Origin of the sequence: Bacillus cereus group sp. BfR-BA-01360 (assembly GCF_022663595.1) — a bacterium.
In the GTDB taxonomy this organism is placed as follows: domain Bacteria; phylum Bacillota; class Bacilli; order Bacillales; family Bacillaceae_G; genus Bacillus_A; species Bacillus_A cytotoxicus.
This window is the reverse complement of the sequence record NZ_JAKUFV010000001.1, coordinates 1-115343: the sequence shown is the minus strand read 5'-3', so window position 1 is coordinate 115343 and position 115343 is coordinate 1. Positions and strand designations below refer to the sequence as shown.

The following is a 115343-nucleotide window of genomic DNA, read 5'->3' as shown; positions in this document are numbered from 1 at the left end:
AAACAGAAGGTGATTCCGTCGTTTAAACGAGGGTTACTTCCTGCACTTAGTTTTGTTTTTGTAGCTTTTGGAATGATTATGCTTCAGCCTGATTTAGGAACAGGAACAGTTATGGTTGGGACATGTATTATTATGATCTTTATTTCAGGAGCGCGTGTTTTTCATTTTGCAATGTTAGGATTAGTTGGTATAGCTGGATTTGTTGGACTAATTGCCTCAGCACCTTATCGAATAAAGCGAATTACATCTTATTTAGATCCTTGGTCGGATCCTCTTGGAAGTGGATTCCAAATTATTCAATCATTACTTGCGATTGGTCCGGGCGGTTTATTTGGACTAGGGTTAGGGCAAAGCAGACAAAAGTTTCTGTATTTACCAGAACCACAAACAGACTTTATATTTGCAATTTTATCAGAAGAACTAGGTTTTATTGGCGGTTCGTTTGTGTTATTATTATTTAGTCTGTTATTGTGGCGTGGAATTCGTATAGCGTTAGGAGCGCCTGATTTATATGGCACGTTTTTAGCAGTAGGTATTGTGGCGATGATTGCGATTCAAGTGATGATTAATATTGGTGTTGTAACAGGGCTGATGCCTGTTACAGGAATCACTTTGCCATTTTTAAGTTATGGTGGATCAAGTTTGACTTTGATGCTAATGGCAGTGGGCGTATTGTTGAATATAAGCCGACATTCTCGCTACTAAACCCTGTTTATAAGACAGGGTTTTTCGTATGTATGAGAACGTCATTTATCTCGCAACAGCCTGATTGGTGAGGGCTCATAATGAATGGGGGATGAAGAACCCCATTCATTAAAGTTTCACTTTATCATACAAATATAAACATGTGTACAATTGAAATTAGAATAGAGAAGCGGAGGAATTTGTAGTGCGAATATTAGTTAGTGGTGGTGGCACAGGTGGTCATATCTATCCAGCTCTTGCTTTAATTAGAGAAATAAAGAAGCTACATCCAGAAGCACGATTTTTATATATCGGTACAGAAAATGGACTGGAGAGTACCATCGTTCCAAAGGCAGGTATACCATTCCAATCCATTGTAATTAGTGGATTTAAACGTAAAATATCCTTTGATAATGTGAAAACTGTTATGCGTTTTGTGAAAGGTGTACAAGATAGTAAAAGATATATTCGTCGTTTTAATCCTGATGTCGTAATCGGAACGGGTGGATATGTATGTGGTCCTGTTGTATATGCAGCAGCAAAATTAGGAATTCCAACGATTGTGCACGAACAAAATAGTGTACCAGGTGTAACAAATAAGTTTTTAAGTCGCTATGTGGATAAAGTTGCGGTTTGTTTTGAAGCAGCGGCGGAACATTTCCCACAATCTAAAGTCGTAATGACGGGAAATCCACGTGCGTCGGAAGTAATGAATCAAAATGGAATGAAAGGAAAGCGTTCTGTTGGATTATCACTTTCTAAAAAATCGGTTCTTATTTTTGGCGGAAGCCGTGGCGCAAGACCGATTAATGATGCTTTTGTAGAAGCGATTGAACAATTTGGTAACAAAAACTATGAAGTATTGTATATTACTGGTGAAGTACATTATGATAAAGTTATGGAAATTGTGAGAGAAAAAGGAAATCCAGATAACGTTATGATTAAGCCGTTTATTCATAATATGCCAGAGGTACTTACTGGCGTGGATCTCGTTGTTTCACGAGCTGGTGCAACGACATTGGCAGAATTGACTGCGTTAGGAAAGCCGAGTATTCTTATTCCGAGTCCTTATGTAACAAATAATCATCAAGAGAAAAATGCGAAATCCATTGTTGATAAAGGAGCAGCTAAAATGCTTCTTGAAAAAGATTTAACAGCTGAAACACTTCTTCATAATATTGATGAAATTTTGTTAAACACTCAAACATTGCAAAATATGAAACTAGCTGCGAAACAGTTAGGGATTCCAGATGCGGCGAATAAGCTATTTGAAGTAATGAAACAACTTATGAAAAAATAACCTTAGGTGAATGTCCTGCATATTACTGTAATAAGGAGACTTAATATGGGGGAGATCATTATGAAACAATTAGCAAAGGAACTCATAGAAGCAAAAGTTGGGAAAGTGTTCCTAAATGAATCATTAGCTCGATATACAACTATGAAAATAGGTGGGCCAGCTGATATATTTGTTATTCCGACAAGCATTTCTAGTATTGAAAAGATTTTAGCTTTAGTGAAGAAATATAAAGTGAACTGGACGGCAATTGGACGTGGTTCCAACCTTCTTGTTTCTGATAAAGGTATAGAGGGTGTTGTGATTCGCTTAGGAGAAGGATTAGACCATCTTGAAGTCGAAGAAGCTACTGTAAGAGTTGGTGGAGGATACCCCCTTATTAAGTTGTCAACATTACTTAGCCGCCAAGGATTAGCAGGATTGGAATTTGCAAGTGGAATTCCAGGAAGTGTTGGCGGTGCAGTATATATGAATGCTGGAGCTCATAAGTCCGATATTTCGAAAATTTTAACGAGAGCTTGCGTTATGTTGGAAGATGGAACAGTTGCCTGGTTGTCAAAAGAAGAAATGGAATTTTCTTACCGTACTTCGGTTTTACAAACAAAGCTTCCGGGCATTGTATTAGGAGCTGAATTTCAACTCGAACGAGGAAATCGAGAAGAAATTGTTCGCATTATGCAAAAGAATAAAGAGTATCGCCGTGACACACAGCCGTGGAGCCACCCTTGCGCAGGAAGTATATTTAGAAATCCGCTGCCCCATTTTGCTGGAGATTTAATCGAAAGGGCTGGACTTCGTGGATACCAAATTGGTGGTGCGAAAGTGTCTGAAGTGCATGGGAATTTTATTGTCAATACAGGAACAGCATCAGCTCAAGATGTTTTAGACTTAATTGGCTTTGTTAAAAGAAACATTAAAGAAAAATTTGATATAGATATGCATACAGAAGTAGAAATCATTGGAAGATAACTGTTATCTGTTCCGCTCGATATCATTTATGGTATAATAAGAAGATAGAACGGCATGACAAACATGCCGTTCTTTATGTTACATAGGGGGATCGTACATGAAAAATAGTAAAGTTATCAAGCTACAAGATCGTGTACCAAAATTAAAAAATCAAAAGAAGAGGAATAAACCGCCTGTCAATCACCGATTAATTTTATACATATCAATTTTATTTTTATTAGTGCTTTTTTTAATTTATTTTCGGTCTCCGCTAAGTAATATAAAAAAGATTAGTGTTTTTGGTAATCATTATATGACAGATGAGCAGGTTATGGAGAAGTCTGGGATAACGTATAAAACAAGTTATTTCCGAGTAACAGCGCGTCAAGCAGAAGAAAATTTAAAGAAGCAAATAGAAATTAAATCGGTGGATGTTAAGAAACGTTTTCCAAATAAAATTGACATACACATCGAAGAATACGTAACGATAGGTTATATTAATAAGAATGGGAAGTTACAACCGCTTTTAGAAAATGGGAAAACATTAGATATACTACCGAGCGGAAAGTTGCCTGTCGCAGCTCCAATTTTTGAACCGTTTAAAGAGGAAAAAATGAAAGAATTAATTTCAGAATTAGAAAAATTAACTCCAACTATTCTAAGATCCATTTCTGAGATTCGTTATACTCCAACGACCTCAAATGAAAGTCATCTTACCTTATATATGAATGAAGGTTATGAAGTTAGTACAACCATTCAAGATTTTGCAAAGCGGATGGAAGCTTATCCATTAATTTTGAAACAAATTGAGCCGGGTAGAAAGGCTTTAATTGATTTGGAGGTTGCCACATACTTTAAATATTTAGATGATGAAAAGAAGAAATAGTAGAATAGTAGTTTTGTTTCTTTTTAATAGCATATAAGCACGTATGTTCTTTTGATTAGATTTTATTTAGCGATAAGGAACGATTTGTTAAAAAATAGTTAGATTTTCTTTGATTCGCCTAGGATTGATACAAGTTTCACTTTTCTATAAGAACATCTTAGTGTAGACTTATATTTGGCGGTAGTCTTTACACTTGAAATAGAATTATTTCAAGATAAAGCATTCATTTGTGGGTTACAGCCTATTTTAAAATGAATATGAAATAAAAATAAGAAAAATATAGGGTTAAAAAAGGGAAACGCATAAAGACGTTGAATATTTTTCTTATAAATAGTAAAGCTGCGATTGTTGTTCCATATATGGAGTTGTATGGTATAAATAAAGAAGGAGGTGCCAAAGAATGAACAGCAATGAAATATATGTTAGTCTTGACATCGGTACATCCAATGTTAAAGTCATCATTGGCGAAATGGTCAATGATACTTTAAACATTATTGGTGTTGGAAATGTAAAATCAAATGGGTTAAAAAAAGGCTCAATAGTTGACATAGACGAGACTGTTCAATCGATAAAAAAAGCAATTGAACAAGCTGAGCGTATGGTAGGGATCCATATTGAACAGGTTGTTGTAGGTGTCAATGCAAACCAAGTGCAGTTACTCCCTTGTCATGGAGTAGTAGCTGTTTCAAATGAAGATCGTGAAATCGGAAATGAAGATGTTTTACGAGTTCTAGATGCAGCACAAGTTGTGTCGATTGCTCCTGAACGTGAATTTATTGATGTGGTACCTCGACAGTTTATTGTAGACGGCCTTGACGAGATTAACGATCCACGCGGGATGATTGGTGTAAGATTAGAGATGGAAGGTACATTAATTACAGGCTCAAGAACTTTACTACATAACCTACTTCGTTGTGTAGAGAAGGCGGGTCTTGAAATTGTTGATATTTGTTTACAGCCTTTAGCGGCTGCCACAGTTGCTTTATCATCAGATGAAAAAAATAGAGGAGTAGCCCTTGTTGATATTGGCGGAGGTTCTACCACTTTAGCTATTTTTAGAGATGGAGAGTTACAAGCAACAAGTGTATTGCCAATTGGTGGAGATCACATAACGAAGGACATTGCAATTGGGCTAAAAACTTCAACAGAGAATGCGGAGCAAATTAAACTGAAATATGGACATGCCTTTTATGACACTGCTTCTGAAGAAGAGGTGTTCACAGTTCCTATTATGGGAAGTGACCAAACAGAACAATATTCTCAACTAGAGTTATCTGATATCATCGAAGCACGTGTAGAGGAAATTTTAATGCTTGTTCAAGAAGAAGTGCGTAAATTGGGAGTGAAGCAGGTAGCTTCTGGTTATGTGCTCACAGGCGGTATTGCTTCTATGCCAGGTGTTCTTGATCTTGCGTATGATATTTTACATGAAAATGTTCGTATTACAACGCCAGATTATATCGGTGTTCGTGAACCTCAATATACAATTGGGGTTGGATTAATCAAATACTCTTACCAAAAAGCAAAATTACGAGGAAAAAGTGTTCAAGAAACTGAGGAGCAGTTTGAACCGATGCCTGCGCCTATGCCGGTACAACAACAGCAACCAGCGAAACAAAAAACTCGTAATCAAAACAACAAAAAACAAAAAGATGAACGTATGATGTCAAAAGTAAAACGTGTATTCCAGTATTTATGGGATTAAATTTGGACACGAAAAATGAGGTTCTAGGGGGATTTCGACATGTTAGAGTTTGATACTACTCAAGATCAATTAGCGAATATTAAAGTTATCGGTGTCGGCGGTGGCGGAAATAATGCTGTAAACCGTATGATTGAACATGGCGTACAAGGTGTAGACTTTATCGCTGTGAATACTGATGCACAAGCATTAAATCTATCAAAAGCTGAAACCAAAATGCAAATTGGTGAAAAACTAACGCGTGGGCTTGGTGCTGGTGCGAATCCTGAAGTAGGAAAAAAAGCTGCTGAAGAGAGCAAAGAACAGATTCAAGAAGCACTTCGCGGCGCAGATATGGTCTTTGTAACGGCTGGTATGGGCGGTGGAACTGGAACTGGTGCAGCTCCAGTTGTTGCACAAGTTGCAAAGGAATTAGGCGCATTAACAGTAGGTGTCGTAACACGCCCGTTTACATTTGAAGGACGCAAACGTGCTACGCAAGCAGCATCTGGTATCGCTGCATTTAAAGAAAATGTAGATACATTGATTGTCATTCCAAATGATCGCTTATTAGAGATTGTAGACAAAAACACACCAATGTTAGAAGCTTTCCGTGAAGCGGATAACGTATTACGCCAAGGTGTTCAAGGTATTTCAGATTTAATTGCAACGCCTGGTTTAATCAACTTAGACTTTGCAGACGTGAAAACAATTATGTCTAATAGAGGTTCAGCATTAATGGGTATCGGTTCTGGTAATGGTGAAAACCGTGCTGCAGAGGCTGCGAAAAAGGCAATTTCTAGCCCATTGCTAGAAACATCTATTGATGGTGCGCAAGGTGTTATTATGAATATTACAGGTGGCGCAAACTTAAGTTTATATGAAGTACAAGAAGCAGCAGACATTGTAGCTTCAGCTTCAGATCCTGAAGTGAATATGATTTTTGGTTCTGTAATCAATGAAGGATTAAAAGATGATATTGTTGTAACTGTTATTGCAACTGGTTTCGATGATAGCATTGTAGCGCAACAACAAAAAACATTAGTACGTCCAAAAATAAATTCAAGTCATGTACAACAACAGGCTGCAGTTCAACCACCAAAACATCGTGAAGTCAAACGAGAAGTGAAGCGCGAAGAGCCTGTTATCCACGATCGTAATACAGACGCAGATGATATTGATATTCCAGCATTTTTACGCAACCGTCGTAGAAGATAAGGAAATAAAAAGGAGCATTATAAAGCTCCTTTTTATTTTGAAAACTATTACAATAAGCAAAAGGGATCTATATTTTTATAGGTCCCTTTTGCTTGTTTCCTATTCTCTGCGACAGATTCTGTCTAGAACCACCAAAATAACAAAAAAACCACTCCGCAAATTGACACACTTTCTCATTGGATATGCATTATACTAGTCTCAACTAAAAAAAAGAGGTGAATGGTTTGGTTGTTTACGCCGACATTGTTTGGTTGTTAAACGCCTGCATTGATTTTCTTTTGCTTTTATTAACAGCAACTGTGCTAAAAAAGAGGATCAAAAGATGGAGGCTAGTGCTGGGAGCGTTGATTGGTTCCACAATTGTTATTTTTGCCTTTACTCCTTTTTCTTCTATGATGACACATCCAATTATGAAACTACTATATTCGTTATGCATTGTGTATACAGCATTTGGCTTTTCGAATTTTAGAGATTATGCACAGACCGTTTTTACTTTTTATTTTGTTACATTCATGGTAGGAGGAGGTTTAATAGGAACTCATTTTTTTCTCCAAACAAATGAAATGGTAAATGGTTTGGTACAATCACAATCTATTTCTTATGGTGATCCAGTCAGTTGGATATTTGTCGTTGTTGGTTTTCCCATTATTTATTATTTTTCGAAGAAGCGCATTGAAAATGTAGAAGTAACGAAAATTCATTATGATCAAATTATTAAAGTGAATATTAAACTTGCAGAAAATGAAATTGTGTTAGATGGTTTAATTGATAGTGGAAATCAGCTTTATGATCCATTAACAAAAACACCAGTTATGGTTATTCATATTTCATGTTTAGAACATTGTTTGCCAGCATGGTTAACCGAACAAGTTTATACGAAAACGGAAGTTCCTCAAATACCGGAAGATGATTCGGGCTGGGCGACGCGATTGCGCTTAATTCCTTTTCGAGCAGTAGGAATTGATCATCAATTTTTATGGGCTATCAAGCCTGATGCTGTTCATATTCAACATGAAGGACGAAATATTATTGTAAATAAAGTGCTACTTGGCTTAAATGTACAACGGTTCTCTACTAATGGGGAGTATCAATGTATCGTTCATCCGAAGATGTTGATATCACAAAAAGTAACGATTGCTTAATAGGGAGAGGTGGGGAAACATGGTGAAGTTGAAGCTGTATTTCGTTTATCTTTGGTATAAAATATTGATGAAGTTGGGAATTAAGACCGATGAAATTTATTATATTGGTGGCAGTGAGGCATTACCACCGCCTTTAACAAAAGAGGAAGAAGAAGTTTTATTAAATAAATTACCAAAAGGGGATCAAGCGGCCAGGTCTTTATTAATTGAACGAAATTTACGGCTCGTCGTATATATAGCTCGTAAATTTGAAAATACAGGGATTAATATAGAGGACTTAATCAGTATTGGCACAATTGGCTTGATTAAAGCGGTAAATACCTTCAACCCTGAAAAGAAAATTAAATTAGCGACATACGCATCTCGGTGTATTGAAAATGAAATTCTTATGCATTTACGTAGAAATAATAAAAATCGTTCTGAAGTATCGTTTGATGAACCGTTAAATATTGATTGGGATGGGAATGAGTTGTTGCTCTCAGATGTGCTTGGTACGGATGACGACATTATTACAAAGGATTTGGAAGCCAATGTAGATCGATATCTTCTCATGAAAGCTTTACACCAATTAAATGATCGAGAGAAACAAATTATGGAGCTGCGTTTTGGGCTTGCAGGCGGTGAAGAGAAAACACAAAAAGATGTAGCCGATATGTTAGGGATTTCGCAGTCTTATATTTCCCGTTTGGAAAAAAGAATTATAAAAAGGTTGCGAAAAGAATTTAATAAGATGGTATAAAGGAAATATGAAAAAGAACGTCATATTATAGAGAATACGAAGACCAATCGGAAGCCCGGTTGGTTTTTGTTGTTTCTGCATAACAAAATCATGACATGCTTATGAGAAAGAGAAGAAAAACTGTATGCATAAAATTCCCTCCAAAGGAGATACTTTACACTGTACAGCAACTCCCGATAGGAGGGAACACTTTGACAAGAAATAAAGTAGAAATTTGCGGTGTTGATACAGCTAAACTTCCAGTACTCAAAAATGATGAGATGCGTAAATTATTTCGAGAAATGCAAAGTGGAGAGACAAGTGCAAGAGAGAAATTAGTGAATGGAAATTTACGACTTGTATTAAGTGTCATTCAACGATTTAACAATAGAGGAGAATTTGTGGATGATTTATTTCAAGTTGGCTGCATTGGACTCATGAAATCCATTGATAATTTTGATTTAAGTCAAAATGTTAAATTTTCAACATATGCTGTGCCGATGATTATTGGGGAAATACGAAGATATTTGCGCGATAATAATCCAATCCGCGTGTCTCGTTCATTACGGGATATTGCCTATAAAGCATTGCAAGTAAGAGAGAAATTAATTGCTGAAAACTCCAAAGAGCCAACAGCAATGGATATTGCGCAAGTTCTTGATGTTACGCATGAGGAAATTGTATTCGCGCTTGATGCAATTCAAGATCCAGTTTCATTATTTGAGCCAATTTATAACGATGGGGGAGACCCTATTTTTGTAATGGATCAGCTGAGCGATGAAAAACAAAAGGACGAGCAGTGGGTTGAAGAACTAGCACTAAAAGAAGGAATGAAACGACTCAATGATCGAGAAAAGATGATTATTCGAAAGCGTTTTTTTCAAGGAAAAACACAAATGGAAGTTGCAGAAGAAATTGGAATTTCCCAAGCACAAGTATCAAGGTTAGAGAAGTCAGCGATTAAACAAATGAATAAGACAATTCAAGGCTAAGGTTTCCCCGTTTATGGGGAGACCTTTTTTACATATAAATTTGTTTATCCGCTATTTTAAGGTAGTAAGAGTTGGAGAGAAACAAGAAAGATAGATGGGAATAGGCTTTTCGTTAGTAGCGGATGAAAGAATCCTTCACGGTTGAAAGTTTCGCTTTATATTCCGCTCATAGAGAGAATGTAGTGTTCATATAATGAGAATAAAATGGATTTTCTATCAGTGAAGGCTACTTCCTGTTCATGAGGGAAAAGGAGTGAATCATAATGATCAGAATTTCAGAATTTCAGATGAAAGATGTCGTAAATGTTTCGGATGGTAAAAAACTTGGAAATATTGGTGACATTGATATAGATATGCATACGGGGAAAATTCAAGCTGTTATTATTTCAAAGCAAGCACGTATGCTAGGGTTATTTGGTAGAGAAGAAGAGATTGTTATTAATTGGAATAAAATTGTGAAAATCGGTGAAGATGTCATACTTGTAAGAGCAGATCATGTCAATTCTGTAACAGAATCAATACAAACACCGACAATTTCTTAAAGAATATTACAAATTCCTCTTTTTTTTATATTGTCATTATGGAAAAATAAAAGTATGGTAAAATAGACAGGAAGTACCATGATTTTTAAGCTATTTTAATGAAGAAGGAGCCGCTTTATGAGAGAACCATTTAAATATGTGGACGGTATATTGTATTTACAAGCATGGGAAGATCTTGGGAACATTACTGCTGGCTTTACAACAAAAGATGGTGGAGTAAGTACAGGCTCCTTTCATGCGATGAATTTAGGATTACATGTGAATGATATCATTGAGAATGTTCATGAAAATAGACGTATTTTAGCAAATAAGTTACATCAGCCATTAGAAAATTGGATTTGTTCAGAACAGGTTCATAATCATCATGTAGAAAAAGTGGGACATGAAGAAAAAGGGCGCGGAGTTTATGTATATGAAGATGGAATTCCAAAGACGGATGGTATCTATACAGCTGATAAAGATGTATGTTTAATATCTTGTTATGCTGATTGTGTGCCTCTCTTTTTCTATGCACCTTCACATGGTTTAATAGGTCTTGCGCATGCCGGATGGAAAGGCACTGTGAAAGAAATTGCGAATGAAATGATTCAAAAGTGGAAAGCTGAGGGCGTTTCTACTACTGACATTCATGTTGCAATTGGACCTGCGATTGGAGCATGTTGCTATGTTGTAGACGATCGTGTTTTATCAGCAGCAAAACAAATTATAAATGGATCTGTTCCTTATAAAGTCATTTCAGCTGGACAATACGCGATTGATTTAAAAGAGATAAATCGTATAGTATGCTTACAAGCTGGCATAAAAGAAGAACATATTGTGATGTCATCTCTTTGTACAAGCTGTGAAGAGCAATTATTTTTCTCGCATCGCCGCGACCAAGGAAAGACAGGAAGAATGTTGAGTTTCATAGGTTTTAAGGAGGATTGAAAAACAGTGACAGTACAAGAGAATTTAGCAGTGATACAGGAAGAAATGAAACAAGCATGTGAGCGAGCTGGACGCTCCATCCATGATGTGAAACTTGTTGCAGTAACAAAAACGGTTGGAATTGAAAAAACGAATGAGGTAGTAGAGGCCGGAATTGCTGATTTAGGGGAGAATAGAAATGAAGGATTTTTACAAAAATATGAGCATTTTGGCTCACAAGTCAATTGGCATTTTATCGGTTCCTTACAAACGAGAAAAGTAAAAGAAATTATTAGTCATATTGACTATTTGCACTCGTTAGATCGTCTTTCTCTTGCAAGAGAGATTCAAAAGCGTGCTACAAAGCCTGTTAAATGTTTTATACAAGTGAAAACATCGCGTGAAGAATCAAAACAAGGGTTACAAGTTGAGGAACTTATTGAGTTTGTTCATGCTTTGAAGGAATTTGATAAAATTGAAGTTGTTGGTTTGATGACAATGGCACCATTTACGGAAGATGAAGCAGAAATACGCGGCTGCTTTAAAACGCTTCGCATGTTGCAACAGCAAGTACAGGAATTAAGACTTTCGTATGCTCCATGCAAAGAGCTATCAATGGGAATGTCGAATGATTATACAATTGCGATTGAAGAAGGTGCTACATATATTCGTTTGGGAACGATTTTAGTAGGAAAAGCATAAAAGGAAGGAGAATGTATTATGAGTTGGTCAAAAGTGAAGTATTTCTTTTTTGACACGCCAGAGGAAAAAGAAGCAGCTCAATATGCTTACGAAAAGGAGCAAATAGAAATGAAAAAACAGCAAGAACCTCCAGAACAACAAGACGTACCATTTACAAAAGTACAACCAAAACAAAATGTCGTAAGCATTGAAACAGCAAAGCAATCTTCTAAAGTTGTTTTGTTAGAACCGCGTACGTATTCAGAAGCACAAGGGATTGCAGACCATCTAAAAGGAAAACGTGCTGTAGTCATTAATTTGCAAAGAATGTCTACCGATCAAGCAGTACGCATCGTTGACTTTTTAAGTGGTACTGTATACGCTATAGGCGGGGATATTCAAAAGTTAGGACCAAAAACATTTATGTGTACACCTGAGAATGTGGATATTGTTGGAGCAATTTCCGAGTTATTCGGTGAAGAGGAAGAGACAAATATAAAGAGGTGGTAATACGCCATGTTTATAATTTTAAAAGCTTTGCTCTTAGTCATTCAAATTTACTCCTGGGCGCTTATTGTCTACATTCTTCTAACTTGGTTTCCAGGCGCTAGAGAATCAGCAGTCGGTGACTTTTTAGCACGCATTTGCGAACCGTATTTAGAGCCATTTCGGAGAGTGATTCCACCGCTTGGTGTAATTGATATTTCTCCGATCGTTGCAATTATTGCATTAAAGCTTGCTAGCAGCGGCTTAGTCACTTTATTTGGCTACTTTTTATAAGATAGGTTGCATGCATGAGCATTTACGAACATTTTAGGCCTGAAGAGGCCAGTTTTGTTGATAAAGTGTTGGAATGGAAACGAGCAGTAGAAGAGTACCATCAAGTAAAATTAACAGATTTCCTTGATCCGCGTCAGCAACAAATTGTAACTACAATAGTTGGACAGCAAGGAGATGTTTCTTTACAATTTAATGGTGCAGCGCCAAAAGCGGAGAGAAAAAGGGCACTTTTTTATCCAGATTATCTTGCTTTAAATGAAGAAGAATTTCAAGTAGAAGTATTAGAAATTGATTATCCTTCCAAATTTTATACGCTTGAACATAGACAAATACTAGGTGCACTTATGTCCCTTGGTTTAAAGAGAGAAAAGTACGGTGATATTTTTATTCAAGAAAATCGTGTCCAAATCGTAGTCGCAAAAGAAGTTGTTTCTTATATTGAAATGAACTTACAATCAATTGGAAAAACAAAGGTTTCTCTCTTCAGTGTATCAGCAGAGAATGTTTTGCAATTGCAGGATGAATGGAGAGAGCAATTTGGAACTGTTTCATCACTACGCTTAGACGTCGTGTTAGCTGAAATCTTGCATCTATCACGTCAAAAAGTACAACCCCTTATAAAGAATGGGCTTGTAAAAGTGAATTGGAAAGTTGTAGATCAAACTTCATATGAATGTCTTCCAGGAGATATTCTGTCGGTCAGAGGACATGGAAGAAGTAAATTGTTTTCGGTCGACGGAAGAACGAAAAAAGACAAATGGCGAGTTTTGTATGGTATACTAAAATGATTGATTTTTTAGAAGGAAAAAACTCTTATTTTGTCGAAGAAAAGATATAATTAAAAGAGGAAAATTTAGATAACTACTTGGAGGTGGCTTTTGTGCCGTTAACACCATTAGATATTCATAATAAAGAATTTAGTCGCGGATTTCGTGGCTATGATGAAGATCAAGTGAATGAATTTCTTGATCAAGTCATTAAAGATTATGAATTAGTCATTCGTGAAAAGAAAGCTTTAGAAGAGAAGGTTGCTCAATTAGAAGGAAAGCTAGATCATTTTTCTAATATTGAAGACACGCTAAATAAGTCTATTGTTGTAGCACAAGAAGCGGCGGAAGAAGTAAAACGCAATGCACAAAAAGAAGCAAAACTAATCGTTCGTGAAGCAGAAAAAAATGCGGATCGAATCATTAATGAAGCGTTAGTGAAATCAAGAAAAGTTGCTTTTGATATTGAAGAGCTAAAGAAACAAGCAAAAGTGTTTCGTACTCGTTTCCGCATGTTGCTAGAAACACAGCTTGAAATGTTAAACAACGACGATTGGGACAAGCTCATCGAATTAGAAGACGAAGTGGACGAACTGTTGAAAAAAGAAGAAACAGTGTAAACTTGACGTTTTTCTCATTATTACATATAATTTTAAACAACATATTGATTAAGAAAAACGAAGATAGGGATAAGTACCTTTTTCACCCCTTATAAAGCGAACTGAGGATGGTGTGAGCTCAGGATAAGGAGATAAATGGGAAATCACCCTGGAGTTCCGCGCTGAAAAAATGAGTAAGCGTAGGCGTATATTCGCGTTAAGGATATAAAGTGAATCATGTGCATACGTATATGATTTAATAGGGTGGTACCGCGGGAGACTTTCTCGTCCCTTTTGGGATGTGAAAGTCTCTTTTTTATTTCGTTTTTAAGTCTTTTTATGATACATGTAAGGAGGAATTGAGCATGGAGTACAAAAATACATTACTAATGCCAAAAACAGAGTTCCCAATGCGTGGGAATTTACCAAAACGTGAGCCTGCAATACAAGAAAAATGGGCTGAAATGAACATTTATGAAAAAGTACAAGAACGTACAAAAGGACGCCCTTTATTCGTATTACACGATGGTCCTCCATATGCAAATGGTGATATTCATATGGGACACGCACTAAATAAAGTATTAAAAGACTTTATTGTACGCTATAAATCAATGACTGGTTATTGTGCTCCTTATGTTCCAGGTTGGGATACGCATGGTTTACCAATTGAGCAGGCTTTAACGAATAAGGGAGTAAAGCGTAAAGAAATGCCGGTCGCAGAATTCCGTAAATTATGTGCGGAATATGCATACGAACAAGTAAATCGTCAGCGTGAACAATTTAAACGCCTTGGTGTACGTGCGGATTGGGATCATCCATATATTACTTTGGAACCAGCATATGAAGCACAACAAATTAAAGTATTTGGAGAAATGGCGAAAAAAGGCTATATCTATAAGGGACAAAAACCTGTTTACTGGTCTCCAACGAGTGAATCTGCTTTAGCTGAGGCTGAAATTGAGTACAAAGATAAAAAATCAGCATCTATTTACGTTGCATTTGAAGTGAAAGATGGAAAAGACGTATTAGAAGGTGACGAGAAATTTATTATTTGGACAACGACGCCTTGGACATTGCCAGCTAACTTAGGTATTTCTGTTCATCCAAAACTTGAATATAGCATCGTTAAAGTAAATGATGAAAAATATATCATTGCTTCTGACCTGTTTGATACAGTAGCAAAAACATTAGAATGGGAAAACCCTGAAGTTGTTAGAACAGTAAAAGGTAGTGAACTTGAATATACAGTTGCAAAACATCCATTCTATGACCGCGATTCTTTAGTTATGCTTGGTGAGCATGTAACAACAGATGCTGGTACAGGTTGTGTACATACAGCACCTGGACACGGGGAAGATGATTTCATTGTAGGGCAAAAGTATGGTCTAGAAGTTCTTTGTCCAGTTGATGATAAAGGCGTATTAACAAGTGAAGCACCTGGATTTGAAGGTTTATTCTATGATAAAGCAAACAAACCAATTACGGAAAAATTAGAAGAAGTTGGCGCGTTGCTGAAATTAACATTTATTACGCATTCATATCCACATGACTGGAGAACGAAAAAACCAATTATTTTCCGTGCAACAGCACAATGGTTTGCATCTATTGAGGCATTCCGTAGTGAATTATTACAAGCTGTGAAAGAAACAAAATGGGTACCAGCGTGGGGAGAAACTCGTCTTCATAATATGGTTCGTGACCGCGGTGACTGGTGTATTTCTCGTCAACGTGCATGGGGTGTACCAATTCCTGTGTTCTATGCAGAAAATAATGATCCAATTATTACAGATGAAACAATTAATCATGTAGCAAACTTATTCCGTGAACATGGTTCTAACGTATGGTTTGAACGCGAAGCGAAAGATTTACTACCAGAAGGATTCACACATCCATCTAGTCCAAATGGTGAATTCCGTAAAGAAACAGATATTATGGATGTATGGTTTGATTCTGGTTCTTCTCACCAAGCTGTATTAGAAGAACGTGACGACTTGCAACGTCCAGCTGATTTATATTTAGAAGGATCTGACCAATATCGTGGTTGGTTTAACTCTTCATTATCAACAGCTGTTGCTGTAACAGGTAAAGCACCATATAAAGGTGTGCTAAGCCATGGCTTCGTACTTGATGGTGAAGGTCGCAAAATGAGTAAATCAATCGGAAACATTGTTGTACCGAAGAAGATTATGGACCAACTAGGTGGAGATATTTTACGCCTTTGGGTATCTTCTGTTGATTATCAGTCTGATGTACGTATTTCAGATGATATTTTAAAACAAGTTGCAGAAGTATATCGCAAAATCCGTAACACATTCCGTTTCTTATTAGGAAACTTAGCTGACTTTAATCCAGCTCAAGATGCAGTAGCAAAAGCGGAACTTCGCGAAGTGGATCGCTATATGTTAGTGAAATTAAATGACTTAATTACGAAAGTGAAAGAAGCGTATGAAACTTATGACTTTGCGGCAGTATATCATGCAATTCATAACTTCTGTACAATCGATTTAAGTTCATTCTATTTAGATTTTGCAAAAGATATTTTATACATTGAAGCGGCAAATCATCATGATCGTCGTGCAATTCAAACGGTGTTATATGATGTTCTTGTTGCGTTAACGAAACTTGTAACACCGATTTTACCTCATACAGCTGATGAAGTGTGGCCATATATTCCAGGTGTTACAGAAGAGAGCGTACAATTGACAGATATGCCAGAAGCTATCGAATTACAAGATGGGGAAGCGTTAAAAACAAAATGGGATGCATTTATGACGCTTCGTAGTGACGTATTAAAAGCACTAGAAGTGGCGCGTAATGAGAAAGTGATTGGTAAATCATTGACGGCTAGCATTACATTATTCCCAACAGCAGAAATGAAAGAAATGTTAGAATCTATTCAAGAAGATTTAAAACAACTATTTATCGTTTCTGAATATAAACTTGGTGGAACGATAGAGGAAGCGCCAGCGGATGCACAAAAATATGAACATACGGCAGTTCTTGTTACACAAGCAAACGGTGAAACTTGTGAACGTTGCTGGGTTGTTTCGGAAACAGTTGGCAACGATAACGAGTATAAAACATTATGTGAGCGTTGCGCGACTGTTGTAAAAGAGAATTATGTAAAATAATAATACAAAAAACTGATCGCTTATATAGCGGTCAGTTTTTTTATATCGTTTATGTTATAACAAGTATAAGGTTACTTATGAAAAATGAATGAAACAGCATAGAAGAACTTCCTATGAAGGAAAAATGTGTGTGCGGTAAGTAAGTGGAATTCGGATACACTAACGGTACATTGCAGCTAGGAGGAATGTACACGTGAATGAAATCTATATGGATATAAAACGAGAATTACAAGTGATGAGAAAAGAATTACAGGAGCGATTGGCAAAGGAAGTAAGTCGCACATATGAGATGGAATTTGGACAAGAACTGGGATATGAAATACAACTGGATGCAAAGAAGAAATTGCTTTTACATGATATAAGAGAAGACTTAAAAGATGTTGAGCGAGCATTATTTAAAATGGAGATTGATATGTATGGCGTTTGTGAAGAAACAGGAGAAATGATTTCTTTAAAACGTATGAAGATGTTGCCAACAGCTCGTACCATTTATGAATTTTTATATAAAAAAGTAAATGTGTAATTCGCACAACAATATTATAGTACCTTTTTTCATTTTATTTTATTCTTCTATAAAGGTTCGTTGTGAAAAGATAGCAGCTATGCTAAAATTTTGAGGTACACTGTCTTTGTGGGGGAAATAAAATGATATATTATTTAATAGCGTTATTTGTTATTGCTATCGATCAACTATCGAAATGGTTCATTGTCAAGAACATGGAATTAGGTGCAAGTATCCCAATTATCGATAATGTATTATACATAACATCACATCGAAACAGAGGAGCTGCTTGGGGTATTTTAGAAAACAAAATGTGGTTCTTCTATATCATTACAGTTGTTTTTGTAGGATTTATTGTCTTTTATATGAAGAAGTATGCAAAAACAGATAAACTGTTAGGGATTTCTCTCGGTCTTATTTTAGGTGGAGCGATTGGTAATTTTATTGATCGTGTATTTAGACAAGAAGTAGTGGATTTTATTCACGTGTATATTTTTTCATACAATTATCCGGTATTTAATATAGCTGATTCGGCTTTATGTATTGGTGTTGTATTAATTATTATTCAAACATTATTAGAAGGAAAGAAAATGAAGGAGTAATTGAATGAGTGAAGTAGTACAAGTAACAGTTGTAGAAGAACGGAAAAACGAACGGATTGATAAATTTGTTGCAAGTGTAAATCATGAGTGGTCACGCACACAAGTGCAACAATGGATTAAAGACGGCGTCATAACAGTAAATGGAAAGACGGTTAAAGGAAATTATAAAGTAAAAGAAAATGATGAAATTACAGTAACAGTTCCAGAACCAGAAGAATTGGATATTCGTGCCGAAGATATGAATTTAGAGATTTATTACGAAGATGCGGATGTACTAGTTGTTAATAAACCACGCGGTATGGTTGTACATCCAGCACCGGGGCATACGAGTGGTACACTTGTTAATGGTTTAATGTATCATTGTACAGATTTATCAGGCATTAATGGCGTCATGCGTCCAGGTATTGTACACCGCATTGACAAAGACACATCAGGCTTATTAATGGTTGCGAAAAATGATATGGCGCATGAATCTTTAGTAAATCAGCTAGTAGAAAAAACAGTGACGAGACGCTATCAGGCAATTGTGCATGGTGTAATCCCGCACGATAAAGGAACAATTGATGCGCCAATTGCTCGAGATAAGAAAGATCGTCAAAGTATGGCTGTTGATGAAAATGGTAAGCATGCAGTTACGCATTTTCAAGTGTTAGAACGATTTAAGGACTTTACACTTGTCGAATGTCGTTTAGAAACGGGACGAACACATCAAATTCGTGTTCATATGAAATATATTGGATACCCTCTTGCTGGGGATCCGAAATATGGTCCGAAAAAGACATTAAATTTGAATGGACAAGCGCTTCATGCAGGAATTTTAGGATTTAATCATCCGCGTACAGGTGAATATTTACAATTTGAAGCACCTGCACCAGCTATATTCGAGGAAACATTAAATATTTTACGGAAATAGTATTGACAAAATGAATAAAAACTGCGATACTAACAACAGTTAAATAATGATCCTTTAACACAGCCCCGTGAGGTTGAGAAGGTAACGGTTTGAAATATTTAGGGTATACTTGTACCCTTTTTTCAAAAGTCCTCTCGCACACGCTGGGAGGACTTTTTTTATACGATTCCTCTCACGTGCAAAAAAAGCTTGGAGGTGTAAAGCATGAAAGAAAAGGCAGTTGTTTTAGATGATCAAATGATTCGTCGCGCTTTAACACGTATTAGTCACGAAATTGTAGAGCATAATAAAGGTGTCGACCAATGTGTTTTAGTCGGAATTAAAACACGTGGGATTTTTCTAGCAAAACGTTTAGCAGAAAAAATTGGTCAGATTGAAGGAAAAGAGATTGAAGTTGGAGAGTTAGACATTACGCTATATCGTGATGATTTAACGCTACAATCTAAAGATAAAGAACCGCTTGTAAAAGGCTCTGATATTCCTGTAGATATTACAAAGAAAAAAGTTATTCTTGTAGATGATGTATTATATACAGGGAGAACAGTTCGCGCTGCGATGGATGCACTAATGGACTTAGGAAGACCATCACAAATTCAGTTAGCTGTTCTTGTAGATAGAGGTCATCGTGAGTTGCCAATTCGCGCTGATTATGTAGGGAAAAATATTCCAACATCAAGTGAAGAACGTATTGAAGTTGATTTGCAAGAGACAGATCAAAAAGATCGAGTAAGCATATACGAAAAGTAAAGCCCTTTTAAATGTAGTCCTGTGAGGCTGCCAAAGGGTCTTGGCTTTCATATGTCAAATTTGCCATATGAAAGTATAGGACTCTTTGTGCACGGACACAAAGAGTTTTTTTATTGCAAAATTTTAAATTGAAGGAGGATATAACAATGGAGCAAAAGCCAGTGTTAGACATTCATGAAATACCGAAACCGGGAAGATGGTTATTTTTAAGCATACAGCATTTGTTTGCAATGTTCGGATCAACAGTGCTGGTTCCGTTTTTAACAGGATTAAATCCATCAGTAGCTTTAATTTCCAGTGGATTAGGAACATTAGCGTTTCTTCTTATAACAAAAGGGCAAGTACCTGCCTATTTAGGATCATCGTTCGCATTTATTGCTCCAATTATAACGGCAAAAACAGCGGGGGGGCCGGGAGCAGCAATGCTCGGTGGTATGCTAGCAGGACTTGTTTATCTCCTAGTTTCGCTAGGAATTAAAAAGTCAGGATCAGCTTGGATTATGAAGTTACTCCCTCCAATTGTAGTTGGTCCAGTTGTAATGGTTATTGGTTTAGCTTTAGCGCATACGGCTGTGAATATGGCAATGAATGATGTCGATGGAAAATATAGCTTTACACACTTTTCAGTAGCATTAGTCACATTAGTAATTACGATTATTTGCTCCATATTTGGAAGAGGATTCTTCAGTATTATACCGGTATTGCTTGGAATTATTGGCGGATATATTTTTGCATACTTTCAAGGGTTAGTCGATTTTAAGCCGGTAGCTGAGGCAAGCTGGTTCAATGTACCAGACTTTGTTGTACCGTTTGTAACATATACACCGGAATTTTCTTGGAAAATTATGCTTCTGATGGTTCCGGTAGCACTAGTAACGATTTCAGAACATATTGGGCACCAAATTGTACTTGGAAATGTTATTAATCGAGATTTAATTGCAAAACCAGGCTTACATCGTTCAATCTTTGGTGATGGTGTAGCGACATTAATAGCATCTGTAATTGGTGGGCCGCCGAATACAACATATGGTGAAAATATCGGGGTGCTAGCAATTACAAGAGCGTATAGTGTATATTTATTCGCTGGATCAGCAATCTTCGCAATCGTGTTTGGATTTATCGGTAAGATTTCAGCGCTGATTCATTCGATTCCAACACCAGTCATGGGCGGTGTCTCCATCCTGCTCTTTGGTGTCATCGCATCAAGTGGTTTACGTATGATGGTGGACGAAAAAACAGACTTAAGTGACAAACGTAACTTAATGATTGCATCTGTTATTCTTGTTATTGGTATAGGCGGTGCAGTGCTTCATATCGGAGAATCATTCCAAGTAGAAGGAATGGCGCTTGCAGCAATTGTAGGTGTATTGTTAAATTTACTACTACCAGAAATAAAAGAAAAACAACAATCTAAGCAGATTGCTTCATAAAAACGAACCTTTTAAATCAGTCCTGCGAGACAGAAAAGGGTGGCTTCTTTCTTGCACCCTAGTCTCGCATGACTAGGGTGTTTTTATGCGATTGTTAGTATATAAATGCAAAAGGTGTTATCATAAAAATCAGAAAGATGAGGGATGACAATGAGCCAATTGTTAACGATGAGTGAATTATCGAAGGAAGAAATTTCAGAAATCCTAAAAGATGCAGAAGATTTCGCGAATGGAAAAGAAAGAAAAGCGACAGAGCAAACATTTGTAGCAAACTTGTTTTTTGAGAATAGTACGAGAACAAGATTTAGCTTCGAGGTTGCTGAGAAGAGATTGGGATTAGAAGTATTAAACTTCTCAGCAGATTCTTCTAGCGTACAAAAAGGAGAAACGTTATACGATACGATAAGAACACTAGAATCGATTGGAGCCAAAGCAGTAGTCATCCGCCATCAGCAAGATCGCTACTTTGATGAGCTAAAAGATAAAGTAAATATCCCTATTTTAAATGCAGGTGATGGATGTGGAAATCACCCGACGCAATGTTTGTTAGATCTTCTAACAATTAAACAAGAGTTTGGGAGATTTGAAGGATTAAAGATTGCGATTGTAGGAGACATTCGTCACAGCCGAGTGGCACGCTCGAATGCAGAAGCATTAACGAAATTAGGTGCAACAATTTACTTTGCTAGTCCTGAAGAGTGGAAAGATGAAACAAATACATTCGGAACATATAGAAGCTTAGATGAACTTATTCCAGAAGTTGATGTGATGATGTTACTTCGTGTACAGCATGAGCGTCATGATCATTATGAAACAGACATCATGAAAGAGTATCATGAAAACCATGGGTTAACAATGGAACGAGAAGAACGCATGAAAGAAGGAAGCATTATTATGCATCCGGCTCCAGTAAATCGTGATGTAGAAATTGCAAGTGAACTTGTTGAGTGTAAACGTTCTCGCATATTCAAACAGATGGAAAATGGAGTTTACGTAAGAATGGCTGTTTTAAAACGCGCATTACCAAATGTATTAGGAGGAATGAAACATGAATTATTTGTTTAAAAATGGACGTTACTTAAATGAAGAAGGAACAATCGTGGCAACAGATCTTCTTGTACAAGATGGTAAAATTGCGAAAATAGCGAAAAATATTTCGGCTGAAAATGCTGAAGTAATCGATGTAAATGGAAAATTAATCGCACCTGGATTAGTAGATGTACACGTTCATCTTCGCGAACCAGGTGGTGAACATAAAGAAACGATTGAAACTGGTACACTTGCAGCAGCAAAAGGGGGCTTTACAACAATTTGTGCGATGCCAAATACACGCCCAGTGCCAGATAGTAAAGAGCATATGGAAGATTTACAAAAACGAATTCAGGAAAAAGCACATGTAAATGTACTGCCATATGGTGCAATTACAGTGCGTCAAGCAGGTTCTGAAATGACGGACTTTGAAACGTTAAAAGAACTTGGAGCATTCGCATTTACTGATGATGGAGTAGGCGTACAAGATGCAAGTATGATGTTAGCGGCTATGAAGCGTGCAGCTAAATTAAATATGGCAGTTGTTGCCCATTGCGAAGAAAATACGCTTATTAATAAAGGTTGTGTACATGAAGGGAAATTTTCTGAGAAACATGGATTAAACGGTATCCCATCAGTATGTGAATCTGTACATATTGCCAGGGACATTTTACTAGCGGAAGCGGCAGATTGTCACTATCATGTTTGTCACGTAAGTACAAAAGGGTCAGTGCGAGTAATTCGTGATGCAAAACGTGCAGGTATTAAAGTAACAGCAGAAGTAACACCACACCACTTAGTGCTATGTGAAGATGATATCCCATCTGTTGATCCCAACTTTAAAATGAACCCACCACTTCGAGGAAGAGAAGACCAAGAAGCACTCATTGAAGGTTTATTAGATGGAACAATCGACATCATTGCAACGGATCATGCACCGCATACAGCAGAAGAAAAAGCACAAGGCATTGAAAGAGCACCATTTGGAATTACTGGTTTTGAAACAGCGTTCCCATTACTATATACAAACCTTGTGAAAAAAGGAATTATCACATTAGAACAGCTTATCCAATTCTTAACAGAAAAGCCAGCAGATACATTTGGTTTAGAAACAGGACGTCTAAAAGAAGGAAGAGCAGCTGATATTACCATTCTTGATTTAGAACAAGAAGAAAAAATTGACCCAACAACATTCTTATCAAAAGGAAAAAATACGCCATTTGCAGGCTGGAAGTGTCAAGGATGGCCAGTTATGACATTAGTGGGCGGGAAGATCGTATGGCAAAAGGAGAGTGCATTAGTATGAAAAGACAGCTTATCTTAGAAGATGGAACAGTATTAATTGGAAAAGGATTCGGCGGAGAGATTGAAAAATCAGGTGAAGTTGTATTTACAACTGGTATGACCGGATACCAAGAAACATTATCTGATCCATCATACTGCGGTCAAATCGTAACATTTACGTATCCATTGATCGGAAACTATGGTATTAACCGTGATGATTTTGAATCGATTCAACCATCTGTACACGGTTTAATTGTAAATGAAATTTGCGATCATCCATCGAACTTCCGTAATGAAAATTCGTTAGATGAGTATTTAAAAGAACGAAATATTCCAGGATTATCAGGAATTGATACGAGAAAATTAACGAGAAAAATTCGTCAATATGGAACAATGCGCGGACGTCTTTGTAATATGGATGTCGATGTAGATTATATTGTCAGTCAATTAAGAGCTACAGTATTTACAGATCATGTAAAGCGTGTATCAACAAAAGATCCATATCCAAGCCCAGGTCGTGGTTACCGCGTTGTCCTTGTTGATTTCGGAATGAAGCACGGTATTTTACGCGAATTAAATAAGCGTGATTGCGATGTCATTGTTGTTCCTTACAATACATCGGCAGAAGAAATTTTACGCTTAAGCCCAGATGGAATTATGTTAAGTAACGGACCTGGGGATCCAAAAGATGTACCAGAAGCGATTGAAATGTTAAAAGGAATCATTGGAAAAGTACCTTTATTCGGTATTTGCCTTGGGCATCAACTATTTGCCTTGGCATCAGGTGCAAATACAGTGAAATTAAAATTTGGTCACCGCGGATTAAACCATCCAGTAAAACATCTTGAAACTGGAAAAGTAGCTATCACTTCTCAAAACCATGGGTATGCAGTAGAAGAGGAATCTGTAAAAGGAACAGACCTTGAGATTACACACGTTGCTTTAAATGATGGAACAGTAGAAGGACTTCGTCATAAGAAGTTCCCAGCATTTACAGTACAATATCATCCAGAAGCATCAGCAGGACCAGAAGATGCAAATGACTTATTTGAAGATTTCTTAACAATGATTGCAAACTTTAAGAAAGAAGGGGAAGAGTTATGCCAAAACGCCTAGACATTAACACAATTTTAGTAATCGGATCAGGACCAATTGTAATTGGGCAAGCAGCGGAGTTTGATTACTCTGGAACGCAAGCTTGTCAATCTTTAAAAGAGGAAGGCTATAAAGTAATCCTTGTTAACTCGAACCCAGCAACAATTATGACGGACACTGCAACAGCAGATAAAGTATATATTGAGCCATTAACACTAGAATTTGTAAGTCGCATTATTCGTAAAGAGCGTCCAGATGCAATTTTGCCGACACTTGGCGGACAAACAGGATTAAATATGGCTGTTGAACTTGCCAAATCGGGTGTGCTTGAAGAGTGTGGAGTTGAAATTTTAGGAACGAAATTATCAGCAATTGAGCAAGCGGAAGATCGTGATTTATTCCGTACATTAATGCAAGAATTGAACGAACCAACACCACCAAGTGAAATTGTCCATACACTTGATGAAGCATATGAATTTGTTAAAGAGATTGGGTATCCAGTCATTGTTCGTCCAGCATTTACGTTAGGCGGAACAGGCGGTGGAATTTGCCACAACGAAGAAGAGTTAATTGAAATTGTAACAAGTGGTTTGAAACATAGCCCAGTAACACAATGTTTATTAGAAAAAAGCATCGCTGGCTTTAAAGAAATTGAATATGAAGTAATGCGTGATGCAAATGACAATGCCATTGTAGTATGTAACATGGAAAACATCGACCCAGTTGGTGTGCACACAGGGGATTCTATTGTTGTAGCACCGAGTCAAACATTAAGTGATCGAGAATATCAGATGCTGCGTAATACGTCATTAAGAATTATTCGTGCACTAGGAATTGAAGGGGGATGTAACGTTCAGCTTGCACTAGATCCGTATAGCTTCCAATACTATGTAATTGAAGTAAATCCACGTGTAAGTCGTTCATCTGCCTTAGCATCAAAAGCGACGGGATATCCAATTGCGAAATTAGCAGCAAAAATTGCAGTCGGTTTAACATTAGATGAAATTGTAAACCCAGTAACACAAAAAACATATGCGTGCTTTGAGCCAGCATTAGACTATGTTGTTTCGAAAATTCCACGCTGGCCTTTCGACAAGTTTGAATCAGCAAATAGAACGCTTGGAACACAAATGAAAGCAACGGGTGAAGTTATGTCAATCGGACGTAACTTAGAAGAATCATTATTAAAAGCCGTTCGCTCTCTAGAACTTGGTATTTATCATCTAGAGCTAAATCACTTAAAAGAACTTGATAAAGAAACAATGAAAAAACGTATTATAAAAGCGGATGATGAGCGTCTGTTTATTGTAGCAGAAGCAATTCGCCAAGGTGTAACGAAAGAAGAGATTCACGAATGGTGCGAAATGGACTTCTTCTTCTTACAAAAAATCGAAAACATCGTAAATATGGAACGAAAAGTAAAAGCGAATGTTGGAGACATGGAAGTATTACGAGAAGCAAAAGAAATGGGCTTTAGTGATCATTACATTGCGTCTGCTTGGAATAAAACAGAATGTGAAATTTACGCTACACGTAAAGAAAATGGCATGATGCCAGTATTTAAAATGGTAGATACTTGTGCAGCAGAATTCGAATCTGCAACGCCTTACTACTACAGCACATATGGTGACGAAAACGAATCAATCGTTACAGAGCGTAAAAGTGTAATGGTACTAGGTTCTGGACCAATCCGCATCGGTCAAGGGGTTGAATTTGACTATGCAACAGTTCACTCTGTATGGGCAATTAAAGAAGCTGGCTACGAAGCAATTATTGTGAATAATAACCCAGAGACAGTTTCAACAGACTTCAGTATTTCTGATAAATTGTACTTTGAACCATTAACAATTGAAGATGTTATGCACATCATTGATTTAGAGAAGCCAGAAGGTGTTATTGTACAATTCGGTGGACAGACAGCGATTAACTTAGCGGCAAAATTAGCAGAGCGCGGTGTGAAAATTTTAGGAACATCTCTTGAAGATTTAGATCGTGCTGAAGACCGCGATAAGTTCGAAGCAGCATTAACAGAGCTTGGTATTCCACAACCGGTTGGTAAAACAGCAACAACAGTAGAGCAAGCGGTAGCAATTGCTGAAGAAATTGGCTATCCAGTACTCGTAAGACCATCTTACGTACTTGGTGGACGTGCAATGGAAATTGTGTATCGTCAAGAAGAACTGCTTCACTATATGAAAAATGCAGTAAAAGTACATGCAGATCACCCGGTATTAATTGACCGCTACATGGTTGGGAAAGAAATTGAAGTGGATGCAATTTCTGACGGTGAAAATGTATACATTCCAGGTATTATGGAACATATTGAACGCGCTGGTGTTCACTCTGGTGATTCAATCGGAGTATATCCTCCACAAAGCCTATCAGCGAAAGTGAAGGAACAAATTATTGAAAATACAATTGCACTTGGAAGAGGATTAAACATTGTTGGATTACTAAATATCCAATTTGTAGTCTTCAAAGATGAAGTGTATGTCATTGAAGTAAACCCACGTGCGAGCCGTACAGTACCGTTCTTAAGCAAGATTACAGGTGTTCCAATGGCAAACATCGCAACGAAAGTCATTTTAGGTAAAAATCTTGTAGAACAAGGTTATGAAACTGGTTACCACCCAGAAGATAACGAAGTATATGTAAAAGCGCCAGTATTCTCGTTTGCAAAACTGCGCTCTGTTGATACAACATTAGGACCTGAAATGAAATCGACAGGGGAAGTAATGGGGAAAGATTTAACGCTTGAAAAAGCATTATATAAAGGATTAGTTGCTGCGGGAATTAGCATTCCAACACATGGATCTGTCATTATTACAGTTGCGGATAAAGATAAAGAAGAAGCGATTGAAATCGCAAGACGCTTCCATGAAATTGGCTATAACTTATTGGCAACAGCAGGAACAGCAAAATCGTTAACAGAGCAAAACATTCCGGTGCAAGTTGTAAATAAAATTGACTCTGAAGATTACAACTTACTTGATATTATTCGTCAAGGAAAAGCACAGTTTGTTATTAACACATTAACAAAAGGAAAACAACCAGCGCGTGATGGGTTCCGCATTCGTCGAGAATCTGTGGAAAATGGTGTAGCTTGCTTAACATCACTTGATACAACAAGAGCAATTTTACGAGTACTAGAATCTATGACGTTCTCAGCTCACACAATGAAAGAAATCGCGCCAACAACGCGTCACGAGGTGGTACATGCATGATGCAAAAGCAAAATATGATCGTCGTTAACCAAACAGAAATCGCAAAAAACATTTATGAATTAGTGCTTCAAGGTGATCTTGTACAGCAAATGAACGAACCAGGGCAGTTCGTACACATTAAGGTAGCAGAGGGGATTACCCCCCTTCTGCGCCGCCCAATTAGCATTTGTAATGTCGATCAAGAAAAAAACGAATTTACAATGCTATATCGTGCGGAAGGACAAGGAACAAAAACATTAGCAAAAAGAAAACAAGGTGAATTAGTAGATGTATTAGGACCACTCGGACATGGATTTCCGGTAGAAGAAGCAGAAGCTGGACAAACAGCTCTATTAGTAGGAGGCGGAATTGGTGTGCCACCACTTTATGAGCTATCGCAACGCCTTGTTGCAAAAGGGGTACGTGTTATTCACATCTTAGGATTTCAAACGAAAGATGTTGTTTTCTATGAAGAAAAGTTTGCAGAACTTGGTGATACGTATGTTGCAACCGTTGATGGTACACATGGTACAAAAGGGTTTGTAACAGATGTAATAGATAACTATGGAATTGACTTTGATATTTTATACTCATGTGGACCTTTAGCAATGCTGCGTGCATTAGAAGGGCGTTATAAAGAGAAAAAAGCCTACATTTCACTAGAAGAACGTATGGGATGCGGGATTGGAGCATGTTTCGCGTGCGTATGTCACTTACAAGAAGATCCAAGCGGACATTCTTATAAAAAAGTGTGCAGCGATGGACCTGTGTTTCCAATCGGGGAGGTTGTACTATGAACAGATTACAAGTTGAATTACCAGGATTATCATTAAAAAATCCAATCATCCCAGCATCTGGTTGCTTCGGATTTGGTCGTGAATATGCTCAGTTTTATGATTTAAATGTACTGGGCTCAATCATGATTAAAGCAACGACGGAACAACCACGATATGGAAATCCGACGCCACGTGTGGCGGAAACACCAGGTGGTATGTTAAATGCAATCGGGCTTCAAAATCCAGGGCTAGAAAAGGTAATGGGCTCTGAATTACCATGGTTAGAACAATTTGATCTTCCAATTATAGCGAATGTTGCAGGTTCACAAGTTGAAGACTATGTAGCAGTAGCAAAGAAAATTTCAAAAGCACCGAATGTTCATGCACTAGAATTAAATATTTCTTGTCCCAATGTAAAAACGGGAGGTATCGCTTTTGGTACAAATCCTGAAATTGCTGCTGATTTAACGAAGCGAGTAAAAGAGGTTTCTGAAGTGCCGGTATATGTGAAATTGTCACCGAACGTGACAAACATTGTCGAGATTGCGAAGGCAATTGAAAATGCAGGTGCGGACGGGTTAACGATGATTAATACATTGCTTGGTATGCGTCTAGATTTAAAAACAGCAAAACCAATTTTAGCAAACCGTACAGGCGGACTATCAGGTCCTGCAATTAAACCGGTAGCAATTCGCATGGTACATGAAGTAAGCCAAGTGGTTGATATTCCAATTATTGGAATGGGTGGTATTGAGTCAGCAGAAGATGTTATTGAATTCTTCTATGCTGGTGCAAGTGCAGTTGCGGTTGGTACAGCAAACTTTGTTGATCCGCTCGTATGCCCAACCATTATTGAGGAATTACCATCGTTATTAGATGAATTAGGATTTGGACACATTTCGGAATGTCAAGGAAGGAGCTGGAAACAAGTATGTCAAAGTCGCTAATTGTTGCACTAGATTTTCCAGGGAAAAAAGAGGTAGAACAATTTTTACAACACTTTGAAGGGGAAGAGTTATTTGTCAAAGTGGGTATGGAATTGTTTTATAAAGAAGGCCCAGCAATTATTACGTACTTAAAAGAAAAAGGACATAAAATATTTCTAGATTTAAAACTTCATGATATTCCAAATACAGTAAAAAGCGCTATGCGCAGCCTAGCTAGTCTAGATGTTGACATGGTAAATGTTCATGCTGCTGGGGGGAGCAGTATGATGAAAGCAGCGCTTGAGGGATTAGAGGAAGGTAAGCAAGAAGGAAAAGAGAGACCGATTTGTATTGCAGTTACACAATTAACAAGTACTTCGGAAGTTATGATGAAAAAAGAGATTGGCATTGAGAAAACGTTAGAAGAAGCGGTTGCTCATTACGCAAAATTAACGAAAGAAAGTGGACTTGATGGCGTTGTATGTTCAACGTTGGAAGTACCAAAGTTACGTGAAGTATGCGGAGACGAATTTGTAACAGTAACACCGGGGATTCGTCTTGCAAGCGATGATGTGAATGACCAAGTGCGCGTAGCAACACCTAAACGTGCAAGGGAACTTGGTTCAAGTTACATTGTGGTTGGACGTAGTATTACAAAAGCAGAAAATCCGCTTGAAGCATATCAAACAGTAAAACAACAGTGGGAAGGTGTAACAGTATGAAAAAAGAAATCGCATCGCATTTATTAGAAATTGGAGCAGTATTTTTACAACCAAATGATCCATTCACTTGGTCTTCTGGTATGAAATCGCCAATTTATTGTGATAATCGCCTAACTTTATCGTACCCAAAAGTACGTCAAGCAATTGCGGCGGGATTAGAGGAATTAATTAAAGAACACTTCCCAACTGTAGAAGTTATTGCAGGAACAGCAACTGCTGGTATTGCCCATGCTGCATGGGTAAGCGATCGTATGAATTTACCAATGTGCTACGTACGTAGTAAAGCAAAAGGTCACGGTAAAGGAAACCAAATTGAAGGAAAAGCGGAAAAAGGTCAAAAAGTAGTTGTAGTAGAAGATCTTATTTCAACTGGTGGTAGTGCGATTACTTGCGTAGAAGCGCTTCGTGAGGCAGGTTGTGAAGTATTAGGAATCGTATCAATCTTCACATATGAGCTTGAAGCAGGAAAAGAAAAACTAGCGGCAGCTAATGTAGCGTCATATTCTTTAAGCGACTATAGCACATTAACTCAAGTGGCGGAAGAAAAAGGTATGATTGGACAAGCTGAAATGAAAAAACTGCAAGAATGGCGCAAAAATCCAGCTGACGAGGCTTGGATTACAGCGTAACACGAAAAGAACGACTGCGGGGAACGCGGTCGTTTTTTATCATCGTTAAAACTTCATGTAAAGAAGATATAGTAGGAGCATCGCACTTGAGTTGCGAGTTATCCCGATTTAACTATATTTCTTGCCTTCTAACTGCTGTACTACTCATTGCATCAGTCTCTAATCGATTGCCAATAATAGCAATCTTTCATTTCGAAGTGTTAAATTTTTCAATTTGTTGTTCCTCATTATCTTTACCAATTCCTGATTAATAACTACTTAGCACTTTCCGCAATTTCATATCCTCTTACAAACAAGAGAGTCATGTAAGAAATAATAAATGAGAAGATGCTGTACATGCCAACCCAAAAGAAAAATTTTGGAGTAAAGGAGATAACACCTATTATTAAAAAGCTAGCAAACGTTACAATGGGCATTACGTAATATGTTTTCGTTCTACGTGTTCCCATAACAGAAACGATAAAGATAAGGAATGGACAAATTAATAAGACGAAAATCAATTCATTCATAATTAGGTCTCCTTTTCGAATTGAAGTAATCTGTTTTTCGTAAACGCTTTAAAATAAATACTCTCTTAATATAATTTCGCTAACATATAAATAATCCCTTTTGCAAGTCAGTAATTTATGATGAATTTTATAATGAAAAAACGTAGGCAAGAGAATGCTTGCTTACGTTATAGAATAAACATCGCAACGATCGTGTTGACAATTAAGCCAATTGCAACTGGTAAAAAGTTTCGGCGTGTAAGTTCAAACGGATCGACTTTACAAATCGCAGCGGCAGGAATAAGCGCCCAAGGAATTAAAGCACTGCCCCCAAGTCCATATTGTAGCGATTGGTCCAAGTGCTGTTAATGTAGTTGTTCCATGACCAAGTGCTGTGCCGAAAAGGTTTGCAATCGATCCAGCAAGAGAAATGCCTGAAAAACCGGATCCGTCTAAACCAGTAATAACGCCAACGATACTTAATGTCCCAGATGATACGTATTGATTTAAAGGAACAGTTTGAGATAAGGTGAAACTTTAATCAGTGAAGGATGAAAAACATTGACTTGAATTGCACTGTATATACATACTGTCAATCTTTTTGCCGATATATAAAGTGAGAAACGAAAGATATTATGAATTAGTTAATGGGGAGAGGAGGTAATGGAAAGGAATACAAAAATGCGTTGCTTATAAGCAGCGCATTTTTGTATATTTAAGCTTTTAATTTCATTACAGTGTCAGCATCAGGCGTTACATATAGTGTTTGTTGATGATCATATGTAACAAACCCAAGCTTTGCACCACTTGGTTTTTTGACATGGCGAATTTTCGTGAAATCTACAGGAACTGAACTAGAATTTTTCGCTTTACTGTAATACGCTGCAATTTTCGCAGCTTCTAGTAATGTTTCTTCCGACGGTTCTACAGAGCGAATGACCACGTGAGAACCTGGTATATCTTTCGTGTGTAACCAGATTTCATCACGACGCGCAAATTTTGTCGTCAAATAGTCATTTTGTTTATTGTTTTTGCCAACTAAAATTTCGGTTCCATCACTTGCAATATATTTATCTAATAATGGCTTTGTTGGCTTTTTCTTTACATGTTTCGCTTTGCGGTTACGAAGGTATCCTTCTTCAGCTAGTTCTTCACGAATTTCTTCGATATCTTTTGAAGAGGCGGCGTCCATTTGTTGAAGTAAGCTGTCAAAATAGAGAATCTCTTCCTTTGTTTTTTCAATTTGTTCTTTGACAATTGCCACAGAATTTTTTGCTTTTTGATACTTTTGGAAATAGCGCTGTGCATTTTCTGAAGGTGTTTTAAATGGATCTAATGTAATCGTTACTGTTCCGCCATTTTCATCGTAATAGTTTATAACTTCCACTTCTTTGTCACCTTTTTTGATCGCGTATATATTCGCTGTTAAAAGCTCTCCAAACAATTGATATTTATCCGCTTTTCCAGCATCTTGTAATGTTCTTTTTAGCTTGATTAATTTCTTTTCATTTTTCGCCTTCTCATTATGCATAAATCGCTCTAAATCATGAGCTTGTTGTTTGACGCGATCTCGTTCTGCTTTACCAAAGAAGAATCGATCTAATAATTCACTAATGGATAAGAAAGTCTTTTCAGTTCCTTGCAAATGAGAAAGTGGAAATAGATAAAAGAACTCTTTTCCGTTCGCAGTAATCATTGTTGGTATATATTGATGTTCTTTTAATGGCTTTTGTAAGCTGAAGAAAGCTTCGGATACTGCTTTTTCATTTACCATACCAGCTTTTTTGACCACTTCTTTTGCAAATAGTGGAGAAATTCCCATGAAAGCTCCGACAAGTTGTTGATCCATATTTCCAGATAGGAAGTCCAGCGGCCGAATCAATTCTTCTTCTGTTTCAATGTGTAGTGGATTGATTTTATGTTGTGCTGGTGGTGCAACGTATTCAGCTCCAGCATATACAGTGCGATGACGATTTACTGCTAAAGAAACGTGTTTCAAACTATCTAAAATCATATTTGTTTTTTCGTCTATCAAAATGATGTTACTATGGCGCCCCATTATTTCAATGATTAATGTTTTTAGTGACTCATCGCCAATTTCATTACGGCTACGGACAGTAATTTGAATAATTCGTTCTAAATCGATTTGCTCGATTTTTTCAATAAATCCTCCCTCCAAATGTTTGCGAAGTAACATGCAAAACATGGGTGGTAATGCTGGTGAATCATAATTTTGTGTTGTTATATGCATACGAGCATATGTCGGATGAGCAGACAGAATTAATTTTTGATTTTTTCCATGCGCGCGAATATGTAATAAAATTTCATATTTTGAAGGTTGATATATTTTTGAAATTCTCCCCGTTTGCAGAGAATTTGAAATCTCATGTGTAATCGCTCTTGTAAATAATCCATCGAATGCCATGATGAACACTCCTTTCTAACTAAATGTTAATTATAGCATTTTTTTGGACGAGGCTGAATAAGCTTTCATTAGAGCATGTCTGCAATCAGGAGGTCGATAGCGAAATGAATTGGTATGAAATGCGTGCGCATGAAGTGGAGGAGAGAACGAATACGAATGTGAAGACAGGCCTTTCAGAACAAGAAGCAGAAGGACGTCTAAAGAAGTTTGGTCCAAATGAGTTACAGGAAGCAAAGCGGCCTTCTGCATTTCTTGTATTTCTAGCTCAGTTTAAAGATTTTATGGTTCTTGTATTGTTTGGAGCGACAATCATTTCTGCCTTTTTGGGAGAATATATCGATTCAATCGCAATTGTCGCAATCGTTATTCTCAATGGAATTCTCGGCTTTTTTCAAGAGAGAAAAGCTGAAAAATCATTGGAGGCATTAAAAGAGTTAGCCGCCCCGCAAGCGACAGTTTTACGAAATGGAAAATGGATAAAAGCACCGTCTAAGGCACTTGTTCTTGGAGATATTATTAGGTTTTCTAGCGGCGATCGTATTGGTGCAGACGTTCGCCTTGTTGAAACATCGAGTTTATATATTGAAGAATCTGCATTAACAGGGGAATCTGTGCCTGTTCAAAAGAAAGTAGAAGCATTAAGTGGGCAAGATGTCGCAATTGGTGATCAAAAAAATATAGCGTTTATGGGAACGATGATTACGAGGGGGTCTGGAATAGGAGTTGTAGTCGCAACGGGTATGAATACAGCTATGGGGCAGATTGCAAATATGTTGCAAAATGCAGAACCGATGGAAACACCTTTACAAAGAAGATTAGAACAACTTGGAAAGATTTTAATTGTTGTTGCGCTTATTTTAACAGCGCTTGTTGTATTGGCTGGTGTATATCAAGGAAATGAAGTCTATCATATGTTTTTAGCGGGAGTGTCGCTTGCCGTTGCAGCAATTCCGGAAGGGTTACCAGCTATTGTTACAGTTGCTTTATCGCTTGGCGTACAGCGCATGATTAAGAAAAAGGCTATTGTACGCAAATTGCCAGCGGTGGAAACGCTAGGGTGTGCTTCGGTGATTTGTTCCGACAAAACAGGGACGATGACACAAAATAAAATGATGGTAACGCATATGTGGTCAGGTGGTGAATTATGGAAGGTTACTGGGAAAGGATATGAGCCAACAGGATCTTTTATGAAAGGTGAAGAGAAGATTGATCCAGAAAATACAAAATCTTTGTATCAATTATTAACATTTGGCTGTCTATGCAATCATGCCCGAATTGTGAAAAAGAAGAAAGAATATGTGTTAGATGGAGATCCAACAGAAGGAGCTCTTGTTGCAGTAGCTATGAAGGCTGGAATCTCTCGAGAAGCATTAAAAGGGAATTTTGAAATTATTCACGAGTTTCCTTTTGATTCCACTCGTAAGATGATGAGTATCATTGTTCGCGATCGTGATGGCAAGAAGTTTGTCGTGACAAAAGGTGCTCCAGACGTGCTTTTACAAAAGAGTCAAACGATTTTATGGGGGAATAAACAACAGCCTTTCAGTGAGTTGTATCGCAAGGAAGTGCAAGCGGCAATTCATAGCCTTGGAAGTCAAGCACTTAGAACCATTGCTGTTGCTTTTAAACCATTAAAAGTAACAGATCCAATTCATGATGAACAAGAAATAGAGAAAGATTTTATGCTTGTTGGAATTCAAGGAATGATCGATCCACCAAGACCTGAAGTTAAGCAGGCTGTACAGGAATGTAAAGAAGCAGGCATTAAAACCGTAATGATTACAGGGGATCATAAAGTAACAGCAATGGCTATTGCTGAAGAACTAGGGATTTTACCACGGAACGGTCGCGTGATAGAAGGGATAGAACTTGCGAATATGACAGTAGACGAACTGGAGGATATTGTGGAAGATACGTATGTGTTTGCCCGTGTTTCTCCAGAGCATAAATTAAAAATTGTGAAAGCACTTCAAAATAAAGGACATATTGTAGCGATGACAGGAGATGGAGTAAATGATGCACCAGCTATTAAAGTTGCGGATATTGGAATTTCAATGGGAATGACGGGAACGGATGTGGCAAAAGAAGCCTCTTCTCTTGTATTGTTAGATGATAACTTTGCTACTATTAAAGCAGCTATTAAAGAGGGAAGAAATATATACGAAAACATTCGGAAATTTATTCGATATTTATTAGCATCAAATGTTGGAGAAATTTTAGTGATGTTATTTGCGATGTTGCTTGCGCTACCTCTTCCGATGGTTCCGATTCAAATTTTATGGGTGAATTTAGTAACGGATGGGTTACCAGCGATGGCATTAGGGTTGGATGCTCCTGAAGGGGATGTGATGAAACGAAATCCAAGACATCCGAAAGAAGGAGTATTTGCAAGAGGACTTGCATGGAAAATTGTCAGTCGAGGATTTTTAATTGGAGCAGTTACTTTATTAGCATTTATTATTGCTTATAATCAACATCCGAATGAATTAAAATATGCACAAACAGTAGCATTTGCGACGCTTGTGTTAGCGCAGCTTATTCATGTATTTGACTGTCGTAGTGAACACTCTGTGTTCCACCGAAATCCGTTTGGAAATATATATTTAGTTGGTGCGGTCATTGTTTCCATCCTATTGATGCTTGTGGTCATTTATTATCCGCCATTGCAACCAATCTTTAGTACATTGCCAATTCAAGCAAGAGATTGGCTATTAATTGTAGGGTTATCCTCTATTCCAACATTTTTATTAGTAGGCTCGTTATTGACAGGAAATAACGAGAAAAAGAAAAAGTCATTGTTATATAAGAAAGGGTTAAACTTGAAATAGTCAATGAAATGAAAATGTGATATAATTTACAAAAGGTAGTAGAGTGATATCTCTATTACCTTTTTCATTGAGTTATTTCATGGCTTGGATGTGATAAAGATGATTTCTAGTATGACAGGTTTTGGAAGGGCGAAAGTAGAAAAGGATGCCTTTCAAATTACAGTAGAAATGAAGTCAGTGAACCATCGCTTTTTAGAGATGAACATTCGACTTCCGAAACAAATGATGGTTTTCGAAGATAAAATTCGTAAAATTATTGCGGAGAAAGTTCGACGCGGACGTATTGAAGTGTCTATTAGTATTACTGGGGAAGGACTTGTAGAAAGAAAATTAAGTGTGAATTGGTCGCTTCTCGATCAATATAAATCCATTATGGAAGATGTAAAAATGAAATTTCAATTACAGGATTCTATTACCCTACAACAATTAATGACAATGCCAGAAGTAACGGCGATTGAAGAAGTGGAAAATGTAAATGAACAATTTGAGCATAGTTTATATGAGGCTGTTCGCCAAGCTACGCATATGTTAAAAACAATGAGAGACGGCGAAGGAGAACGATTACATAAAGATATAGCACATCGTTTACAAGAGATTCACAATTGTGTGAATGCAATTATTCCGCACGCACCAATTGTTGTTCAAAGATATCGTGAACGATTAGAAAATCGCTTAAAAGAAATACATAGCCAAGATTTAGATGAACAACGAGTGCTTACAGAAGTGGCAATGTTTGCAGAGCGCTCGGATATTCATGAAGAATTAGTCAGATTGCAAAGTCACTTAGACCAATTTCGCGAGGCACTCGAACTACAGGAGCCTGTTGGCAGAAAAATGGACTTCATTGTACAGGAAATGCACCGGGAAATTAATACAATTGGTTCTAAGGCAAACGACTTAACGATTTCAAAATATGTCGTGGAAATGAAAAATAACCTTGAAAAAATTCGTGAACAGGTACAAAATATTGAATAGCTGTCAAAAAAGATATAAAGTTATACGTGGTAGAGAAATCGGATAGACTTACGAGGAGGCACAAATTATGGCCATGCGATTTTTAAATATTGGATATGGAAATATCGTATCTGCTCATCGAATTATTGCTATTGTAAGTCCGGAATCAGCTCCTATTAAACGAACGGTACAGGAAGCGCGTGAGCATAATGCACTACTTGATGCTACGTATGGGAGGAAAACAAGGGCGGTTATTGTTATGGATGATGGACATGTTGTACTAAGTCCAATTCAACCAGAAACGATTGCACATCGTTTAAATAATAAAGAAGATTTAAGTGAGGAAGGGTAGGTTTTACATATTTATGAGAAGTAGAAGAGGGTTGCTCATTGTTCTTTCAGGACCTTCGGGCGTTGGAAAAGGAACAGTTCGTAAAGAATTGTTCAGTCATAAAGATACACAATTTCATTACTCTATTTCAGTAACGACTCGTAAACCACGTGAGGGTGAAATAGATGGTATAGATTATTTCTTTAAAGAAAGAGAAGAATTTGAAGAAATGATTCGTAACGACCAGTTACTTGAATGGGCAGAGTTCGTTGGAAATTACTATGGAACGCCGATTGACTATGTTGAAAAGACTTTATCAGAAGGAAAAGATGTATTTCTAGAAATTGAAGTACAAGGAGCAATGCAAGTAAAGAAAGCATTCCCAGAAGGAGTGTTTATCTTCTTAGCACCTCCGAGCCTATCGGAATTGAAAAATAGAATCGTAGGGCGTGGTACGGAGACGGAAGAAGTAATTGCAAATCGTTTAACTGTAGCAAAAGAAGAAATTGAAATGATGGACGCTTATGATTATGTTGTAGAAAACGATAAAGTTGAATTAGCTTGTGAACGAATTAAAGCAATTGTGGTTGGCGAACATTGTCGCCGCGAAAGAGTAGCACAATATTATAAGGAAATGACGGAGGGTATATAATATGTTAAATCCATCAATTGACTCATTACTAAAAAAAATCGACTCTAAGTATACATTAGTAACAGTAGCAGCGAAGCGCGCTCGTGAAATGCAACTAGCGGACGATTGTGCTGTTGAAAAACCAGTTTCTCATAAATTTGTAGGGAAAGCATTAGAAGAAATTGATGCGGAATTATTAAACTACGTGCCAAGCGAAGAGAAAGTATCTGAGTAAGACTTTCTTTTCGACAAATGAAAACATAGACTTTATAATTTTCTATGTAACGGTAACAACCTATTTACAAGTAGGTTGTTATTTTTTTACGATAGGAATTTATAAGGAAATGAAAGAAATATGAAATGATATCATTTGATGAACTGAAATGGTTGTATTTCAGTAGAATAAGTTTGAACAAGAAAGAGGACGAGTTATATGCTAAAAGGGAAAAAAATACTTCTATGTGTAACTGGGGGGATTGCCGTTTTTAAAGCGGCAGCATTAACGAGTAAGTTGACACAAGCAGGAGCGCTTGTAAAGGTTATAATGAGTGAATCGGCGATGAAATTTGTTACACCTCTTACATTTCAAGCACTTTCTCGCCATGATGTATATACAGATACATTTGACGAAAAGGATTGTGCGGTCATCGCTCATATTGATTTAGCTGATTGGGCAGATGTGATATTAGTTGCGCCAGCTACAGCGAATTGTATCGGAAAATTAGCAAATGGGATTGCAGACGATATGATTACTACTACATTATTAGCTACTACAGCACCAGTTTGGATTGCGCCAGCTATGAATGTACACATGTATGAAAATCCAATTGTCCAAAAAAACATGATGACACTGCGAAATTTAGGATATACATTTATTGAGCCTGGAGAAGGCTTTTTAGCATGCGGCTATGTGGCGAAAGGGCGATTAGAAGAACCTGAAGTCATTATGGCACGATTGGAAGAACAGTTTTCAGCCGGAAAAACATTGCGTGGAAAAAGAATATTAATAACAGCTGGTCCTACTCGTGAAAAGATAGACCCAGTTCGTTTTATGACAAATTTTTCTTCAGGGAAGATGGGCTATGCTATAGCTGAAACTGCTGCAAATCTTGGAGGGGATGTCATACTTGTTTCGGGACCGACAGCATTAACACCGCCTATAAACGTTACAACGATACAAGTGGAATCGGCACAAGATATGTTGGAGGCCGTATTGCAACATTATTCAGAAATGGATGTTGTCATAAAAACAGCTGCTGTTGCCGATTATCGCCCTAAATTTGTGCATAATCACAAGATGAAAAAACAAGATGGTGATGCTGTCATTGAATTAGAAAGAACAACTGATATTTTAAAAACATTGGGGGAGAGAAAAGAGCATCAATTGCTTGTTGGCTTTGCTGCTGAAACGAAAAATATTGAAGAGTATGCAACGAGAAAATTACGTGAAAAGAATGCTGATCTGATTGTTGCAAATGATGTAAAAGCACAAGGGGCAGGATTTGGTACAGATACAAATATCGTAACCATGTATAGAAAAGATGGGAATGTGATTGAGTTGCCACTTTTATCGAAAAAGGAAGTCGCTTATGAAATATTGAAGCAAATTGAATCGATGTTAGAAGATGATTGTATATGAAATTTGCGAGTGTAATTGTTGATGTGCCGGCCCGTCAAACAGATAGGTCGTTTGACTATATCATTCCTAACAAGTGGGAAGATATTGTGCAAACTGGTATGCGAGTCGTTGTTCCGTTTGGACCGCGAAAGTTACAAGGATTTATTATCGACATAAAAGACTCTGTAGATGTAGAAATTAAAAAATTAAAATCATTACATGAAATATTAGACGTCACACCAGTTCTAAATGAAGAGCTACTAAAGCTTGGCTTTTGGCTTACGGAAGAGACGTTATGCTATACAATTTCTGCTTTTCAAGTGATGCTTCCAACTGCAATTAAAGCTACTTACAAGAAATTGTTACAGCTTCATAATCCGAATGAAGTTTCCGCCGAAATAGATCACTTATTTCAAGGGAAAGATAGAATAGATTGGGAAGAAGTTGCTTCGCAGCCACAGCTATATCGCATGGTGCAAAAAGAAATTACAAACGGTACAGTTGAAGTAATTTATAAAGTAAAGGATAAAGTGCAAAAGAAAAAACAAAGAGTTGTTCAGCCTGAATTACAAGAGGAAGGACTAGAAGCGGCGGCGTTTGAATTGAAAAGTAAAAAACAACAAGATATACTATATTATTTTATGGAAAATTACCACACTGTACCATTAAAAGTATTGAAAGAAGAATTGCAAATAACAGATGCTCCCATTAAATCGCTCGTAAAAAAAGGTTTATTGTCTGAAAAATATATAGAGGTATATCGTAATCCTTATGATGAAGATGATTTTGAGAAGACCAAACCATTTCCATTAACAGATGAACAAAAGCAAGTGATTACACCCATTTTGTCAGCTATTACAAATGAAACTTACAAATCATTTTTACTATATGGAGTCACAGGAAGCGGAAAAACAGAAGTGTATTTACAGTCAATCGCTGCGGTATTAGAAAAAGGAAAAGAAGCGATTGTACTTGTTCCGGAAATTGCCCTAACACCGCAAATGGTAGAGCGTTTCAAAGGGCGATTCGGTTCGCAAGTTGCGGTTCTTCATAGCGCACTTTCTGTTGGAGAAAAATATGATGAGTGGCGGAAAATTTTAAGAAAAGAAGTAAAAGTTGTAGTTGGTGCACGTTCTGCGATTTTTGCTCCATTTGAAAACTTAGGGATTATTATTATTGATGAAGAGCATGAAGCAAGTTATAAGCAAGAGGATAATCCGAGATATCATGCTAGAGATGTTGCAATTTGGAGAGGGCGATATCATTGTTGTCCAATCGTGCTTGGTAGTGCCACACCGACACTTGAATCGTTTGCTAGGGCGAAGAAAGGTGTTTACGAGCTGTTAACGATGGAGAAGCGAATGAATGAGCAAGCATTGCCTACGGTAAATATTATAGATATGCGTGAAGAACTTCGCGATGGCAATCGTTCTATGTTCTCTAGAACATTATATGAAAAAATTGCTGATCGATTAAAGAAAAAGGAACAAATGGTGCTTTTCTTAAATCGCCGCGGACATTCTACATTTGTGATGTGCCGAGATTGTGGTTATGTAGTACAATGTCCTCACTGTGATATATCACTTACGTATCATAAAATGAATTATCGTTTAAAGTGCCACTATTGTAGTTATGAGGAACAGATGCCAACAGCTTGTCCGGCATGTAATAGTTCGCATATTCGTTTTTTTGGTACAGGAACACAAAAGGTGGAAGAAGAATTAACAAAATTATTCCCAGAGGCACGAGTGATTCGAATGGATGTGGATACAACAAGTCGTAAGGGAATGCATGAAAAACTATTAAAAGCATTTGGAGAAGAAAAAGCCGATATCTTACTTGGTACACAAATGATCGCAAAAGGATTAGATTTTCCGAAAGTGACGCTTGTTGGTGTTCTAACAGCTGATACAATGCTTCATTTGCCGGATTTTAGGGCGAGCGAAAAAACGTATCAACTATTAACACAAGTTAGCGGCAGAGCCGGACGTCACGACTTGCCAGGAGAAGTGGTGATTCAAACATATACACCGGAACATTATAGTATAGAGCTGGCAAAAGGCCAAAACTATGATTTGTTTTTTGAACAGGAAATGCAAATGAGAAGAATGAGGCAATATCCACCATACTATTATGTCGCACTTGTCACTGTATCGCATCCGGAGTTATTAAAGGCAGTGCAGGTGACAGAAAAAATTGTCGGCTATTTACGGGCAAACTGTTCGCGGCAAACGATGGTCTTAGGTCCAGTTGCGTCGCCGATTCCAAGGATAAAAGATAGATATCGTTATCAATGCATGATAAAATACAAACGGGAACCAAACTTAAAGTACGTACTCAAAATGGTAAATGAACATTATCAAGCAGAAATGCAAAAGGACTTACAAATCTCAATTGATTTTAATCCAACGGTGTTAATGTAACGGAGGGAATTATGGCAGTTTTAGAAATTGTAAAGCATCCAAATGAGGTGCTAGAGACCCCATGTGAACGGGTAATAAACTTTGATAAAAAGTTAGTGATTTTATTGAAAGATATGTATGAGACAATGGTGACGGCAGATGGCGTCGGCTTAGCTGCTCCACAAGTCGGTGTAAGCTTGCAAGTAGCTGTTATTGATATTGGAGATGATACTGGGAAAATTGAACTCATCAATCCAGTTATTTTAGAAAAACGTGGTGAACAAGTAGGTCCCGAGGGCTGCCTAAGCTTTCCGGGACTTTATGGTGAAGTAGAACGAGCGGAATATATTAAAGTTCGAGCGCAAAATCGTCGCGGGAAGATATTTCTATTAGAAGCAAATGGCTTCTTAGCGCGTGCAATTCAACATGAAATCGATCATTTACATGGTGTATTATTTACATCAAAAGTAACGAGATATTATGAGGAAAATGAATTAGAAGAGAAATAAAAGGAGCGGTCTTTGCATGATAAAAGTAGTATTTATGGGGACACCGGACTTTTCTGTACCGGTGCTTCGTCGTCTTATTGAGGATGGATATGATGTAGTTGGTGTTGTAACACAGCCAGATCGTCCAGTGGGCAGAAAAAAAGTAATGACGCCAACGCCTGTTAAGGTTGAAGCGGAAAAGCACGGTATCCCAGTGTTACAACCTTTAAAAATTCGCGAACAAGATGAATATGAGAAAGTATTGGCGCTAGAGCCTGATTTAATCGTAACAGCTGCGTTCGGGCAAATTATACCAAAGGAAATTTTAGAAGCACCGAAATATGGCTGTATTAATGTACATGCATCATTACTTCCAGAGCTTCGCGGTGGTGCACCAATTCATTATGCCATTATGCAGGGAAAAGAAAAAACAGGTATTACGATTATGTACATGGTTGAAAAATTAGATGCTGGTGATATTTTAACGCAAGTAGAAGTGGAAATTGAAGAACGTGAAACAACAGGGTCATTGTTCGATAAATTGAGTGAAGCTGGAGCACACTTATTATCTAAAACAGTGCCGCTTTTAGTTCAAGGTAAATTAGAACCAATTAAACAGGACGAGGAAAAAGTTACATTTGCCTATAATATTAAGCGGGAACAAGAAAAAATTAATTGGGCGAAAACAGGTGAAGAGGTATACAATCACATTCGTGGATTAAATCCATGGCCGGTTGCATATACAACTTTAGCTGGACAAGTAGTAAAAGTATGGTGGGGAGAAAAAGTTCCTACAGCGAATGATGCCCAGCCGGGAACAATTGTAGAGATTCAAGAGGATGGTTTTATTGTAGTTACTGGAAATGAAACAGGTATTAAGATTACCGAGTTACAGCCAGCTGGTAAAAAACGTATGAGTTCTTCACAATTTTTACGCGGGGCAAAACTGGAGATTGGTATGAAGTTAGGAGAAGATGCATGAGACAAAACGTTCGTGAGTTAGCTCTTGATGGATTAATGCAAGTAGAAAAAAGCGGTGCTTACAGTAACTTGCTATTAAATCATTTGATTGAAAAAAGTACAATTCATAAAAAAGATATCGGTTTATTAACGGAGATTGTGTATGGAACGATTCAACGTCGTGACACATTAGACTATTATTTACAGCCGTTTTTAAGAAAGAAAGTGGATGCATGGGTAAGGGTATTACTTCGCTTATCTTTATATCAAATGCTTTATTTAGACCGAGTTCCAGAACGAGCTGCTATTCATGAAGCAGTTGAAATCGCAAAACGTCGCGGACATAAAGGAATTGCCGGAATGGTGAATGGGGTATTGCGCTCCATTCAACGAGAAGGTGTACCTTCTTTAGATGAGTTGAAAGATCCTGTGGAGCGTCTTGCGATTGCGATGAGTCATCCGACATGGCTTGTACAAGAATGGGTAGCTGCATATGGTTTAGAGACAGCAGAAAAGATGTGTGAAGTAAATATGTTACCACCTGTCCCAACAGCGCGAGTAAATGTTGATAAAATAACAGTAGAAGAAGCGATTGACTTATTAAATCAAGAAGGTGTTGAAGCAAAACGCGGCGATTTATCTGATGATGCAATTCAAATTGAAAAAGGAAATGTAGCTCATACAGAAGCGTTCCAAAAGGGGTTTCTTTCTATTCAAGATGAAAGTTCCATGCTTGTCGCACGAGCTGTAGAACCAAGTAAAGGAGATATGATTCTTGATAGCTGTGCTGCTCCTGGCGGAAAAACAACGCATATGGCAGAACGATTACGAGGAACTGGTAAGGTTATGTCTCTTGATTTACATGATCATAAAGTGCGCTTAATTAAACAACAAGCGAATCGACTTGGTCTGGAGAATGTGGAAACAAAGGCATTGGATGCTAGAAAGGTGCAAGAGCACTTTCAAAATGAAAGTTTCGATAAAATATTAGTTGATGCACCATGCTCTGGATTTGGTGTCATTCGACGTAAACCGGATATTAAATTAGGGAAAGAAAAAGGAGATAGTGAAAGACTGTCGACAATTCAACAAACGATATTAGATAAAGTTGCTCCTCTGTTAAAGACAGGCGGCCGCCTTGTCTATAGTACATGTACAATTGAAAAAATAGAGAATGAACAAGTGGTAGCAAATTTTTTACAAAAGCATCCAGAATTTGAGTGGGATACTACGATGCAAGAACGTATGCCAGAAAAATTACGTCCATATATCAATAAAGGACAAGTGCAAATTTTACCGCATTATTTTGCGACGGATGGCTTTTATATTGCTTGTTTAAGAAAGAAGGTGTAGCATCATGGAAACAACTACAAGAAAACAAAAGAAAGCTTTAGAAACAAAGAAACCATCTATTTACTCTTTACAACTTCATGAAATGCAAGAGTGGTTAAAGGAACAAGGAGAGCCAAAGTTTCGCGCTGGACAAATTTTTGATTGGCTTTACAAAAAACGTGTAAAAAATTATGAGGATATGACAAATCTTTCTAAAGGATTGCGTGAAAAATTGTCGAATTCCTTTGATATTACTACCTTAAATACATTAGTAAAACAAACCTCTTCTGATGGTACGATTAAATTTTTGTTCCAATTATACGATGGATATTCTATTGAAACAGTATTGATGCGACATGAGTATGGAAATTCTATTTGTGTAACAACTCAGGTAGGTTGCCGCATTGGCTGTACGTTCTGTGCGTCAACATTAGGAGGCCTAAAACGAAACCTAGAGGCTGGGGAAATCGTTGCACAAGTAGTAGAAGTACAGCGTGCGCTTGATGAAACAAATGAACGCGTAAGCTCCCTTGTCGTAATGGGAATTGGTGAACCGTTTGACAACTATGACCACTTAATGTCATTCTTGCGCATTGTTAACCATGAAAAGGGAATCAATATTGGAGCACGTCATATGACTGTTTCAACGAGTGGAATTATCCCGAAAATTTATAAGTTTGCCGAAGAAGATTTGCAAATTAACTTTGCGATTTCATTGCACGCTCCTAACACAGAATTGCGTTCAAAATTAATGCCGATTAACCGCGCTTATAAATTACCGGATTTAATGGAAGCTATTAAGTACTATATCAATAGAACAGGGCGCCGTGTTACGTTCGAGTACGGTTTGTTTGGTGGAGAGAACGATCAAGTGGAGCACGCTGAAGAGCTGGCACAACTTTTAAAAGGTGTAAAATGTCATGTGAATTTAATTCCGGTAAACTATGTACCAGAGCGAGACTACGTCAGAACACCACGAGAACAAATTTTCTTATTTGAAAAAACGTTAAAAAATCGTGGTGTGAATGTAACGATTCGCCGTGAACAAGGTCATGATATTGATGCTGCCTGCGGTCAGTTGCGTGCAAAGGAGCGCAAAGAAGAGACGAGGTGACAAAATGAAAGCCGTGTTTCTATCGGATAAAGGGAAGGTGCGTCAACACAATGAAGATAGTGCGGGGGTTTTTCACAATTTAGATGGAGATATTTTAGCTGTAGTAGCTGATGGAATGGGAGGTCATCGAGCTGGGGATGTCGCTAGCTCGATGGCTATTCAGCTATTCCACGATTATTGGAAACAAACATATAATATGAATGAGCCGAAAAAAATAGAAGAATGGTTACATAACAACGTTGAAATGATTAACGAACGCATTTATGAATACTCGAAGCAACATGTAGAGTGCAGCGGTATGGGAACAACGATTATTGCAGCGATATGTACAAAAGGTTTCGTTACGATTGGACATATTGGAGATAGTCGTTGTTATATGATATCTGATGGAGAAATGTCGCTTGTGACAGAGGATCATTCCCTTGTAAATGAACTGGTTAGACATGGTGAAATTTCAAAAGAAGATGCGGAATATCATCCGAAAAAAAATGTGCTTTTGCGTGCGCTTGGAACAGAAGAAAAGGTCGGATTAGACGTTAAAACATTGGTGCTGGAAGAGAACGATCAATTGCTTCTTTGCTCTGATGGATTATCAAATAAAGTTGCCATAAATGACATGCAAAGGATTTTGCAATTAAATGAACAACTTGAGACAAAGGGAGAACATCTGATTCAATTGGCGAATGATCGTGGCGGAGAAGATAACATTACCCTTGTCATTGTTGATTATGCGGATTCGGCAAACGAAAGTAGGTGAATTACAACGTGCTGATTGGAAAACGCCTAAACGACCGTTATAAGCTACTGGAAATGATTGGTGGCGGAGGAATGGCCAATGTATATTTAGCTCATGATGATATACTAGGTCGGGATGTAGCGGTAAAAATCTTAAGACTCGATTATGCGAATAATGAAGAGTTTATTAAACGTTTCCATAGAGAAGCGCAATCTGTTACAACGTTGTCGCATCCAAATATTGTGAATATGTATGATGTTGGGGAAGAAGATGGGATTTATTATCTTGTTATGGAATATGTACCTGGACAAACATTAAAGCAATACATAAATCAGCGTGGAATGTTATCGATAGCTGAAGCACTTGATATTATGGAGCAATTAACAGCTGCAATGGCACATGCGCATCATTTTGAAATTGTTCATCGAGATATTAAACCACATAATATTCTTATTCGAAATGATGGAATTGTGAAAGTTACAGATTTTGGAATTGCGACAGCTACAAGTGCAACCACGATAACGCATACGAACTCTGTACTTGGATCTGTACATTATTTGTCTCCAGAACAGGCACGCGGAGGAATAGCTAATAAACAATCGGATATTTATTCACTTGGGATTGTTATGTTTGAATTGCTAACGGGCCGACAACCATTTTCAGGAGAATCTGCTGTTGCTATAGCTTTAAAACATTTACAAAATGAAACACCGTCTCCAAAACGTTGGAATCCAGAGATTCCGCAAAGTGTAGAAAATATTATTTTAAAAGCAACTGCAAAAGATCCTTTTCATCGATATCAGTCTGCAAATGCAATGAAAAGAGACATTGAAACAGCTTTATATCCAGAACGCATTAACGAGCAACCGTTTTATATTCCAGAAGATATAGAAGCAACAAAAGCAATTCCAATTATTCAACAAGAACAACTATTTGGAAATGCAGGCGAGGAAACTATTGTATTACATGGAAATAAAGGAGAAGAGCACACAAAAGAAGAAGTGCAACCAAAGTTAGAAAAAAAACGAAGTAACAAATGGTTAAAGGTATTAATTACAACGTTTTTATTCTTAGCAATTGGTATCACGTTAGCACTTACGGTAATTCCGGGATTTTTTATACCGAAAGATGTGAAAATTCCCGATGTGGCTGGTATGAAGTATGAGTCTGCTGTTACGGCTCTTGTTGAGAAAGGATTTGAAGTGGCTGAACCGAATATTGTTTATACAGATGATGTTGAAGAAGGAAGAGTCATTAAAACAAATCCAGCAGCGGGAAGAGTTGTAAAGGAAAACACTAAGATTACGATCTATCAATCCGGTGGAAAGAAAAAAAGCAAAATGGATAATTTAGTTGGAAAAGATTATGAAAGTTTGAAGGATGAATGGGAAGGGAAATATAAAATAATTATTCCATCTTATATGGAAAGCGAGAAACCAAAAGGACAGATTATAGACCAAAGTCCAGCTCCAAATCAAATGATTGTGGAATCGGAACAAGAAGTGAAAGTTTGGGTGAGTAAAGGACCTTATCAAATTAGGCTTGGTGATTTTTCTGGTTGGACGGAAAACTATGTGAATAGTTATTTAAATGAAAATAAACTTGTATCGCATATAAAAAGAGAATATTCGGATACAGTGGAGAAAGGTCTCGTAATTTCTCAATCACCAAAACCAGGAACACCGTTAAAAGCTGGAGATAAAGTATTTGTGACGATTTCAGATGGTCCGAAACCAAAAGTAACGAAGACTGTAAAAGTAGATAATATTTCACTGCCATATGAAGCTCCTGTAATAGGTGAGAAAAAGCCACAAATAATCGAAATTTATAAAGAAGATATGCAGCATAAAATGGACAAGCCGATTGAAACGCGAACGATCACAGAATCGGCCACTATTTCTTTAGAATTTGTCATTCAAGAAGGAACGAAAGGACGTTATAAGATTGTTCGAGATGGCACAACAATTATAGATAAAGAAGTGCCGTATCCAACTGAATAACACGAAATTTCTTTTTGTGAATTCCATCTCCTAGTATAGAAGGAGATGGAATTCGTTACACTTTCCTGTTAAGCCTGTTTATATGGTAGACAGTATAACGAGAAAGGTGTTACCCTTTAAGATGGAAAATAATAAAATGAGAGTAAATTGAGTAGTGGTTATTCGTATATACATTACATATCGACTATGATAAAAGAGGGTCATTATGGTGAACTAGACAGTAGTGATAAAAGCTTGATGCTATATAAATAAAGGAGAATTGTATGCCAGAGGGAAAAATTATTAAGGCTTTAAGCGGTTTTTATTATGTGCAACATGAAGAAGGCATTACACAATGCCGGGGTCGTGGTGTATTCAGAAAGAATAAAATCACACCGCTTGTAGGAGATCAAGTAGTTTTTCAAGCAGAGAATCAAAACGAAGGTTACGTTCTGGAAGTATTTGAACGGAAAAATGAACTTGTTAGACCTCCTATCGCGAATGTTGATCAAGCGATTCTTGTGTTTTCTGCGGTTGAACCAGATTTCAATCCAGGTCTGCTTGATCGTTTTCTAGTATTGATTGAATATCATAACATTAAGCCGATCATTTGTATTAGTAAAATGGATTTAGTAGATGAGCCAATGAGAAAAATGGTTGAATCTTATGCAAATGATTACCGCGAAATGGGATATGCTGTATTATTTACTTCTGTTCATGCAGCAGAGAGTATTGAAATCTTAAAACCATTTCTTGAAGAATGTGTTTCAGTTGTTGCGGGACAATCTGGCGTTGGGAAATCATCTATGTTAAATGTATTGAGACCAGATTTGGAGCTGAAAACAAATGATATTTCTTCGCATTTAGGTCGGGGGAAACATACGACGAGGCATGTAGAATTAATTTCGATTGGAAGTGGACTGGTAGCAGATACACCGGGATTTAGTTCTCTTGATTTTATCGATATTGAAATGGAAGACTTGACATTTTGTTTTCCAGAGTTGAAAGAAGAGAGTCAATATTGTAAATTTAGAGGGTGTATACATCTTTCAGAACCGAAATGCGCGGTGAAAGCTGCGGTTGAGGAAGGAAGGATTGCTGATTACCGTTATGAACATTATAAACAATTTGTAGAAGAAATTAGAGAAAGAAAGCCGAGGTATTAGTCATGATTAAAATTGCACCATCGATTTTATCAGCAGATTTTTCAAAATTAGGGGAAGAAATTAAAGATGTAGAAAAAGGGGGAGCGGATTATATTCATGTTGATGTAATGGATGGACATTTTGTTCCAAATATTACGATTGGTCCGCTAATTGTAGAGGCAATTCGTCCGATTACATCTTTACCGCTAGATGTACACTTAATGATTGAAAACCCAGATCATTATATTCCTACTTTTGCAAAAGCGGGAGCAGATATTATTACTGTTCACGTAGAAGCATGTCCACATCTACATCGCACGATTCAGTTAATTAAATCGCATGGTATTAAAGCTGGGGTTGTTTTAAATCCACATACACCAGTTTCTATCATTGAACATGTATTGGAAGATATTGATATGGTATTGCTTATGACAGTAAATCCAGGTTTTGGTGGACAGAAGTTTATCCATTCTGTTTTACCAAAAATTAAACAAGTATCAGAAATGATAAAGGAGCGTAATTTACAAGTAGAAATTGAAGTTGATGGTGGTGTAAATGCAGAAACCGCAAGACTTTGTATCGAAGCGGGTGCAAATGCGCTTGTAGCTGGTTCAGCAGTATATAATCAAAAAGACCGCGGCGAAGCAATTCGAGTGATTCGCGGATAAGAAATACGTATTAGAAATGTATAAAGACCTGTTAGAACGGGATCACACAAAAAAGCAATCTACCGACTGGCAGATTGCTTTTTTTGATAGAAGGGGACGAAAAAATGATTATTCATATTTTAGCAGGAGGACCTGAAGAACATTGTGCGGATTTTTCTTTATATGAAAATGACGAGGTAGTGTGGGCAGCAGTTGACCGTGGGGTGTATCGCTTATTAAAACGAGGAATTGTTCCGGCTGTTGCGTTTGGTGATTATGATTCGGTGACCGATGATGAGTTGGCTTGGATGCAAAAACAGACAGATGATTTACATATTGTTCCGAAGGAAAAAGATCAAACGGATTTAGAAATTGCTATTCGGTGGGCTTTAAATCAAAATCCGAAGTTCATTCGCATTTTTGGTGCTACTGGCGGGAGACTTGATCATGGTTTAGCTAATATACAAATGCTTTTGAAAGGTTTAGAAAAAGAAATAGATATGTATATTGTGGATCGAAAAAATGAAATATGTGTAAAGAGTGTAGGAGCATATGATATTGAAGAAAATAAACAGTTTCCATATGTTTCTTTTGTACCAGTTACAAAGATTGTAAAAGGGATTACACTTCACGGTTTTAAATATCCTTTAACAAATAGAACCATTGAATGGGGATCGACGCTTTGCATTAGTAATGAACTTGCCAATGAAAAAGGTACTTTTTCATTTACTTCTGGCATATTAATGATGATAAGAAGCACTGATTAAAGAAACAAATTTGCTCCTAGCATCATATAGTAAACAAGTGGAGTAATGGGGATTAGGAGGGAAACCATGAGATTTTATACAATTAAGTTACCTAAATTTCTTGGTGGAATTGTTCGCGCGGTGTTAAATACCTTTAAAAAGGACTAAAAAAGCACCTTTTACCGGTGCTTTTTTCATGGTAATAATAAAAAAAAGAGCCAAGTGGCTCTTTTTTTATTATTAAACACGTTCGATTTTGCCAGATTTTAATGCTCTAGCAGAAACGTAAACACGTTGAACTTTACCGTTGATGCGTACGCGAACTTTTTGAAGGTTAGCGCCCCATTTACGTTTTGTAGCGTTCATTGCGTGAGAACGAGAGTTACCAGAACGAGCTTTTCTTCCAGTGATAGCACAAACACGAGCCATGTATATTTCCCTCCTTAACTACCTTACCATACGTAATTTTTCAATGTTAGTCTTTTATGCGATGCTAAAAACACTACTATAATTTAACACAACTAAAAACAGAATGCAACCGTGTATAACAAAGAAATCAAGAAAAATTACTTGACACTAAATACCAGTAGGAAAAAGAAGGGAACAAGAAAAATCTCTTGACATATTATAGTAGTACATGTTGTATAATAACAATGGACTATTTTGCTCATCATAGAAAAGCACGATATGCTGAAATTATGAGAGTGAACAGAAAGAACGATGGAATTTTCTTTGAAAAGATTATATGATAGTAATTAAAGTAGTCTAGCTCACTTTCACCATTTATGAAGGGGGAAAAGAGATGTCAATTGAAATTAAAACGAAGTACGGTCAAATTGATATTAGTACAGATGTAATTGCAACAATTGCTGGAGGTGCCGCAGTAGATTGCTACGGCATCGTAGGTATGGCTTCAAAAAATCAATTGAAAGATGGATTAACAGATATTTTACGAAAAGAAAACTTTACTCGAGGCGTTATTGTTCGTAAAGAAGATGATGAAGTACATATTGATATGTATATTATTGTGAGCTATGGTACAAAAATTTCAGAAGTAGCACATAACGTCCAAACGAAAGTAAAATATACATTAGATCAAACAGTAGGACTAGCCGTAGATTCTGTAAACATCTACGTACAAGGAGTTAAAGTAATAAACTTGTAATGTGCATTAAGGAGGAAAATCTGTGTCAATTCAAATAATTGATGGAAAACGTTTATCTCAAATGATTATTCAAGGAGCGAATAATTTAACTAACAATGTTAAGCTTGTTGACGCATTGAACGTTTTTCCAGTTCCAGATGGCGATACTGGTACAAATATGAATTTATCAATGACTTCAGGGGCTCGTGAAGTTAAGGCAAATCCTTCACAGCATGCAGGTAAAGTCGGTGTAAGTTTAGCAAAAGGATTATTAATGGGAGCGCGCGGTAATTCAGGTGTTATTTTATCTCAATTATTCCGTGGTTTTTCTAAATCCATTGAGCAAAAAGAAACATTAACAACAGTTGATTTTGCGGCAGCTTTAGAAACTGGTGTAGAAACAGCATATAAAGCAGTTATGAAACCGATTGAAGGAACGATTTTAACAGTTGCAAGAGAAACGGCTAAATATGCAGTCACAGTTGCGAAAAAACAGCGTGACTTTGTTTTGTTTATGGAGGACGTTGTAAAAGAAGCGAATGCATCGTTAAATCGTACGCCAGATTTATTACCTGTATTAAAACAAGTTGGCGTTGTAGATAGCGGTGGTAAAGGTCTTGTTGTTGTATATGAAGGCTTTTTGGCAGAATTAAAAGGAGAAACAATTGCTTCTGATGAGCCAACGCAGCCACCTATGAATGAAATGGTACGTGCAGAACATCACCGTAGTGTACAAAGCCAATTGAATACAGAAGATATTAAGTATGGTTATTGTACGGAGTTTATGGTGAAATTAGATGCAGAGAAGGCTAAGGAACATAATTTCTCTGAACAAAAATTCCGTGAAGATATTAGTGTATATGGAGATTCGTTATTAGTTGTATCAGATGATGAAATCGTAAAAGTACATATTCATGTAGAACATCCTGGTGATGCAATGAACTATGGACAACGCTACGGTAGTTTAATTAATATTAAAGTAGAAAATATGCGTGAACAGCATACTGCGTTATTAGATGAACCGGCACCGGCACATGAAAAAGTGAGCGCAACAAAGGAAAAACAACCATATGGTATTGTAACTGTAGCGATGGGATCAGGTATTAAAACATTATTTGAAAGCATTGGTGCAACTCAAGTAATCGAAGGTGGCCAAACGATGAATCCTAGCACAGAGGATATCGTAAAGGCAATTGAAGAAGCAAATGCTGAGAAAATCATTATTTTACCGAACAATGGCAATATTGTGATGGCAGCAGAACAAGCGGCTTCTGTTGTGGATCAAGAAGTTCTTGTTGTTCGCTCAAAAACAGTTCCTCAAGGAATGGCTGCAATGCTAGCATTTAATCCAGCTTGTACTTTAGAGGAAAATGAAGAGAACATGAAGGAAGCATTATCTCATGTGAAAACAGGTCAAATTACGTATGCAGTTCGCGATACAGAAATTGACGGTGTAGCGATTCAAAAAGATGACTTCATGTGTATTGCAGATGGGAAAATTGTATCTACTAATCCTCAAAAAGTAGGGGCAGCGAAGCAATTGTTAGAAAGTATGATTGATGAAGACTCTGAAATCGTAACGATCTTGCAAGGTGAAGATACAACAGCAGAAGAAGTTGCAGAAGTCGTTGCATTTGTAGAAGAGAAATTTGAAGATGTAGAGGTTGAGGTACATCAAGGAAATCAACCTGTATATTCTTTCATAGTTTCTGTAGAGTAAGATTTGCTAATGAACAAGAATGAATGATATGTAAAGTATCTATCGTTCTTATTCAAAAGGCTAGTATATGATGAATGAAGAAGAGCCTTGCTGGTATAGTAGGGCTCTTTTTCGTTCGATTCTGTAAGAGTGGTTTCTTTTGGAATGCCTATGATACAATAGAAAGTGTGGAAGCGAGCGATTGCAACGTAAAATAAATTTGGATACTTGCAATCTTAATGCGAAAAATTGACAAGGGTAAGCAGAATGAACGAAGAAAATGATGTGACGGAGTGTGGAGATTTTGAATGAAGTTGTGCAAGTTCCTGTTACGGATGTAAAAGGAATCGGGACAGAAACATCTGAGCTATTACATGAGATGGGAATTTATACAGTCGCGCATCTATTAGAGCATTTTCCATACCGCTATGAAGATTATGCAATGAAAGATTTAGCGGATGTAAAGCATGAAGAGCGTGTGACCGTTGAAGGGAAAATTCATAGTGCTCCTATCCTACAATACTATGGGAAGAAAAAATCTCGACTGACTGTTCGCGTGCTCGTTGGTCGTTATTTAATTACTGCTGTATGTTTTAATAGGCCTTATTATAAGCAAAAACTAAAGCTTGATGAAGTAGTTACCATTACTGGTAAATGGGATCAGCATCGTCAAACGATTTCTGTGTCCGAATTACACTTCGGGCCATTTGTACGGAAGCAAGAAATAGAGCCGGTATATTCGGTAAAAGGAAAATTAACGGTGAAGCAAATGAGACGCTTTATCGCACAAGCTTTGAAAGAATATGGAAATGCTATAGTTGAGTTGTTACCAAATGGCTTACTTGGCCGATATAAGTTATTACCGCGTTATGAAGCACTTCGAGCGCTTCATTTTCCGGTTAATCAAGAAGATTTAAAACAAGCTCGTCGGCGGTTTGTATATGAGGAATTTTTCTTGTTTCAGTTGAAAATGCAAGCTCTTCGCAAAATAGAAAGAGAAAATTCACAAGGAACGAAGAAAGATGTTTCAGTGGAAGAATTAAAAGAATTTATTGATGCGCTTCCATTTCCTCTTACAGGGGCGCAGCAGCGTGTTATTGCTGAAATTTTAAAAGACATGCGATCTCCGTATCGTATGAATCGCTTATTACAAGGTGACGTTGGGTCAGGGAAGACAGTTGTTGCTGCGATTGCTTTATATGCTGCTAAACTTGCTCATTATCAAGGCGCTTTAATGGTTCCTACTGAAATCTTAGCTGAACAACATTTTCAGTCATTGACAGAAATTTTCTCGCATTTTCATTTGAATGTGGAATTATTAACAAGTTCAGTGAAAGGGGCGCGTCGCCGAGAAATTTTAGCAAAATTAGAACAAGGTGAAATTGATATTCTTGTTGGGACACATGCTTTAATTCAAGATGAGGTTATTTTCCATAAACTCGGATTGGTTATTACGGATGAACAACATCGGTTTGGAGTAGCGCAGCGTCGCGTATTGCGCGAAAAAGGAGAAAGTCCGGATGTTTTGTTTATGACGGCGACTCCTATTCCTCGAACATTAGCGATAACTGCTTTTGGAGAGATGGACGTTTCGATTATTGATGAAATGCCAGCTGGTCGTAAAGTGATTGAAACATATTGGACAAAGCATGATATGTTAGATCGCGTCTTAAATTTTGTTGCGAAAGAAGTAAAAAAAGGAAGACAAGCATATGTGATTTGTCCGCTAATTGAAGAGTCTGAGAAACTTGATGTGCAAAATGCAATTGATTTGCATAGTATGTTAACGCATCATTATCAAGGGGAATTTCAGGTTGAGTTAATGCATGGACGTTTATCTGCTCAAGAAAAAGAAGAAGTGATGGAACAATTTAGTGAAAATAAAGTACAAATCCTTGTTTCAACGACAGTAGTTGAAGTTGGTGTGAACGTACCGAATGCAACAGTTATGGTCATTTATGATGCCGAGCGTTTCGGGTTATCGCAGCTTCATCAGTTACGAGGGCGCGTTGGACGCGGAAGTGAACAATCTTACTGTTTGCTAATTGCAGATCCGAAATCAGAAACAGGACAAGAACGGATGCGCATTATGACTGAAACAAATGATGGATTTGTATTGTCAGAAAAGGACTTAGAATTACGTGGGCCTGGAGATTTTTTTGGAAGTAAGCAAAGTGGTCTACCAGAGTTTAAGGTGGCTGACATAGTACATGATTATCGGGCGTTAGAAACAGCAAGGCAGGATGCTGCGCTCCTTGTAGAATCGGAAGCGTTTTGGCATAACGAGCAGTATGTAGCATTACGCATGTATTTAGAAGAAACAGGTGTTTTTCAAGGTGAAAAGCTCGATTAAGAGAGAATGTGAAAGTTTTTGTTGCATTCTACTTTTAATGATTATATACTACTGTTAGTACCTAGTCATAAAAAATGGATGGTGCGGTATGAAAAAAAGAAGAAGTAAAAAAGAAAGACAAGCGTTATTACAACAAACAATAGAAACCAATCCGTTTATAACGGACGAAGATTTAGCGGAACGATTTCAAGTTAGTATACAGACTGTTCGTCTTGATCGTATGGAGTTATCCATTCCAGAGTTAAGAGAAAGAATTAAGCATGTAGCTACAAAAAATCATGAAGAGAATGTGAAATCATTACCGCTTGAAGAAATTGTTGGAGAAATTATTGATATAGAATTAGATAGACATGCAATTTCTATTTTTGAAGTGAAACTAGAACATGTTTTTCAAAGAAATCAAATTGCCCGTGGGCACCATTTGTTTGCTCAAGCAAACTCACTAGCTGTTGCGGTTATTGATGAAGATCTAGCTTTAACTGCAAAGTCTACCATTCGATATATTCGTCCTGTAAAATTAGGAGAGCGTGTTGTTGCGAAAGCGCGCGTTGAGGATGTTGAGAATGATAAAGGACGGACGATTGTCAAAGTGCGGAGCTTTGTTGGAGAAGAATTAGTTTTTACAGGCACTTTTGAAATGTATCGATCTAGTAATTATAGTGAGGAAGGTAACAGTTTATGAAAATCGCAATAGATGCAATGGGCGGCGATCATGCTCCAAAGGCTGTAGTATTAGGAGCAATGAAAGCTATTAAAGAATATTCAGATTTACATATTACATTAGTCGGAAAAGAAGAGGAAATTCGTCAATATTTAACGAACGAAGAGCGAATTACTATCCTTCATACAGATGAAAAAATTGAAGCGATAGATGAACCGGTAAGAGCAGTTCGTCGCAAAAAGCAAGCTTCAATGGTGCTAGCAGCGCAGCAAGTAAAAGAAGGAAAAGCAGATGCTTGTATATCAGCTGGTAGTACAGGAGCTTTAATGGCAGCTGGCTTGTTTGTTGTCGGCCGAATGGAAGGGATTGAACGACCTGCTTTGTCACCTACTATGCCAACTGTTGGTGGAGAAGGCTTTGTTATGTTAGATGTTGGAGCAAATGTTGATGCAAAGCCGATTCATTTATATCAATATGCATTAATGGGTTCTGTATATGCAGAAAAAGTAAGAGGAATTAAAAATCCACGTGTTGGACTATTAAATGTTGGTACAGAAGATGGGAAAGGGAATGATCTTTCGAAACAAGTATTTTCGATGTTAAAAGATGCTCCAATTCACTTTGTTGGGAACGTTGAATCAAGAGATTTATTGCAAGGTGTAGCGGATGTTGTTGTATGTGACGGTTTCACAGGAAATGTGGCACTAAAGTCATTAGAGGGAACCGCACTTGCATTATTCTCTATGTTAAAAGAGCAATTGATGAGTTCATTTACAAGTAAATTAGCAGCAGCAGTATTGAAACCGAAATTGATGACGTTAAAAGATAAAATGGATTATTCGGAGTATGGTGGAGCAGCGCTATTTGGATTAAAAGCGCCTGTCATCAAGGCTCACGGTTCTTCTAATGACCAATCTATATTTAGTGCGATTCGTCAAACGAGAGAGATGGTAGCGAAAGAAGTTATTCCTACAATTTCAAGTGTAATGGAGAAAGAGCCACTCCGATAAGAGGAGGATTTGAAATGGGAAAACTAGCATTTCTTTTTCCAGGCCAAGGTTCACAGGCAGTAGGAATGGGAAAACAGTTAGCTGAAAATAACAAAAAAGTAGCAGAAGTATTTCAAAAAGCGGATCAAGTTTTAAATGAGCCTCTTTCACAAGTGATTTTTGAAGGGCCTCAGGAGAAACTAACATTAACGACAAATGCACAGCCGGCATTACTCACAACGAGTTTTGCAATTTTAACAGCCTTAAATGAATACGATATTACCCCTGATTATGTAGCAGGACATAGTTTAGGTGAATATAGTGCGCTTGTTGCAGTTGAAGCATTAACATTTGAAGATGCTGTTTATGCTGTGAGAAAACGTGGCGAATATATGGAAGAAGCTGTTCCGGGTGGAGAAGGCGCGATGGCAGCCATATTAGGTGCTGATCCGAATATGCTGAAACAAGTTACAGAAGAAGTGACAAACGAGGGGCATGCGGTGCAAATTGCCAATATGAACAGTGTAAAGCAAATTGTAATTTCTGGGACAAAACAAGGGGTAGAGCTTGCTTCTCAAAAGGCAAAAGAAAAAGGAGCGAAGCGAGCGATCCCCCTTCGAGTAAGCGGGCCGTTTCATTCTTCTCTTATGAAGCCGGCAGCTGAAAAATTTAAAAGTGTGTTAAATGAAATTGCAATTCAAGATACAAAGATCCCCGTTATTGCAAATGTTACAGCAGACTGTATGACAAACAGGGAAGAGATTCAAGAAAAGCTGATTGAACAACTTTATTCACCTGTGTTATGGTACCCATCCATGGAATACATGATTGAGCAAGGTGTAGATACATTTATTGAGATTGGACCTGGAAAAGTACTTGCTGGTCTTATGAAAGCAATTGATTCATCTGTGAAAGTATATACAGTCTATGATGAAGAAACATTAAAAGATACCATTTCAAGTTTGAGAGGAGAAAACGGATGTTAAAAGAGAAAGTAGCACTTGTTACAGGTGCATCGCGTGGAATCGGTCGTGCAATTGCAATCGATTTAGCAAAACAAGGGGCGAAGGTAATTGTAAACTATGCCGGAAATGAGCAAAAAGCGAATGAAGTTGTAGATGAAATCAAGAAAATAGGATCATTTGCAATTGCGGTAAAAGCAGATGTTGCGATTGCAGATGATGTTACAAATATGGTAAAACAGGCAGTAGATACGTTTGGACAAATCGATATTCTTGTGAATAATGCTGGAGTAACAAGAGATAATTTGTTAATGCGTATGAAAGAAGAAGAATGGGATACAGTTATTAATACAAACCTAAAAGGTGTATTCCTATGTACAAAAGCTGTATCTCGCTACATGATGCGCCAACGTTATGGACGCATTATTAATATTGCATCTGTTGTAGGCGTGACTGGAAACCCAGGACAAGCAAACTATGTAGCTGCAAAGGCTGGAGTAATCGGTCTGACGAAGACATCAGCTAAGGAGTTAGCAAGCCGAAATATTACAGTAAATGCAATTGCTCCTGGATTTATTACGACTGATATGACAGATGTATTAGATGAAAAGGTAAAAGAAGAAATGTTAAGATTAATTCCTGCTGCTCAGTTTGGTGAAGCGCAAGATATTGCGAATGCTGTAACATTTTTCGCCACTGATCAAAGCAAATACATTACAGGACAAACCCTACATGTTGATGGCGGTATGGTAATGTAAGAAAAGAAATAAGGAAAGAATCGATTTTACCTAGTTTTTTTTGATAATATTTAATATAATACTTGAGGGGAGGTGAATGGAATGGCAGATGTTTTAGAGCGTGTAACAAAAATCATCGTTGATCGTTTAGGTGTAGAAGAAACTGAGGTAGTACCAGCTGCGAGCTTTAAAGAAGATTTAGGCGCAGACTCCCTAGATGTAGTAGAACTTGTAATGCAATTAGAAGATGAGTTTGAAATGGAAATTTCTGATGAAGATGCTGAAAAGATTGCTACTGTTGGCGATGCTGTGACTTACATAGAGAGTCATCTATAATGTTTGAGTGAAGTCCCGTTTTTTGGCGGGGCTTTCTCGGCTTATATCTGGAGGGACCTATGCCGTACCGTAAATATAGAGAAAAAAAATATGAAGCAAAATATCGTGAAGCTTTTAGAGCGTTTCAACAAAAATTAGGTATTACATTTACAAATGAAAAATTATTAATTCAAGCATTTACGCATTCATCGTATGTGAATGAGCATCGAAAAAAGCCACATGAAGATAATGAACGCCTTGAGTTTCTTGGCGATGCTGTATTAGAGTTAACTGTATCACAGTATCTGTTTCAAAAATATCCGACAATGAGTGAAGGGGAGTTAACAAAGCTGCGTGCAGCTATTGTTTGTGAGCCATCTCTTGTGCGTTTTGCCAATGAACTATCATTCGGTAGCCTCGTCTTATTAGGAAAAGGAGAAGAAATGACAGGCGGACGTGAACGACCAGCTTTATTAGCGGATGTCTTTGAAGCGTTTATTGGTGCCCTTTATCTTGATCAAGGATTAGATACAGTTTGGGGATTTTTAAAAGAAATTGTATATCCGAAAATTAACGAAGGTGCTTTTTCTCATGTGATGGATTATAAGAGTCAATTGCAGGAATTGATTCAACGTGATGGTAGCGGCAATATAGAGTACCAAATCTTACAAGAAAAAGGACCTGCTCATAATCGAGAGTTCGTGTCTCGCGTTACATTAAATAGTGTAGCCCTTGGTCTTGGAAGTGGCAAATCGAAAAAAGAAGCAGAACAACAAGCTGCTGCAGAAGCGTTGAGAAAATTAAAAGAACAATCATAAGGAATCCCCCTCATGTAAAGGGGGATTCCTTATGCATAGAGTGAAACTTTCTTTTTTATGTTAAGTGAATAGGAAAGTCTGTGCATAAAATAAGTTTATTTGATTAAATATTGTGTAACAACAGAGAACAGGAGGAAGGCCTTTCGTGTTTTTAAAAAAATTAGAAATAGCTGGATTTAAATCCTTCGCGGAACGTGTTGCTGTAGATTTCGTTCCGGGTGTAACATCGGTTGTTGGTCCGAATGGAAGCGGAAAAAGTAATATTACGGATGCAATTCGCTGGGTACTTGGTGAGCAATCTGCCAAATCATTGCGCGGTGCAAAAATGGAGGATATTATTTTTGCTGGTAGTGATACGAGAAGAGCAGTGAATGTAGCAGAAGTAACATTAACTTTAAATAATGAAGATCAGCGCTTACCGATTGAGTATAATGAAGTATGTGTAACACGCCGTGTTTCCCGTTCAGGCGACAGCGATTTTTTCATTAATAAACAGCCTTGTAGGTTGAAAGATATTATTGATTTGTTTATGGACTCTGGTATGGGCCGAGAGGCATTTTCAATCATTAGCCAAGGGAAAGTAGAAGAAATTTTAAGTAGTAAATCAGAAGAACGTCGCGGTGTTTTTGAAGAAGCAGCAGGTGTACTAAAGTATAAGTTACGTAAAAAGAAAGCAGAAGGAAAATTAGCGGAAACGCAAGATAATTTAAATCGAGTTCAAGATATCATTCATGAATTAAGCAATCAAATAGAGCCACTTGAAAGACAAGCTTCCGTTGCAAAAGATTATTTAGAGAAAAAGGAAGAGTTAGAAAAAGTTGAAGTAGCTCTTATTGTGTATGAAATTGAAGAATTATATAAAAAATGGGAAGCACTTCGTCAACAATTTGGACATAATAAAGCTGAAGAAGTGAAGGTAGCAAGTCACTTGCAAAAAAATGAGACGGAACTTAAAGAGTTACGCGGACAATTACAAGCTATTGATGAATCTATCAATTCCTTGCAAGAAGTTCTTCTCCTTTCTAGTAAAGAATTAGAAAAGCTAGAGGGACAACGGGAATTGCTGAAGGAAAGAAAACAAAATGCAACAACACATTGCGTGCAATTAGAACAGTTAATCATTGAATTAAATGAAAAAGTGCATGGTTATGAAGGTGAAATTGAAGCAAGTACTGAAGAATTAATGAATTTTGCCAAACAAGTGAAAGAATTGGAACAGAAGTTACAAGAAAACGAAAAACTTCTTTCAACATATGAGGAGAATTTAGAGGAACAGATTGAGAATTTAAAAGGTGATTACATTGAACTTTTAAATAAGCAAGCAAGTTATCGTAATGAGCTTGCTATGATCGAAGAGCAATTTAAGCAACAAATCTCTAAAAATCAGCGCCTTGATGAAGAAAATGAAAAATATGTTCAAATGCGTATGCAAATTACAGCAAAAAAGGCGAAAATTGTAGAAAATTATGAGCAAGTAAAAGCGAAAGTCGCTCAAATTGTTCAGGATATACATAAGACAGAAGCTGCACTAGGGAAATGTAAATCGCAATATAGTGAAAATGAATCAAAGTTATATCAAGCCTATCAATTTGTTCAGCAAGCACGTTCAAGAAAAGAAATGCTAGAAGAAATGCAAGAGGGTTATTCTGGTTTCTATCAAGGTGTGCGTGAAGTATTAAAAGCTCGTGACAATACACTTCAAGGGATTGAAGGTGCGGTAGCAGAGCTTCTTACAGTACCGAAGGAGTATGAAGTGGCACTGGAGATTGCACTTGGTGCCGCAATGCAGCATATTGTTGTTCAAACAGAAGAGCATGCTCGTAAGGCAATTACCTTTTTAAAACAAAATAGACACGGGCGTGCGACATTTTTACCTCAAGCAGTCATTAAGAGAAGAGCTTTATCAGTTGATCAGTTGCGTATAATCAATCAACATCCTGCTTTTGTTGGTGTTGCAGCAGAGCTTGTGCAGTACGATCATAAATACGAAAATATCGTTTCAAATTTATTAGGTACAGTTGTTGTTGCAAAAGACTTACGGGGAGCAAACGAATTGGCGAAACAATTGCAATATCGCTACCGTATTGTAACGATTGAAGGCGATGTTGTGAACCCGGGCGGTTCTATGACTGGTGGCGCCGTGAAGCAAGCGAAATCCTCTTTATTAGGACGTCAGCGTGAATTAGAAGAGTGGAATGAGAAACTTGCTGACATGGAAGAAAAAACAATTAAATTAGAAAACTTTGTGAAAGCATTGAAGCAAGAAATTCAAGAGAAAGAAGAAAAAGTGAAAGAATTGCGTCAAACCATAGAAGCTGAACGTGTCATCGAACAGAAATTAAAAGAAGAAGCGAATCAACTTGCGTTAGAAGAGCATCGAATTAATGACCGCTTATCAATCTATGATTTAGAGATTGAAGGCTTTATGCAAGATCAAGTGAAAATGCAAGGACGCAAGGAGGAGCTAGAAGAGATTTTAGCGAACCTTCAGAAAGAGATTCACACACTAGATACAGAAATTATAACTTTAACAAAACAGAAAAGTGAACAGCACTCTTCGAAAGAAAAGGTGCAGGGAGAAATCACTGAGTTAAAAGTACAAGCTGCTGAAAAACAACAGCGCCTATCTAACCAAAAGGAAAAAGTGGAACGCTTAACAAAAGAGAAAGATGAAGCGGAGCGTACCCTTGTTAAAACGAAAGAAGATTTATCGTTCTTAAAGCAAGAAATGACATCAAATTCGAGCGGTGAAGAACAAATTGCAAGTATGATTGAAAAGAAAACATACGATCGAAACCAGACAACAGAATTAATACGTTCGCGACGTGAACAAAGAGTGGAATTTCAAACGCGAGTAGAGCGATTGGAACGCGATGTGAAAGATGCGCAGGGCAAACATAAATATATTTTGGAAATGATAAGAGAGCAAGAAGTTAAGATTAACCGACTCGATGTAGAATTAGAGAATAGATTGCAGCATTTGCGTGAAACATATACGATTTCATTTGAGGCAGCAAAATTAAAATATACAATGACAATGCCTGCGGAAGAAGCTCGTAAAAAAGTCAAATTAATTAAGTTATCAATAGAAGAGCTTGGAACTGTAAACTTAGGTGCCATTGATGAATATGAGCGTGTAGCAGAGCGTCATACATTCTTATTAGAACAGCGAGATGACCTAGAAGAAGCGAAAGAGACATTACACCAAGTGATTACAGAGATGGATGAAGAGATGAAAAAACGTTTTTCTACTACATTCCAATCTATTCGCACGGAATTTCAAGCTGTATTCCGTGAATTGTTTGGTGGAGGAAGAGCAGATTTAGTGATGACCAATCCACAAGATTTATTAAATACAGGGATTGACATTGTTGCGCAGCCTCCAGGTAAGAAATTGCAAAATTTAGGGCTGTTATCGGGCGGAGAACGTGCGCTAACTGCTATTGCCTTGCTTTTTGGTATTTTAAAGGTACGTCCAGTTCCTTTCTGCGTATTAGATGAGGTGGAAGCGGCTCTTGATGAAGCAAATGTGGCTCGTTTCGCACAGTATTTGAAAAAATTTAGCGATGAAACGCAGTTTATTGTCATTACGCACCGAAAAGGTACAATGGAAGAGTCAGATGTTTTATATGGTGTAACGATGCAAGAATCAGGTGTATCGAAGCTTGTTTCTGTTCGTTTAGATGATGGAGAAAAACTTGCAGCAAGTAAATAGAAAGGATGGGAAGAATGAGTTTTTTTAAAAAGTTAAAAGAGAAGATTTCAAAACAAACAGATACTGTGACAGAGAAGTTTAAACAGGGATTAGAAAAAACAAGGAATTCATTTGCTGACAAAGTAAATGATTTAGTGTACCGCTATCGTAAAGTGGATGAGGACTTCTTTGAAGAGTTAGAAGAGATTTTAATCAGCGCTGATGTTGGAGTTACAACAGTAATGGAATTGATCGATCAGCTGAAAGATGAAGTGAAACGTCGTAACATTCAAGATCCGAAAGAAGTACAAGCTGTTATTTCTGAAAAATTGATCGATATTTATAAAGGTGAAGAAGGATTTAGTAATGAAATCAATATGCAGCAAGATCAATTAACAGTTATTTTATTTGTAGGTGTGAATGGAGTAGGGAAAACAACAACAATTGGAAAGATGGCCCATAAGTTTAAGTCAGAAGGAAAGTCTGTTTTATTAGCGGCGGGGGATACATTCCGTGCTGGAGCGATTGAGCAGTTAGAAGTATGGGGCGATCGCGTTGGTGTGGAAGTCATTAAACAAGGATCAGGTTCAGATCCAGCGGCTGTTATGTATGATGCTGTACAAGCAGCGAAAGCGCGTAAAGTAGATGTATTATTATGCGATACAGCAGGACGTTTGCAAAATAAAGTCAACTTAATGAAAGAGTTAGAAAAGGTAAAACGTGTTATTGAACGTGAAATACCAGGAGCTCCTCATGAAGTATTATTAGTAATTGATGCAACAACTGGACAAAATGGTTTAAGCCAAGCGAAAACATTCCGCGAGGCAACAAATGTCACAGGTATCGTTTTAACAAAATTGGATGGAACGGCTAAAGGTGGTATTGTATTAGCAATTCGCAATGAAATGGACGTTCCGGTTAAATTTGTTGGACTTGGAGAACAAATGGATGATTTACAGCAATTTCAACCAGAACAATATGTATACGGATTATTTGCAAATTTAGTAGAAAAAGACGAAGCGTAGGCGAAAAGAAGCGGTATTTCCGCTTCTTTTTTATAAAAATATAGAGATGTTAAGAAAAAAACTTGACACTATTTTAGAGTGCATGTAAACTAATTCATGTAAAGGGAAATCACTTAACAAAGGATGATCCAACATGCTCGAAAAAACAACGAGAATGAATTACTTGTTTGATTTTTATCAATCGTTGTTAACGCAAAAACAAAGAAGTTATATGTCGCTTTATTATTTAGACGATTTATCTCTTGGTGAAATTGCGGAAGAATTTGATGTAAGTCGCCAAGCCGTGTATGATAATATTAAACGGACTGAGGCGATGCTTGAAGAATATGAAGAGAAATTAATGCTACTTCATAAATTTCAAGCAAGGCAGCAACTTGTTGCAGAGCTAAAACAGCTTATCAATGAAGAAGAGCATGTGAATGACAAGATGAAACAAGTTGTTGAAGATATCGAAAAACTAGATTAGGAGGGCGGCAATATGGCATTTGAAGGATTAGCCGACCGACTTCAACAGACGATGCAAAAAATCCGCGGCAAAGGAAAAGTTTCCGAAGCCGATGTGAAAGAAATGATGAGAGAAGTTCGTCTAGCTCTTTTAGAAGCAGATGTTAACTTTAAGGTTGTAAAAGATTTTGTAAAGCGTGTGTCTGAGCGTGCTGTCGGACAAGATGTAATGAAAAGTTTAACACCTGGCCAACAAGTCATTAAGGTAGTACAGGAAGAACTGACAGGGCTTATGGGTGGAGAGCAAAGTAAAATTGCTGTCGCAAATAAGCCACCTACTGTCATTATGATGGTCGGTTTACAAGGTGCAGGGAAAACAACAACAACAGGGAAACTTGCGAATTTGCTTCGAAAAAAGCATAATCGTAAACCAATGCTTGTTGCGGCAGATATTTATCGTCCAGCAGCGATTAAACAGCTTGAAACATTAGGAAAACAATTGGACATGCCTGTATTCTCGCTAGGGGATCAAGTGAGTCCGGTAGAAATCGCAAAACAAGCGATTGCTAAGGCGAAAGAAGAACATCATGATTATGTTTTAATTGATACGGCAGGTCGCCTGCATATTGATGAAGAACTCATGGATGAATTAGCAAAAGTTAAAGAAGTTGCGAATCCTGATGAAATTTTCCTTGTTGTAGATGCAATGACAGGACAAGATGCGGTAAATGTTGCGAAAAGCTTCCATGAACAGTTAGGTTTAACTGGTGTTGTGTTGACGAAACTAGATGGTGATACGCGCGGTGGTGCAGCGCTATCTATTAAAGCGGTAACGAATACACCAATTAAATTTGCAGGTATGGGCGAAAAGCTAGATGCCATTGAACCGTTTCATCCAGAACGTATGGCCTCTCGTATTTTAGGGATGGGTGACGTTCTGACATTAATTGAAAAGGCGCAAGCTACAGTTGATGAAGAAAAGGCAAAAGAGCTTGAGCAAAAAATGCGTACGCTCTCGTTTACACTGGATGATTTCCTGGAACAACTTGGACAAGTGCGTCAACTTGGACCGCTTGATGAGTTATTAGGAATGCTTCCTGGTGCGAATAAAATAAAAGGGCTCAAAAATGCAAAAGTTGATGACAAGCAAATTGGGCATATTGAAGCAATTATTCGTTCTATGACAAAACTAGAGCGAGAACAACCGGAAATAATCAATGCTAGTCGAAAAAAACGTATCGCCAAAGGCAGTGGTACAACTGTACAAGAAATTAATCGTCTCCTCAAACAGTTTGAAGACATGAAAAAAATGATGAAGACGCTGACAGGCATGCAAAAAGGGAAGAAAAAAGGACTAGGTGGATTGAAGTTTCCATTTATGTAAGAGAAAAAAGATAGCTCTGTTAAGAAAAAATACTTTACAAAGCAATAGTCTTTTTGCTAATATAATTATCTGTGTGAAATAAATTCGGAGGTGCTTTATAAATGGCAGTTAAAATTCGTTTAAAACGTATGGGAGCTAAGAAGTCTCCTTTCTATCGTGTAGTTGTTGCAGATTCTCGTTCTCCTCGTGACGGACGTTTCATCGAGGAAATCGGTACTTACAATCCAGTTGCTCAACCAGCTGAAGTAAAAATCGATGAAGAAGCAGCATTAAAATGGTTAGGAAATGGTGCGAAGCCATCTGATACAGTTCGCAATCTTTTCTCTAGCCAAGGTATCATGGAGAAATTCCACTTATCTAAACAAGGTAAGTAATTGAGGTCATGACTATGGAAAGGTTAATCGAAACGATTGTCAAGCCTCTTGTAGATCATCCTGAAGATGTAAAGGTTATGCAGGAATTCCACAGCGGAGAGATAAAGTATCGATTAACAGTACATCCTGAGGATGTTGGAAAAGTCATTGGCAAGCAAGGGCGAGTTGCCAAAGCAATTCGAACTCTCTTGTATTCAGTGGGACATCATAATCATGAAAAAGTAACACTGGAAATTAAATAAGCATAAAAAGGGCGAGGAGTGATTTCCTCTCCCTTTTTTAACATGTAAAGAGAATTTGTATGCTCCGTATATAAAATGGAGATGCTGAATTTATATAGAAGCCAGAGGTGACATACTGTTTATGACAAAATGGTTTAATGTAGGAAAAATTGTAAATACCCATGGTGTGAGAGGAGAGGTTCGCGTCATCTCTCGCACCGATTTCCCAGAAGAGCGATATAAAGTTGGGAATACATTGTACATATGGGGAGAGAAAGGGACTGAACCTCTTCCGGTAAAGGTTACATCTCATCGTCAACATAAAACGTTTGACCTATTAACATTTGAAGGGTATAGCAATGTAAATGAGGTTGAGAAATTTAAAGGTTCCCTGTTAAAAGTACCAGAAGAGCAATTGGGTGAGTTAGCAGAAGGTGAATATTACTACCATGAAGTGATCGGTTGCAAAGTTGTAACGGAAAATGGTGAAGAGTTAGGGACGATTACGGAAATTTTATCTCCTGGTGCGAATGATGTTTGGGTAATTAAGCGTCCAAAAGGACAAGATTTGTTAATTCCATACATTGATGATATTGTATTGCAGGTTAATGTGGAACAAAAACAAGTGACCATTCATGTAATGGAAGGATTGCTATGATGAAAATTGACATTTTAACACTATTTCCAGAGATGTTCACCGGTGTATTTGGGTCTTCCATTTTAAAGAAAGCGCAAGAAAAAGAAGCGGTTGAACTTCGGGTCGTAAATTTTCGTGATTATACAACAAATAAGCATAATAGTGTAGATGATTATCCGTACGGTGGGGGCGCTGGTATGGTATTAACGCCCCAGCCTATATTTGATGCAGTAGAAGATTTAACAAAAGAAACGACACAAAAGCCAAGAATTGTATTAATGTGCCCACAAGGGGAAAGGTTCACACAAAAAAAAGCTGAAGAATTAGCTAAGGAAGAGCATGTGATCTTCGTATGTGGTCATTATGAAGGGTACGATGAGCGCATTCGTGAGCATCTAGTAACGGATGAAATTTCCATTGGTGACTACGTATTAACTGGTGGAGAATTAGCGTCAATGGTCATAACAGATAGCGTTGTACGTCTTTTACCAGGAGTATTAGGAAATCAAAACTCACAAGTAGAAGATTCTTTTAGTACTGGATTACTAGAACATCCACATTATACGCGTCCGGCTGACTTTCGCGGGATGAAGGTGCCGGATGTACTTATGTCAGGAAACCATAAAAAAATTGATGAATGGCGCCATAAGGAATCGTTGCGTCGTACGTATACGCGTAGACCGGATTTACTGGAAGGGCGCGAGCTAACAAAACAAGAAGAAATATGGCTTGAGCAAATAAAAGAAGAACAATAAAAACTTCATATATTTTCTATTGCAACAGGCCTAGCAATATGCTATCATAACATTTGTGCTACTGAAGGCAGTAGCTATATTAACGATGTTCCGCTGTAATTTATGAATGACTTTATAAGAGCATCTGTTTAAAGGAGAGAATTGAATATGCAACAATTAATTGCAGAAATTACAAAAAGCCAATTAAAAACTGATTTACCTTCATTCCGTCCTGGTGACACTTTACGTGTACACGTAAAAGTAGTTGAAGGTACTCGTGAGAGAATTCAGATTTTTGAAGGTGTTGTAATTAAACGTCGTGGTGGCGGAATTAGTGAAACGTTCACAGTTCGTAAAGTTTCTTACGGTGTAGGTGTTGAACGTACATTCCCAATTCACACACCAAGAATCGCGAAAATCGAAGTACTTCGTCGTGGTAAAGTACGTCGTGCTAAGTTATACTACTTACGTAACCTTCGCGGTAAAGCAGCACGTATTAAAGAAATTCGATAAGACATGTATGGGAGCTTGTAAATGCACAAGCTCCCTTTTTCCAATCTATATAGATTTTGATATAATGCGAGCAGCTTATAGAATTGTGGAGGGGTTATAGATGAAAAAGGAAAAAAGTTCGCTTTGGGAATGGATCAAAGCAATTTTGATTGCTGTTGTATTAGCGGGCGTTATTAAGCAGTTTTTCTTTGCGCCAATTCTCGTAGACGGTGTTTCGATGTCACCAACACTTCATGATCGGGATCGAATGATTGTGAATAAAATTGGATATCACATCGGTGAACCGAAGCGTTTTGATATTATTGTATTCCGAGCAACGGAGGATAAGGATTATATTAAACGTGTTATTGGCTTACCGGGTGATGAAATCGAATATCGCAATGATACACTATATGTAAACGGAAAACCTTATGAGGAACCGTACTTAGAGAAACAGAAAAAACAACTTGCTGATGCGCCGCTTACATATGATTTCAAACTTGAAGAAATTACAGGTAAGAAAACTGTTCCAGAAGGTCAACTATTTGTATTAGGTGATAATCGTCGTTTTAGTAAAGATAGTCGTAGCATCGGTACAATTAAAATGGATCAAGTAATTGGAAAAGCAAATGTATTATACTGGCCGTTAAAAGATGCACGTATTGTGAAATAAACAAAAAAGAAGGTGGCAACATGGCAATTCAATGGTTTCCAGGGCATATGGCAAAAGCTAGACGCCAAGTAACAGAAAAGTTAAAGTTAATCGATGTTGTAATTGAATTAGTAGATGCACGTTTACCTTTATCTTCTCGAAACCCAATGATTGATGAAATCATTACACATAAACCAAGGTTAGTTGTTTTAAATAAAGCAGATATGGCAGATGATCGTCTCACTAAACAATGGATTACATATTTTGAAGAAAAAGGTCATAAGGCAATTTCAATCAACGCTCAAGCTGGACAAGGTATGAAAGAGATTACAGCTGCATGTAAAGAACTTGTCAAGGAAAAGTTTGATAAAATGATTGCGAAAGGAATTAAACCAAGAGCAATCCGTGCATTGATTGTTGGTATCCCGAATGTCGGTAAATCGACACTCATTAATAAATTAGCGAAGAAAAATATTGCAAAAACTGGCGACCGTCCAGGGGTAACAACAGCGCAGCAATGGATTAAAGTTGGTAAAGAAATGGAGTTGTTAGATACGCCAGGAATTTTATGGCCGAAATTTGAAGATGAATTAGTTGGCCTTCGTCTTGCAACGACTGGTGCCATTAAAGATTCCATTTTAAACTTACAAGACGTCGCAGTCTATGCTCTTCGTTTTATGGAGAAACATTATCCAGAACGTTTAAAAGAGCGTTATAAATTAGAAGATATTCCAGAAGACATTGTTGAACTATTTGATGCAATTGGAAAAAATAGAGGCTGTTTAATGGGTGGCGGACTTATTGATTATGATAAGACTTCAGAGCTTATTCTTCGTGAACTGCGCGGTGGTAAACTGGGAAGAATGACATTTGAATCACCGGAGGAATTTGCAGAAGAAGCATAAGAAGACGTGCGGTTGTACGTCTTTTTTTTGAGTGTTTCAAAAAGGGGGACAGATCATGGGCAAATGGACAATTAAAGAAGCAAGTGAATTATTGCAAGAAATTGGAACGGAAGAGGATGAGCGCTTTCAAATATTATTGAAAGATGAGCGAAAAGGAATTCAAAATTTAATCTCCAAATGGCGAAAACAGAAGAAGAAAATGCAAGAAGAGAAAGAACAATTTCTAGAAATGTCTAAATATGAAAATGCATTACGCAAGCAGGGGATTTCCTATATTGCTGGCATAGATGAAGTTGGAAGAGGCCCCTTAGCTGGACCTGTTGTAACGGCCGCTGTCATTCTTCCAGAGGAATTCTATATACCAGGGCTAAATGACTCGAAAAAGCTCAGTGAAGCAAAGCGTGAGCTGTTCTATGATGAGATTAAAGAGAAAGCTATTGCAATTGGCGTTGGGATTGTCTCGCCTCAAGTGATTGATGAACTGAATATTTATCAAGCGACGAAACGAGCGATGTTAGATGCGGTTGCCAATTTATCTTATGCACCAGAGCATTTATTAATCGATGCAATGAAACTACCGACATCGATTCCTCAAACATCGATTGTGAAAGGAGACGCGAAAAGTATTTCTATTTCTGCAGCCTCCATTATCGCCAAGGTTACTCGTGACCGAATGATGAAAGAGCTGGGCAAAACATATCCTGAGTATGGTTTTGAAAAACATATGGGTTATGGTACGAAACAACATTTAGAAGCAATCGAGACATACGGAGTGCTAGAAGAGCATCGCAAAACCTTTGCTCCCATTAAAGACATGATAAAAAATAAGCTGTGAATCTACAGCTTATTTTTTTATTTTCGTATATGAACATTACTATTTTCCAAAAAGAATAAAGCGATTTCAGTTTTCTGACACTTTATTGTAGACATGGTGGCAATCATTTTATACAATGGCAATGTAATGTTTTTTAAACATTAAAAAATTTTTTGAGTAAAACAGGAAAACAGGGGAGGATGGGACCATGAATATCCATGAGTACCAAGGTAAGGCGATCCTTAGAAGCTATGGGGTTAGCGTTCCGAACGGGAAGGTTGCATTTACAGTAGAAGAAGCTGTAGAAGCTGCGAAAGAATTAGGCACAGACGTATGTGTAGTAAAAGCGCAAATTCACGCTGGTGGACGCGGCAAAGCCGGCGGTGTAAAAGTTGCAAAAAATTTAGACGAAGTTCGTACATATGCGGAAAATATTTTAGGTAGTACGCTTGTTACACATCAAACAGGTCCTGAAGGTAAGGAAGTAAAACGCTTACTTATCGAGGAAGGATGCGACATTAAAAAAGAATATTATGTAGGTCTTGTGTTAGATCGTGCAACTTCTCAAGTTGTTTTAATGGCTTCTGAAGAAGGTGGAACAGAAATCGAAGAAGTAGCAGAAAAAACACCAGAAAAAATCTTTAAAGAATATATCGATCCGGCAGTAGGTTTACAAGGCTTCCAAGCGCGCCGAATCGCATTTCATATCAATATCCCAAAAGAGCTTGTTGGACAAGCTGTGAAGTTTATGATGGGCTTATATCGCGTATTTATCGAAAAAGACTGCTCTATTGCGGAAATCAACCCACTTGTTACAACAGGCGACGGTAAAGTTATGGCACTAGATGCGAAATTAAATTTTGATTCGAATGCATTATATCGTCACAAAGACATTTTAGAGCTCCGTGATCTTGATGAAGAAGATCCAAAAGAAATTGAAGCTTCTAAATATGATTTAAACTATATTCCTTTAGATGGAAATATCGGTTGTATGGTTAACGGTGCTGGTTTAGCGATGGCCACAATGGATATTATTAAGCATTATCATGGTGATCCAGCTAACTTCTTAGATGTTGGTGGTGGCGCTACAGCTGAAAAAGTTACAGAAGCATTCAAAATTATCCTTTCTGACAAAAACGTAAAAGGTATTTTTGTTAATATTTTTGGTGGCATTATGAAATGTGATGTAATCGCAGAAGGCGTTGTTGAAGCAACAAAACAAGTAGGATTAGAATTACCACTTGTTGTTCGTCTGGAAGGTACAAATGTAGAATTAGGTAAGAAAATTTTAAATGAATCTGGTTTAAATATTGTTGCAGCAGAATCTATGGCAGACGGTGCGCAAAAAATTGTTTCACTAGTGGGCTAATAGAAAGCGGGGGAGAAAAATGAGCGTATTAGTTAATAAAGATACAAAAGTTATTGTTCAAGGTATTACTGGTTCTCAAGGTATATTTCATACAAAACAAATGATTGAATACGGTACAAAAATTGTCGGCGGTGTTACACCTGGTAAAGGTGGAACAGAAATCGAAGGTGTACCTGTATTTCATACAGTAGAAGATGCAGTGAAAGCAACTGGTGCGAATGCTTCTGTTATATACGTTCCACCTGCTTTTGCGGCGGATGCAATTATGGAAGCTGTTGATGCAGAACTTGATTTAGTTGTATGTATTACAGAAGGAATTCCTGTATTAGATATGGTAAAAGTTAAGAAATATATGGCAGGTAAACATACGCGTTTACTTGGACCGAACTGTCCTGGTATTATTACGCCAGATGAGTGTAAGATTGGTATTATGCCAGGATACATTCATAAAAAAGGTCATGTAGGTATCGTGTCTCGCTCTGGTACATTAACATATGAGGCTGTGCATCAATTAACGCAAGCAGGAATTGGTCAATCAACTGCTGTAGGTATTGGGGGAGACCCTGTTAATGGTACTGACTTTATCGATGCATTAAAAGCATTTAATGAAGATGAGGAAACACATGCGGTTATTATGATTGGTGAAATCGGCGGAACAGCAGAAGAAGAAGCTGCTGAATGGGTAAAAGCAAATATGACAAAACCTGTTGTTGGTTTCATTGGCGGTCAAACAGCGCCAGCAGGTAAGCGTATGGGCCATGCTGGTGCGATCATTTCTGGCGGTAAAGGAACAGCTGCTGAAAAAATTAAAACAATGGAAGCATGCGGTATTAAAGTTGCTGAAACGCCAGCTGTAATGGGTGAAACATTAATCTCTGTTTTGAAAGAAAAGGGATTATTTGAAACTTGTAAAAACTACTAATCTTTTTGAAAGGCACCTTCTAATTGAGGGTGTCTTTTTACCTATTTTTTGTTTACATAATAAAAATTATGGGTAAGGAGAATGTTTGTGAAGCGAGAACGATTACTCCATTTACACTATTTTTTAGCAGACCATTGGAAAGTATTAAAAAAATTACTTCATATGGATCCACAGTTAATAGATGTTTATAATTTTAGTTCGGAACAATTTGAACAGTATACAGGATTATCCCCAAAGCTATCATTTGAACTTGTAAATTTTCTTCAAACATCAACACCTCCGCAATGTATGCAGCATTTAGAAAAAAATCAAACGTTTTATGTCACAATATGGGATGAAGATTATCCTCGTTTATTAAGAGAAATACCAGATCCTCCTTTCGTTTTGTATGGGAAAGGACAAAGAGGGTATTTAAAGAACATCAATACGTTCGCAGTAGTTGGGACAAGAAAGCCGTCTTTATATTCGAGAGAAAGCATACAATCTATTTTACAACCACTGATAAATAAAGGATGGTTAATTGTGAGCGGATTTGCAAGCGGAATTGATACTATGGCTCATAGAATCGCAGTGGAGCAAGAAGGAGCGACTATTGCGGTGTTAGGACATGGATTACAGTATATGTATCCGAAAGAAAATGATCGTTTGTATGCAATATGGAAAAAACAAATGTTGCTATTAACCGAATATCCGCCGCATTATCCGCCGAAAAAATGGTATTTTCCTAAAAGAAATCGCATTATAAGTGGGCTTTGTAAAGGAATTTTAGTTATAGAAGCGAAAGCAAGAAGTGGCTCACTTATTACTGCCGACTTTGCTTTAGAGCAAAATAGAGAGGTATTTGCACTGCCAGGCCCTATATTTGTAGAGAGTGCGTGTGGAACAAATCAATTAATTCAGCAAGGGGCAAAACTTGTTCAAAACGCAAAAGATATACTCGAAGAATTTGTAAATTAACCGTATATTTTTATGTTTTTATTAAACAATTATTGACAAATGATAGATTGGCACTGTATGGTATACTCATTCTTGATTGACAAAAACAAGAGAAATCAATAAGATTAATGAAGACTTGAATCCACCTCTTAAGGAGGCACTAGCATGTCAGATTACCTTGTAATCGTGGAGTCGCCTTCTAAGGCGAAGACCATTGAAAAATATTTAGGAAAAAAATACAAAGTTGTCGCGTCTATGGGACATGTACGCGATTTACCTAAAAGTCAAATGGGGATAGAGGTAAAAAATAACTTTACTCCAAAGTATATTACCATTCGTGGTAAGGGTCCTGTTTTAAAAGAGTTAAAATCAGCGGCAAAAAAAGCAAAGAAAGTTTATCTCGCAGCCGATCCAGATCGCGAGGGAGAAGCGATTGCTTGGCATTTAGCGAACACGTTAAATGTTGACGTTGAGTCCGACTGCCGAGTTGTGTTTAATGAAATTACGAAAGATGCAATAAAAGAGTCCTTTAAACATCCTCGTGCGATCAATATGGATTTAGTAGATGCACAGCAGGCGAGACGGATACTAGATCGTCTTGTTGGCTATAATATTAGTCCTTTATTATGGAAGAAAGTGAAAAAAGGATTAAGTGCAGGGCGCGTACAATCTGTAGCGGTTCGCTTAATCATTGAGCGTGAACGAGAAATTCAAAACTTCGTTCCTGAAGAGTTCTGGACAATTAAAACAGAATTTGTCAAAGGGAAAGAAACATTTGAAGCAGCTTTTTACGGTGTAAATGGTGAAAAAGTTCAACTGACGAATGAAGCGCAAGTAAAAGATATAATTGAAAAAATAAAAGATAATGCGTTTTCAGTTGAAGATGTAACAAAGAAAGAACGAAAACGTAATCCAGCTTTACCGTTTACAACATCTTCATTACAGCAAGAAGCGGCACGCAAGTTAAATATGCGTGCGAAGAAAACAATGATGCTTGCACAGCAACTATATGAAGGAATAGACATCGGAAAGCAAGGAACCGTAGGTCTCATCACGTATATGAGAACAGATTCAACACGTATCTCTGAAACTGCGCAAGAAGAAGCTCGTTCTTACATCGCTGATGCATTTGGTTCAGAATACATAGGAACAGGGAAGAAAAAGGAAACAAAAAAAGCGAATGCACAAGATGCGCATGAAGCAATTCGTCCAACTTCTGTAATGAGAAAACCGGATGAATTGAAAAGTTTTCTAAGCCGAGATCAGTATCGTTTGTATAAATTAATTTGGGAGCGATTTGTTGCAAGTCAAATGGCATCTGCTATAATGGATACTGTTACAGCAAAGCTCATTAATAATGATGTTCAGTTCCGGGCGAGTGGATCTGTAGTGAAATTCCCAGGTTTTATGAAAGTGTATGTGGAATCAAAAGATGATGGTGCGGAAGAAAAAGATAAGATGTTGCCACCTTTAGAAGTGGGAGAAACGGTATTCTCAAAAGATGTAGAACCGAAGCAACATTTTACACAGCCGCCACCGCGTTATACAGAAGCGCGGCTCGTTCGCACACTTGAGGAACTTGGAATTGGAAGACCATCAACGTATGTGCCAACGCTTGAAACGATTCAAAAGCGCGGATATGTTGCACTAGACAATAAGCGATTTGTTCCTACTGAACTAGGTGAAATTGTAACGGAACTTATGTTAGAGTTTTTTCCAGAAATTATTAATATCGAATTCACTGCCAATATGGAGCAAAATCTCGATGAAATAGAAGAAGGAAAAGCAAATTGGGTAACAATTGTCGATGATTTCTATACAGAATTTGCGCCGCGTTTAGAGAAAGCGGAGAAGGAAATGCGTGAAATAGAGATTAAAGACGAACCAGCTGGGGAAGACTGTGAATTATGTGGTCACCCAATGGTTTTTAAAATGGGTAGATATGGGAAGTTTATGGCTTGTTCGAATTTTCCAGATTGTCGTAATACAAAGCCGATTGTAAAAGAAATCGGTGTAACTTGTCCGAAATGTGAAAAAGGACAAATTATTGAACGTCGAAGCAATAATAAGAAACGACTTTTCTATGGGTGTAGTACATATCCAGAATGTGACTTTGTATCTTGGGATAAGCCAATTGGTCGTAAATGTCCAAAATGTGAAGGAATGCTTATAGAGAAAAAGTTGAAAAAAGGCGTTCAGGTACAATGTATTTCGTGTGATTATGAAGAAGAACAACAAATGTGAGCGTAACTGCTCACATTTTTTTCGGGAAAGAAAAGGAAAGGTGATATAGATATGACAACACAAGTGGTAAAGGTCATTGGAGCGGGTCTTGCGGGAAGTGAAGCAGCTTATCAAATTGCAAAACGTGGTATCCAAGTCCATTTATATGAAATGAGACCTGTAAAGCAAACGCCAGCTCACCATACAGACAAATTCGCTGAATTAGTATGTAGTAATTCACTTCGTGCGAATACATTAACAAACGCAGTGGGAGTTATTAAAGAGGAAATGCGCCGAATGGATTCTGTCATTATTCGCGCAGCGGATGAATGTTCTGTACCAGCAGGGGGAGCATTAGCTGTAGACCGTCACGAGTTTGCAGCAAAGGTAACAAAATATGTGAAGAATCACCCAAACGTAACTGTAATGAATGAAGAGATTACAGAAATACCAGAAGGGCCAACAGTTATTGCGACAGGTCCACTTACCTCTCCAGCTCTTGCCGCGCAATTAAAAGAGTTGACGGGTGAAGAGTATTTCTATTTCTATGATGCAGCTGCACCAATTATAGAAAAAGACAGCATTGATATGAATAAAGTATATTTAAAATCTCGATATGATAAAGGAGAAGCGGCGTATTTAAACTGTCCAATGACAGAAGATGAATTCAACCGTTTCTATGATGCGTTAATAGCCGCTGAGACAGTACCATTAAAAGAGTTTGAAAAAGAAATTTTCTTTGAAGGATGTATGCCAGTTGAAGTAATGGCAGCAAGAGGAAGACAAACATTATTATTCGGACCGATGAAACCGGTTGGATTAGAAGATCCAAAGACAGGTAAAACACCATATGCGGTTGTTCAATTACGTCAAGATGATGCAGCGGGAACACTATATAATATCGTAGGTTTTCAAACGCATTTAAAATGGGGACCGCAAAAAGAGGTATTACAGTTAATTCCAGGTCTTGAAAACGCAGAAATTGTACGTTATGGCGTTATGCATCGCAATACATTTATTAATTCGCCAAAGTTACTTCGTCCAACGTATCAATATAAACATCGTGATGATTTATTCTTTGCTGGTCAAATGACTGGGGTAGAGGGATACGTAGAGTCTGCAGCTTCAGGTTTATTAGCTGGTATTAATGCAGCTCGTCTTCTTAAAGGAGAAGAACCTGTTGTATTACCATCTGTGACGGCAATGGGAAGTATGGCAAATTACATTACTTCGACAAACGCGAAAAATTTCCAACCAATGAATGCCAACTTCGGTTTATTTGCACCGCTAGAAAAGAAAATTAAAAAGAAACAAGAGCGCAATGAAGCATACGCAACACGTGCTTTAGAAACAATTCAAAATTTTGTAAATATTTAGTTAAATTTCTTGCAAAGGCTACTGAGTTGTGATACGATTTAGTAGCCTTTATTGGGGTGATTTATGTGAATGTGAAGAAATTGTTACAATTATTCGTTGGATATTTACAAATTGAAAGAAATTATTCAAAATATACAATTGCAAGTTATCAAAACGATTTAGAACATTTTGTGCAATTTATGGAACGAGAAGGTATATCCTCTTTTTTAGATGTTACATACGTCGATGTTCGGTTATATTTAACAACATTGCACGATGAAAAATTAGCCCGTAAATCTGTCGCAAGGAAAGTATCAAGCTTACGAAGTTTATATCGTTTTTTGATGCGTGAAGGATACCGAGAAGATAATCCGTTTGCACTTGCGTCACTCCCAAAAAAAGAATGGTCAATCCCAAAATTTTTATACGCTGAAGAGCTGGAGAAATTGTTTGAAGTTTCTGATACGAAGACCCCGCTAGGGCAAAGAAATCAAGCGTTATTAGAACTTATGTATGCAACGGGAATTCGCGTGAGTGAATGTGTAACTTTAAAGCTTACAGATATTGATTTCTCAGTGGGAACAATTTTGGTGATGGGAAAAGGGAAAAAACAAAGATATATTCCGTTCGGAAGTTATGCACAAGATGCTTTAATTACTTATATAGAAAACGGGAGAAAACAATTAGCTAAAAAAACAGAGGAATACTCTCAAATGGTGTTTTTAAATGCGAAGGGGGCCCCGTTAACAGATCGAGGTGTGCGCTATATTTTAAATGAGCTAATAAAGAAGACTTCTCTTACGATGCGAATTAGTCCACATATGCTGCGGCATACATTTGCGACACATATGCTTGATGAAGGTTCGGATTTGCGCGCGGTACAAGAGCTATTAGGTCATGAAAATTTATCAACGACACAAATTTATACGCATGTTTCGAAAGAAAGGTTACGTTCTGTTTACATGAAGCATCACCCACGAGCATAAATTGCTTTTAAAGCGAGAAAAACATATAAAAGGAGTTTTTTCTATGGGAAATTTCCATGCTACAACGATATTTGCAATTCATCATAATGGAAAGTGTGCCATGGCTGGTGATGGACAGGTGACATTTGGGAATGCCGTTGTAATGAAGCATACAGCTCGCAAAGTTCGAAAATTATTTCAAGGGAAAGTGTTAGCAGGCTTTGCGGGATCCGTTGCAGATGCATTTACTCTTTTTGAAATGTTTGAAGGGAAATTAGAAGAGTATAACGGGAATCTACAACGAGCTGCTGTTGAAATGGCAAAGCAATGGCGTGGTGACAAAATGTTGCGTCAATTGGAAGCGATGCTGATCGTTATGGATGAAACGACTTTACTTCTTGTTTCAGGTACAGGAGAAGTAATAGAACCAGATGATGGTATTTTAGCGATTGGTTCAGGGGGACATTATGCATTAGCTGCAGGGCGCGCATTAAAGAGGCATGCAAGCGAACATTTAACGGCGAAAGAGATCGCGAAAGCGAGTCTAGAAATTGCTGGCGATATTTGTGTATATACAAATCACAACATAATTGTGGAAGAATTGTAGAATCGTAAGGGAGGCATTTTATATGCATTTACATTTTACTCCGCGGCAAATTGTGGAAAAATTAGATCAATATATCATTGGTCAAAAAGACGCGAAAAAAGCGGTTGCGGTTGCGCTTCGAAATCGATATCGTCGCAGTAAGTTACCGGAAGATTTACGTGATGAAATTGCGCCGAAAAACATTTTAATGATCGGTCCGACAGGTGTTGGGAAAACAGAGGTAGCACGACGCATGGCGAAGCTTGTTGGCGCTCCTTTTATTAAGGTTGAAGCGACAAAATTCACAGAGGTTGGATATGTCGGTCGTGATGTAGAATCTATGGTGCGGGATCTTGTCGAAACATCTGTTCGTATTGTGAAAGAAGAGATGATGGTAAAGGTGAAAGATAAGGCGGAAGAGCAAGCAAATCAACGTCTTGTTGAGATTTTAGTACCAAGTCCCCAAAAGCAAACAGGGTTCAAAAATCCATTGGAAATGTTATTTGGTGGAAATCAAAATGTAAATCAAACATCTGAATCACAAGATGATACAGAAATCCAAAAGAAACGTCAAGAAGTTGAGAAACAACTTGCTGCTGGATTACTTGAAGAGGAAATTGTATCCATTGAAGTAACAGAACAACAGTCATCCATGTTTGATATGTTACAAGGAACTGGAATGGAACAAATGGGGATGAATTTCCAAGATGCACTAGGAAGTTTTATGCCGAAAAAAACAAAAAAACGAAAACTTTCTGTAAAAGAAGCAAGAAAAGTCTTGACAAATGAAGAAGCACAGCGCTTAATTGATATGGATGAAGTTACACAAGAGGCTGTTTATCGTGCTGAACAGCTCGGAATTATTTTTATTGATGAAATTGACAAAATTGCTGGTAAGCAGTCGAATAGCGTAGACGTATCACGTGAAGGTGTGCAACGTGACATTTTACCGATTGTAGAGGGGGCAAATGTTGCTACAAAATATGGATCAGTAAAAACAGATTATATTTTATTTGTTGCAGCCGGGGCATTCCATATGTCGAAACCGTCTGATTTGATTCCGGAATTGCAAGGTAGATTTCCAATAAGAGTGGAATTGACGAAATTGTCCGTAGACGATTTTGTGAAGATTCTTATTGAGCCAGACAATGCTTTAGTGAAGCAATATGCAGCGCTGTTGGCAACTGAAGGTATAGAAATTGAATTTTCTGACGAAGCTATTCGTAAGATTGCTGAGATTGCTTATCAAGTTAATCAAGATACAGATAACATTGGAGCAAGAAGACTTCATACGATTATGGAGAAGCTTCTTGAAGATTTATCATTTGAAGCATCTGAAATTACGTTAGAAAAAGTAACGATAACACCTCAATATGTAGAGGAGAAATTAGCGACAATTGCCAAAAATAAAGATGTGAGCCAGTTTATTTTGTAATAGTATCATCAGGTGACTCGCCCTAGTTTCCAAGTGATGAAAAATATGTGAGTAACATGTAGGAGGAACTTTTGAAATGGAATTATTAGCAAAAACAAGAAAATTAAATGCTTTATTACAAAGCGCAGCAGGAAAACCTGTAAACTTTAGAGAAATGTCTGACACAATGTGTGAAGTAATTGAAGCGAACGTATTCGTTGTGAGCCGTCGCGGTAAATTACTAGGATATGCAATCCATCAACAAATCGAGAATGAGCGTATGAAACAAATGCTTGCAGAGCGTCAATTCCCAGAGGAATATACACAAAACTTATTCAACGTTACTGAAACATCTTCAAATTTAGATGTAAATAGCGAATATACAGCTTTCCCTGTAGAAAACAAAGATTTATTCGGGCAAGGCTTAACGACAATCGTGCCAATCGTGGGCGGTGGTGAGCGTCTAGGTACATTAGTATTAGCTCGTCTAGGTCGTGAATTCTTAGATGATGATTTAATTCTTGCTGAGTACAGTGCAACTGTAGTAGGTATGGAAATTTTACGTGAAAAAGCAGAAGAGATTGAAGAAGAAGCTCGCAGCAAAGCTGTTGTTCAAATGGCGATTAGCTCTCTATCTTACAGTGAGTTAGAAGCGATTGAACATATCTTTGAAGAGTTAAACGGAACAGAAGGTTTACTTGTTGCAAGTAAAATTGCTGATCGCGTAGGAATTACTCGTTCTGTAATTGTGAATGCACTTCGTAAATTAGAAAGTGCGGGAGTAATTGAATCGCGTTCTTTAGGTATGAAAGGAACATACATTAAAGTATTAAATGACAAATTCTTACACGAACTTGCAAAATTAAAAACAAACTAATGTAAGTAAAAAGCTTTCCTCAAAAATGAGGAGAGCTTTTTTGTTTTGCGTGCCCAGCTTACTTGCTAGTGAAAGACAAGCTTAGGTAAGAGCCAAATCGCCTAGTAGCCGACAAGCAACTGGTGGAGAAATTCTAAGGTGGAATCCTTGTAAAAAAGTAATGGCTCCGTTTTTCTAGTCTACTTTATATAAAGTTTTGAAAAGAAAAAGAGTGGCTATACTGTAATTATATTGAGGAAACAGGTGAATACAATCAGAAGTAAAAAGAAAGTTTTACATTGATTGTATTTTCGGCTTGATTGTGATATTTCATTATGATATAGTAATCAGTGGTGTCAGTACAAAGTACACACGTTTGCTGATTTAAGTGTTGGTGCTACTTTTGTAGTTTCACTTAAAGATGAAGCGGACGGAGGATATCAAAAACCATTTAGGAGGAACTAAATTATGTCAGTAATTTCTATGAAGCAATTGCTTGAAGCTGGTGTTCATTTCGGACATCAAACACGTCGTTGGAACCCAAAAATGAAACGTTACATTTTCACAGAGCGTAACGGTATTTACATCATCGACTTACAAAAAACTGTGAAAAAAGTTGAAGAAGCTTTCAACGTAATGCGTAACATCGCTGCTGAAGGTGGCGACATTTTATTCGTAGGTACAAAAAAGCAAGCGCAAGAAGCGATTAAAGAAGAAGCAACTCGTGCGGGTATGTACTTCGTAAACCAACGTTGGTTAGGTGGAACGTTAACAAACTTCCAAACAATCCAAAAACGTATTAAACGTCTTAAAGACATCGAAAGAATGCAAGAAGATGGTACATTCGATGTACTTCCTAAGAAAGAAGTAGTTCAACTTAAAAAAGAGTTAGAGCGTCTTGAAAAATTCTTAGGCGGTATTAAAGATATGAAAGGTCTTCCAAGTGCATTATTCGTAGTAGACCCTCGTAAAGAGCGTATCGCCGTTGCTGAAGCACGCAAATTAAACATTCCAATCATCGGTATCGTTGATACAAACTGTGATCCAGACGAAATCGATCACGTAATCCCAGCAAACGATGATGCAATTCGTGCTGTAAAACTTCTTACATCTAAAATGGCAGACGCAATCCTTGAAGCAAAACAAGGTGAAGAAACTGTTACTGCGTAACAAATTTGGAAAGGTGATAAGGGGTTCGGCCTTTTATCACCTTTTTTTAAGGTATAAATACATATTTTAGGAGGATGAAAAGCATGGCAATTACTGCACAAATGGTAAAAGAACTTCGCGAAAAAACTGGCGCAGGTATGATGGACTGCAAAAAAGCTTTAACAGAAATGAATGGCGATATGGAGAAAGCAATTGATTTCTTACGTGAAAAAGGTATTGCTAAAGCTGCTAAAAAAGCAGACCGCATCGCTGCTGAAGGACTAACTTATATCGAAACAAAAGGTAACGAAGCTTTAATCTTAGAATTAAACTCTGAAACTGACTTTGTTGCGAAAAATGAAGGTTTCCAAGCTTTAACAAAAGAATTAGCGGCTCACTTATTAGCTAACAAGCCTGCAACTGTTGAAGAAGCGTTAGCTCAATCATATGAGAACGGTAAAACAGTAGAAGAGCACATCAACGAAGCAATCGCAAAAATTGGTGAAAAGATTACTCTTCGTCGCTTTGAAATTGTTTCAAAAACTGATGCGGATGCATTCGGTGCTTACCTACACATGGGCGGACGCATCGGTGTAGTAACAGTTCTTGAAGGTACTACTGATGAAGAAGCTGCTAAAGATGTAGCAATGCACGTTGCAGCAGTTAACCCTAAATATATCGACCGCGATGCTGTAACAGCTGAAGAAGTTGAACATGAGCGTCAAGTATTAACTCAGCAAGCTCTTAACGAAGGAAAGCCAGAAAAAATCGTTGCTAAGATGGTTGAAGGTCGTCTAGGTAAATTCTTCGAAGAGATTTGCTTACTTGACCAAGCATTCGTTAAAAACCCTGATATGAAAGTTCGTCAGTTCGTTGAATCTAAAGGCGGAACAGTAAAAGGATTTGTTCGCTACGCTGTTGGTGAAGGTATTGAGAAGCGTGAAGACAACTTTGCCGAAGAAGTAATGAACCAAGTAAAAGGTAACAACTAATACAGATTAGGGAACACATTGTGTTCCCTTTTTTAAAATAAAGATGTAAGTAATTGGAGGTTCATTATGACTAAACCGAAATATAATCGTGTAGTATTAAAGTTAAGCGGTGAAGCTTTAGCTGGTGAAAAAGGCTTTGGAATTAACCCAGCTGTTATTAAGTCAGTTGCGGAGCAAGTAAAAGAAATTGCAGAACTTGATGTTGAAGTTGCTGTTGTTGTTGGTGGCGGTAACATTTGGCGTGGGAAAATCGGAAGTGAAATGGGCATGGACCGCGCAGGCGCAGATTATATGGGCATGTTAGCGACAGTAATGAATTCATTAGCTCTTCAAGACAGTTTAGAGAACATGGGCATTCAAACGCGTGTTCAAACGTCAATTGAAATGCGTCAAGTAGCAGAGCCTTACATTCGTCGTAAAGCAGTTCGTCATTTAGAGAAAAAACGCGTTGTTATTTTCGCAGCCGGTACAGGTAACCCATACTTCTCTACAGATACGACTGCAGCATTACGCGCAGCAGAAATTGAAGCGGATGTTATTTTAATGGCAAAAAATAATGTGGATGGCGTATATAACGCAGATCCATCTGTTGATCCAACAGCTACAAAATATGAATCACTTACATACTTAGACGTATTAAAAGAAGGTTTAGGTGTAATGGATTCTACAGCTTCTTCATTATGTATGGATAACGATATTCCATTAATTGTATTCTCGATTATGGAAAAAGGAAATATTAAACGTGCTGTTTTAGGCGAAAATATCGGAACAATTGTAAGGGGGAAATAACTATGGGACAACAAGTAATTAAATCGTCAACTGAAAAAATGGAAAAAGCAGTTGCTGCTTATTCTCGTGAATTAGCAACAGTTCGTGCTGGTCGTGCTAGCGCGTCTATACTAGACAAAGTACAAGTAGATTACTACGGTGCACCAACACCAGTTGTGCAATTAGCGAACATCACTGTTCCAGAAGCACGTCTACTTGTTATTCAACCTTATGACAAAACTTCTATTGGTGATATTGAAAAAGCAATCTTAAAAGCAGATTTAGGATTAAATCCTTCTAACGATGGGTCAGTAATTCGTATTGCATTCCCTGCATTAACAGAAGAGCGCCGTCGTGAACTTGTTAAAGTTGTAAAGAAATATGCTGAAGATGCAAAAGTTGCTATTCGTAACGTTCGTCGTGACGGTAACGATGAACTTAAAAAGCTTGAAAAAGCTGGTGAAATGACAGAAGATGATTTAAGAGGATATACAGAAGATATCCAAAAAGAAACAGATAAATATATTGCAAAAGTTGACGAAATCGCAAAAAACAAAGAACAAGAAATCATGGAAGTGTAATAGCGATACCTTCGCAAATATGACCCTCTTCTTAAGGGGGTCTTTTTACACTTTTTGGCATACGTCTGCTTGTTGGAGGGTATGAATGATGTTAAAAAAGTTTCCTTTTTTTAAAGGTAAAAAGGTCACATCGTTTGACCATCTCATAGAAGAAGCAAAAAAGGGACACATCCCAGAGCATATTGCAATCATTATGGATGGTAATGGAAGGTGGGCAAAAAAAAGAGCGATGCCTCGTATTGCTGGACATCATGAAGGGATGCAAGTCGTAAAGAAGATTACGAAATTTGCTAGTAAACTTGATGTGAAAGTGTTGACTCTTTATGCTTTTTCTACCGAGAATTGGAAAAGACCGAAAAAGGAAGTTGAGTATTTAATGAAGCTTCCAGAAGAATTTCTAGGTACATTTTTGCCAGAACTAATTGAAGAAAATGTACAAGTTCGAGTAATTGGACAAAAAGATCGCCTTCCTATGCATACGCGCAGAGCAATGGAAAAAGCTATGGAAGATACAAAAGAGAATACGGGATTAATTCTTAATTTTGCGTTAAACTATGGAAGTCGCGATGAAATCGTTTCGGCTGTGCAACATATGATGAAAGATAGCGAAGAAGGAAAAGTGCGTTCAGAAGATATCAATGAGGAAATGATTTCTTCCTACTTAATGACAAGTGCTTTACCTGACCCAGACTTGCTTATTCGTACAAGTGGGGAAGTGCGTATCAGTAATTTCATGTTATGGCAAATTGCGTATACAGAGCTTTGGTTTACAAATGTGTACTGGCCGGATTTTACCGAGGAACATTTGCTGCATGCGATTACTGACTTTCAACAGAGAGGGCGCAGATTCGGAGGCGTTTAGAAAGAGAGGGTTTGGTAGTGAAACAGAGAATTATTACTGGAGTGATTGCTGCCGCACTATTCATTCCCATCGTATTTTACGGAGGGTTGCCTTTTACAGTTTTAGTGTATGCACTAGCTTCAATTGGATTATATGAATTGATTCGTATGAACAAGCTTCCACTTATTTCAGTGCCAACAGTTTTAGCTGCGGTATTGTTATGGACTATTTTAGTTCCAAGTAATACGATAGGAGCGTTTGATTGGATTGGGTTAGATAAATTAGAAATCACATTTTTGATTGTTTTACTACTTTTATCATATACAGTCCTTTCAAAGAATACATTTACTTTTGATAATGCTGCATTTTTATTAATGGCAACAACGTATGTTGCAATGGGATTCTTATACTTAAATGAGACAAGAATAGCAGGAATCCATTACGTGTTTTATGCATTATTTGTTATTTGGGCAACGGATTCAGGAGCATATTTCATAGGGAAAGCAATTGGAAAGAGAAAGTTATGGCCAGAAATTAGTCCAAATAAAACAATAGAAGGTTCACTAGGTGGAATTGTTTGTGGAATTGTTGTTGCATTTGTGTACAATCTATTCTTTCAAGTTCAAGAGAACATTGCAATGTTAATTATTGTAACAATTGCCATTTCAATATTTGGACAAATTGGTGATCTAGTACAATCAGCATTTAAACGTCATTACGGTGTGAAAGATTCCGGTACAATTTTGCCAGGCCATGGCGGTATTTTGGATCGAACAGATAGTTGGTTATTTGTATTGCCAATTTTACACTTTTTACATTTCATTTCATAAATGAACGAGGGGTTGGAATTATGAAAAACATTAGTTTATTAGGGGCAAGTGGCTCAATCGGAACACAAACATTGGATGTGCTACGTTCGCACCCAGATCAATTCCGTCTCGTTGCATTTTCTGTAGGGAAAAATATTGACTATGCAGTAAAAGTGATTCAAGAATTTTCTCCAGAGCTTGTTTCTGTCCAAAGAGAAGATGATGTTATCAAGTTACAAGCTATTGCAGGAAATACAAAGGTTGTACATGGGAATGAAGGTTTGTTAGAGGTAGCGCTTCATCCGCGTGCAGAAGTTGTGATAAATGCTGTTGTAGGTAGTGTTGGATTATTACCAACACTTCGTGCAATTGAGGCGAAAAAAACAATCGGAATTGCAAATAAAGAAACATTAGTAACTGCGGGCCATATTGTTATGGAAGCCGCACGTAAGCATAACGTATCGCTATTACCAGTTGATAGTGAACATTCAGCTATTTTTCAATGTTTGAATGGGGAAAATGAAAAGCGAATCTCTCGATTAATTATAACTGCTTCAGGCGGAAGTTTTCGTGATAAAACGAGAGATGAGTTACATCATGTGACTGTAGAGGATGCGCTTCGTCATCCAAACTGGTCAATGGGTTCGAAAATTACAGTTGATTCTGCTACAATGATGAATAAGGGGCTGGAAGTAATCGAAGCACATTGGCTTTTCGGCATCCCTTATGAGCAAATCGATGTTGTTCTACATAAAGAAAGTATTATACATTCTATGGTTGAATTTGAAGACCGTAGTGTAATGGCTCAGCTTGGCTCACCAGATATGCGTGTACCAATTCAATATGCACTTACATATCCTGATAGATTGCCACTTGCAGATACGAAGCAACTAAATCTATGGGAAATAGGAACATTGCATTTTGAAAAGATGGATCAAAATCGTTTTCGTTGCTTACGATTTGCATATGAAGCTGGAAAGATGGGGGGAAGCATGCCGGCTGTAATGAATGCAGCAAATGAAGTGGCTGTAGCGGCCTTTTTACAAAAGAAAATCGGTTTCTTAACAGTAGAAGACCTCATTGAAAAAGCAATGCACCATCACAATGTCATTGCACGTCCGAGCTTAGAGGAAATTCAAGAAATTGATGCGGCCACAAGACGGTTTGTGATGGAACAAATTTAGCAAAGGTGGTTATGGAATTGAATACAGCGATTGCCTTTATATTAATTTTTGGTGCACTCGTATTTTTCCATGAGCTAGGGCATCTCTATTTTGCAAAAAGAGCAGGGATTTTATGTCGTGAGTTTGCGATTGGCTTTGGACCAAAAATCTTTTCCTTTGAAAAGAATGAAACGGTTTATACAGTTCGATTATTGCCTCTTGGCGGCTATGTTAGAATGGCTGGTGAAGATGCAGAAACAGTTGAATTAAAACCAGGTACAAAGGTTGGACTGGTATTAAATGAAAACGAAGAAGTTGTAAAGTTGGTTTTAGATAATCGGGAAAAATATCCGAATGTCCGCGTCATAGAAGTAGAACAGGTGGACTTAGAACATAACCTTACAATCTCTGGTTACGAAGAATACGAAGAAGAAATTCAAACATTCCGTGTGCATGAAAAAGCTCGCATTATTTCAACTGGAGAGGAAATCCAAATTGCGCCATTTCATAGACAATTTGGTTCTAAAACATTGGGACAACGAGCATTAACAATTTTTGCAGGACCAGCTATGAACTTCATCCTTGCATTTGTTGTTTTCGTCATCATCGGATTCATACAAGGTGTTCCTGCCGATAAGCCGATCATTGGGCAGGTAATGAAGGGGAGTATAGCTGAACAAGTGGGCTTGAAACCAAATGATACGATTCAAGCGATTGATGGGAAACATACACCGACTTGGAAAGATGTTGTAACTATTGTCCGTGAAAGTCCCGATAAGGAAATTACGCTTCATGTAAAACGGGATAATGAACAAATTAATGTAAAAGTTACGCCAACAGCTGATCAAGAAGGGAAGGAAAAGGTTGGTAGAATTGGCGTAACTTCTTTAGTAGAAAAGTCTATTATCGGTTCTATTAAATCAGGGTTTGAACAGACTTATACATGGACAAAACTCATCTTTGATTCCCTTGTAAAATTAGTTACCGGTCAATTTTCTATTAATGATTTATCAGGTCCGGTTGGGATTTATAATTTAACAGATCAAGTGGTGAACTATGGTGTTATACGTATTCTAAGCTTGGCGGCAGTTTTAAGTATAAATCTTGGTTTATTTAACTTATTACCAGTTCCAGCTCTTGATGGAGGGCGCTTATTCTTCTTCTTAATCGAAGCGTTGCGAGGTAAGCCAATCGACCGTCAAAAAGAAGGCATGGTTCACTTTATAGGATTTGCTTTATTGATGTTACTCATGTTAGTTGTAACGTGGAATGACATTCGAAAGTTTTTCTTGTAAAATAGAATCAAATGAATAGTGAGTGTGAATTTCATCATGTCCGCTATGGATGTTGAATGAAATGAATTGAACACTGAGTTGAGATCCCTCGCCGAATTTGAGGTGAGGGTTTGTTATGTATTTGAGTAAAATAAAGAGGTGCGAATAGATGAAACAAAGTATGGTGTTTAGTCCTACATTACGAGAAGTACCAGCAGATGCTGAAATTAAAAGTCATCAGTTACTGCTTCGTGCAGGTTTTATGCGTCAAAATGCTTCAGGGATTTATAGTTTTCTGCCATTAGGGTTAAAAGTATTGCATAAAGTAGAACACATTATTCGTGAAGAAATGGAACGTGCAGGAGCAGTAGAATTATTAATGCCTGCATTGCAAGCAGCAGAATTATGGCAAGAATCAGGTCGTTGGTATTCTTACGGTTCTGAACTTATGCGTATGAAAGATCGTAATGATCGTGAATTTGCACTAGGAGCAACGCATGAAGAAGTGATTACAGATCTTGTCCGTGATGAGATTAAGTCGTATAAAAAATTACCTTTAACGTTATATCAAATTCAAACGAAATTCCGTGATGAACAACGCCCACGTTTTGGATTATTACGCGGAAGAGAATTTTTAATGAAAGATGCGTATTCTTTCCATGCAACACAAGAAAGTTTAGATGAAGTGTATGATCGCTTATTCCAAGCGTATTCTAATATTTTTGCTCGCTGTGGTCTGAACTTCCGTGCTGTTATTGCGGATTCTGGTGCTATGGGTGGTAAAGATACTCATGAATTTATGGTATTATCCGATGTAGGAGAGGACACAATCGCGTATTCTGATACATCTGATTATGCAGCCAATATTGAAATGGCTCCTGTTGTTGCTACTTATACAAAGAGCGATGAAGCGGAAAAAGCGCTTGAAAAGGTAGCGACGCCAGATCAAAAAGCAATTGAAGAAGTATCTGCTTTCTTAAACATTGAACCATCTCAGTGTATAAAAACAATGGTATTTAAAGTAGATGAAAAATTTGTTGTTGTACTTGTTCGCGGAGATCATGAAGTAAATGATGTAAAAGTGAAAAATGTATATGGCGCTTCAGTTGTCGAACTTGCTTCGTACGAAGAGGTAAGAAGCCTCTTAAATTGCGAAGTAGGATCTTTAGGACCAATTGGGATAGCAGAGGATGTAGAAGTGATTGCTGACCATGCTGTAGCGGCAATTGTAAATGGTTGTTGCGGTGCAAATGAAGAAGGTTTCCATTATGTAAATGTAAATTCAGAGCGTGACTTTAAAGTAAATCAATACGCAGATTTACGATTTATTCAAGAAGGCGATCAGTCTCCAGATGGAAAAGGTACAATTCGTTTTGCTCGCGGAATTGAAGTTGGTCATGTCTTTAAATTAGGAACGCGCTATAGTGAAGCAATGAATGCAACATTCTTAGACGAAAACGGAAAAACAAAACCACTTATTATGGGTTGTTATGGTATCGGTGTTTCTCGTACAGTAGCGGCGATTGCTGAACAATTTAATGATGAGAATGGATTAGTATGGCCAAAAGCGGTTGCACCGTTCCATGTACATGTTATTCCAGTTAATATGAAGTCTGATGTACAACGTGAAGTTGCTGAAAATATTTACACTTCATTACAAGAGCAAGGATATGAAGTATTGCTAGATGATCGTACAGAACGTGCAGGCGTGAAATTTGCTGACGCTGATTTATTTGGCCTACCAGTTCGTGTAACGGTTGGTAAGAAAGCAGACGAAGGAATTGTAGAAGTAAAAGTGCGTGCGACAAACGAATCCGCAGAAGTAAAAGTGGAGGATCTTCACACGTATATTGCCGATATTTTAAAATAAAGTGAAACTTTAATCAGTGGGGTTTTTTTCATCCCCACTGATTATGAGTCCTCACCAATCGGGCTGTTACTGCCCGATTGGTGAGAGAGAAAAAGGGGTACCTCGTTATGGGGTACCTTCTCTTTCTTTGAAGGGCATTTCAATTTATAATAGCAGATGGAAGGAGGTTGTTTATGTCATTAACGAATGAACAGCAAGAGCGTTTTCATATTTTACTTCAGCAATTACAAATACCAGAAGATCTTGTGAATCAATATTTACAAGGCGGAGGTATTCAAAAGTTAGTTGTTGATAAGGCGAACAAAAGCTGGCATTTTGCTTTACAAGTGCCGCGTATTTTGCCAACAGAACTGTATGAATTGCTTGAAAGACAGCTTAAGCAGTCATTTTCTCATATTGCAAAAACATCATTTGCACTAGAAACTGAGAGCAAACAGTTTACGGAAGAAGAAGTGAAAGCGTACTGGTCGCTATGTACAGAGAGAATTACAATTTCTCCTATGTTTGCATATTTAAAAAAACAACTTCCCCATGTAAATGGTGTGAAGTTGTTACTAGATGTAAAGAATGAATTAGAAGCAACAGCATTAAAGAAAAATGTAGCTAAGTCTGTTGGTGATCAATATGAAGCTTTTGGATTCCCACGATTTCAAGTGGATACTAATGTGAAGAAAAATGATGAAGAAGTTCAAAAGTTTAGAGAACAAACGCAGCAAGAAGATCGACAGCGCGTCATCCAAGCTATGGAAGAAATGGCGAAGAAACAAGCTGAAGAAAGCGAAGTTGTGCATGAAGGTCCAGTTGTACTCGGTTATCTCATTAAACCTGATGAAGAAATTACACCGCTGCGTGAAATTCAAGACGAGGAAAGAAGAAAAACCGTTCAAGGGTATGTTTTCCATGTGGAAACGAAAGAACTTCGTAGCGGACGTACATTATTAACGTTAAAAATCACGGATTACACAGACTCCATTATGATAAAAATGTTCTCGCGTGATAAGGAAGATATTCCAGTATTACAATCGCTGAAAAAAGGAATGTGGATTAAAGCGCGAGGGTCGGTTCAAAATGATACGTTTGTTCGCGATTTAGTGATGATTGCGAATGATATTAACGAAATCACAGGACCTTCTCGTAAAGATAAAGCACCAGAGGGGGAAAAGCGAGTAGAGCTGCATTTGCATACACCAATGAGCCAAATGGATGCCGTGACATCAGTATCTCAGCTTATTGCACAGGCTGGAAAATGGGGACATGAAGCGATTGCGATTACCGATCATGCTGTGGCGCAATCTTTCCCAGAGGCATATTCAGCAGGGAAAAAAGCAGGGATAAAGGTCATTTATGGTGTAGAAGCAAACTTAGTCAATGATGGAGTTCCAATTGCTTATAATGAAGAACACAGATTGCTTGAGGATGAAACATATGTTGTTTTTGACGTTGAAACAACAGGATTGTCTGCGGTATATGATACGGTGATTGAATTAGCGGCAGTAAAGGTAAAAGGCGGAGAAATTATCGACCGGTTTGAATCATTTGCAAATCCGCATCAACCGCTATCAGCGACAATCATCGAGTTAACAGGCATTACAGATGATATGTTGACAGACGCACCAGAAGTAGGAGAAGTATTTAAAAAGTTTCAAGCGTGGATGGGCGATCACACACTTGTTGCTCATAATGCAAGTTTTGATATGGGATTCTTAAATGTAGGGTTTAAAAAATGTGGTTTAGATAAACCAAAGAATCCAGTTATCGATACATTGGAGTTAGCTAGATTCCTATTCCCAGACATGAAGAATCATCGTTTAAATACATTGTGTAAAAAGCTTGATATTGAATTAACGCAGCATCACCGTGCGATTTATGATACGGAAGCAACAGGATATTTACTTGCGAAAATGCTGAAAGAGGTTATTGAAAAAGGATTTGAATATCATGACCAATTAAATGACAGCATGGGACAAGGCGATTCGTATAAACGAGGAAGACCAAGTCACGTTACGTTGCTTGCTACGTCTGATGAAGGACTAAAAAACTTATACAAACTTATTTCCTATTCGCATGTGAATTATTTTTATCGTGTACCGCGAATACCGAGATCGTTATTGAAAAAGCATCGAGAAGGTATATTGGTAGGGACAGCTTGTGATAAAGGTGAAGTATTTGAAGCGATGATGCAAAAAGCACCGGAAGAAGTAGAAGAAATTGCGCAGTTTTATGATTATATTGAAGTAATGCCTCCAGAAGTATTACGACATTTAGTAGAGCTAGAATTAGTTCGAGATGAAGGACAATTGAAAACGATTATTTCTAATTTAGTAAAATTAGGTGAAACGTTAGACAAACCAGTTGTTGCGACTGGTAATGTCCATTATTTGAATCCAGAAGATGCCATTTATCGCAAAATTTTAATCAGTTCACAAGGCGGAGCAAATCCGTTAAATCGTCATTCTTTACCACCGGTATATTTCCGTACAACAGATGAAATGCTAGATTGTTTCTCTTTCTTAGGGGAAGAAAAAGCAAAAGAAATTGTTGTCACAAATACACAAAAAATTGCATCGTTAATCGGTGAGGTTCATCCGGTAAAAGACGATTTGTATACACCGAAAATTGAAGGTGCAGACGATGAGACGCGCGATATGAGTTACAAAATGGCGCGCAGTATTTATGGAGAAGAGCTTCCGGAAATTGTAGAAGCTCGTTTAGAAAAAGAATTAAAAAGTATTATTGGGCATGGTTTTGCTGTTATTTATTTAATCTCACACAAATTGGTGAAAAAGTCACTTATAGATGGTTATCTTGTAGGTTCACGTGGCTCGGTTGGATCATCATTTGTTGCGACAATGATGGAAATTACAGAAGTAAATCCATTGCCGCCGCATTATGTATGTCCAAAGTGTAAGCAATCAGAATTCTTTAACGATGGTTCTGTTGGATCTGGTTTTGACTTACCGGACAAAAATTGTCCAAACTGTAATGTTCCATATAAAAAAGACGGACATGATATTCCATTCGAAACGTTCCTTGGTTTTAAAGGAGATAAGGTACCGGATATTGATTTGAATTTTTCCGGAGAATATCAGCCGCGTGCACATAATTACACAAAGGTGCTATTTGGTGAAGATTATGTGTATCGTGCTGGAACAATTGGTACAGTTGCAGAGAAAACAGCTTACGGTTATGTAAAAGGGTATGCGTCGGATCACAATTTAACAATCCGAAATGCGGAAGTGGATCGCCTTGTTGCAGGATGTACAGGTGTAAAACGTACAACTGGACAGCATCCAGGTGGTATTATCGTTGTACCAGATTACATGGATATCTTCGATTTCTCACCAATTCAGTATCCTGCTGACTCTGTTGGGGCAGAATGGAGAACGACACACTTTGACTTCCATTCCATCCATGATAATTTACTGAAACTTGACATACTTGGACACGATGATCCAACTGTTATTCGTATGTTACAAGATTTAAGTGGAATTGATCCAAAGACAATACCAACAGATGACCCCGAAGTAATGAAGATTTTTTCAAGTCCAGAATCTTTAGGGGTAACAGAGGAACAAATTAATTGTAAGACAGGTACACTTGGTATACCGGAATTTGGAACAAAATTTGTAAGACAGATGTTAGAGGAAACAAAACCAACAACATTTTCCGAGCTTGTCCAAATTTCTGGACTATCGCACGGTACAGACGTATGGCTTGGGAATGCCAACGAGTTGATTTATAACGGTACATGTACATTAAGTGAAGTTATCGGTTGTCGCGATGACATCATGGTGTATTTAATTTATCAAGGACTAGATCCATCATTAGCCTTTAAAATCATGGAATCAGTGCGTAAAGGTAAAGGCGTGCCGGAAGAATGGGAAGAGGAAATGCGTAATAACAATGTACCTGGATGGTATATTGATTCATGTAAGAAGATTAAGTATATGTTCCCTAAGGCACACGCAGCAGCTTACGTATTAATGGCTGTACGCATTGCCTATTTCAAAGTGCATTTTCCGCTCTTATTCTACGCAGCATACTTTACAGTACGAGCTGATGATTTTGATGTAGATGTAATGGCAAAAGGGTCAGCGTCAATTCGCGCAAAAATTGAAGAGATTGCACAAAAAGGATTGGATGCTTCGCCAAAAGAGAAGAGTTTGTTAACTGTATTAGAAATGACATTAGAAATGTGTGAACGTGGTTATTCTTTCCAAAAAGTTGACTTATACCGTTCGCATGCAACAGATTTTATTATCGATGGAGATACATTAATTCCTCCATTTAACGCAGTGTCTGGTCTAGGGACAAACGCAGCAATTAGTATTGTAGAAGCGCGTAAAAATGGCGACTTTTTATCAAAAGAAGATCTGCAGCAAAGAAGTAAGCTCTCTAAAACAATTATTGAGTATTTAGATAGCCAAGGTTGTTTAGGAGATTTACCAGATCAAAACCAATTATCACTGTTCTAATGGGGAGGAAAAGTCTTTACAAGTCAATATTTTCTATGGTACACTATTAACCGAGATAACCATGTCATGTATATTTTTCGAAAAGAAGAGTGGGGAAACCCACTCTTTCGTGTTACTATCTATGTTTTACCTACAATTGTAGGTGGGACATTTCTGTCGTATATACATATTTTGTTACAAGTTTTACTTCTTAAATTTGGTAATACTAAGACAGATATTCCCTGCTAAACGGCAGGGGCTTTTGTTAGCTAACAAGAAAGAATAAGGCAGACCGCTTTATGATAAAGCGGGGCTTTTCTTTCAAATGGTACATGGCGGCAGGAAGGAGGCTGTTTATGGATAAGAAAGTTACAGAAGTTGTTGAAGCACTTGCGCAGCCGATTGTTGAAGAGTTAAATCTTGAACTTGTAGATGTAGAATATGTGAAAGAAGGGAAAGACTGGTTCCTACGCGTATTCATCGATTCTGAAACCGGAGTCGACATTGAAGAATGCGGTGCGGTAAGTGAACGTTTAAGTGAAGCTTTAGATAAAGAGGATCCAATTCCTCATCTGTACTTTTTGGATGTATCATCGCCAGGAGCGGAACGCCCATTAAAGAAAGAAAAAGACTTCGAACAAGCGGTAGGAAGTCAAGTGGCAATTAAAACATACGAGCCGATTGATGGTGAAAAGATGTTTGAAGGAAAATTGCTTTCTTATGATGGTACAACAATTACACTATTATTAACGATTAAAACACGTAAAAAAGAAATCCAAATTCCAATGGATAAAGTTGCCAATGCGCGACTTGCAGTTACGTTTTAGTTAGAAGGGGGATCCTCATGAGCACTGAGTTGTTAGATGCTTTGCTCGTATTAGAATCAGAAAAAGGTATTAGCAAAGATATTATTATTGATGCGATTGAAGCAGCTTTAATCTCTGCTTATAAGCGCAATTTTAACCAAGCACAAAATGTTCGAGTTAGCTTTAATCCAGAAGTAGGGACAATTCAAGTTTTAGCACGTAAAGATGTTGTTGATAACGTATTTGACCCACGTCTTGAAATTTCTGTGGAAGAAGCAAGACAAATTAATCCAAACTATCAAAATGGTGATGTACTGGAAATTGAAGTAACGCCAAAAGATTTTGGACGCATTGCGGCGCAAACTGCAAAGCAAGTTGTCACACAACGTGTACGCGAAGCAGAGCGCGGCGTTATTTATTCAGAATTTAGCGATCGTGAAGAAGACATTATGGTCGGTATTGTCCAAAGACAAGATGCTCGCTTTATTTATGTAAGCTTAGGAAAAGTGGAAGCACTTTTACCAGTAAGTGAGCAAATGCCAAATGAACAATATAAACCACATGATCGCATCCGTGTATTCATTACAAAAGTCGAAAAAACGACAAAAGGACCACAAATTTACGTATCACGTACACATCCTGGTCTTCTAAAGCGTTTATTTGAAATGGAGGTTCCAGAGATTTATGATGGAACAGTAGAGATTCGTTCTGTTGCACGTGAAGCAGGCGATCGTTCTAAAATCTCTGTATATGCGGAGAATATTGATGTTGACCCAGTTGGTTCTTGCGTAGGACCGAAAGGACAGCGTGTACAACGCATTGTAGATGAACTAAAAGGCGAAAAAATTGACATTGTTCGCTGGTCAAATGATCCAGTAGAATATGTTGCTAATGCATTAAGTCCATCACAGGTCGTATCAGTACTTGTGAATGAAGAAGAAAAAGCAACAACTGTTATCGTTCCAGACCATCAGCTTTCGTTAGCGATTGGTAAGCGTGGACAAAACGCGCGTCTTGCAGCAAAATTAACGGGCTGGAAAATTGATATTAAAAGCGAGTCTGATGCGAAACAACTTGGTATTGTAACAGAAGAAGACAACATGATCGCATTCGATTCAGTTGAAGACGAAATCGAATAGAGGTGATGAGTATGAGCAATCGAAAAGTTCCGTTACGAAAATGCGTTGTAACGCAGGAAATGAAGCCGAAACGAGAGCTCGTTCGCATTGTTCGTTCCAAAGAGGGTGAAGTGTCTATTGATTTAACTGGAAAAAAATCAGGACGCGGCGCATATTTGTCAATGGACAAAGAATGCATTCTTCAAGCACAAAAGAAGAACATTTTGGAACATCATCTAAAAGCGAAAATCGACAGTTCTCTCTATGAAGAACTTCTTGAACTTGTTGAACTTGTTGAGAAGGAGTCGAAATAAGTGTCCGATTGGAAATCGTTTTTAGGCCTAGCAAATCGTGCCCGAAAAATTATTTCGGGTGAAGAACTTGTTTTAAAAGAAGTACGAAGTGGCAAGGCAAAGCTTGTATTGCTTTCTGAGGATGCGTCTGCGAATACGACAAAGCGCATCACAGATAAAACCACGTACTACAACATACCAATGAGAAAAGTCGAAAATCGACAACAATTAGGGCATGCGATTGGGAGAGACGAACGAGTCGTTGTAGCTGTGTTAGATGAGGGCTTTGCGAAAAAGCTGCGTAGCATGCTCGATACAACTTACCGGGGGTGAAGGTATGAGTAAGATTCGAGTATATGAATATGCAAAGAAGTACAATATTTCAAGTAAAGAGATTATTACAAAACTAAAAGAAATGAATATTGAGGTTTCGAATCATATGACAATGTTAGACGATGAAGTAGTAAACAAACTAGATAATGAGTATAATAATGAAGCGAAAAAACCTTCTGTTGCAGATGAGTTTGAAGTAGAAGAAAAGGTTGTTCGCAGCAAAAAGAACAGCAATAAGAAAAAGAAAAAAGGCAAAGGAAATCAAGATAAACGTCAAGAGAACTTTGCTGGAAAACAGCAAGCGCAAACTGTAGAAACACCAGACAAAATTACTTTCTCTGGAACGCTTACAGTAGGAGAACTTGCGAACAAGCTTGGCAAGGAGCCATCTGAAATTATTAAGAAGCTCTTTATGCTAGGGATTATGGCAACAATTAACCAAGATCTTGATAAAGATACAATCGAGTTAATTGCAAGTGACTACGGTATTGAAGTGGAAGAAGAAGTAGTCATAGATGAAATTGAGTTCGAAACATTTATCGATGAACAAGATGAAGAGGAAGGGGACTTAAAAGAGCGCCCAGCTGTTGTAACAATTATGGGTCACGTTGACCATGGTAAAACAACATTACTTGACTCTATCCGTAATTCAAAAGTAACTGCTGGTGAAGCAGGCGGAATTACGCAACATATTGGTGCATACCAAGTAGAAGTAAATGATAAGAAAATTACATTCTTAGATACTCCAGGTCACGCGGCGTTTACAACGATGCGTGCTCGCGGTGCACAAGTAACGGATATTACAATTCTTGTTGTAGCAGCTGATGATGGTGTGATGCCACAAACAGTTGAAGCGATTAACCACGCAAAAGCTGCAGGAGTACCAATTATTGTAGCGGTGAATAAAATGGATAAACCAGCAGCAAATCCAGATCGCGTTATGCAAGAATTAACGGAGTATGAGTTAGTACCAGAAGCTTGGGGTGGCGATACAATCTTCGTACCAATCTCAGCGATTAAAGGTGAAGGAATTGACAATTTATTAGAAATGATTCTTCTTGTAAGTGAAGTGGAAGAATATAAAGCAAATCCAAATCGCTACGCAACAGGTACTGTAATTGAAGCACAACTTGACAAAGGAAAAGGTGCAATCGCAACATTACTTGTACAAAATGGTACACTTCGCGTTGGTGATCCAATCGTTGTTGGTACAACATATGGTCGTGTTCGTGCGATGGTAAATGATATTGGCCGTCGTGTAAAAGTTGCTGGACCATCTACTCCTGTTGAAATTACAGGTTTAAATGAAGTTCCACAGGCAGGAGATCGTTTTATGGCATTTGCTGACGAGAAAAAAGCACGCCAAATTGGTGAATCACGTGCACAACAGGCATTGCTTGCACAACGTGGTGAAAAATCTAAATTAAGCCTGGAAGATTTATTCCAACAAATTCAAGAGGGCGATGTAAAAGAAATTAACTTAATCGTTAAAGCTGATGTACAAGGTTCTGTAGAAGCAATGGCTGCATCACTTCGCAAAATTGATGTAGAAGGCGTTAAAGTGAAAATTATTCATACAGGCGTAGGTGCGATTACAGAATCTGATATTATTTTAGCTTCTGCATCTAATGCAATTGTAATTGGATTTAACGTACGTCCAGATGTAAATGCGAAGCGTACAGCTGAATCTGAAAATGTTGACATTCGCTTGCATCGTATTATCTATAAAGCAATCGAAGAAATTGAAGCAGCAATGCGCGGTATGCTTGATCCAGAATTTGAAGAAAAAGTAATCGGTCAAGCTGAAGTTCGTCAAACGTTTAAAGTAACAAAAGTTGGAACGATCGCTGGATGCTATGTAACAGACGGTAAAATTACACGTGATAGTGGCGTTCGTATTATTCGTGACGGTGTTGTCATTTATGAAGGACAGCTTGATACATTAAAACGTTTTAAAGATGATGTAAAAGAAGTTGCACAAAACTATGAGTGCGGTATTACAATTGAGAAGTACAATGATATTAAAGAAGGAGACATCATTGAAGCATTCATTATGGAAGAAGTGAAGCGATGATTATCGCTTCGCTCTCATTCGAATGCATCATATACGATGTGCATTCTTTAAAAGAGAAACGAGCAATTTTACAACGTGTGCTAACCCGTGTGAAACAGCGACATAATGTCGCTGTTTCTGAAGTGGGGCACCAAGATGTATGGCAACGTGCGGAAATTGCAATTGTTTCTGTATCCTCAAATCGCGTTGTCTGCGAGAAAGAAATGAATCGTGTACTAGAGTATATTGACTCATTTCCGGAGATAGAACGGACGATAACGCACTTGGAATGGTATTGAATGAGGTGAATAGTTATGAAACTACGTGCAAACCGTGTGGGAGAACAAATGAAAAAAGAATTAGGCGATATTATTAGTCGCAAAATTAAAGACCCACGCGTCGGATTTGTAACAGTAACAGATGTAAAAGTAAGTGGAGATTTACAAATTGCCACAGTATATATTTCTGTTTTAGGAGATGAAGAACAGAAAGAAAATACATTAAAAGGCTTAGCGAAAGCGAAAGGCTTTATTCGTTCAGAAATTGGCCAACGTATTCGTCTTCGTAAAACACCGGAAATCTCTTTTGAATTTGATGAATCTATCGGATATGGTCATCGAATTGATACACTTTTACATGAAATTAATAAAGAAGGTAAACGTGAAGAATAATGGATAGACATTTGTCTATCCATTTTTTCAATAGAAAGTTTGTTTTACATACTCGTGTAAGTAGACAAGCATAGTAAAAAATATCTACTTAATTTTCGCAAGAAGATAAGAATGAGGTGAACATATGGAAGGTGTAGTATTATTACATAAACCAAAAGGAATGACTTCACATGATTGTGTATTTAAGTTACGAAAAATATTACGTGAAAAGCGAATTGGTCACACAGGTACATTAGATCCAGATGTAACAGGAGTGTTACCGATTTGTGTGGGACGTGCTACAAAGATTGCACAATTTTTGACGAGTGAAACAAAAACTTATGAGGGTGAAGTTACATTAGGATTTTCAACTACCACTGAAGATGCTTCTGGTGAAGTAGTTGAAAAACAAGATGTAAATCGCACCATTACACGCAAGGAAATTGAAGCGGTACTAGCAGAATTGACAGGTACGCTTGAACAAGTGCCACCTATGTATTCGGCTGTAAAGGTGAATGGGAAAAAATTATATGAGTATGCGAGAGCGGGGCAAGAAGTGAAGCGCCCAGTTCGCATCATTACAATTCATGAGTTTACACTACTGGACGACCGTGAAACATTTGAAGGTGCAAATATTTCATTCCGCTTCCGTGTTACATGTAGCAAAGGAACGTATGTGAGAACATTAGCAGTTATGATCGGGGAAAAATTAGGATTCCCGGCACATATGTCTGATCTTGTTAGAACAGCTTCAGGAGAATTTCAGCTACATGACTGCGTATCATTTGAAGAAATTGAGGAAAACATGCAAAATGGAACAGTAGAGTCTGTTTTTATTTCAATTGATGAAGCGTTAAGCAAGTTTCCAAAAATAGTGGTAGACGAAAAACAAGCAGAAAAAATAAAAAACGGTATGTTTTTAAAAAATGAAATACAAGCGGAAACTCCATTTATTACAGTATTTGATCGTAATAATCATTGTTTAGCGATTTATGAACATCACCCAAAACGTCCAGGCATGTTAAAGCCAATGAAAGTACTTGTGAATAATCAAGAATTAAAGCTATAATGAAGTATTAGAAGGATTATTACAGAAAAAGGTGAACGCAAGCGTGAAACTCATTCATTTAACTCATCGCCATGATTTAAATAAACTAGAATTACCACCTACTGTAATGGCATTAGGATATTTTGATGGCATTCATTTAGGACATCAACGTGTAATTCAAACGGCAAAAAAAATAGCGGATGAAAAAGGATGGAAAAGTGCGGTCATGACATTTCATCCACACCCATCTGTTGTATTAGGGAAAAAAGAAGCACATGTGGCATATATTACACCGCCAAGTTTGAAAGAAAAGGTAATTGCAGATTTAGGTATTGACCTACTATATGTGGTGAAATTCGATGAAGCATTCGCTGGATTATTACCACAGCAGTTTGTTGATGAATATGTTATTGGGCTAAATGTTAAGCATGTAGTAGCAGGATTTGATTATTCATATGGACGCTTGGGGAAAGGTACGATGGAGACTTTGCCATTTCATGCGAGAGGGGAGTTTACACAAACCGTGATTGAAAAAGTTGAATTTCAAGAAGAAAAAGTAAGTTCTACAGCGTTACGAAAATTAATTCGTAATGGAGAAATGGAACAAATTCCATCTATTTTAGGTAGACTTTATACAGTGGAAGGAAAAGTGGTTCACGGTGATAAACGTGGGCGTCAAATTGGTTTTCCAACTGCCAATGTTGCTTTAAATGGTGATTATTTATTGCCGCCTGTTGGAGTATATGCAGTGCGATTAAAGGTTCATGATAAGTGGCATGATGGTGTATGTAACATTGGATATAAACCGACTTTTAAAGAAAATGAGCGCCAGCTATCTATTGAAGTACATGTATTCCAATTTAATGAAGATATTTATGATCAGACTGTTACTGTTGAATGGCATATGCGTATTCGGGAAGAAAAGAAATTTAATGGTATCGATGAATTAGTTGCACAAATTGCTGAAGATAAAAATACAGCGCAAGAATATTTTAAGACGAAAAAGAATGTGCTTGCTTTTTCCAATGAAAAGTAGTATTCTATGTTATGTACTTTATGACAACCATTGCTTGGCATAGCGACTCACCGACGCATGCTAGGGAATTGGGGGTTTACTTATTTAGGAGGTGAAATAGGATGGCTTTAACACAAGAGCGTAAAAATGAAATCATTGCACAATTTAGAACTCATGAGACTGATACTGGTTCTCCAGAGGTTCAAATTGCTGTCCTAACAGAGCAAATTAACACTCTAAACGAGCACTTACGTACTCACAAGAAAGATCATCATTCACGCCGTGGTCTATTAAAGATGGTTGGTAAACGTCGTAACTTACTTACTTACCTTCGTAATAGCGATATCACACGTTACCGTGAATTAATCACAAAGCTTGGCTTACGTCGATAGTCAAAAAAGCGGGAATCTTCCCGCTTTTTTGTTAGGTAAAAAATATATCTTCTACTCTTTATAGCTTACTTAATTTTCGGTAATACTAAAGGGAGAATATTTTGATATATAATCCATTTACATAGAAGAAGTGAATATTTTAAATTGAGAGGGGTACTTAAATGAGTCAAGAAAAGCAAGTCTTCTCGATAGATTTAGCTGGTCGCCAGCTAACAATTGAAACAGGTCAGCTTGCAAAACAAGCGAATGGAGCAGTATTAGTAAGGTATGGCGATACAGCAGTTCTATCTACAGCAACTGCATCAAAAGAGGCAAAGGATGTAGATTTCTTCCCGCTTACAGTAAACTATGAAGAGCGTTTATATGCTGTCGGAAAAATCCCAGGTGGTTTTATTAAGCGTGAAGGACGTCCAAGTGAAAAAGCAATTTTAGCAAGTCGTTTAATTGACCGACCAATTCGTCCGCTTTTCGCAGATGGTTTCCGTAATGAAGTGCAAGTTGTCAGCATTGTAATGAGTGTTGATCAAGATTGTTCTTCTGAGATGGCAGCTATGCTTGGTTCTTCATTGGCATTATCTATTTCAGATATTCCATTTGAAGGTCCAATTGCGGGGGCAACAGTAGGTCGTATTGACGGTGAATTTATTATTAACCCAACGGTAGAACAACAAGAGAAAAGTGATATTCACCTTGTTGTAGCGGGTACTAAAGACGCGATTAACATGGTAGAAGCAGGAGCTGATCAAGTACCTGAAGAAACAATGTTAGAAGCAATTATGTTCGGTCATGAAGAGATTAAACGTTTAATTGCTTTCCAAGAAGAAATTGTACAAGCTGTCGGAAAAGAAAAAATGGAAGTAAAACTGTATGAAGTGGATGCTGAACTGGAAAAAGCTGTACGTGAAATGGCAGAAAAAGATATGCATACTGCAATTCAAGTACATGAAAAGCATGCGCGTGAAGATGCAATTAACGAAGTAAAACAACGTGTCATTGCTCATTATGAAGAGCAAGAAGTTGAGGCGGAAGTATTAGGACAAGTAAGTGAGATTTTATACAAAATTGTCAAAGAAGAAGTACGTCGTCTTATTACCGTTGAAAAAATTCGCCCAGATGGACGTAAGAGTGATGAAATTCGTCCTTTAGCGTCAGAGGTTGGCATTTTACCTCGTACGCACGGTTCTGGTCTATTTACACGTGGACAAACACAAGCATTAAGTATTTGTACGTTAGGTGCATTAGGAGATGTGCAAATTTTAGATGGTCTTGGTGTAGAAGAATCGAAACGTTTTATGCATCATTACAATTTCCCTTCTTTCAGTGTTGGTGAAACAAGACCGATGCGTGGGCCAGGTCGCCGTGAAATCGGTCATGGAGCATTAGGAGAACGTGCTCTTGAACCTGTAATTCCATCTGAAAAAGATTTCCCATACACAGTGCGTCTTGTATCTGAAGTTTTGGAATCCAATGGTTCTACTTCACAAGCAAGTATTTGCGGTAGTACGTTAGCAATGATGGATGCGGGTGTACCACTTAAAGCGCCAGTTGCTGGTATCGCAATGGGACTTGTGAAATCTGGTGAACATTATACAATTTTAACGGATATTCAAGGCATGGAAGACCATTTAGGTGATATGGACTTTAAAGTAGCAGGTACAGCAAAAGGTGTAACTGCTCTACAAATGGACATTAAAATCGATGGCCTTTCTCGTGAAATCTTAGAAGAAGCATTACAACAGGCTAAGGTTGGACGCATGCACATTCTAGATCATATGTTATCTGTTATCGCTGAACCTCGTAAAGAGCTATCTGAATATGCTCCGAAAATTATTACGATGACAATCAATCCGGATAAAATCCGTGATGTTATTGGACCAAGCGGTAAACAAATTAACAAAATTATTGAAGAAACAGGCGTGAAGATTGATATTGAACAAGACGGTACAGTCTTTATTTCTTCAATTGATCAACAAATGAATGAGAAAGCGAAGAAAATCATCGAAGATATCGTTCGCGAAGTACAAGTAGGAGAAATCTACTTAGGAAAAGTAAAACGGATTGAAAAATTCGGTGCATTCGTAGAATTATTCAGCGGTAAAGATGGTCTTGTTCATATTTCTGAACTGGCTCTTGAGCGTGTAGGTAAAGTGGAAGACGTTGTAAAAATCGGTGATGAAATTTCAGTGAAAGTAATCGAGATTGATAAACAAGGTCGTGTAAACTTATCTAGAAAAGTATTGCTAAAAGAAGAGCAAGAAAAAGAGGTAGCAAAAGAAGAAGCGACACAAGAATAAAAATGAGGAAAAAAGCCAGATTTCTGGCTTTTTTTGTTATATAAAAAGATATACATAATATAGATTTTTATATGTAGCAAGGTATAGTTTTTATAATAACGCTCAAATTAACAAAGATAAGAAGAGAATATATGGCTCTTTTTGCATAGTTAATGGGAGGGTTTATATGAAAACTCGTATAGTTATATATTTAGCGACATTCTTATTTTGCATTGGACTATTTTCACACTCAGTGTTTGCCAATGATGAGTTGTATGCCGAAATTCAAAAGCAAGCCAAACAACATTTTATTGCTCCGCAAAATGCAGTGATTGATAAGGTTTGGAAAGCGACACCAGGATATAATGGCAAAGAAGTTGATGTAGAAGCATCCTATAAGAATATGAAGAAATCGCAAAAGTTTAATGAAAAACAACTCGTATTTCGAGAAATCTCACCTACTATTCATTTAGAAGACTTAGCTCCTGCTCCTATTTATCGCGGTCATCCACAGAAAAAAATGATTGGATTAACGATAAATGTAGCTTGGGGAAATGAATATGTACCGCGCATATTAGAAACGTTGAAAAAGCACAATGTGAAGGCAACTTTCTTTTTGGAAGGACGCTGGGTGAAAGAGAATGTAAGGTTTGCGAAAATGATTGTAGATGAAAAGCAAGAGATAGGAAATCATTCGTATACGCATCCAGATATGAAAACGTTGTCCGCACATCAAATAAAAGAACAATTACAAAAAACAAATCAAATTATTGAGGCAACGACCAACCAAAAAATTCGATGGTTTGCACCCCCAAGCGGAAGTTTCCGCGATGAAGTTGTAAAGGTGGCTGATGATTTAAAGATGGGAACGATTATGTGGACAGTTGATACGATTGATTGGCAACGACCCGAGCCAGATGTACTTTTGCAAAGAGTGATGCGAAAAATACATCCAGGTGCTATCGTGTTAATGCATCCTACATCTTCGACAGCAGAAGCACTTGATTCGATGATTAGCCAAATGAAAAACAAGGGATATAAGATTGGAAATATTTCAGAATTAATGGATGAAAAACGGATTGATTAAATACATTTGCATGACATTCATGTGCAAACTTGTTATCATTAAATAATAGCGATTATTTAGAGAAACTGGCATTAGGAGGAAGTTTTTTTGATTAAAAAATATACTTGTAAGAATGGTGTAAGAATTGTTATGGAGAATATACCTACTGTGCGTTCAGTTGCAATTGGGATATGGATCCATGCAGGTTCTAGAAATGAAAATGCGAAAAATAATGGGATTTCACACTTTTTGGAGCACATGTTCTTTAAAGGTACAAAGACACGTAGTGCGAAAGAGATTGCGGAATCATTTGACAGTATCGGCGGTCAAGTAAATGCATTTACATCCAAAGAATACACATGCTATTATGCAAAAGTGCTTGATGAGCACGCAAAATATGCGCTTGATGTGTTAGCGGATATGTTTTTTAACTCAACATTTGATGAGGCTGAATTGAAAAAAGAGAAGAAGGTTGTATTTGAAGAAATTAAAATGTACGAAGATACACCAGATGATATTGTACATGACATATTAACGAAAGCAACATACGAAACGCATCCACTTGGATATCCAATTTTGGGAACGGAAGAAACGCTTGAAACATTTACAGGAGACACGTTGCGACAATACATTAAAGATCATTACACACCTGAAAATGTTGTTGTATCAATTGCTGGAAATATTGATGAAACGTTTGTACAAACGGTAGAACAATACTTTGGTAATTATGAGGGAACAACAAATCGTGAGCAAGTACATAGCCCAATTTTCCATTTCAATAAAGTCGCTCGCAAGAAAGAAACAGAACAAGCGCATTTATGTTTAGGATTTAAAGGATTACAAATGGGGCATGACGATATTTATAACTTGATTGTGCTCAATAATATTTTAGGTGGTAGCATGAGCAGTCGCTTATTCCAAGAAGTACGGGAACAACGCGGTCTAGCATACTCTGTATTCTCATATCATTCTTCTTACGAAGATACGGGAATGCTAACTATTTATGGTGGTACAGGAAGTCAACAATTAGATACATTGTATGACACAATACAAGAAACATTAGACACATTGAAAAATACAGGTATTACAGAAAAAGAACTTGTGAATAGTAAAGAGCAGCTAAAAGGGAATTTAATGTTAAGTTTAGAGAGTACGAATAGTCGTATGAGTCGCAATGGTAAAAATGAATTGCTTCTAAGAAAACATCGCTCTCTTGATGAAATTATCGAAAGCATTAACAACGTGACAAAACCAAATGTTGATGCATTGATTCGTGATATATTTACAAATGAATTTTCAGCAGCACTAATTAGTCCAAATGGTGAGTTACCAAAAAGTATGAAATAAGCAAAAAAAACTGTATCTCGTGAATGCGAGATACAGTTTTTTTGTTTTCGGCAATCAAATTTCTGTTATTTTTTGTACATATATAGAATAGGGTACTTATTATAGAACGTTATCTTGCCAAAAATGAAGGAGGAGAAAATGGTGCGGTTAAGTGAATTAAGCGGAAAAGAAATTGTCGACTTAGAACGAGCGGAGAAGATGGGAGTATTAGGGCATGCGGATTTAGAAATTAATGAGAAAGATGGAAAGATTCAAGCTCTCATTATTCCTGTTGGAAAGTGGGGCGGTTTTAAAAGGGAGCAACAGGAAGTTAGAGTAGAATGGAGCAGAATTAAGAAGGTAGGCCACGATATGATTATATTTGATTTAGCAAATCATCCGAAATCAAAGTAAAAGATAGCCAATTTGGTTATCTTTTTTTATTTCTTCACAATTTAGTAGAAAGATGATGGAAGTTTAGCGATAAAGTGAAATTTTAAACAGTGGGGGCTTCACCCAACTGATTACGAACCCTCACCAATCGGGCTGTTATTGTCTTAAACCAGCGGGATAAAAGTAAGGGATTGCAGATGCACTGTAGAGACTATTCATGCACGCTTTCTGTTTTTCAATCACCTCTAACTCGTACGGTACATATGATGTGGAGAAAAAAGAAAAAATAGGCGTTTTTCTTATAAATGAAAGAAAAAGAAGGTGAATTAGAGAATGTTGACTGAGATGCACATTGCTGTCATAGGAGGAGATGCAAGACAGCTAGAGGTAATTCGCAAGTTGGTCGAACTTGATGCGAAACTTTCATTGATAGGATTTGATCAATTAGATCATGGCTTCACTGGGGCAGCAAAAGAGACTATGCAAGATCTAGATTTCACTTCTTTAGATGCGATTATTTTACCGGTAGCAGGAACCAATGCAAAAGGAGAAGTTGATACGATCTTTTCTAATGAAAAAGTTTCAATCACTAAGGAACAAGTTGAAAAAACACCAGAAAACTTTACTATATATTCAGGAATTGGTACGCCGTACTTGGAAAATCTTGTAGCTACTACCAATCGAAAGCTTGTAAAATTATTTGATCGTGATGATGTGGCTATTTATAATTCTATTCCAACCGTAGAAGGTACCTTAATGATGGTTATTCAGCATACAGATTATACGATTCACGGATCGAATGTTATGGTTTTAGGATTTGGTCGAACGGGAATGAGTGTCGCAAGAGCGTTTCAATCATTAGGAGCACATGTCAAAGTTGGCGCAAGACGTTCAGAACATATCGCTCGTATTACAGAAATGCAGTTTTCTCCTTTTTATATGCAAGATATTGGCAAGGAAGTAAAGAATGTTGACATTGTCATTAATACAGTTCCGCATCTTGTTGTAACAGCTAATGTGATTTCCCGTATGCCAGCACATACATTAATTATTGATTTAGCGTCTAAGCCAGGCGGAACGGATTTTCGTTATGCAGAGAAACGAGGTGTGAAGGCATTATTAGCACCTGGTCTTCCGGGAATTGTTGCTCCAAAAACAGCTGGGCAAATTTTGGCGAATGTTCTTTCTCAGTTATTAAAAGCAGATATGATAGCCAGAGAGGAGAATGAAAAATGAACTTGAAAGGAAAACGAATTGGCTTTGGATTCACAGGCTCCCATTGTACGTATGAAGAAGTGATGCCACATTTAGAAAAGTTAGTTGCAGAAGGAGCCGAAGTAAGACCGGTTGTTTCTTATACTGTGCAATCAACTAATACTAGATTTGGTGAAGGAGCAGAGTGGATTGATAAAATTGAAGAAATAACAGGACATAAAGTAATCAATACAATTGTTGGAGCGGAACCACTTGGTCCGAAGATTCCACTAGACTGTATGGTAATCGCTCCTTTAACAGGAAACTCAATGAGTAAATTTGCAAATGCGATGACAGATTCACCAGTCTTAATGGCAGCGAAAGCTACTCTTAGAAATGGAAAGCCTGTTGTATTAGCTGTATCTACAAATGATGCTCTTGGATTAAATGGTGTCAACCTTATGCGCCTAATGGCAACAAAAAACATATACTTCGTACCATTTGGGCAAGATGCGCCGGAGAAAAAACCAAACTCAATGGTAGCTCGGATGGAATTGCTTGAAAATACAGTACTAGAAGCGTTAGAAGGGAAACAATTGCAGCCAGTTGTTGTAGAAAAATTCAGATATATGAATTGAAAGGCGAAAAAAAACAGACAATTTTTTCGGAAACCATCATTCTTATTGCAGAATATGATAAAATTAACGTTATTAAGATTAGAAGGAGATTCTGCTCCTTCTAATTCTAAGTATAGAAGGATTGGTATCTAGAAAGGGGCATAGTGATGGAAAAGCAAAGAACTTTTCATGTCGCTGTAGTTGGAGCAACCGGCGCAGTTGGTGAACAAATGTTAAATACTTTAGAGAAACGAAATTTTCCAATCGGAAAGTTAACGTTACTTTCATCGAAACGATCTGCAGGTAAGAAGCTTGTATTTAAAGGAGAAGAATTCATAGTTCAAGAAGCAACTCCTGAAAGTTTCGAGGGAGTGGATATTGCATTATTTAGTGCTGGTGGATCCGTATCGAAACAACTCGCGCCAGAAGCAGCAAAACGTGGTGCGATTGTTGTTGATAATACAAGTGCATTCCGTATGGCAGAAAATGTGCCGCTTGTTGTACCAGAAGTAAATGAAAATGACTTAAAAGAACATAATGGTATTATTGCAAATCCAAACTGTTCTACAATTCAGATGGTAGTTGCTCTTGAGCCGATTCGTCAGCAGTTTGGATTAAAACGAGTAATTGTTTCCACATACCAAGCTGTATCTGGAGCGGGTGCTGCTGCGATTCAAGAACTTCATGAACAATCACAAGCGATTTTAAATGGTGAAGAAGTAAAAGCAAATGTTTTACCTGTATCAGGTGATAAAAAACATTTCCAAATTGCTTTTAATGCGATTCCACAAATCGACAAGTTTGAAGATAATGGATTTACATTTGAAGAAATGAAAATGATTAATGAAACGAAAAAAATCATGCATATGCCTGAGTTAGAAGTTGCTGCAACATGTGTCCGTTTACCTGTTGTATCAGGTCATTCTGAGTCTGTTTATATCGAAGTAGATCAAGAAGGTGTAACAGTAGAAGACTTGAAGAACCTACTTGCAAGTGCAGAAGGTGTAGTATTACAAGATGATCCAGCAGAACAGCTATATCCAATGCCATCTACTGCAGTTGGTAAAAACGAAGTATTCGTTGGACGTATTCGTAAAGATTTAAATAACGAAAAAGGATTCCATCTTTGGGTCGTATCTGATAACTTATTAAAAGGCGCCGCATGGAACTCTGTTCAAATTGCAGAACGATTAATCAAATTACAATTAGTGTAAACGGCTAAGAGAAGGTGCAAAGATGAAAATTATTGTTCAAAAATTCGGTGGGACATCAGTACGTGATGAAAATGGACGTAAGCATGCACTTCACCATATTAAAAAATCATTAGATGCTGGCTATAAAGTAGTTACGGTTGTATCAGCAATGGGACGAAAAGGCGAGCCATATGCGACAGATACATTATTAAGTCTTGTGAATCAAGAGAAATGCAGTATTTCAAAACGTGAGCAAGATTTATTGTTATCATGTGGAGAATTAATCTCAGCTGTCGTCTTCTCAAATATGCTAAATGAAAATGGAATAAAAGCAGCGGCGCTAAATGGTGCGCAAGCTGGTTTTGTAACGAATGACGACTTTACGAATGCAAAGATTATTGAAATGAATTGCGATCGTATATATGAAGAGTTACAAAATGTAGATGTTATTGTCGTTACAGGATTTCAAGGTCAAACGAAAGCTGGAGATACGACAACGCTTGGACGTGGAGGCAGTGATACATCCGCTTCCGCATTAGGTGTTGCACTTCATGCGGAATATATAGATATATTTACAGATGTAGAAGGGGTAATGACGGCAGATCCACGTATTGTAAAAGATGCACGTCATCTTCAAACTGTAACATACAATGAAATTTGTAACATGGCATATCAAGGGGCAAAAGTTGTTCATCCGCGCGCCGTTGAAATTGCGATGCATGCGAAAGTGCCGCTTCGCGTACGTTCTACGTACTCTGATAGCGAAGGTACGCTTATTGCAGCATATGATGGTGCTACGAAAGGGCGCGATGTAGAGGAACGTCCTGTTACAGGAATTGCTCACGTATCGAATGTGACACAAATTAAAGTGCTTGCGAAAGATGGAGCATATGATTTACAGCAACAAGTTTTTAAAGAGATGGCGAGTGAAGGGATTAGTGTTGATTTAATTAATATTTCCCCAACAGGTGTGGCGTATACAGTGAGCGATCATGTCTCAGGTCGTGCGATTGAATTATTAAGAACACTTGGATATGAACCAATTGTAACGGAACATTGTGCAAAAGTATCCATTGTTGGAGCTGGAATGGCTGGCATTCCAGGGGTTACTGCCAAAATTGTTACTGCATTAGCAGAAAAAGGTATTCAAATTTTACAATCTGCAGATAGCCATACGACGATTTGGGTGCTTGTAAAAGAGACAGATTTAGTAGAGGCTGTAAATGCATTACATAGTGCATTTGAGCTTTCTAAAGAAAAGCAACTGGAACAATAAGGAGTGAGACCATGATAGATTTTGGGACAATTGCAACTGCGATGGTAACGCCGTTTGATAAAAACGGAAATATCGATTTTGCAAAGACAACGAAATTGGTAAATTATTTAATAGATAACGGTACAACTACAATCGTGGTAGGAGGAACAACTGGAGAGTCACCTACATTATCATCAGAAGAAAAAGTAGCGTTATATCGCCATGTCGTATCTGTTGTCGATAAAAGGGTGCCCGTAATCGCTGGAACAGGTAGCAATAATACACATGCTTCTATTGAGCTAACAAAAAAAGCGACAGAAGTTGGTGTCGATGCAGTGATGTTAGTGGCGCCGTATTATAATAAACCAAGTCAAGAAGGAATGTATCAGCACTTTAAAGCGATTGCTGAGAGTACTGAACTTCCGATTATGCTATATAATGTTCCGGGACGATCTATTGTTCAAATTTCTGTTGATACAGTTGTTCGTTTATCAAAAATTCCAAACATCGTTGCAATTAAAGATGCGGGCGGCGATGTATTAACAATGACAGAAATCATTGAAAAAACAGCGGACGATTTTGCTGTATACAGCGGTGATGACGGGTTAACGTTACCAGCTATGGCAGTTGGGGCGAAAGGTATTGTATCTGTTGCTTCTCATGTGATTGGAAAGGAAATGCAAGAAATGATTTCAGCATTCCAATCAGGAGATTTTAAGAAGGCACAAACATTGCATCAATTACTTCTAAGAGTAACAAATGCATTATTTATGGCACCGAGTCCAACACCAGTAAAAACAGCGTTACAAATGGTTGGATTAGATGTAGGATCTGTACGTTTACCGCTTCTTCCACTAACAGAAGAAGAACGAGTAACTTTACAAGAAGTGATACAATCAATCCCGCGTTAATAAAAAATGACCTAGTTTTCAGGAGGCCACTGAAAAACTTACGTTTTTCGGTTTATAAACCGGATACAAAACAAGAAAGACGACTTTTCATTCAATTTTGAATGAAAAGTCGTCTTTCTCTTTATTCTTTTTTACTTTGTTTCTTTCATCAAGGTTAGGATTCGTTTTAAA

The 115343-nt window shown here is 37.6% G+C and carries 109 protein-coding genes, 2 pseudogenes and 1 other annotated feature (1 of these 112 running past the window's edge); of the genes and pseudogenes, 106 read left to right on the top strand and 5 right to left on the bottom strand.

Annotated elements, in window-relative coordinates; genetic code table 11:
• From spoVE to pyrE, 30 genes are all read left to right on the top strand, one after another.
• A protein-coding gene (spoVE, locus tag MR056_RS00555) for a stage V sporulation protein E (RefSeq protein WP_012095002.1) crosses the window boundary here: on the top strand, positions 1 to 705 show its 3' portion. It extends 387 nt beyond the left edge of the window; 705 of the gene's 1092 nt are visible here — the last part of the coding sequence; its start codon lies off the left edge, out of view; it ends in the stop codon at positions 703 to 705.
• A gap of 184 nt (positions 706 to 889) precedes the next feature.
• A complete protein-coding gene (gene murG / locus MR056_RS00550; protein WP_012095001.1) occupies positions 890 to 1984 on the top strand; it encodes an undecaprenyldiphospho-muramoylpentapeptide beta-N-acetylglucosaminyltransferase in 1095 nt (364 codons plus the stop codon).
• A 60-nt stretch (positions 1985 to 2044) separates the two neighbouring features.
• Positions 2045 to 2950 carry a UDP-N-acetylmuramate dehydrogenase gene (gene murB, locus MR056_RS00545; protein WP_041810494.1) on the top strand — a complete coding sequence of 302 codons (906 nt, stop codon included), beginning with the start codon at positions 2045 to 2047 and terminating at the stop codon, positions 2948 to 2950.
• Positions 2951 to 3047: 97 nt separating this feature from the next.
• The gene (gene divIB / locus MR056_RS00540) at positions 3048 to 3815 is read left to right on the top strand and encodes a cell division protein DivIB (protein WP_012094999.1); all 768 of its coding nucleotides are present in this window, start codon (positions 3048 to 3050) and stop codon (positions 3813 to 3815) included.
• Positions 3816 to 4215: 400 nt separating this feature from the next.
• Positions 4216 to 5520 (top strand): cell division protein FtsA, encoded by a 1305-nt coding sequence (gene ftsA / locus MR056_RS00535; RefSeq protein ID WP_012094997.1) that lies wholly within the window; start codon positions 4216 to 4218, stop codon positions 5518 to 5520.
• A gap of 39 nt (positions 5521 to 5559) precedes the next feature.
• Positions 5560 to 6714, top strand: a complete 1155-nt coding sequence (gene ftsZ, locus MR056_RS00530; RefSeq protein WP_012094996.1) for a cell division protein FtsZ — start codon at positions 5560 to 5562, stop codon at positions 6712 to 6714.
• A gap of 224 nt (positions 6715 to 6938) precedes the next feature.
• Positions 6939 to 7856, top strand: a complete 918-nt coding sequence (gene spoIIGA, locus MR056_RS00525) for a sigma-E processing peptidase SpoIIGA (RefSeq protein ID WP_012094995.1) — start codon at positions 6939 to 6941, stop codon at positions 7854 to 7856.
• Between the two features lie 19 nt (positions 7857 to 7875).
• Positions 7876 to 8595 carry an RNA polymerase sporulation sigma factor SigE gene (gene sigE / locus MR056_RS00520; RefSeq protein WP_012094994.1) on the top strand — a complete coding sequence of 240 codons (720 nt, stop codon included), beginning with the start codon at positions 7876 to 7878 and terminating at the stop codon, positions 8593 to 8595.
• Positions 8596 to 8786: 191 nt separating this feature from the next.
• Positions 8787 to 9566 carry an RNA polymerase sporulation sigma factor SigG gene (gene sigG / locus MR056_RS00515; RefSeq protein WP_012094993.1) on the top strand — a complete coding sequence of 260 codons (780 nt, stop codon included), beginning with the start codon at positions 8787 to 8789 and terminating at the stop codon, positions 9564 to 9566.
• Between the two features lie 263 nt (positions 9567 to 9829).
• Positions 9830 to 10108, top strand: a complete 279-nt coding sequence (locus MR056_RS00510) for a YlmC/YmxH family sporulation protein (protein ID WP_012094992.1) — start codon at positions 9830 to 9832, stop codon at positions 10106 to 10108.
• Between the two features lie 117 nt (positions 10109 to 10225).
• The gene (pgeF, locus tag MR056_RS00505; protein WP_048721938.1) at positions 10226 to 11035 is read left to right on the top strand and encodes a peptidoglycan editing factor PgeF; all 810 of its coding nucleotides are present in this window, start codon (positions 10226 to 10228) and stop codon (positions 11033 to 11035) included.
• Positions 11036 to 11041: 6 nt separating this feature from the next.
• Complete coding sequence (locus MR056_RS00500) at positions 11042 to 11716, top strand: YggS family pyridoxal phosphate-dependent enzyme (protein WP_012094990.1); 675 nt, start codon at positions 11042 to 11044, stop codon at positions 11714 to 11716.
• Positions 11717 to 11734: 18 nt separating this feature from the next.
• On the top strand, positions 11735 to 12205 hold the full coding sequence (locus MR056_RS00495) for a cell division protein SepF (protein ID WP_012094989.1): 471 nt from the start codon (positions 11735 to 11737) through the stop codon (positions 12203 to 12205).
• Positions 12206 to 12211: 6 nt separating this feature from the next.
• The gene (locus MR056_RS00490; RefSeq protein ID WP_012094988.1) at positions 12212 to 12475 is read left to right on the top strand and encodes a YggT family protein; all 264 of its coding nucleotides are present in this window, start codon (positions 12212 to 12214) and stop codon (positions 12473 to 12475) included.
• A gap of 14 nt (positions 12476 to 12489) precedes the next feature.
• Complete coding sequence (locus tag MR056_RS00485) at positions 12490 to 13263, top strand: YlmH family RNA-binding protein (RefSeq protein ID WP_048721941.1); 774 nt, start codon at positions 12490 to 12492, stop codon at positions 13261 to 13263.
• Positions 13264 to 13355: 92 nt separating this feature from the next.
• The gene (gene divIVA / locus MR056_RS00480) at positions 13356 to 13862 is read left to right on the top strand and encodes a septum site-determining protein DivIVA (protein WP_012094986.1); all 507 of its coding nucleotides are present in this window, start codon (positions 13356 to 13358) and stop codon (positions 13860 to 13862) included.
• Between the two features lie 51 nt (positions 13863 to 13913).
• Positions 13914 to 14137: a binding site (T-box leader), on the top strand.
• A 69-nt stretch (positions 14138 to 14206) separates the two neighbouring features.
• Positions 14207 to 16972, top strand: coding sequence for an isoleucine--tRNA ligase (gene ileS, locus MR056_RS00475; protein ID WP_012094985.1), 2766 nt, complete (start codon positions 14207 to 14209; stop codon positions 16970 to 16972).
• A 193-nt stretch (positions 16973 to 17165) separates the two neighbouring features.
• On the top strand, positions 17166 to 17495 hold the full coding sequence (locus MR056_RS00470) for a TraR/DksA C4-type zinc finger protein (RefSeq protein WP_012094984.1): 330 nt from the start codon (positions 17166 to 17168) through the stop codon (positions 17493 to 17495).
• A gap of 122 nt (positions 17496 to 17617) precedes the next feature.
• Complete coding sequence (gene lspA, locus MR056_RS00465; protein WP_012094983.1) at positions 17618 to 18076, top strand: lipoprotein signal peptidase LspA; 459 nt, start codon at positions 17618 to 17620, stop codon at positions 18074 to 18076.
• A 4-nt stretch (positions 18077 to 18080) separates the two neighbouring features.
• Positions 18081 to 18989, top strand: coding sequence for an RluA family pseudouridine synthase (locus MR056_RS00460; protein ID WP_012094982.1), 909 nt, complete (start codon positions 18081 to 18083; stop codon positions 18987 to 18989).
• 204 nt (positions 18990 to 19193) lie between these two features.
• Positions 19194 to 19736, top strand: a complete 543-nt coding sequence (pyrR, locus tag MR056_RS00455) for a bifunctional pyrimidine operon transcriptional regulator/uracil phosphoribosyltransferase (RefSeq protein ID WP_012094981.1) — start codon at positions 19194 to 19196, stop codon at positions 19734 to 19736.
• A gap of 146 nt (positions 19737 to 19882) precedes the next feature.
• Positions 19883 to 21166 carry a solute carrier family 23 protein gene (locus MR056_RS00450; RefSeq protein ID WP_012094980.1) on the top strand — a complete coding sequence of 428 codons (1284 nt, stop codon included), beginning with the start codon at positions 19883 to 19885 and terminating at the stop codon, positions 21164 to 21166.
• Positions 21167 to 21316: 150 nt separating this feature from the next.
• Entirely contained in the window at positions 21317 to 22231 is a 915-nt protein-coding gene (locus tag MR056_RS00445) for an aspartate carbamoyltransferase catalytic subunit (protein WP_012094979.1), read from the top strand.
• Positions 22215 to 23501 (top strand): dihydroorotase, encoded by a 1287-nt coding sequence (gene pyrC / locus MR056_RS00440; RefSeq protein WP_012094978.1) that lies wholly within the window; start codon positions 22215 to 22217, stop codon positions 23499 to 23501. Before MR056_RS00445 ends, pyrC begins: the two co-directional genes overlap by 17 nt.
• Positions 23498 to 24595, top strand: coding sequence for a carbamoyl phosphate synthase small subunit (locus tag MR056_RS00435; RefSeq protein WP_041809918.1), 1098 nt, complete (start codon positions 23498 to 23500; stop codon positions 24593 to 24595). Before pyrC ends, MR056_RS00435 begins: the two co-directional genes overlap by 4 nt.
• Positions 24580 to 27798: a carbamoyl-phosphate synthase large subunit gene (gene carB, locus MR056_RS00430; RefSeq protein WP_048721946.1), complete on the top strand. Its 3219-nt coding sequence runs from the start codon at positions 24580 to 24582 to the stop codon at positions 27796 to 27798. Before MR056_RS00435 ends, carB begins: the two co-directional genes overlap by 16 nt.
• Positions 27795 to 28574: a dihydroorotate oxidase B electron transfer subunit gene (pyrK, locus tag MR056_RS00425; RefSeq protein ID WP_012094975.1), complete on the top strand. Its 780-nt coding sequence runs from the start codon at positions 27795 to 27797 to the stop codon at positions 28572 to 28574. The genes carB and pyrK overlap by 4 nt, the downstream gene beginning before the upstream one ends.
• Positions 28571 to 29500: a dihydroorotate oxidase B catalytic subunit gene (pyrD, locus tag MR056_RS00420; RefSeq protein WP_012094974.1), complete on the top strand. Its 930-nt coding sequence runs from the start codon at positions 28571 to 28573 to the stop codon at positions 29498 to 29500. The genes pyrK and pyrD overlap by 4 nt, the downstream gene beginning before the upstream one ends.
• Positions 29485 to 30201: an orotidine-5'-phosphate decarboxylase gene (pyrF, locus tag MR056_RS00415; RefSeq protein ID WP_012094973.1), complete on the top strand. Its 717-nt coding sequence runs from the start codon at positions 29485 to 29487 to the stop codon at positions 30199 to 30201. Before pyrD ends, pyrF begins: the two co-directional genes overlap by 16 nt.
• A complete protein-coding gene (gene pyrE, locus MR056_RS00410; protein ID WP_012094972.1) occupies positions 30198 to 30830 on the top strand; it encodes an orotate phosphoribosyltransferase in 633 nt (210 codons plus the stop codon). Before pyrF ends, pyrE begins: the two co-directional genes overlap by 4 nt.
• Here pyrE and MR056_RS00405 read toward each other — a convergent pair.
• The 4 genes and pseudogenes from MR056_RS00405 to MR056_RS00390 all read right to left on the bottom strand — a co-directional run.
• Positions 30820 to 31030: pseudogene (locus MR056_RS00405) on the bottom strand (hypothetical protein); the annotation flags it as partial. The gene pyrE and the pseudogene MR056_RS00405 overlap by 11 nt on opposite strands.
• A 54-nt stretch (positions 31031 to 31084) precedes the next feature.
• On the bottom strand, positions 31085 to 31339 hold the full coding sequence (locus MR056_RS00400) for a YbeF family protein (protein ID WP_012094971.1): 255 nt from the start codon (positions 31337 to 31339) through the stop codon (positions 31085 to 31087).
• 167 nt (positions 31340 to 31506) lie between these two features.
• Positions 31507 to 31846, bottom strand: a pseudogene (locus MR056_RS00395) (MFS transporter); the annotation flags it as partial.
• Between the two features lie 187 nt (positions 31847 to 32033).
• Positions 32034 to 33743 carry an Rqc2 family fibronectin-binding protein gene (locus tag MR056_RS00390; RefSeq protein WP_087099023.1) on the bottom strand — a complete coding sequence of 570 codons (1710 nt, stop codon included), beginning with the start codon at positions 33741 to 33743 and terminating at the stop codon, positions 32034 to 32036.
• Positions 33744 to 33847: 104 nt separating this feature from the next.
• Between MR056_RS00390 and MR056_RS00385 the strand changes: the two genes are divergently transcribed.
• The 17 genes from MR056_RS00385 to spoVM all read left to right on the top strand — a co-directional run bounded on the left by MR056_RS00385 (position 33848) and on the right by spoVM (position 51822).
• Positions 33848 to 36571, top strand: coding sequence for a calcium-translocating P-type ATPase, SERCA-type (locus MR056_RS00385; protein WP_087099021.1), 2724 nt, complete (start codon positions 33848 to 33850; stop codon positions 36569 to 36571).
• A 99-nt stretch (positions 36572 to 36670) separates the two neighbouring features.
• A complete protein-coding gene (locus MR056_RS00380) occupies positions 36671 to 37546 on the top strand; it encodes a YicC/YloC family endoribonuclease (protein ID WP_087099019.1) in 876 nt (291 codons plus the stop codon).
• A gap of 67 nt (positions 37547 to 37613) precedes the next feature.
• Positions 37614 to 37877, top strand: coding sequence for an extracellular matrix/biofilm regulator RemA (remA, locus tag MR056_RS00375; protein WP_001251456.1), 264 nt, complete (start codon positions 37614 to 37616; stop codon positions 37875 to 37877).
• Between the two features lie 13 nt (positions 37878 to 37890).
• Positions 37891 to 38508: a guanylate kinase gene (gene gmk / locus MR056_RS00370; RefSeq protein ID WP_012094967.1), complete on the top strand. Its 618-nt coding sequence runs from the start codon at positions 37891 to 37893 to the stop codon at positions 38506 to 38508.
• Position 38509: 1 nt separating this feature from the next.
• Positions 38510 to 38722, top strand: coding sequence for a DNA-directed RNA polymerase subunit omega (gene rpoZ, locus MR056_RS00365; protein ID WP_012094966.1), 213 nt, complete (start codon positions 38510 to 38512; stop codon positions 38720 to 38722).
• A gap of 198 nt (positions 38723 to 38920) precedes the next feature.
• On the top strand, positions 38921 to 40126 hold the full coding sequence (gene coaBC / locus MR056_RS00360) for a bifunctional phosphopantothenoylcysteine decarboxylase/phosphopantothenate--cysteine ligase CoaBC (RefSeq protein WP_087099017.1): 1206 nt from the start codon (positions 38921 to 38923) through the stop codon (positions 40124 to 40126).
• Positions 40123 to 42528, top strand: a complete 2406-nt coding sequence (priA, locus tag MR056_RS00355; RefSeq protein WP_087099015.1) for a primosomal protein N' — start codon at positions 40123 to 40125, stop codon at positions 42526 to 42528. The genes coaBC and priA overlap by 4 nt, the downstream gene beginning before the upstream one ends.
• Positions 42529 to 42539: 11 nt before the next feature.
• Entirely contained in the window at positions 42540 to 43016 is a 477-nt protein-coding gene (gene def, locus MR056_RS00350) for a peptide deformylase (protein ID WP_087099013.1), read from the top strand.
• 16 nt (positions 43017 to 43032) lie between these two features.
• The gene (fmt, locus tag MR056_RS00345; RefSeq protein ID WP_012094961.1) at positions 43033 to 43977 is read left to right on the top strand and encodes a methionyl-tRNA formyltransferase; all 945 of its coding nucleotides are present in this window, start codon (positions 43033 to 43035) and stop codon (positions 43975 to 43977) included.
• Entirely contained in the window at positions 43974 to 45308 is a 1335-nt protein-coding gene (gene rsmB / locus MR056_RS00340; RefSeq protein WP_012094960.1) for a 16S rRNA (cytosine(967)-C(5))-methyltransferase RsmB, read from the top strand. Before fmt ends, rsmB begins: the two co-directional genes overlap by 4 nt.
• 4 nt (positions 45309 to 45312) lie before the next feature.
• On the top strand, positions 45313 to 46401 hold the full coding sequence (gene rlmN, locus MR056_RS00335) for a dual-specificity RNA methyltransferase RlmN (RefSeq protein ID WP_012094959.1): 1089 nt from the start codon (positions 45313 to 45315) through the stop codon (positions 46399 to 46401).
• A 4-nt stretch (positions 46402 to 46405) separates the two neighbouring features.
• Entirely contained in the window at positions 46406 to 47158 is a 753-nt protein-coding gene (locus MR056_RS00330) for a Stp1/IreP family PP2C-type Ser/Thr phosphatase (protein ID WP_012094958.1), read from the top strand.
• Positions 47159 to 47166: 8 nt separating this feature from the next.
• Positions 47167 to 49137: a Stk1 family PASTA domain-containing Ser/Thr kinase gene (pknB, locus tag MR056_RS00325; RefSeq protein WP_087099011.1), complete on the top strand. Its 1971-nt coding sequence runs from the start codon at positions 47167 to 47169 to the stop codon at positions 49135 to 49137.
• Between the two features lie 263 nt (positions 49138 to 49400).
• The gene (gene rsgA / locus MR056_RS00320; RefSeq protein WP_087099009.1) at positions 49401 to 50282 is read left to right on the top strand and encodes a ribosome small subunit-dependent GTPase A; all 882 of its coding nucleotides are present in this window, start codon (positions 49401 to 49403) and stop codon (positions 50280 to 50282) included.
• Positions 50283 to 50284: 2 nt separating this feature from the next.
• On the top strand, positions 50285 to 50929 hold the full coding sequence (rpe, locus tag MR056_RS00315; protein WP_087099007.1) for a ribulose-phosphate 3-epimerase: 645 nt from the start codon (positions 50285 to 50287) through the stop codon (positions 50927 to 50929).
• A 104-nt stretch (positions 50930 to 51033) separates the two neighbouring features.
• A complete protein-coding gene (locus MR056_RS00310) occupies positions 51034 to 51675 on the top strand; it encodes a thiamine diphosphokinase (protein ID WP_087099005.1) in 642 nt (213 codons plus the stop codon).
• A gap of 66 nt (positions 51676 to 51741) precedes the next feature.
• On the top strand, positions 51742 to 51822 hold the full coding sequence (spoVM, locus tag MR056_RS00305; protein ID WP_001213600.1) for a stage V sporulation protein SpoVM: 81 nt from the start codon (positions 51742 to 51744) through the stop codon (positions 51820 to 51822).
• A gap of 72 nt (positions 51823 to 51894) precedes the next feature.
• Here spoVM and rpmB read toward each other — a convergent pair whose 3' ends face one another.
• A complete protein-coding gene (rpmB, locus tag MR056_RS00300) occupies positions 51895 to 52083 on the bottom strand; it encodes a 50S ribosomal protein L28 (RefSeq protein WP_012094952.1) in 189 nt (62 codons plus the stop codon).
• Between the two features lie 373 nt (positions 52084 to 52456).
• Here rpmB and MR056_RS00295 point away from each other — a divergent pair, with 373 nt between their 5' ends.
• The 59 genes from MR056_RS00295 to dapA all read left to right on the top strand — a co-directional run bounded on the left by MR056_RS00295 (position 52457) and on the right by dapA (position 115172).
• On the top strand, positions 52457 to 52819 hold the full coding sequence (locus MR056_RS00295) for an Asp23/Gls24 family envelope stress response protein (RefSeq protein ID WP_012094951.1): 363 nt from the start codon (positions 52457 to 52459) through the stop codon (positions 52817 to 52819).
• A 22-nt stretch (positions 52820 to 52841) separates the two neighbouring features.
• A complete protein-coding gene (locus MR056_RS00290) occupies positions 52842 to 54518 on the top strand; it encodes a DAK2 domain-containing protein (RefSeq protein WP_087099003.1) in 1677 nt (558 codons plus the stop codon).
• A 283-nt stretch (positions 54519 to 54801) separates the two neighbouring features.
• A complete protein-coding gene (gene recG / locus MR056_RS00285; protein WP_087099001.1) occupies positions 54802 to 56850 on the top strand; it encodes an ATP-dependent DNA helicase RecG in 2049 nt (682 codons plus the stop codon).
• 88 nt (positions 56851 to 56938) lie between these two features.
• Positions 56939 to 57532, top strand: a complete 594-nt coding sequence (gene fapR, locus MR056_RS00280) for a transcription factor FapR (RefSeq protein WP_012094948.1) — start codon at positions 56939 to 56941, stop codon at positions 57530 to 57532.
• Complete coding sequence (gene plsX, locus MR056_RS00275; RefSeq protein WP_087099000.1) at positions 57529 to 58521, top strand: phosphate acyltransferase PlsX; 993 nt, start codon at positions 57529 to 57531, stop codon at positions 58519 to 58521. Before fapR ends, plsX begins: the two co-directional genes overlap by 4 nt.
• Positions 58522 to 58535: 14 nt before the next feature.
• Positions 58536 to 59486, top strand: a complete 951-nt coding sequence (gene fabD, locus MR056_RS00270; RefSeq protein ID WP_048721972.1) for an ACP S-malonyltransferase — start codon at positions 58536 to 58538, stop codon at positions 59484 to 59486.
• On the top strand, positions 59480 to 60220 hold the full coding sequence (gene fabG, locus MR056_RS00265) for a 3-oxoacyl-[acyl-carrier-protein] reductase (RefSeq protein ID WP_048721978.1): 741 nt from the start codon (positions 59480 to 59482) through the stop codon (positions 60218 to 60220). Before fabD ends, fabG begins: the two co-directional genes overlap by 7 nt.
• An 81-nt stretch (positions 60221 to 60301) precedes the next feature.
• Positions 60302 to 60535: an acyl carrier protein gene (gene acpP / locus MR056_RS00260; protein WP_000786062.1), complete on the top strand. Its 234-nt coding sequence runs from the start codon at positions 60302 to 60304 to the stop codon at positions 60533 to 60535.
• A gap of 59 nt (positions 60536 to 60594) precedes the next feature.
• On the top strand, positions 60595 to 61332 hold the full coding sequence (gene rncS / locus MR056_RS00255; RefSeq protein WP_012094944.1) for a ribonuclease III: 738 nt from the start codon (positions 60595 to 60597) through the stop codon (positions 61330 to 61332).
• A 145-nt stretch (positions 61333 to 61477) separates the two neighbouring features.
• Positions 61478 to 65047 (top strand): chromosome segregation protein SMC, encoded by a 3570-nt coding sequence (gene smc / locus MR056_RS00250; protein ID WP_242136510.1) that lies wholly within the window; start codon positions 61478 to 61480, stop codon positions 65045 to 65047.
• A 14-nt stretch (positions 65048 to 65061) separates the two neighbouring features.
• The gene (gene ftsY, locus MR056_RS00245; protein ID WP_087098998.1) at positions 65062 to 66051 is read left to right on the top strand and encodes a signal recognition particle-docking protein FtsY; all 990 of its coding nucleotides are present in this window, start codon (positions 65062 to 65064) and stop codon (positions 66049 to 66051) included.
• Between the two features lie 133 nt (positions 66052 to 66184).
• Entirely contained in the window at positions 66185 to 66517 is a 333-nt protein-coding gene (locus tag MR056_RS00240) for a putative DNA-binding protein (RefSeq protein ID WP_012094941.1), read from the top strand.
• A 12-nt stretch (positions 66518 to 66529) separates the two neighbouring features.
• Positions 66530 to 67879 (top strand): signal recognition particle protein, encoded by a 1350-nt coding sequence (ffh, locus tag MR056_RS00235; RefSeq protein ID WP_012094940.1) that lies wholly within the window; start codon positions 66530 to 66532, stop codon positions 67877 to 67879.
• Between the two features lie 101 nt (positions 67880 to 67980).
• On the top strand, positions 67981 to 68253 hold the full coding sequence (gene rpsP, locus MR056_RS00230) for a 30S ribosomal protein S16 (RefSeq protein WP_012094939.1): 273 nt from the start codon (positions 67981 to 67983) through the stop codon (positions 68251 to 68253).
• Positions 68254 to 68267: 14 nt separating this feature from the next.
• Positions 68268 to 68495, top strand: coding sequence for a KH domain-containing protein (locus MR056_RS00225; RefSeq protein WP_012094938.1), 228 nt, complete (start codon positions 68268 to 68270; stop codon positions 68493 to 68495).
• Between the two features lie 121 nt (positions 68496 to 68616).
• Positions 68617 to 69132: a ribosome maturation factor RimM gene (rimM, locus tag MR056_RS00220; RefSeq protein ID WP_012094937.1), complete on the top strand. Its 516-nt coding sequence runs from the start codon at positions 68617 to 68619 to the stop codon at positions 69130 to 69132.
• Positions 69132 to 69866, top strand: a complete 735-nt coding sequence (gene trmD, locus MR056_RS00215) for a tRNA (guanosine(37)-N1)-methyltransferase TrmD (RefSeq protein ID WP_041810489.1) — start codon at positions 69132 to 69134, stop codon at positions 69864 to 69866. The genes rimM and trmD overlap by 1 nt, the downstream gene beginning before the upstream one ends.
• Positions 69867 to 70013: 147 nt before the next feature.
• The gene (gene rplS, locus MR056_RS00210) at positions 70014 to 70358 is read left to right on the top strand and encodes a 50S ribosomal protein L19 (protein ID WP_012094935.1); all 345 of its coding nucleotides are present in this window, start codon (positions 70014 to 70016) and stop codon (positions 70356 to 70358) included.
• Between the two features lie 100 nt (positions 70359 to 70458).
• Positions 70459 to 71010: a signal peptidase I gene (gene lepB / locus MR056_RS00205; RefSeq protein WP_012094933.1), complete on the top strand. Its 552-nt coding sequence runs from the start codon at positions 70459 to 70461 to the stop codon at positions 71008 to 71010.
• A 20-nt stretch (positions 71011 to 71030) separates the two neighbouring features.
• Complete coding sequence (gene ylqF, locus MR056_RS00200) at positions 71031 to 71894, top strand: ribosome biogenesis GTPase YlqF (protein WP_012094932.1); 864 nt, start codon at positions 71031 to 71033, stop codon at positions 71892 to 71894.
• Between the two features lie 55 nt (positions 71895 to 71949).
• Complete coding sequence (locus MR056_RS00195) at positions 71950 to 72729, top strand: ribonuclease HII (protein ID WP_087098996.1); 780 nt, start codon at positions 71950 to 71952, stop codon at positions 72727 to 72729.
• Between the two features lie 187 nt (positions 72730 to 72916).
• Positions 72917 to 74077 (top strand): ADP-forming succinate--CoA ligase subunit beta, encoded by a 1161-nt coding sequence (gene sucC / locus MR056_RS00190; protein WP_048722001.1) that lies wholly within the window; start codon positions 72917 to 72919, stop codon positions 74075 to 74077.
• Between the two features lie 19 nt (positions 74078 to 74096).
• Positions 74097 to 74999: a succinate--CoA ligase subunit alpha gene (sucD, locus tag MR056_RS00185; RefSeq protein ID WP_012094928.1), complete on the top strand. Its 903-nt coding sequence runs from the start codon at positions 74097 to 74099 to the stop codon at positions 74997 to 74999.
• A gap of 87 nt (positions 75000 to 75086) precedes the next feature.
• Positions 75087 to 75956 carry a DNA-processing protein DprA gene (gene dprA / locus MR056_RS00180; protein ID WP_041809908.1) on the top strand — a complete coding sequence of 290 codons (870 nt, stop codon included), beginning with the start codon at positions 75087 to 75089 and terminating at the stop codon, positions 75954 to 75956.
• Between the two features lie 144 nt (positions 75957 to 76100).
• Positions 76101 to 78179: a type I DNA topoisomerase gene (gene topA / locus MR056_RS00175; RefSeq protein ID WP_012094926.1), complete on the top strand. Its 2079-nt coding sequence runs from the start codon at positions 76101 to 76103 to the stop codon at positions 78177 to 78179.
• Positions 78180 to 78230: 51 nt separating this feature from the next.
• Positions 78231 to 79535, top strand: a complete 1305-nt coding sequence (gene trmFO, locus MR056_RS00170; protein ID WP_087098994.1) for an FADH(2)-oxidizing methylenetetrahydrofolate--tRNA-(uracil(54)-C(5))-methyltransferase TrmFO — start codon at positions 78231 to 78233, stop codon at positions 79533 to 79535.
• A gap of 65 nt (positions 79536 to 79600) precedes the next feature.
• Complete coding sequence (xerC, locus tag MR056_RS00165) at positions 79601 to 80500, top strand: tyrosine recombinase XerC (RefSeq protein ID WP_087095235.1); 900 nt, start codon at positions 79601 to 79603, stop codon at positions 80498 to 80500.
• Between the two features lie 43 nt (positions 80501 to 80543).
• Positions 80544 to 81086, top strand: a complete 543-nt coding sequence (gene hslV, locus MR056_RS00160; protein WP_012094922.1) for an ATP-dependent protease proteolytic subunit HslV — start codon at positions 80544 to 80546, stop codon at positions 81084 to 81086.
• A gap of 22 nt (positions 81087 to 81108) precedes the next feature.
• Positions 81109 to 82500 carry an ATP-dependent protease ATPase subunit HslU gene (hslU, locus tag MR056_RS00155; protein WP_012094921.1) on the top strand — a complete coding sequence of 464 codons (1392 nt, stop codon included), beginning with the start codon at positions 81109 to 81111 and terminating at the stop codon, positions 82498 to 82500.
• Positions 82501 to 82576: 76 nt separating this feature from the next.
• Complete coding sequence (gene codY / locus MR056_RS00150) at positions 82577 to 83356, top strand: GTP-sensing pleiotropic transcriptional regulator CodY (RefSeq protein ID WP_012094920.1); 780 nt, start codon at positions 82577 to 82579, stop codon at positions 83354 to 83356.
• 447 nt (positions 83357 to 83803) lie between these two features.
• A complete protein-coding gene (gene rpsB, locus MR056_RS00145) occupies positions 83804 to 84505 on the top strand; it encodes a 30S ribosomal protein S2 (protein ID WP_012094919.1) in 702 nt (233 codons plus the stop codon).
• Positions 84506 to 84588: 83 nt separating this feature from the next.
• Positions 84589 to 85476 carry a translation elongation factor Ts gene (gene tsf, locus MR056_RS00140; RefSeq protein ID WP_012094918.1) on the top strand — a complete coding sequence of 296 codons (888 nt, stop codon included), beginning with the start codon at positions 84589 to 84591 and terminating at the stop codon, positions 85474 to 85476.
• Positions 85477 to 85542: 66 nt separating this feature from the next.
• Positions 85543 to 86265: a UMP kinase gene (pyrH, locus tag MR056_RS00135; RefSeq protein ID WP_012094917.1), complete on the top strand. Its 723-nt coding sequence runs from the start codon at positions 85543 to 85545 to the stop codon at positions 86263 to 86265.
• Between the two features lie 2 nt (positions 86266 to 86267).
• On the top strand, positions 86268 to 86825 hold the full coding sequence (gene frr, locus MR056_RS00130) for a ribosome recycling factor (RefSeq protein WP_012094916.1): 558 nt from the start codon (positions 86268 to 86270) through the stop codon (positions 86823 to 86825).
• Between the two features lie 85 nt (positions 86826 to 86910).
• Positions 86911 to 87687, top strand: a complete 777-nt coding sequence (locus MR056_RS00125) for an isoprenyl transferase (protein ID WP_012094915.1) — start codon at positions 86911 to 86913, stop codon at positions 87685 to 87687.
• Positions 87688 to 87704: 17 nt separating this feature from the next.
• A complete protein-coding gene (locus MR056_RS00120; protein WP_087098992.1) occupies positions 87705 to 88496 on the top strand; it encodes a phosphatidate cytidylyltransferase in 792 nt (263 codons plus the stop codon).
• A 20-nt stretch (positions 88497 to 88516) separates the two neighbouring features.
• Positions 88517 to 89659 (top strand): 1-deoxy-D-xylulose-5-phosphate reductoisomerase, encoded by a 1143-nt coding sequence (dxr, locus tag MR056_RS00115; protein ID WP_012094913.1) that lies wholly within the window; start codon positions 88517 to 88519, stop codon positions 89657 to 89659.
• 17 nt (positions 89660 to 89676) lie between these two features.
• On the top strand, positions 89677 to 90933 hold the full coding sequence (gene rseP / locus MR056_RS00110; protein ID WP_140388433.1) for an RIP metalloprotease RseP: 1257 nt from the start codon (positions 89677 to 89679) through the stop codon (positions 90931 to 90933).
• Positions 90934 to 91081: 148 nt separating this feature from the next.
• Positions 91082 to 92782 carry a proline--tRNA ligase gene (locus MR056_RS00105; protein WP_012094911.1) on the top strand — a complete coding sequence of 567 codons (1701 nt, stop codon included), beginning with the start codon at positions 91082 to 91084 and terminating at the stop codon, positions 92780 to 92782.
• A gap of 173 nt (positions 92783 to 92955) precedes the next feature.
• The gene (locus tag MR056_RS00100) at positions 92956 to 97257 is read left to right on the top strand and encodes a PolC-type DNA polymerase III (protein WP_012094910.1); all 4302 of its coding nucleotides are present in this window, start codon (positions 92956 to 92958) and stop codon (positions 97255 to 97257) included.
• 335 nt (positions 97258 to 97592) lie between these two features.
• Positions 97593 to 98063: a ribosome maturation factor RimP gene (rimP, locus tag MR056_RS00095; RefSeq protein WP_012094909.1), complete on the top strand. Its 471-nt coding sequence runs from the start codon at positions 97593 to 97595 to the stop codon at positions 98061 to 98063.
• Positions 98064 to 98080: 17 nt separating this feature from the next.
• Positions 98081 to 99181 (top strand): transcription termination factor NusA, encoded by a 1101-nt coding sequence (nusA, locus tag MR056_RS00090; protein ID WP_012094908.1) that lies wholly within the window; start codon positions 98081 to 98083, stop codon positions 99179 to 99181.
• An 11-nt stretch (positions 99182 to 99192) separates the two neighbouring features.
• Positions 99193 to 99474: an RNase P modulator RnpM gene (gene rnpM / locus MR056_RS00085; protein WP_087098989.1), complete on the top strand. Its 282-nt coding sequence runs from the start codon at positions 99193 to 99195 to the stop codon at positions 99472 to 99474.
• On the top strand, positions 99475 to 99786 hold the full coding sequence (locus MR056_RS00080; RefSeq protein ID WP_017151266.1) for a YlxQ family RNA-binding protein: 312 nt from the start codon (positions 99475 to 99477) through the stop codon (positions 99784 to 99786).
• A gap of 4 nt (positions 99787 to 99790) precedes the next feature.
• Positions 99791 to 101860: a translation initiation factor IF-2 gene (infB, locus tag MR056_RS00075; protein ID WP_087098987.1), complete on the top strand. Its 2070-nt coding sequence runs from the start codon at positions 99791 to 99793 to the stop codon at positions 101858 to 101860.
• Positions 101857 to 102138, top strand: a complete 282-nt coding sequence (locus MR056_RS00070; protein WP_012094904.1) for a DUF503 domain-containing protein — start codon at positions 101857 to 101859, stop codon at positions 102136 to 102138. The genes infB and MR056_RS00070 overlap by 4 nt, the downstream gene beginning before the upstream one ends.
• A gap of 15 nt (positions 102139 to 102153) precedes the next feature.
• Positions 102154 to 102510 carry a 30S ribosome-binding factor RbfA gene (gene rbfA, locus MR056_RS00065; protein WP_012094903.1) on the top strand — a complete coding sequence of 119 codons (357 nt, stop codon included), beginning with the start codon at positions 102154 to 102156 and terminating at the stop codon, positions 102508 to 102510.
• 124 nt (positions 102511 to 102634) lie between these two features.
• A complete protein-coding gene (gene truB / locus MR056_RS00060) occupies positions 102635 to 103558 on the top strand; it encodes a tRNA pseudouridine(55) synthase TruB (protein ID WP_048722032.1) in 924 nt (307 codons plus the stop codon).
• 43 nt (positions 103559 to 103601) lie between these two features.
• Positions 103602 to 104573, top strand: a complete 972-nt coding sequence (gene ribF / locus MR056_RS00055; protein WP_012094901.1) for a bifunctional riboflavin kinase/FAD synthetase — start codon at positions 103602 to 103604, stop codon at positions 104571 to 104573.
• Between the two features lie 101 nt (positions 104574 to 104674).
• Positions 104675 to 104944, top strand: coding sequence for a 30S ribosomal protein S15 (gene rpsO / locus MR056_RS00050; RefSeq protein ID WP_001229392.1), 270 nt, complete (start codon positions 104675 to 104677; stop codon positions 104942 to 104944).
• Positions 104945 to 105105: 161 nt separating this feature from the next.
• Positions 105106 to 107238 (top strand): polyribonucleotide nucleotidyltransferase, encoded by a 2133-nt coding sequence (gene pnp, locus MR056_RS00045; protein ID WP_012094900.1) that lies wholly within the window; start codon positions 105106 to 105108, stop codon positions 107236 to 107238.
• A 166-nt stretch (positions 107239 to 107404) separates the two neighbouring features.
• Positions 107405 to 108304 carry a polysaccharide deacetylase family protein gene (locus tag MR056_RS00040; protein ID WP_012094899.1) on the top strand — a complete coding sequence of 300 codons (900 nt, stop codon included), beginning with the start codon at positions 107405 to 107407 and terminating at the stop codon, positions 108302 to 108304.
• Positions 108305 to 108391: 87 nt separating this feature from the next.
• Positions 108392 to 109630 (top strand): M16 family metallopeptidase, encoded by a 1239-nt coding sequence (locus MR056_RS00035; protein ID WP_048722041.1) that lies wholly within the window; start codon positions 108392 to 108394, stop codon positions 109628 to 109630.
• 141 nt (positions 109631 to 109771) lie between these two features.
• Positions 109772 to 110023, top strand: a complete 252-nt coding sequence (locus MR056_RS00030; RefSeq protein ID WP_041810486.1) for a YlmC/YmxH family sporulation protein — start codon at positions 109772 to 109774, stop codon at positions 110021 to 110023.
• A gap of 312 nt (positions 110024 to 110335) precedes the next feature.
• Entirely contained in the window at positions 110336 to 111238 is a 903-nt protein-coding gene (gene dpaA / locus MR056_RS00025; RefSeq protein ID WP_048722043.1) for a dipicolinic acid synthetase subunit A, read from the top strand.
• Positions 111235 to 111834: a dipicolinate synthase subunit B gene (locus tag MR056_RS00020; protein WP_012094895.1), complete on the top strand. Its 600-nt coding sequence runs from the start codon at positions 111235 to 111237 to the stop codon at positions 111832 to 111834. The genes dpaA and MR056_RS00020 overlap by 4 nt, the downstream gene beginning before the upstream one ends.
• Positions 111835 to 111980: 146 nt before the next feature.
• Positions 111981 to 113027, top strand: coding sequence for an aspartate-semialdehyde dehydrogenase (asd, locus tag MR056_RS00015; RefSeq protein ID WP_048722045.1), 1047 nt, complete (start codon positions 111981 to 111983; stop codon positions 113025 to 113027).
• Between the two features lie 22 nt (positions 113028 to 113049).
• A complete protein-coding gene (gene dapG / locus MR056_RS00010) occupies positions 113050 to 114282 on the top strand; it encodes an aspartate kinase (protein ID WP_012094893.1) in 1233 nt (410 codons plus the stop codon).
• Positions 114283 to 114293: 11 nt separating this feature from the next.
• Positions 114294 to 115172, top strand: a complete 879-nt coding sequence (gene dapA / locus MR056_RS00005) for a 4-hydroxy-tetrahydrodipicolinate synthase (protein WP_012094891.1) — start codon at positions 114294 to 114296, stop codon at positions 115170 to 115172.
• The last annotated feature ends 171 nt before the right edge of the window (positions 115173 to 115343 follow it).

Excerpts from the sequence above, each read along its gene's own strand:
- lepB (WP_012094933.1), top strand. The coding sequence starts at position 70,459 with ATGAAAAAGGAAAAAAGTTCGCTTTGGGAATGGATCAAAGCAATTTTG.
- hslU (WP_012094921.1), top strand. The coding sequence starts at position 81,109 with ATGCATTTACATTTTACTCCGCGGCAAATTGTGGAAAAATTAGATCAA.
- MR056_RS00380 (WP_087099019.1), top strand. The coding sequence starts at position 36,671 with ATGATTTCTAGTATGACAGGTTTTGGAAGGGCGAAAGTAGAAAAGGAT.
- MR056_RS00450 (WP_012094980.1), top strand. The coding sequence starts at position 19,883 with ATGGAGCAAAAGCCAGTGTTAGACATTCATGAAATACCGAAACCGGGA.
- lspA (WP_012094983.1), top strand. The coding sequence starts at position 17,618 with ATGATATATTATTTAATAGCGTTATTTGTTATTGCTATCGATCAACTA.
- asd (WP_048722045.1), top strand. The coding sequence starts at position 111,981 with ATGGAAAAGCAAAGAACTTTTCATGTCGCTGTAGTTGGAGCAACCGGC.
- plsX (WP_087099000.1), top strand. The coding sequence starts at position 57,529 with ATGAAAATCGCAATAGATGCAATGGGCGGCGATCATGCTCCAAAGGCT.
- nusA (WP_012094908.1), top strand. The coding sequence starts at position 98,081 with ATGAGCACTGAGTTGTTAGATGCTTTGCTCGTATTAGAATCAGAAAAA.
- rlmN (WP_012094959.1), top strand. The coding sequence starts at position 45,313 with ATGGAAACAACTACAAGAAAACAAAAGAAAGCTTTAGAAACAAAGAAA.
- rpsB (WP_012094919.1), top strand. The coding sequence starts at position 83,804 with ATGTCAGTAATTTCTATGAAGCAATTGCTTGAAGCTGGTGTTCATTTC.
- rpsO (WP_001229392.1), top strand. The coding sequence starts at position 104,675 with ATGGCTTTAACACAAGAGCGTAAAAATGAAATCATTGCACAATTTAGA.
- rpe (WP_087099007.1), top strand. The coding sequence starts at position 50,285 with ATGATTAAAATTGCACCATCGATTTTATCAGCAGATTTTTCAAAATTA.
- fmt (WP_012094961.1), top strand. The coding sequence starts at position 43,033 with ATGATAAAAGTAGTATTTATGGGGACACCGGACTTTTCTGTACCGGTG.
- sigE (WP_012094994.1), top strand. The coding sequence starts at position 7,876 with ATGGTGAAGTTGAAGCTGTATTTCGTTTATCTTTGGTATAAAATATTG.
- rpsP (WP_012094939.1), top strand. The coding sequence starts at position 67,981 with ATGGCAGTTAAAATTCGTTTAAAACGTATGGGAGCTAAGAAGTCTCCT.
- MR056_RS00400 (WP_012094971.1), bottom strand. The coding sequence starts at position 31,339 with ATGAATGAATTGATTTTCGTCTTATTAATTTGTCCATTCCTTATCTTT.
- MR056_RS00435 (WP_041809918.1), top strand. The coding sequence starts at position 23,498 with ATGAAAAGACAGCTTATCTTAGAAGATGGAACAGTATTAATTGGAAAA.
- trmFO (WP_087098994.1), top strand. The coding sequence starts at position 78,231 with ATGACAACACAAGTGGTAAAGGTCATTGGAGCGGGTCTTGCGGGAAGT.
- def (WP_087099013.1), top strand. The coding sequence starts at position 42,540 with ATGGCAGTTTTAGAAATTGTAAAGCATCCAAATGAGGTGCTAGAGACC.
- truB (WP_048722032.1), top strand. The coding sequence starts at position 102,635 with ATGGAAGGTGTAGTATTATTACATAAACCAAAAGGAATGACTTCACAT.
- pyrR (WP_012094981.1), top strand. The coding sequence starts at position 19,194 with ATGAAAGAAAAGGCAGTTGTTTTAGATGATCAAATGATTCGTCGCGCT.
- spoVM (WP_001213600.1), top strand. The coding sequence starts at position 51,742 with ATGAGATTTTATACAATTAAGTTACCTAAATTTCTTGGTGGAATTGTT.
- MR056_RS00100 (WP_012094910.1), top strand. The coding sequence starts at position 92,956 with ATGTCATTAACGAATGAACAGCAAGAGCGTTTTCATATTTTACTTCAG.
- dapG (WP_012094893.1), top strand. The coding sequence starts at position 113,050 with ATGAAAATTATTGTTCAAAAATTCGGTGGGACATCAGTACGTGATGAA.
- pnp (WP_012094900.1), top strand. The coding sequence starts at position 105,106 with ATGAGTCAAGAAAAGCAAGTCTTCTCGATAGATTTAGCTGGTCGCCAG.
- MR056_RS00070 (WP_012094904.1), top strand. The coding sequence starts at position 101,857 with ATGATTATCGCTTCGCTCTCATTCGAATGCATCATATACGATGTGCAT.
- fabG (WP_048721978.1), top strand. The coding sequence starts at position 59,480 with ATGTTAAAAGAGAAAGTAGCACTTGTTACAGGTGCATCGCGTGGAATC.
- MR056_RS00385 (WP_087099021.1), top strand. The coding sequence starts at position 33,848 with ATGAATTGGTATGAAATGCGTGCGCATGAAGTGGAGGAGAGAACGAAT.
- MR056_RS00020 (WP_012094895.1), top strand. The coding sequence starts at position 111,235 with ATGAACTTGAAAGGAAAACGAATTGGCTTTGGATTCACAGGCTCCCAT.
- rpoZ (WP_012094966.1), top strand. The coding sequence starts at position 38,510 with ATGTTAAATCCATCAATTGACTCATTACTAAAAAAAATCGACTCTAAG.
- MR056_RS00195 (WP_087098996.1), top strand. The coding sequence starts at position 71,950 with ATGGGCAAATGGACAATTAAAGAAGCAAGTGAATTATTGCAAGAAATT.
- rpmB (WP_012094952.1), bottom strand. The coding sequence starts at position 52,083 with ATGGCTCGTGTTTGTGCTATCACTGGAAGAAAAGCTCGTTCTGGTAAC.
- coaBC (WP_087099017.1), top strand. The coding sequence starts at position 38,921 with ATGCTAAAAGGGAAAAAAATACTTCTATGTGTAACTGGGGGGATTGCC.
- rimM (WP_012094937.1), top strand. The coding sequence starts at position 68,617 with ATGACAAAATGGTTTAATGTAGGAAAAATTGTAAATACCCATGGTGTG.
- rimP (WP_012094909.1), top strand. The coding sequence starts at position 97,593 with ATGGATAAGAAAGTTACAGAAGTTGTTGAAGCACTTGCGCAGCCGATT.
- hslV (WP_012094922.1), top strand. The coding sequence starts at position 80,544 with ATGGGAAATTTCCATGCTACAACGATATTTGCAATTCATCATAATGGA.
- MR056_RS00485 (WP_048721941.1), top strand. The coding sequence starts at position 12,490 with ATGAGCATTTACGAACATTTTAGGCCTGAAGAGGCCAGTTTTGTTGAT.
- dpaA (WP_048722043.1), top strand. The coding sequence starts at position 110,336 with ATGTTGACTGAGATGCACATTGCTGTCATAGGAGGAGATGCAAGACAG.
- fapR (WP_012094948.1), top strand. The coding sequence starts at position 56,939 with ATGAAAAAAAGAAGAAGTAAAAAAGAAAGACAAGCGTTATTACAACAA.
- dapA (WP_012094891.1), top strand. The coding sequence starts at position 114,294 with ATGATAGATTTTGGGACAATTGCAACTGCGATGGTAACGCCGTTTGAT.
- ftsY (WP_087098998.1), top strand. The coding sequence starts at position 65,062 with ATGAGTTTTTTTAAAAAGTTAAAAGAGAAGATTTCAAAACAAACAGAT.
- pyrK (WP_012094975.1), top strand. The coding sequence starts at position 27,795 with ATGATGCAAAAGCAAAATATGATCGTCGTTAACCAAACAGAAATCGCA.
- dxr (WP_012094913.1), top strand. The coding sequence starts at position 88,517 with ATGAAAAACATTAGTTTATTAGGGGCAAGTGGCTCAATCGGAACACAA.
- divIB (WP_012094999.1), top strand. The coding sequence starts at position 3,048 with ATGAAAAATAGTAAAGTTATCAAGCTACAAGATCGTGTACCAAAATTA.
- tsf (WP_012094918.1), top strand. The coding sequence starts at position 84,589 with ATGGCAATTACTGCACAAATGGTAAAAGAACTTCGCGAAAAAACTGGC.
- rncS (WP_012094944.1), top strand. The coding sequence starts at position 60,595 with ATGCCGTACCGTAAATATAGAGAAAAAAAATATGAAGCAAAATATCGT.
- rsmB (WP_012094960.1), top strand. The coding sequence starts at position 43,974 with ATGAGACAAAACGTTCGTGAGTTAGCTCTTGATGGATTAATGCAAGTA.
- MR056_RS00495 (WP_012094989.1), top strand. The coding sequence starts at position 11,735 with ATGAGTTGGTCAAAAGTGAAGTATTTCTTTTTTGACACGCCAGAGGAA.
- rplS (WP_012094935.1), top strand. The coding sequence starts at position 70,014 with ATGCAACAATTAATTGCAGAAATTACAAAAAGCCAATTAAAAACTGAT.
- MR056_RS00445 (WP_012094979.1), top strand. The coding sequence starts at position 21,317 with ATGAGCCAATTGTTAACGATGAGTGAATTATCGAAGGAAGAAATTTCA.
- ffh (WP_012094940.1), top strand. The coding sequence starts at position 66,530 with ATGGCATTTGAAGGATTAGCCGACCGACTTCAACAGACGATGCAAAAA.
- ileS (WP_012094985.1), top strand. The coding sequence starts at position 14,207 with ATGGAGTACAAAAATACATTACTAATGCCAAAAACAGAGTTCCCAATG.
- pyrD (WP_012094974.1), top strand. The coding sequence starts at position 28,571 with ATGAACAGATTACAAGTTGAATTACCAGGATTATCATTAAAAAATCCA.
- MR056_RS00225 (WP_012094938.1), top strand. The coding sequence starts at position 68,268 with ATGGAAAGGTTAATCGAAACGATTGTCAAGCCTCTTGTAGATCATCCT.
- pyrE (WP_012094972.1), top strand. The coding sequence starts at position 30,198 with ATGAAAAAAGAAATCGCATCGCATTTATTAGAAATTGGAGCAGTATTT.
- sucC (WP_048722001.1), top strand. The coding sequence starts at position 72,917 with ATGAATATCCATGAGTACCAAGGTAAGGCGATCCTTAGAAGCTATGGG.
- MR056_RS00330 (WP_012094958.1), top strand. The coding sequence starts at position 46,406 with ATGAAAGCCGTGTTTCTATCGGATAAAGGGAAGGTGCGTCAACACAAT.
- sucD (WP_012094928.1), top strand. The coding sequence starts at position 74,097 with ATGAGCGTATTAGTTAATAAAGATACAAAAGTTATTGTTCAAGGTATT.
- MR056_RS00295 (WP_012094951.1), top strand. The coding sequence starts at position 52,457 with ATGTCAATTGAAATTAAAACGAAGTACGGTCAAATTGATATTAGTACA.
- frr (WP_012094916.1), top strand. The coding sequence starts at position 86,268 with ATGGGACAACAAGTAATTAAATCGTCAACTGAAAAAATGGAAAAAGCA.
- rsgA (WP_087099009.1), top strand. The coding sequence starts at position 49,401 with ATGCCAGAGGGAAAAATTATTAAGGCTTTAAGCGGTTTTTATTATGTG.
- remA (WP_001251456.1), top strand. The coding sequence starts at position 37,614 with ATGGCCATGCGATTTTTAAATATTGGATATGGAAATATCGTATCTGCT.
- pyrC (WP_012094978.1), top strand. The coding sequence starts at position 22,215 with ATGAATTATTTGTTTAAAAATGGACGTTACTTAAATGAAGAAGGAACA.
- MR056_RS00125 (WP_012094915.1), top strand. The coding sequence starts at position 86,911 with ATGATGTTAAAAAAGTTTCCTTTTTTTAAAGGTAAAAAGGTCACATCG.
- trmD (WP_041810489.1), top strand. The coding sequence starts at position 69,132 with ATGAAAATTGACATTTTAACACTATTTCCAGAGATGTTCACCGGTGTA.
- murB (WP_041810494.1), top strand. The coding sequence starts at position 2,045 with ATGAAACAATTAGCAAAGGAACTCATAGAAGCAAAAGTTGGGAAAGTG.
- ylqF (WP_012094932.1), top strand. The coding sequence starts at position 71,031 with ATGGCAATTCAATGGTTTCCAGGGCATATGGCAAAAGCTAGACGCCAA.
- gmk (WP_012094967.1), top strand. The coding sequence starts at position 37,891 with ATGAGAAGTAGAAGAGGGTTGCTCATTGTTCTTTCAGGACCTTCGGGC.
- pgeF (WP_048721938.1), top strand. The coding sequence starts at position 10,226 with ATGAGAGAACCATTTAAATATGTGGACGGTATATTGTATTTACAAGCA.
- rbfA (WP_012094903.1), top strand. The coding sequence starts at position 102,154 with ATGAAACTACGTGCAAACCGTGTGGGAGAACAAATGAAAAAAGAATTA.
- topA (WP_012094926.1), top strand. The coding sequence starts at position 76,101 with ATGTCAGATTACCTTGTAATCGTGGAGTCGCCTTCTAAGGCGAAGACC.
- infB (WP_087098987.1), top strand. The coding sequence starts at position 99,791 with ATGAGTAAGATTCGAGTATATGAATATGCAAAGAAGTACAATATTTCA.
- priA (WP_087099015.1), top strand. The coding sequence starts at position 40,123 with ATGAAATTTGCGAGTGTAATTGTTGATGTGCCGGCCCGTCAAACAGAT.
- codY (WP_012094920.1), top strand. The coding sequence starts at position 82,577 with ATGGAATTATTAGCAAAAACAAGAAAATTAAATGCTTTATTACAAAGC.
- MR056_RS00105 (WP_012094911.1), top strand. The coding sequence starts at position 91,082 with ATGAAACAAAGTATGGTGTTTAGTCCTACATTACGAGAAGTACCAGCA.
- MR056_RS00490 (WP_012094988.1), top strand. The coding sequence starts at position 12,212 with ATGTTTATAATTTTAAAAGCTTTGCTCTTAGTCATTCAAATTTACTCC.
- MR056_RS00510 (WP_012094992.1), top strand. The coding sequence starts at position 9,830 with ATGATCAGAATTTCAGAATTTCAGATGAAAGATGTCGTAAATGTTTCG.
- carB (WP_048721946.1), top strand. The coding sequence starts at position 24,580 with ATGCCAAAACGCCTAGACATTAACACAATTTTAGTAATCGGATCAGGA.
- ftsA (WP_012094997.1), top strand. The coding sequence starts at position 4,216 with ATGAACAGCAATGAAATATATGTTAGTCTTGACATCGGTACATCCAAT.
- MR056_RS00460 (WP_012094982.1), top strand. The coding sequence starts at position 18,081 with ATGAGTGAAGTAGTACAAGTAACAGTTGTAGAAGAACGGAAAAACGAA.
- MR056_RS00310 (WP_087099005.1), top strand. The coding sequence starts at position 51,034 with ATGATTATTCATATTTTAGCAGGAGGACCTGAAGAACATTGTGCGGAT.
- MR056_RS00240 (WP_012094941.1), top strand. The coding sequence starts at position 66,185 with ATGCTCGAAAAAACAACGAGAATGAATTACTTGTTTGATTTTTATCAA.
- MR056_RS00040 (WP_012094899.1), top strand. The coding sequence starts at position 107,405 with ATGAAAACTCGTATAGTTATATATTTAGCGACATTCTTATTTTGCATT.
- MR056_RS00390 (WP_087099023.1), bottom strand. The coding sequence starts at position 33,743 with ATGGCATTCGATGGATTATTTACAAGAGCGATTACACATGAGATTTCA.
- acpP (WP_000786062.1), top strand. The coding sequence starts at position 60,302 with ATGGCAGATGTTTTAGAGCGTGTAACAAAAATCATCGTTGATCGTTTA.
- pyrF (WP_012094973.1), top strand. The coding sequence starts at position 29,485 with ATGTCAAAGTCGCTAATTGTTGCACTAGATTTTCCAGGGAAAAAAGAG.
- ftsZ (WP_012094996.1), top strand. The coding sequence starts at position 5,560 with ATGTTAGAGTTTGATACTACTCAAGATCAATTAGCGAATATTAAAGTT.
- rnpM (WP_087098989.1), top strand. The coding sequence starts at position 99,193 with ATGAGCAATCGAAAAGTTCCGTTACGAAAATGCGTTGTAACGCAGGAA.
- fabD (WP_048721972.1), top strand. The coding sequence starts at position 58,536 with ATGGGAAAACTAGCATTTCTTTTTCCAGGCCAAGGTTCACAGGCAGTA.
- pyrH (WP_012094917.1), top strand. The coding sequence starts at position 85,543 with ATGACTAAACCGAAATATAATCGTGTAGTATTAAAGTTAAGCGGTGAA.